At 65.6% G+C, this 113,215-nt stretch carries 103 protein-coding genes and 4 pseudogenes (2 of these 107 only partly in view); 47 read left to right on the top strand and 60 right to left on the bottom strand.

Going from position 1 to position 113,215, the window contains the following annotated elements; genetic code table 11:
* Positions 1–109, bottom strand: partial view of a Crp/Fnr family transcriptional regulator gene (locus WKW82_RS13075; protein ID WP_340342709.1) — the start only. Its footprint begins 611 nt before the window's first position; only the first 109 of its 720 coding nucleotides appear in the window; it begins with the start codon at positions 107–109; its stop codon lies beyond the left edge, outside the window.
* Positions 110–164: 55 nt separating this feature from the next.
* On the opposite strand from WKW82_RS13075, the gene WKW82_RS13070 reads away from it, so the two are divergent.
* A complete protein-coding gene (locus tag WKW82_RS13070) occupies positions 165–731 on the top strand; it encodes a hypothetical protein (RefSeq protein WP_340342708.1) in 567 nt (188 codons plus the stop codon).
* An 18-nt stretch (positions 732–749) separates the two neighbouring features.
* Here the strand turns inward: WKW82_RS13070 and WKW82_RS13065 are convergent, their stop codons facing one another.
* Positions 750–4,139 (bottom strand): autotransporter family protein, encoded by a 3,390-nt coding sequence (locus WKW82_RS13065; protein ID WP_340342707.1) that lies wholly within the window; start codon positions 4,137–4,139, stop codon positions 750–752.
* 152 nt (positions 4,140–4,291) lie between these two features.
* Here WKW82_RS13065 and WKW82_RS13060 point away from each other — a divergent pair, with 152 nt between their 5' ends.
* Positions 4,292–4,540: a hypothetical protein gene (locus tag WKW82_RS13060; protein ID WP_340342706.1), complete on the top strand. Its 249-nt coding sequence runs from the start codon at positions 4,292–4,294 to the stop codon at positions 4,538–4,540.
* Positions 4,541–4,626: 86 nt separating this feature from the next.
* On the opposite strand, the gene WKW82_RS13055 is transcribed toward WKW82_RS13060, so the two are convergent.
* On the bottom strand, positions 4,627–5,034 hold the full coding sequence (locus WKW82_RS13055; RefSeq protein ID WP_340342705.1) for a hypothetical protein: 408 nt from the start codon (positions 5,032–5,034) through the stop codon (positions 4,627–4,629).
* Positions 5,031–5,474, bottom strand: coding sequence for an acyl-CoA thioesterase (locus WKW82_RS13050; protein ID WP_340342704.1), 444 nt, complete (start codon positions 5,472–5,474; stop codon positions 5,031–5,033). Before WKW82_RS13050 ends, WKW82_RS13055 begins: the two co-directional genes overlap by 4 nt.
* A 189-nt stretch (positions 5,475–5,663) precedes the next feature.
* Here WKW82_RS13050 and WKW82_RS13045 point away from each other — a divergent pair, with 189 nt between their 5' ends.
* The 3 genes from WKW82_RS13045 to WKW82_RS13035 are packed head-to-tail and all read left to right on the top strand — an operon-like array spanning position 5,664 to position 9,882.
* A complete protein-coding gene (locus tag WKW82_RS13045; RefSeq protein ID WP_340342703.1) occupies positions 5,664–7,124 on the top strand; it encodes an efflux transporter outer membrane subunit in 1,461 nt (486 codons plus the stop codon).
* Between the two features lie 30 nt (positions 7,125–7,154).
* Positions 7,155–8,324: an HlyD family secretion protein gene (locus WKW82_RS13040; protein WP_422823468.1), complete on the top strand. Its 1,170-nt coding sequence runs from the start codon at positions 7,155–7,157 to the stop codon at positions 8,322–8,324.
* Positions 8,325–8,334: 10 nt separating this feature from the next.
* Positions 8,335–9,882 (top strand): DHA2 family efflux MFS transporter permease subunit, encoded by a 1,548-nt coding sequence (locus WKW82_RS13035; protein ID WP_340342702.1) that lies wholly within the window; start codon positions 8,335–8,337, stop codon positions 9,880–9,882.
* Positions 9,883–9,890: 8 nt separating this feature from the next.
* On the opposite strand, the gene WKW82_RS13030 is transcribed toward WKW82_RS13035, so the two are convergent.
* Positions 9,891–10,628 (bottom strand): response regulator, encoded by a 738-nt coding sequence (locus WKW82_RS13030; protein ID WP_340342701.1) that lies wholly within the window; start codon positions 10,626–10,628, stop codon positions 9,891–9,893.
* Positions 10,629–10,895: 267 nt separating this feature from the next.
* Between WKW82_RS13030 and WKW82_RS13025 the strand changes: the two genes are divergently transcribed.
* The 3 genes from WKW82_RS13025 to WKW82_RS13015 all read left to right on the top strand — a co-directional run bounded on the left by WKW82_RS13025 (position 10,896) and on the right by WKW82_RS13015 (position 18,270).
* Entirely contained in the window at positions 10,896–11,267 is a 372-nt protein-coding gene (locus WKW82_RS13025; RefSeq protein ID WP_340342700.1) for a response regulator, read from the top strand.
* Positions 11,264–14,581 (top strand): PAS domain-containing protein, encoded by a 3,318-nt coding sequence (locus tag WKW82_RS13020; RefSeq protein WP_340342699.1) that lies wholly within the window; start codon positions 11,264–11,266, stop codon positions 14,579–14,581. The genes WKW82_RS13025 and WKW82_RS13020 overlap by 4 nt, the downstream gene beginning before the upstream one ends.
* Positions 14,582–14,739: 158 nt before the next feature.
* On the top strand, positions 14,740–18,270 hold the full coding sequence (locus WKW82_RS13015) for a patatin-like protein (protein ID WP_340342698.1): 3,531 nt from the start codon (positions 14,740–14,742) through the stop codon (positions 18,268–18,270).
* A gap of 42 nt (positions 18,271–18,312) precedes the next feature.
* On the opposite strand, the gene WKW82_RS13010 is transcribed toward WKW82_RS13015, so the two are convergent.
* From WKW82_RS13010 to WKW82_RS12995, 4 genes are read right to left on the bottom strand one after another with little or no spacing between them, the layout of a single operon-like run.
* Complete coding sequence (locus tag WKW82_RS13010; protein WP_340342697.1) at positions 18,313–19,884, bottom strand: AMP-binding protein; 1,572 nt, start codon at positions 19,882–19,884, stop codon at positions 18,313–18,315.
* Between the two features lie 23 nt (positions 19,885–19,907).
* Positions 19,908–20,882: a Bug family tripartite tricarboxylate transporter substrate binding protein gene (locus WKW82_RS13005; RefSeq protein WP_340342696.1), complete on the bottom strand. Its 975-nt coding sequence runs from the start codon at positions 20,880–20,882 to the stop codon at positions 19,908–19,910.
* A 57-nt stretch (positions 20,883–20,939) separates the two neighbouring features.
* Positions 20,940–22,106, bottom strand: a complete 1,167-nt coding sequence (locus tag WKW82_RS13000; protein WP_340342695.1) for an NTP/NDP exchange transporter — start codon at positions 22,104–22,106, stop codon at positions 20,940–20,942.
* Entirely contained in the window at positions 22,103–22,252 is a 150-nt protein-coding gene (locus WKW82_RS12995; protein ID WP_340342694.1) for a hypothetical protein, read from the bottom strand. Before WKW82_RS12995 ends, WKW82_RS13000 begins: the two co-directional genes overlap by 4 nt.
* Between WKW82_RS12995 and WKW82_RS12990 the strand changes: the two genes are divergently transcribed.
* From WKW82_RS12990 to WKW82_RS12980, 3 genes are read left to right on the top strand one after another with little or no spacing between them, the layout of a single operon-like run.
* Positions 22,241–23,161 carry a hypothetical protein gene (locus WKW82_RS12990; RefSeq protein WP_340342693.1) on the top strand — a complete coding sequence of 307 codons (921 nt, stop codon included), beginning with the start codon at positions 22,241–22,243 and terminating at the stop codon, positions 23,159–23,161. The two genes, WKW82_RS12995 and WKW82_RS12990, sit on opposite strands and share 12 nt — an antisense overlap.
* Positions 23,154–23,681 carry a hypothetical protein gene (locus tag WKW82_RS12985; protein ID WP_340342692.1) on the top strand — a complete coding sequence of 176 codons (528 nt, stop codon included), beginning with the start codon at positions 23,154–23,156 and terminating at the stop codon, positions 23,679–23,681. The genes WKW82_RS12990 and WKW82_RS12985 overlap by 8 nt, the downstream gene beginning before the upstream one ends.
* On the top strand, positions 23,669–25,606 hold the full coding sequence (locus WKW82_RS12980) for an AAA family ATPase (RefSeq protein ID WP_340342691.1): 1,938 nt from the start codon (positions 23,669–23,671) through the stop codon (positions 25,604–25,606). The genes WKW82_RS12985 and WKW82_RS12980 overlap by 13 nt, the downstream gene beginning before the upstream one ends.
* A 199-nt stretch (positions 25,607–25,805) precedes the next feature.
* Here WKW82_RS12980 and WKW82_RS12975 read toward each other — a convergent pair whose 3' ends face one another.
* The 4 genes from WKW82_RS12975 to WKW82_RS12960 form a co-directional block, all read right to left on the bottom strand.
* Positions 25,806–28,619 (bottom strand): winged helix-turn-helix domain-containing protein, encoded by a 2,814-nt coding sequence (locus WKW82_RS12975; RefSeq protein WP_340342690.1) that lies wholly within the window; start codon positions 28,617–28,619, stop codon positions 25,806–25,808.
* Positions 28,620–28,708: 89 nt separating this feature from the next.
* A complete protein-coding gene (locus WKW82_RS12970) occupies positions 28,709–28,909 on the bottom strand; it encodes an antitoxin PaaA2 family protein (RefSeq protein ID WP_340342689.1) in 201 nt (66 codons plus the stop codon).
* The gene (locus WKW82_RS12965; RefSeq protein WP_340342688.1) at positions 28,906–29,325 is read right to left on the bottom strand and encodes a type II toxin-antitoxin system VapC family toxin; all 420 of its coding nucleotides are present in this window, start codon (positions 29,323–29,325) and stop codon (positions 28,906–28,908) included. Before WKW82_RS12965 ends, WKW82_RS12970 begins: the two co-directional genes overlap by 4 nt.
* Complete coding sequence (locus tag WKW82_RS12960; RefSeq protein WP_340342842.1) at positions 29,322–29,576, bottom strand: FitA-like ribbon-helix-helix domain-containing protein; 255 nt, start codon at positions 29,574–29,576, stop codon at positions 29,322–29,324. The genes WKW82_RS12965 and WKW82_RS12960 overlap by 4 nt, the downstream gene beginning before the upstream one ends.
* Before the next feature lie 130 nt (positions 29,577–29,706).
* Between WKW82_RS12960 and WKW82_RS12955 the strand changes: the two genes are divergently transcribed.
* The 11 genes and pseudogenes from WKW82_RS12955 (at position 29,707) to WKW82_RS12905 (ending at position 40,097) form a co-directional block, all read left to right on the top strand.
* Positions 29,707–29,976 carry a ribbon-helix-helix domain-containing protein gene (locus WKW82_RS12955; protein WP_340342841.1) on the top strand — a complete coding sequence of 90 codons (270 nt, stop codon included), beginning with the start codon at positions 29,707–29,709 and terminating at the stop codon, positions 29,974–29,976.
* 38 nt (positions 29,977–30,014) lie between these two features.
* Positions 30,015–30,258, top strand: a pseudogene (locus WKW82_RS12950) (type II toxin-antitoxin system RelE/ParE family toxin).
* Positions 30,259–30,353: 95 nt separating this feature from the next.
* Complete coding sequence (locus tag WKW82_RS12945; RefSeq protein WP_340342687.1) at positions 30,354–31,493, top strand: acyl-CoA dehydrogenase family protein; 1,140 nt, start codon at positions 30,354–30,356, stop codon at positions 31,491–31,493.
* An 18-nt stretch (positions 31,494–31,511) separates the two neighbouring features.
* Entirely contained in the window at positions 31,512–32,699 is a 1,188-nt protein-coding gene (locus WKW82_RS12940; protein ID WP_340342686.1) for a lipid-transfer protein, read from the top strand.
* Between the two features lie 16 nt (positions 32,700–32,715).
* On the top strand, positions 32,716–33,888 hold the full coding sequence (locus WKW82_RS12935; RefSeq protein WP_340342685.1) for an acyl-CoA dehydrogenase family protein: 1,173 nt from the start codon (positions 32,716–32,718) through the stop codon (positions 33,886–33,888).
* A 6-nt stretch (positions 33,889–33,894) separates the two neighbouring features.
* On the top strand, positions 33,895–35,019 hold the full coding sequence (locus WKW82_RS12930) for an acyl-CoA dehydrogenase family protein (protein ID WP_340342684.1): 1,125 nt from the start codon (positions 33,895–33,897) through the stop codon (positions 35,017–35,019).
* Positions 35,020–35,044: 25 nt separating this feature from the next.
* Positions 35,045–36,037, top strand: a complete 993-nt coding sequence (locus WKW82_RS12925) for a Bug family tripartite tricarboxylate transporter substrate binding protein (protein WP_340342683.1) — start codon at positions 35,045–35,047, stop codon at positions 36,035–36,037.
* Positions 36,038–36,051: 14 nt separating this feature from the next.
* The gene (locus tag WKW82_RS12920) at positions 36,052–37,002 is read left to right on the top strand and encodes an SDR family oxidoreductase (RefSeq protein WP_340342682.1); all 951 of its coding nucleotides are present in this window, start codon (positions 36,052–36,054) and stop codon (positions 37,000–37,002) included.
* Between the two features lie 136 nt (positions 37,003–37,138).
* Complete coding sequence (locus tag WKW82_RS12915; RefSeq protein ID WP_340342681.1) at positions 37,139–38,299, top strand: acyl-CoA dehydrogenase family protein; 1,161 nt, start codon at positions 37,139–37,141, stop codon at positions 38,297–38,299.
* A gap of 19 nt (positions 38,300–38,318) precedes the next feature.
* Positions 38,319–39,302 (top strand): acyl-CoA dehydrogenase family protein, encoded by a 984-nt coding sequence (locus WKW82_RS12910; protein WP_340342680.1) that lies wholly within the window; start codon positions 38,319–38,321, stop codon positions 39,300–39,302.
* Entirely contained in the window at positions 39,303–40,097 is a 795-nt protein-coding gene (locus WKW82_RS12905; protein WP_340342679.1) for a crotonase/enoyl-CoA hydratase family protein, read from the top strand.
* 88 nt (positions 40,098–40,185) lie between these two features.
* On the opposite strand, the gene WKW82_RS12900 is transcribed toward WKW82_RS12905, so the two are convergent.
* The 5 genes from WKW82_RS12900 to WKW82_RS12880 form a co-directional block, all read right to left on the bottom strand.
* Entirely contained in the window at positions 40,186–42,207 is a 2,022-nt protein-coding gene (locus WKW82_RS12900; RefSeq protein ID WP_340342678.1) for a TRAP transporter large permease subunit, read from the bottom strand.
* A complete protein-coding gene (locus tag WKW82_RS12895; RefSeq protein ID WP_340342677.1) occupies positions 42,204–42,824 on the bottom strand; it encodes a TRAP transporter small permease subunit in 621 nt (206 codons plus the stop codon). The genes WKW82_RS12900 and WKW82_RS12895 overlap by 4 nt, the downstream gene beginning before the upstream one ends.
* Positions 42,825–42,901: 77 nt before the next feature.
* The gene (locus WKW82_RS12890) at positions 42,902–44,017 is read right to left on the bottom strand and encodes a TRAP transporter substrate-binding protein (RefSeq protein ID WP_340342676.1); all 1,116 of its coding nucleotides are present in this window, start codon (positions 44,015–44,017) and stop codon (positions 42,902–42,904) included.
* 255 nt (positions 44,018–44,272) lie between these two features.
* The gene (locus WKW82_RS12885; RefSeq protein WP_340342840.1) at positions 44,273–45,826 is read right to left on the bottom strand and encodes a long-chain-fatty-acid--CoA ligase; all 1,554 of its coding nucleotides are present in this window, start codon (positions 45,824–45,826) and stop codon (positions 44,273–44,275) included.
* A 26-nt stretch (positions 45,827–45,852) separates the two neighbouring features.
* A complete protein-coding gene (locus WKW82_RS12880) occupies positions 45,853–47,619 on the bottom strand; it encodes a long-chain-fatty-acid--CoA ligase (protein WP_340342675.1) in 1,767 nt (588 codons plus the stop codon).
* 166 nt (positions 47,620–47,785) lie between these two features.
* Here WKW82_RS12880 and WKW82_RS12875 point away from each other — a divergent pair, with 166 nt between their 5' ends.
* Positions 47,786–48,355 carry a DUF2889 domain-containing protein gene (locus tag WKW82_RS12875; protein WP_340342674.1) on the top strand — a complete coding sequence of 190 codons (570 nt, stop codon included), beginning with the start codon at positions 47,786–47,788 and terminating at the stop codon, positions 48,353–48,355.
* A 35-nt stretch (positions 48,356–48,390) separates the two neighbouring features.
* Here the strand turns inward: WKW82_RS12875 and WKW82_RS12870 are convergent, their stop codons facing one another.
* A complete protein-coding gene (locus WKW82_RS12870) occupies positions 48,391–49,047 on the bottom strand; it encodes a hypothetical protein (RefSeq protein ID WP_340342673.1) in 657 nt (218 codons plus the stop codon).
* 21 nt (positions 49,048–49,068) lie between these two features.
* Positions 49,069–50,322, bottom strand: a complete 1,254-nt coding sequence (locus WKW82_RS12865) for a papain-like cysteine protease family protein (RefSeq protein ID WP_340342672.1) — start codon at positions 50,320–50,322, stop codon at positions 49,069–49,071.
* A 235-nt stretch (positions 50,323–50,557) separates the two neighbouring features.
* Between WKW82_RS12865 and nadB the strand changes: the two genes are divergently transcribed.
* Positions 50,558–52,144, top strand: coding sequence for an L-aspartate oxidase (nadB, locus tag WKW82_RS12860; RefSeq protein WP_340342671.1), 1,587 nt, complete (start codon positions 50,558–50,560; stop codon positions 52,142–52,144).
* Between the two features lie 194 nt (positions 52,145–52,338).
* Here the strand turns inward: nadB and WKW82_RS12855 are convergent, their stop codons facing one another.
* The 9 genes from WKW82_RS12855 to WKW82_RS12815 form a co-directional block, all read right to left on the bottom strand.
* Positions 52,339–53,391 (bottom strand): alpha/beta fold hydrolase, encoded by a 1,053-nt coding sequence (locus WKW82_RS12855; protein ID WP_340342670.1) that lies wholly within the window; start codon positions 53,389–53,391, stop codon positions 52,339–52,341.
* A 44-nt stretch (positions 53,392–53,435) separates the two neighbouring features.
* The gene (locus WKW82_RS12850) at positions 53,436–55,091 is read right to left on the bottom strand and encodes a flavin-containing monooxygenase (RefSeq protein ID WP_340342669.1); all 1,656 of its coding nucleotides are present in this window, start codon (positions 55,089–55,091) and stop codon (positions 53,436–53,438) included.
* Positions 55,092–55,215: 124 nt separating this feature from the next.
* A complete protein-coding gene (locus tag WKW82_RS12845; RefSeq protein WP_340342668.1) occupies positions 55,216–56,109 on the bottom strand; it encodes a helix-turn-helix domain-containing protein in 894 nt (297 codons plus the stop codon).
* A 390-nt stretch (positions 56,110–56,499) separates the two neighbouring features.
* The gene (nadA, locus tag WKW82_RS12840; protein ID WP_340342667.1) at positions 56,500–57,627 is read right to left on the bottom strand and encodes a quinolinate synthase NadA; all 1,128 of its coding nucleotides are present in this window, start codon (positions 57,625–57,627) and stop codon (positions 56,500–56,502) included.
* Between the two features lie 3 nt (positions 57,628–57,630).
* Positions 57,631–58,506, bottom strand: a complete 876-nt coding sequence (gene nadC / locus WKW82_RS12835) for a carboxylating nicotinate-nucleotide diphosphorylase (protein WP_340342666.1) — start codon at positions 58,504–58,506, stop codon at positions 57,631–57,633.
* A 359-nt stretch (positions 58,507–58,865) separates the two neighbouring features.
* A complete protein-coding gene (locus tag WKW82_RS12830) occupies positions 58,866–60,452 on the bottom strand; it encodes an MFS transporter (protein ID WP_340342665.1) in 1,587 nt (528 codons plus the stop codon).
* Positions 60,449–60,823 (bottom strand): YciI family protein, encoded by a 375-nt coding sequence (locus WKW82_RS12825; RefSeq protein ID WP_340342664.1) that lies wholly within the window; start codon positions 60,821–60,823, stop codon positions 60,449–60,451. Before WKW82_RS12825 ends, WKW82_RS12830 begins: the two co-directional genes overlap by 4 nt.
* Positions 60,820–61,191, bottom strand: coding sequence for a YciI family protein (locus WKW82_RS12820; protein ID WP_340342663.1), 372 nt, complete (start codon positions 61,189–61,191; stop codon positions 60,820–60,822). The genes WKW82_RS12825 and WKW82_RS12820 overlap by 4 nt, the downstream gene beginning before the upstream one ends.
* Positions 61,192–61,317: 126 nt before the next feature.
* Positions 61,318–62,607 (bottom strand): RNA polymerase sigma factor, encoded by a 1,290-nt coding sequence (locus tag WKW82_RS12815; RefSeq protein ID WP_340342662.1) that lies wholly within the window; start codon positions 62,605–62,607, stop codon positions 61,318–61,320.
* A 477-nt stretch (positions 62,608–63,084) separates the two neighbouring features.
* Between WKW82_RS12815 and WKW82_RS12810 the strand changes: the two genes are divergently transcribed.
* On the top strand, positions 63,085–64,419 hold the full coding sequence (locus WKW82_RS12810) for a purine-cytosine permease family protein (RefSeq protein WP_340342661.1): 1,335 nt from the start codon (positions 63,085–63,087) through the stop codon (positions 64,417–64,419).
* On the opposite strand, the gene thiD is transcribed toward WKW82_RS12810, so the two are convergent.
* Entirely contained in the window at positions 64,364–65,209 is an 846-nt protein-coding gene (gene thiD, locus WKW82_RS12805; protein ID WP_340342660.1) for a bifunctional hydroxymethylpyrimidine kinase/phosphomethylpyrimidine kinase, read from the bottom strand. The two genes, WKW82_RS12810 and thiD, sit on opposite strands and share 56 nt — an antisense overlap.
* 23 nt (positions 65,210–65,232) lie before the next feature.
* Here thiD and WKW82_RS12800 point away from each other — a divergent pair, with 23 nt between their 5' ends.
* The 8 genes from WKW82_RS12800 (at position 65,233) to WKW82_RS12765 (ending at position 70,851) form a co-directional block, all read left to right on the top strand.
* Positions 65,233–66,321, top strand: coding sequence for an FAD-dependent oxidoreductase (locus WKW82_RS12800; protein ID WP_340342659.1), 1,089 nt, complete (start codon positions 65,233–65,235; stop codon positions 66,319–66,321).
* Positions 66,318–66,515, top strand: coding sequence for a sulfur carrier protein ThiS (gene thiS, locus WKW82_RS12795; RefSeq protein WP_340342658.1), 198 nt, complete (start codon positions 66,318–66,320; stop codon positions 66,513–66,515). The genes WKW82_RS12800 and thiS overlap by 4 nt, the downstream gene beginning before the upstream one ends.
* Positions 66,516–66,553: 38 nt before the next feature.
* Positions 66,554–67,351: a thiazole synthase gene (locus tag WKW82_RS12790; RefSeq protein ID WP_340342839.1), complete on the top strand. Its 798-nt coding sequence runs from the start codon at positions 66,554–66,556 to the stop codon at positions 67,349–67,351.
* Entirely contained in the window at positions 67,348–68,232 is an 885-nt protein-coding gene (locus tag WKW82_RS12785) for a thiamine phosphate synthase (RefSeq protein ID WP_340342657.1), read from the top strand. Before WKW82_RS12790 ends, WKW82_RS12785 begins: the two co-directional genes overlap by 4 nt.
* Before the next feature lie 98 nt (positions 68,233–68,330).
* Complete coding sequence (locus tag WKW82_RS12780; protein ID WP_340342656.1) at positions 68,331–68,858, top strand: hypothetical protein; 528 nt, start codon at positions 68,331–68,333, stop codon at positions 68,856–68,858.
* 56 nt (positions 68,859–68,914) lie between these two features.
* Positions 68,915–69,367 carry a phasin family protein gene (locus WKW82_RS12775; protein WP_340342655.1) on the top strand — a complete coding sequence of 151 codons (453 nt, stop codon included), beginning with the start codon at positions 68,915–68,917 and terminating at the stop codon, positions 69,365–69,367.
* A gap of 33 nt (positions 69,368–69,400) precedes the next feature.
* Complete coding sequence (locus WKW82_RS12770) at positions 69,401–70,036, top strand: TetR/AcrR family transcriptional regulator (RefSeq protein ID WP_340342654.1); 636 nt, start codon at positions 69,401–69,403, stop codon at positions 70,034–70,036.
* A gap of 38 nt (positions 70,037–70,074) precedes the next feature.
* Positions 70,075–70,851 carry an esterase/lipase family protein gene (locus WKW82_RS12765; protein WP_340342653.1) on the top strand — a complete coding sequence of 259 codons (777 nt, stop codon included), beginning with the start codon at positions 70,075–70,077 and terminating at the stop codon, positions 70,849–70,851.
* A 128-nt stretch (positions 70,852–70,979) separates the two neighbouring features.
* Here WKW82_RS12765 and WKW82_RS12760 read toward each other — a convergent pair whose 3' ends face one another.
* Entirely contained in the window at positions 70,980–71,159 is a 180-nt protein-coding gene (locus WKW82_RS12760; RefSeq protein ID WP_340342652.1) for a DUF3606 domain-containing protein, read from the bottom strand.
* On the opposite strand from WKW82_RS12760, the gene WKW82_RS12755 reads away from it, so the two are divergent.
* Positions 71,158–71,298 carry a hypothetical protein gene (locus WKW82_RS12755; protein ID WP_340342651.1) on the top strand — a complete coding sequence of 47 codons (141 nt, stop codon included), beginning with the start codon at positions 71,158–71,160 and terminating at the stop codon, positions 71,296–71,298. The genes WKW82_RS12760 and WKW82_RS12755 overlap by 2 nt on opposite strands.
* 59 nt (positions 71,299–71,357) lie before the next feature.
* On the opposite strand, the gene WKW82_RS12750 is transcribed toward WKW82_RS12755, so the two are convergent.
* From WKW82_RS12750 to gtdA, 6 genes are all read right to left on the bottom strand, one after another.
* A complete protein-coding gene (locus WKW82_RS12750) occupies positions 71,358–72,977 on the bottom strand; it encodes a wax ester/triacylglycerol synthase family O-acyltransferase (RefSeq protein WP_340342650.1) in 1,620 nt (539 codons plus the stop codon).
* The gene (locus WKW82_RS12745; protein ID WP_340342649.1) at positions 72,974–73,933 is read right to left on the bottom strand and encodes an alpha/beta hydrolase; all 960 of its coding nucleotides are present in this window, start codon (positions 73,931–73,933) and stop codon (positions 72,974–72,976) included. The genes WKW82_RS12750 and WKW82_RS12745 overlap by 4 nt, the downstream gene beginning before the upstream one ends.
* A gap of 1,078 nt (positions 73,934–75,011) precedes the next feature.
* A complete protein-coding gene (locus WKW82_RS12740; protein WP_340342648.1) occupies positions 75,012–75,989 on the bottom strand; it encodes a Bug family tripartite tricarboxylate transporter substrate binding protein in 978 nt (325 codons plus the stop codon).
* A complete protein-coding gene (locus WKW82_RS12735) occupies positions 75,986–77,257 on the bottom strand; it encodes a 3-hydroxybenzoate 6-monooxygenase (protein ID WP_340342647.1) in 1,272 nt (423 codons plus the stop codon). Before WKW82_RS12735 ends, WKW82_RS12740 begins: the two co-directional genes overlap by 4 nt.
* Before the next feature lie 13 nt (positions 77,258–77,270).
* Positions 77,271–77,975, bottom strand: coding sequence for a fumarylacetoacetate hydrolase family protein (locus WKW82_RS12730; protein ID WP_340342646.1), 705 nt, complete (start codon positions 77,973–77,975; stop codon positions 77,271–77,273).
* Between the two features lie 119 nt (positions 77,976–78,094).
* Entirely contained in the window at positions 78,095–79,174 is a 1,080-nt protein-coding gene (gtdA, locus tag WKW82_RS12725) for a gentisate 1,2-dioxygenase (protein WP_340342645.1), read from the bottom strand.
* A 131-nt stretch (positions 79,175–79,305) separates the two neighbouring features.
* On the opposite strand from gtdA, the gene WKW82_RS12720 reads away from it, so the two are divergent.
* Positions 79,306–80,214, top strand: coding sequence for a LysR family transcriptional regulator (locus tag WKW82_RS12720; RefSeq protein WP_340342644.1), 909 nt, complete (start codon positions 79,306–79,308; stop codon positions 80,212–80,214).
* Positions 80,215–80,301: 87 nt separating this feature from the next.
* On the opposite strand, the gene WKW82_RS12715 is transcribed toward WKW82_RS12720, so the two are convergent.
* Together WKW82_RS12715 and WKW82_RS12710 are read right to left on the bottom strand one after the other, a co-directional pair.
* On the bottom strand, positions 80,302–80,793 hold the full coding sequence (locus WKW82_RS12715) for a GNAT family N-acetyltransferase (RefSeq protein ID WP_340342643.1): 492 nt from the start codon (positions 80,791–80,793) through the stop codon (positions 80,302–80,304).
* A complete protein-coding gene (locus WKW82_RS12710; RefSeq protein WP_340342642.1) occupies positions 80,793–81,257 on the bottom strand; it encodes an EVE domain-containing protein in 465 nt (154 codons plus the stop codon). Before WKW82_RS12710 ends, WKW82_RS12715 begins: the two co-directional genes overlap by 1 nt.
* Positions 81,258–81,351: 94 nt before the next feature.
* Here WKW82_RS12710 and WKW82_RS12705 point away from each other — a divergent pair, with 94 nt between their 5' ends.
* Positions 81,352–82,551, top strand: coding sequence for a cation:proton antiporter (locus WKW82_RS12705; RefSeq protein WP_340342641.1), 1,200 nt, complete (start codon positions 81,352–81,354; stop codon positions 82,549–82,551).
* A gap of 79 nt (positions 82,552–82,630) precedes the next feature.
* Here WKW82_RS12705 and WKW82_RS12700 read toward each other — a convergent pair whose 3' ends face one another.
* The 6 genes from WKW82_RS12700 to WKW82_RS12675 all read right to left on the bottom strand — a co-directional run bounded on the left by WKW82_RS12700 (position 82,631) and on the right by WKW82_RS12675 (position 88,877).
* Positions 82,631–83,350, bottom strand: coding sequence for an oxygen-binding di-iron domain-containing protein (locus WKW82_RS12700; RefSeq protein WP_340342640.1), 720 nt, complete (start codon positions 83,348–83,350; stop codon positions 82,631–82,633).
* 74 nt (positions 83,351–83,424) lie between these two features.
* Positions 83,425–84,321, bottom strand: coding sequence for a 3-hydroxyisobutyrate dehydrogenase (mmsB, locus tag WKW82_RS12695; protein ID WP_340342639.1), 897 nt, complete (start codon positions 84,319–84,321; stop codon positions 83,425–83,427).
* 169 nt (positions 84,322–84,490) lie between these two features.
* A complete protein-coding gene (locus WKW82_RS12690) occupies positions 84,491–85,606 on the bottom strand; it encodes an enoyl-CoA hydratase/isomerase family protein (protein ID WP_340342638.1) in 1,116 nt (371 codons plus the stop codon).
* A gap of 159 nt (positions 85,607–85,765) precedes the next feature.
* Entirely contained in the window at positions 85,766–86,920 is a 1,155-nt protein-coding gene (locus WKW82_RS12685) for an acyl-CoA dehydrogenase family protein (protein ID WP_340342637.1), read from the bottom strand.
* 26 nt (positions 86,921–86,946) lie between these two features.
* The gene (locus tag WKW82_RS12680; protein WP_340342636.1) at positions 86,947–87,339 is read right to left on the bottom strand and encodes a lysozyme inhibitor LprI family protein; all 393 of its coding nucleotides are present in this window, start codon (positions 87,337–87,339) and stop codon (positions 86,947–86,949) included.
* Positions 87,340–87,353: 14 nt separating this feature from the next.
* Positions 87,354–88,877, bottom strand: coding sequence for a CoA-acylating methylmalonate-semialdehyde dehydrogenase (locus WKW82_RS12675; protein ID WP_340342635.1), 1,524 nt, complete (start codon positions 88,875–88,877; stop codon positions 87,354–87,356).
* Between the two features lie 112 nt (positions 88,878–88,989).
* Here WKW82_RS12675 and WKW82_RS12670 point away from each other — a divergent pair, with 112 nt between their 5' ends.
* From WKW82_RS12670 to WKW82_RS12655, 4 genes are all read left to right on the top strand, one after another.
* Complete coding sequence (locus tag WKW82_RS12670; RefSeq protein ID WP_340342634.1) at positions 88,990–89,883, top strand: LysR family transcriptional regulator; 894 nt, start codon at positions 88,990–88,992, stop codon at positions 89,881–89,883.
* A gap of 295 nt (positions 89,884–90,178) precedes the next feature.
* Complete coding sequence (locus tag WKW82_RS12665; protein WP_340342633.1) at positions 90,179–90,460, top strand: hypothetical protein; 282 nt, start codon at positions 90,179–90,181, stop codon at positions 90,458–90,460.
* Positions 90,461–90,587: 127 nt separating this feature from the next.
* Positions 90,588–91,169, top strand: a complete 582-nt coding sequence (locus tag WKW82_RS12660) for a putative pterin-binding protein (RefSeq protein ID WP_340342632.1) — start codon at positions 90,588–90,590, stop codon at positions 91,167–91,169.
* Positions 91,170–91,216: 47 nt separating this feature from the next.
* The gene (locus WKW82_RS12655) at positions 91,217–91,363 is read left to right on the top strand and encodes a hypothetical protein (RefSeq protein WP_340342631.1); all 147 of its coding nucleotides are present in this window, start codon (positions 91,217–91,219) and stop codon (positions 91,361–91,363) included.
* A 127-nt stretch (positions 91,364–91,490) separates the two neighbouring features.
* Here the strand turns inward: WKW82_RS12655 and WKW82_RS12650 are convergent, their stop codons facing one another.
* Together WKW82_RS12650 and WKW82_RS12645 are read right to left on the bottom strand one after the other, a co-directional pair.
* On the bottom strand, positions 91,491–91,871 hold the full coding sequence (locus WKW82_RS12650) for a hypothetical protein (protein WP_340342630.1): 381 nt from the start codon (positions 91,869–91,871) through the stop codon (positions 91,491–91,493).
* 8 nt (positions 91,872–91,879) lie between these two features.
* On the bottom strand, positions 91,880–93,514 hold the full coding sequence (locus WKW82_RS12645; RefSeq protein ID WP_340342629.1) for a tetratricopeptide repeat protein: 1,635 nt from the start codon (positions 93,512–93,514) through the stop codon (positions 91,880–91,882).
* A gap of 346 nt (positions 93,515–93,860) precedes the next feature.
* On the opposite strand from WKW82_RS12645, the gene fusA reads away from it, so the two are divergent.
* From fusA to WKW82_RS12630, 3 genes and pseudogenes are all read left to right on the top strand, one after another.
* Positions 93,861–95,921: an elongation factor G gene (fusA, locus tag WKW82_RS12640; RefSeq protein ID WP_340342628.1), complete on the top strand. Its 2,061-nt coding sequence runs from the start codon at positions 93,861–93,863 to the stop codon at positions 95,919–95,921.
* A 469-nt stretch (positions 95,922–96,390) separates the two neighbouring features.
* A complete protein-coding gene (locus WKW82_RS12635) occupies positions 96,391–96,603 on the top strand; it encodes a hypothetical protein (protein ID WP_340342627.1) in 213 nt (70 codons plus the stop codon).
* Between the two features lie 220 nt (positions 96,604–96,823).
* Positions 96,824–97,483: pseudogene (locus tag WKW82_RS12630) on the top strand (LuxR C-terminal-related transcriptional regulator); the annotation flags it as partial.
* Positions 97,484–97,585: 102 nt separating this feature from the next.
* Here the strand turns inward: WKW82_RS12630 and WKW82_RS12625 are convergent.
* Positions 97,586–98,428 (bottom strand): dienelactone hydrolase family protein, encoded by an 843-nt coding sequence (locus WKW82_RS12625; RefSeq protein ID WP_340342626.1) that lies wholly within the window; start codon positions 98,426–98,428, stop codon positions 97,586–97,588.
* Positions 98,429–98,686: 258 nt separating this feature from the next.
* On the opposite strand from WKW82_RS12625, the gene WKW82_RS12620 reads away from it, so the two are divergent.
* On the top strand, positions 98,687–98,920 hold the full coding sequence (locus WKW82_RS12620; RefSeq protein ID WP_340342625.1) for a hypothetical protein: 234 nt from the start codon (positions 98,687–98,689) through the stop codon (positions 98,918–98,920).
* A complete protein-coding gene (locus WKW82_RS12615; RefSeq protein WP_340342624.1) occupies positions 98,917–99,138 on the top strand; it encodes a zinc-binding dehydrogenase in 222 nt (73 codons plus the stop codon). The genes WKW82_RS12620 and WKW82_RS12615 overlap by 4 nt, the downstream gene beginning before the upstream one ends.
* A gap of 173 nt (positions 99,139–99,311) precedes the next feature.
* Here WKW82_RS12615 and WKW82_RS12610 read toward each other — a convergent pair whose 3' ends face one another.
* Together WKW82_RS12610 and WKW82_RS12605 are read right to left on the bottom strand one after the other, a co-directional pair.
* On the bottom strand, positions 99,312–100,211 hold the full coding sequence (locus WKW82_RS12610; RefSeq protein WP_340342623.1) for an alpha/beta fold hydrolase: 900 nt from the start codon (positions 100,209–100,211) through the stop codon (positions 99,312–99,314).
* Between the two features lie 81 nt (positions 100,212–100,292).
* Positions 100,293–101,510: an alpha/beta hydrolase gene (locus WKW82_RS12605; protein WP_340342622.1), complete on the bottom strand. Its 1,218-nt coding sequence runs from the start codon at positions 101,508–101,510 to the stop codon at positions 100,293–100,295.
* A 238-nt stretch (positions 101,511–101,748) separates the two neighbouring features.
* Here WKW82_RS12605 and WKW82_RS12600 point away from each other — a divergent pair.
* Both WKW82_RS12600 and WKW82_RS12595 read left to right on the top strand, forming a co-directional pair.
* Positions 101,749–102,009, top strand: a pseudogene (locus tag WKW82_RS12600) (hotdog family protein); the annotation flags it as partial.
* A 53-nt stretch (positions 102,010–102,062) separates the two neighbouring features.
* A pseudogene (locus tag WKW82_RS12595) lies at positions 102,063–102,934 on the top strand (SDR family NAD(P)-dependent oxidoreductase).
* A gap of 25 nt (positions 102,935–102,959) precedes the next feature.
* Here WKW82_RS12595 and WKW82_RS12590 read toward each other — a convergent pair.
* The 10 genes from WKW82_RS12590 to chvE form a co-directional block, all read right to left on the bottom strand.
* Entirely contained in the window at positions 102,960–103,124 is a 165-nt protein-coding gene (locus WKW82_RS12590; RefSeq protein WP_340342621.1) for a hypothetical protein, read from the bottom strand.
* Between the two features lie 214 nt (positions 103,125–103,338).
* Positions 103,339–103,557: a hypothetical protein gene (locus WKW82_RS12585; protein WP_340340443.1), complete on the bottom strand. Its 219-nt coding sequence runs from the start codon at positions 103,555–103,557 to the stop codon at positions 103,339–103,341.
* Between the two features lie 81 nt (positions 103,558–103,638).
* Positions 103,639–105,048 (bottom strand): CoA transferase, encoded by a 1,410-nt coding sequence (locus tag WKW82_RS12580; protein WP_340342620.1) that lies wholly within the window; start codon positions 105,046–105,048, stop codon positions 103,639–103,641.
* A complete protein-coding gene (locus tag WKW82_RS12575) occupies positions 105,045–105,977 on the bottom strand; it encodes a dihydrodipicolinate synthase family protein (RefSeq protein ID WP_340342619.1) in 933 nt (310 codons plus the stop codon). Before WKW82_RS12575 ends, WKW82_RS12580 begins: the two co-directional genes overlap by 4 nt.
* 19 nt (positions 105,978–105,996) lie before the next feature.
* The gene (gene yjfF, locus WKW82_RS12570) at positions 105,997–107,025 is read right to left on the bottom strand and encodes a galactofuranose ABC transporter, permease protein YjfF (RefSeq protein ID WP_340342618.1); all 1,029 of its coding nucleotides are present in this window, start codon (positions 107,023–107,025) and stop codon (positions 105,997–105,999) included.
* Complete coding sequence (locus WKW82_RS12565) at positions 107,022–108,071, bottom strand: ABC transporter permease (protein ID WP_340342617.1); 1,050 nt, start codon at positions 108,069–108,071, stop codon at positions 107,022–107,024. The genes yjfF and WKW82_RS12565 overlap by 4 nt, the downstream gene beginning before the upstream one ends.
* Complete coding sequence (locus WKW82_RS12560; RefSeq protein ID WP_340342616.1) at positions 108,064–109,590, bottom strand: sugar ABC transporter ATP-binding protein; 1,527 nt, start codon at positions 109,588–109,590, stop codon at positions 108,064–108,066. The genes WKW82_RS12565 and WKW82_RS12560 overlap by 8 nt, the downstream gene beginning before the upstream one ends.
* Positions 109,591–110,796 carry a multiple monosaccharide ABC transporter permease gene (mmsB, locus tag WKW82_RS12555; RefSeq protein WP_340342615.1) on the bottom strand — a complete coding sequence of 402 codons (1,206 nt, stop codon included), beginning with the start codon at positions 110,794–110,796 and terminating at the stop codon, positions 109,591–109,593.
* Positions 110,786–112,309 (bottom strand): multiple monosaccharide ABC transporter ATP-binding protein, encoded by a 1,524-nt coding sequence (gene mmsA / locus WKW82_RS12550; RefSeq protein ID WP_340342838.1) that lies wholly within the window; start codon positions 112,307–112,309, stop codon positions 110,786–110,788. The genes mmsB (WKW82_RS12555) and mmsA overlap by 11 nt, the downstream gene beginning before the upstream one ends.
* Positions 112,310–112,377: 68 nt before the next feature.
* On the bottom strand, positions 112,378–113,215 hold the 3' portion of the coding sequence (chvE, locus tag WKW82_RS12545; RefSeq protein ID WP_340342614.1) for a multiple monosaccharide ABC transporter substrate-binding protein. It continues 236 nt past the right edge of the window; only the last 838 of its 1,074 coding nucleotides appear in the window; its start codon lies beyond the right edge, outside the window; its stop codon occupies positions 112,378–112,380.

Raw genomic sequence — 113,215 nt, 5'->3', positions numbered from 1 at the left:
CCGCGCAGCGCAGGATGTCGTGCCGCAGCGTGGGCGAGAGCATGCTGAACCAGCGGCCCTTGTTGATCGCCGTGCGTTCTTCGATGGTCAGGATCGGGTCGTCGTCCATGGTCTCTCCTGTCTCCGAAAAAGTGCGGAGGGGGATTGTCGTCCAAGCCTGACCGTTGGCCACCGTTGCCTCCGCCCTGCACTACCACTTCGGCCCGCGTGCGGCCATCGTGGCCCATGTGCTCAACACGCGGCTGGAGCCCATCAACACATTGCGAAACGAGATGCTCGACACGATCGAGCGCGAAGGCCGCGCCGGCTCCGTGCGCGACGTGTTCGAGGCCGTCGTGCTGCCCTGGCAGCAGACGATCGCGTCCACGCCGTGGGGCAGCGACTATGTCCAGGTGCTGGCGCAGTCGGTGCTGAATCCGCGCATCCTCCGCACCGACCTCATCGACCGCAGCAAGCTCACCGGTTTCCTGCGCCTCTTCAGGCTGCTGCACGCCGCCCTGCCGGATGTTCCGACCGGCGTGATGAACGATCGCTTTTCCCGGGCCAAGGACAACGTGACCCTCGGCCTCGCGCGCTGGAGCCGCGCAGACGAGGCCACCCGTGCACTGAGCAACGTGGCACAGGACCTGGTGGACTATGCGGGCGGCGGGTTCGGTGCACCGGTCACGCGCAAGGTACCGGCGCGCGGCCGGAGCAAGGCGCCCGCGGGCGTCGACTACTTCCTGCGTTGACCTGAGCGCAGTGGTCCGCTACCACGTGTACTTCGCCCCGAGCCTCACGGTCGTCGACTTGTAGCCCTGGCTGCCCCACTGGTAGCCCAGGTTGCCCCATGCGGTCCAGCCACGCGCCAGGTCGGCATTGAGGCCGAGCTTGGCCTCGTAGCGGTCGCCGGGGTACAAGGACCGAAACGCGAGCTGGTTGAAGACCTGCGTGTTGTCGACGCCGTCGTGCCACCAGTTGAGCGTGAAGTACGGCTGCAGCTTGCGGCCGTCCTCGCGCACCCAGGTCCGGTACGTTCGCACACCGAGTCGCGACAGCCAGCCGCTGCCGTCCCTGCCGCTGACCTGCGTGCCGTTGGGCTCGGTGATGTTGTCCTCGTCGTACTTCAGGTAGATGAGCTGGGCTTGTGGCTCGAGCACCCAGCCCGTGCTCGCAAGCATGAACGCGTAGCCGGTCTCGCCGGAGAGCGTGAGGGCCTTGGCGTTGTACTTGACGTCGGGCAGCGTGTCGCCTTCCACCGTGTTGTGGAACCAGCCATAGCTGCCCCAAGCGTCGACGTACCAGCCGAGCTTGCTCGCATCGTTCTGGTACCAGGTGGCATAGGCGCCCAGGTTCCAGCCTTCGACCTTGCCACGGGCCTGCGCGGGGTTGCCGTCCGCGCGGGCCTCGCTGCTCGATCTGCCGTAGCCGAGCATGGCACCGAGGTGCAGCCGGCCGGTCTCGCCGCCCACGGCCCAGCGCGCGATATCGCCGCCGCCCTGCATCAAGGTGCTGTCGCCGTCGATCGAGAAGTTGCCGTCGGCGGATGTGGCCTTGGTCTGCTTGTTGACGACGCGCAGCCAGCCGGAGCGGGGTTGGCTGGATTGCGGGTTGAAGCCCTGCGATTCGACCCACTGCGGCTCGCCGAGGCGGTCATGCAGGCTGTGGAGGAACATGCTGCCGGCCTGGCGCTGGTTGGTCAGGTAGGCGCCGACCTCGGGGCGGTACAGGGGGCGGTCGGGCAAGGGTGGCGGCGAAGGTACTGGTGTGGGGGCCGGGGCTGGTGTGGGAGCCGGAGCCGGTGTGGGCGAAGGCGCCGGTTCGGGTGCCGGAGGTGGTGTGGGTGACGGACCAGGCCCTGGGGCTGGCGTCGGTGTTGGGGCTGGGGCGGGCGTAGGCGCCGGTGCTGGCGCTGGCGCTGGTGCGGGCGTGGGCGCTGGTGCGGGTGTAGGCGCTGGTGCGGGCGTGGGCGCTGGTGCGGGCGTAGGCGCCGGTGCGGGGGCTGGCGTGGGCGCTGGTGCGGGCGTGGGCGCTGGTGCAGGAGCCGGCGTGGGTGCAGGAGCCGGCGTGGGCGCAGGGGCCGGCGTGGGTGCAGGCGCCGGCGTGGGCGCAGGGGCCGGCGTGGGCGCAGGGGCCGGTGCGGGCGTGGGCGCCGGCGCGGGAGGCGACGGCGGTGCAGGGGGTGAAGGTGAAGGTGAAGGCGAAGGTGACGGCGGCGGCGTCGGCCCGATCTGCGCCGAGCGCAGATACCAACTCGGATCCGCCGCCGCTTGCTTCCCGCCCTGGAACAACCGGTACTCGAAAGGCCCCTGAACCACACGGTTCGACAGTGCAAACGACGAGGCCTCGCTCGTGGCCCCATTCACGGTCTGGACCACCCGGATGCCGTCGCTCGTGGTGAAAGCGCCCTGACCGCCCGCATTGACGATGCGCAGCAAGCTCAGCCCCGACGTCGTGCCCCCATCGATGACCACAGTGTCCGACGGCGCCCCATCGCCTGCCAGCACCGTGTGCAGCGCAATCACGCCGCCCTGCCCCACCAGGTTGCCCACGATGCGCAGCGAGTCGCCGGCCCCGGAACTGCCGTTGGTCATGTCGATCAATCCGGCGTTGATCACCGTCACCCGTTGCCCCGCCAGGAAGGGCGCGATCACATGCGTTCCATTGCCTGCGAAGACGGTGCTGGTCGGGTCGATGGACAGCGTCCCGGTGCCCGAGCCGCTGTCGCCCAATGTCAGCGTGCTGTTGAAGGTCAGCTGCGAACGGTTCGTCAGGTCGATGCGTTCCCAGCGGACGAAGCGCTGCACGTTGTCGGCCGCCGTGTTGTCGAGGATGAGCTGGTCGTTGCCCTGCCCGCCATCGACCTGGATCTGCCGCAAGTTGCTCGACGTGAGGTTGCGGAAGGTCGCGACATCGTCGCCATCCTCCATGGCCAGGCTGCCGATCTGCCCGCCGCTCCAGAGCAACCGGTCGTTCCCGCTTCCGGTGTTGACGGCCTGCGTGATCGTCCCGTCGGAGATGGTCGCCGTGTCGTCGCCTGCCCCCTGCAGCACCTGGTTGTTGACCGTGCCGCCCACCATCGTGAAGGTGTCGTTGCCATCCCCTTCATCGATCACACCGTTGATCGTGTTGCCAAGGGCATCGGCCTCCAGGCTGATCACCCGGCCACCCACGCGGTTGATCACCGTGTCGTCGCCCGAGCCCAGCCGGATCGAGTTGTTGACGAGACCGGCGTTGTCGATGAAGTTCCGCGCCGCGCCATTGCTGACGATGTCGCCGTTGATCGTCGCATTCGCAGCGTTGCTGAGCCGGTTCTGCCCGTCGCCGGTGAACGTGACGCCGTTCTGGATGGTGTTCGCGTTGTCCACTTGGTTCACGCCGCTGCCATTGATCCGCAGGCCGTTGTTGATCGTGGCGCCCGCCTGGTTGACGACCGTGTTGCTGGAGATTCCGATGAGCGACAGGCCCTGGTTGAACGCCCCGCCGTTGACCACGTTGTTGGCAGCCCCGCCCAGCGACACCGCGCCGTTGACCTGGCGCCCGCCCAGCGTCGTCAGCGAGTTGTTCCCGGTGCCGGTGATCGTGATCCCGCCGTTGAGGTTGGCGCCTTGCGTGATCGCGATCGCGCCATCGCCCGTGCCCGTGATGTTGCCGTTGATGGAGCCGTTGCCGCTGTTGTTCACCGTCAGTATGAAGTTCGCGACGCTGTCGAGCTGCACGGCGGTGCCGCTGCCGTTGATCCGCCCGCTGTTGTCGAGCACCGAGTTTCCCGGCCCCGACATCGTCACGCCCGGCCCGTTGAATCCGTCTACCGATCCAGGGTTGCCGATGGTCGTCGGGCCCGCGCTCACCAAGCCGCGCCCACCCTGCACCAGGCCGCTGTTGTTGATGGCCCCGCCCCCGCCCAGCGTCACCGCATCGCCGCCGCTGACGTTGAACTGCGCGCCCGACTGCACATTGACCGTGACACCGCTCGCGCCCGGCTGCGAGACCAGCGGCGACGTGACCGGATTCGGATTGCTGCTGTCGCAGGTCACCGTCTGCCCTGGGCCCGGCGTGAGCGTGGGCGTGCAAGCAGCGCGTGCGGCATTGCCGCAGATGAGCAGGCCGACGGCCGACCACACGGCGCTGTATCTCAGGTTGACCGCGGGGGCCTTCATGTTCTTGTCTCCGGAGGGGCTGGCATCGGCGCTTCGGGAAACGGTAGACCGACGCCCGCGGGCAGCCAATTGCACCTTGGTGCTGATTTACGCCCCGAGCTAGTCCACGTTCTTGCCGGCCTAGCCCCATACACCGCAAAGCGCGGTCGTGTGTGTCCGGAGAGCCACATGACGAATCGAGCGATGCGACTGACCCTGAACCCGGCGACGCCAACCTCACGGCCGGCACGCGCCAGGGCAGCGCGCAGCACGTTGCGTCCAATGTGTTCGACCTCTACGTCTCGCCAATCATCTCGGGCTATCACTTCTCGCAGACCGAGCAGCCACAAGAAGCTGATGGCGACCGCGACGCTGGTCTTCTGACGCCGCTTCACTCCCTCTGCCTCTGGGAAATGGGGTGAGGGCTCGCGGTCCTGAACGACAGGCTGGCCTGTTCCACCGCCGCATGCCCTCACCCTGCCCTCCCCCGGCGAGAGAGGGAAAGCACTCACAGTGGCGCGCGCAGATACAGGATGACCTGCGTGAGCCGAATCGACAGCGCCACATAGACCAGGACCGCGGCCAGCTTCAGGAACTTCGGCTGGTGCATGCGGGTCAGGCGGCGCAGCCCGTCGAACAGGTTCAGCGCCAGCAGCACCGCGCCCAATGTGGCGATCGCGTAGCCCGCGAAGTGGATCGACCACATGCCGAAAATTGGCGTCGTGCCGCCATGGTTGATCGCGTACACCCCGGCACCAACGACTCCGGCGCCCGTCAACACGTTACGGGCATGTTGGAAGAAGGTGGAGAGGCCATCCTTCTCGAACAGCATGATGGCCATCATCTTCCAGCGCCGTCCCAGCCTCGCGAGCGCGCCTGATGCGCGCTGCCTGTCCGGTTCCGGTTCGGTCTTCATGAGGCCTCCGTGTGATCCGCAAGCGGCAGACCTGCCGCCTCGCGCCAGCCATCGGCCATCGCTGGCGGAAACGCGATGGCCTTGCGCGCCGCCGCGTCCATGAACACGGCCGTCAGCATGCTCACCGCGACCACGTTGTCCGCCCGATCGCCGCGGCGCATCTCGTGGCGGATGCGCAGCACCTTGTCCTTGACTTCGATCAGTTTCGAATGGATCGACACCAGGTCGCCTGCATGCAACTCGCGCCGGTACTGCGTCAGCTGCTCGACCGCCGCCATGCCGCGCCCCGCATCCTTCAGCCAGGCCGGCGTGAGCCCGAGCGAGCCGAAGAACTGCCAGCCCGCCTCGTCGAACTTGCCCGTGTACCACATGACGTTCATGTGACCCATGTGGTCGCACTGCCAGGGATAGACCGTGCCGCGGTAGGTGAGGTATTGCATCGCTGTGCTCCATTCGGTTGTCTGGTGTGAGCGATCAATTTAGGGGGCGACAACGCATCGCACATGTCGGTCCGGCACCCGCTTGATTTCAACTGACATACAGCGTGCGCCGCCGCGAAATGTGGCCACAACGCGCCGTCCGCACAGTTCGCCTCCATCAGCAACCCATCGCATGGAGCGCGACATCCCATGAACGACAAGTCATCGAATCCAAGGCAGTCCGGTACAAGCCGCCCCCTCACGGTCGCACTCGCAACCATTGCCACCGCCGTGATCTCCGCCTGCGCCCAGTTGCCGGCGCGCGAGGCGGGGCCGCAGGTCAAGCCGGTCACGCAGTACGCCACCGCACAGAGCTTCACGGCAGCTTCGGTGGCATGGCCCGCCGATACCTGGTGGCATGCCTACGAAGACCCGCAACTCGACCAGCTCATCACCGAAGCGCTGGCCGACGCGCCCAGCGTCGCAGCCGCCGACGCCCGCCTGCGCAAGGCACAGGCTTTCGTGCAGACGGCCGACGCCGCGCTGATGCCGCAGATCAGCGCCAACGCCGCGATCACCGGCCAGAAGCAGAGCTACAACTACCTGAGCCCGCGCAACGCCACGCCCGAAGGCTGGAAGGACTACGGCCGCGCCACGCTGGACTTCTCCTGGGAGATCGACTTCTGGGGCAAGAACCGCGCAGCGCTGGCCGCCGCGACCTCGGATGCCGACGCGGCGCGCGCCGATGCGGCGCAGGCACGGATCATCCTCTCGACCTCCATCGCCTCGGCCTATGCGGAGTTGGCACGCGAGCATGCCGCGCTCGACACGGCGAATGCGGCGCTCACCGTTCGCAGCAAGACCGCCGACCTGCTGGCACGCCGCTTCGACAACGGCCTGGAAACCTTGCCGAGCGTCAAGCAGGTGGATGCGCGTCGTGCTTCTTCACAGGCAGAGGTCTTGTCCATCGAAGAGCAATTGGCGCTGCAACGCAACCGCATCGCGGCGCTGCTCGGTGCCGGGCCCGATCGCGCGCTGGCCATCACGCGGCCGACCGTGCGCCTGCAACGCGCCTTCGGCCTGCCGCAACAGTTGCCAGCCGAGCTGATCGGCCGCCGCGCCGACGTGGTGGCCGCCCGCCTGCGTGCCGAAGCCGCCGCCAGGCGCATCGACCAGGCACGCGCCGCGTTCTACCCGAACGTCAACCTCGTCGCCTTCATCGGCGTGCAATCGCTGGGGCTGGACATGCTGGGCAAGAGCGGCTCTTCCATCGGCAGCGTCGGCCCGGCCATCTCCCTGCCGATCTTCGATGGCGGCCGGCTGCGTGCGCAGTTGGGCGGCACCAACGCCGACTATGCGCAGGCGGTGGCCAGCTACGACGGCGCCGTCGTCCAGGCCTTGCAGGACGTGGCCGATGCGACCGTGAGCCAGAAGGCGCTGGGGCCACAACTGGCGCGCACCGACGAAGCCGTCGGCGCCGCGCGCGAAGCCTGGCGGCTGCAGAACAACCGCTACGAAGGCGGCCTCTCGAACTACCTCGAAGTGCTGTCCGCCGAGGACACGCTGCTGGCCAACATGCGCACGCAGAGTGACCTGCAATCGCGCGCCTTCTCGCTCGATGTCGCCCTCGTCCGCGCCCTTGGTGGCGGCTATGCCACGGCCCGGAACTGAACCCCTCTCGCAACCCCACAGGAGCCCACCATGTCCAAGATGCAATCCGAACTGCTGCAAGCCGCTGGCGAAGCCATCGCCACGCATGAAGATGAAGCCAAGCCCGCCGGCCCGACGCGCAAGCGCCTCTTCGCGATGCTGGGCTTGACGATGCTGGCGGCCGGCATAGGCTACGGCGCCTACGAATACATCCACGCCTCGCGCTTCATCTCGACCGACAACGCCTATGCCGCGACCGAGACAGCGCAGGTCACGCCCGCCATCAGCGGCATCGTGCGCGAGGTGCGCGTGGCCGATACGCAGGCCGTGCAGCGCGGCGATGTGGTCGTCGTGCTCGACGACACCGACGCCCGGCTGGCGCTCGACCAGGCCGAGGCGGAACTGGGCCGTGCAGTGCGCCGCGTGCGTGGCTATGTCGCCAGCGACACCAGCCTCGCTGCGCAGATCGCCGCACGCGTTTCCGACCAGCAGCGCGCTGCCGCGCAGGTCGCGTCCGCGCAAGCCGACTTCGAACGTGCACGCGTCGACCTCTCGCGGCGCCAGGCCCTGGCCGACTCGGGCTCGGTGTCGGGCGATGAACTGACCAAGGCACGCAATGCCTTCGACACCGCGCAGGCGAACCTGGTCGCAGCACAGGCCAACGCCCTGCAGTCGCGTGCCAATCACAAGGCCGCGATCGGCTCGCGCGAAGCCAATGCAGTGCTCATCGCCGACGCCACCGAGGACACCAACCCCGAAGTCACACTGGCTCGCGCCCGTCGCGACCAGGCGCGCGTGAACCTCGAACGCACGGTGGTGCGCGCGCCGGTCGACGGCGTGATCGCCAAGCGCACGGTGCAGCTGGGCCAGCAGGTGCAGCCCGGCGCGGCGTTGCTCTCGGTCGTGCCGGTGGGCGACATGCATGTGGACGCGAACTTCAAGGAAGTGCAGCTCGACCGCGTGCGCATCGGCCAGCCGGTCAAGCTGGAATCCGACCGCTATGGCAAGAAGGTGGCCTACCACGGCGTGGTCGAAGGGCTGGCCGGCGGCACCGGTGCGGCCTTTGCGACCATCCCTGCGCAGAACGCGACGGGCAACTGGATCAAGGTCGTGCAACGGCTGCCGGTGCGCATCCGCCTTGATCCGGAGGAGCTGGCAAAGCGCCCGCTGCAGGTGGGCCTGTCCATGCACGCCACCATCGACACGCGCAGCGTGCATTGAAGGGACCGCCATGTCGCGCAATTTGCATCCCGTGCCAGACGCCGAGCAACCATTGCAAGGCGGCATGCTGTGGCTGGCGGCCATCGTGCTGGCGGCCGCGAACTTCATCGCGGTGCTGGACATGACGATCGCCAACGTCTCGGTGCCCAACATCGCCGGCAGCCTGGGCATCAGCAGCAGCCAGGGCACCTGGGTGATCACCTCCTATGCGGTGGCCGAGGCGATCATCGTGCCGCTGACCGGCTGGATAGCCGGGCGCTTTGGCGCGGTGCGGGTGTTCGCCACCGCCATGCTGCTGTTCGGCGCCTGCTCGGCCCTGTGCGGGGTTTCCAACTCGCTGGGCATGCTGGTATTGGGGCGGGTGTTGCAGGGGCTGTCGGGCGGTTCGCTGATGCCGCTGTCGCAAACGCTGCTGCTGCGCATCTTCCCGAAGGACAAGGCGCCGGCCGCGATGGCCTTGTGGGCCATGACGACGTTGGTAGCGCCCATCCTCGGGCCGATCCTGGGCGGGTGGCTGTGCGACAGCTTCTCGTGGCCGCTGATCTTCTTCATCAACGTGCCGATCGCCATGCTCGTCGCCCCCATCGCATGGCGCATGCTCAAGCGCTACGAGTCACCGCTGCTGCGCGCACCCATCGACACCGTCGGGCTGGTGCTGCTCATCATCTTTGTCGGCGCCTTGCAATTGATGCTTGATCTTGGCAAGGAGCATGACTGGTTCGCCTCGACCGAGATCTGCCTGCTGGCCATCGTCGCGGCGGTGGGCTTCGTGGCCTTCCTGATCTGGGAGTTCACCGAGAAGCACCCCATCGTCGACCTGCGCGTGTTCCGCCACCGGGGCTTCACGGCGGGCGTGATCACCATCTCGCTGGGCTTCGGCGCGATGTTCGCCGCCAACGTACTGACACCGCTGTGGCTGCAGTCGTACATGGGCTACACCTCCACCTGGGCAGGGCTGACGACGGCATGGTCGGGCGTGCTCGCCGTGTTCTGCGCGCCGATCGCCGGCAAGCTGATCGCGAAGGTGGACCCGCGCAAGCTCATCTTTGCAGGGCTGCTGCTGCTGGCGGGCGTGATGGTGATGCGCACCGTCGCGACCACCGACATGACCTACTGGCAGATCGCGATTCCGCTGATCCTCATGGGCCTGGGCCTGCCCTTCTTCTTCGTGCCGCTCACCGCGCTCACGCTGGGCAGCGTCGAGGAGCATGAGACGGCCGCGGGCGCGGGCTTGCAGAACTTCATGCGCACGCTGTCCGGCGCGTTCGCGACCTCCATGGTCACGACGATGTGGGAGGACCGCACCAGCGCACTGCACGCCGAGATGGTGGGCATGATGGACCCGATGGGCGAGACGGCGAACAAGCTCGCCGCCTCCGGCTTCACGGGCGATCAGGTGCGCAGCGTGATGGACAACATGCTGCAAGGTCAGAGCGTGATGTTGGCGACCAACCAGATCATGTGGCTGGTCGCAGCGGCCTTTGTGCTATCTGCAGTGGTGATCTGGATCGCGCCCAAGCCCAGCCGCAGCGTCGACATGACGCAAGCCGGGCACTAGGAGACCGGCTACCTCAGCGCATCAACAGGCGCGTCGAAAAGGTAGCCGGCGCCGCGCTCCGTGCGGATGTATTGCGGATGCGCCGGATCGGCTTCGATCTTCCGGCGCAGTCGCAATATTTGCACGTCGATGGAGCGGTCATACACCTCGGCGTTGTGCATGCGGGAGAGTTCCAGCAACTGGTCGCGCGTCAACACCCGGCGCGGCGCGGAAAGAAAGGCGGTGAGCAGGCTGAACTCGCCATTGGTCAGTTCCACCGGCTCACCCTGCGCCGACTTCAGCCGCCGCAGACCGACGTTGAGTTCCCACTCGCCAAAGCGGTAGGCCCGCACCTTGGCAATCTCCTGGGCCACGTTGGCGCGGGCCCTGGCGCGCCGCAGCAATGCACGCACGCGCGCCAGCAGTTCGCGCGGGCTGAAGGGCTTGGTCAGGTAGTCGTCGGCGCCCAGTTCCAACCCCATCACGCGGTCGGCTTCGTCCACCCGGCCCGTCAGCATCAGGATCGGGATCTGCGATTCCTCGCGCAGGCGCCGGGCGATCTGCATGCCGTCTTCGCCGGGCAGGCGAACGTCCAGGATCACGACGTCGACCGTCTCGCGCGCCATGACTTCATTGAGCTCGCGGCCCGACGCCACCGCCGTCACGCGCAGTTCGTTGTCGGCCAGGTATTCGGCAATCAGCTCGCGGACGGCGGGATCGTCGTCCAGCGCCAGCACATGCGGCAACACGCTTGCAACTATTTCCATGATGACCCCCTCTGGTGGTCTGCAATCACAGGCAGCAGGCGCCTTGCCGGGCCTGCGCGGCCAATATCGTAGACGCGTCGAAACGGTTTGGGCGATGCCTGTGCCGGCTCTCGCCAAGCGCCCGATTGCAGATGTAATCTTCGCGCTGTCGTCCTGCAACGCAGGCGCAACGGATCGAGGACTCAATGAAGCATCCAACGACGCTGCGGAGATCACGATGTGCCCCCGAACGCCAGCCACGCGCCCCCGCGGCGCGCCAGGGCGACCATGAACACGACGGCACCCACGGTGTTGGTCATCGACGCCGAACGCCAGACCTTCGAGCTGCTGCGCGAGTGGCTGAGCGAGGCGGGATGGCGGGTGGCCGACGAAAGCACGCGCAGCGCCTGCGCGCCCTTCCACCTGGTGCTGGTGGACGTGGCCTTTCCGCGTCGCGACGGCGCCGCGACCTTGCGCCGCATCGCGGCCGAACACGCCGGCACGCCGGTGCTGATGCTCTCGGCCATGTTCCACGCCAGTGTCGAGGCCTGCGGTGAACTGGCACGCTCGCTGGGCGTGGCCGGCGTGCTGCCCAAGCCGGTGCGGCGTGAGGCGCTGACGGCCGTCGTTCGCCGCGTCTCGAAACCGCCGCTGCCATGAAATTCCCCAAGTCCCTCGACGGCTGGCTGGAACAACGCTCGCTGCGGCGCAGCGTGCCGTGGATCGGGGCGCTGTTCATCCTGGCGATCATGGGCTTTGCCGCGCTCGACATCGTGCGCGGCTATCGCGCCACCATCACACAGACCGGCAGCGAACTGGACACGCAGGCCCGCACCATCGCCGAGCAGACAGCCCGCACCTTGCAAGCCGTCGACGTCGTGCTGCGCCACATCCAGGACCAGTACCGCCAGGGCGTGGTCGATGCCATGTCGCCGGCCGCGCTCCATGCCTACCTGCGCGACCAGGCCGTGGGCCTGGTGCAGATCGACGGACTGGTGATGGTGCGCGCCGACGGCATCGCCCGCGCCAATTCGCTGCGGCACCCGCTGCCCGAGGGCGTGCCCAACGCCGCGAACGTCGATGTTTTCCTGGCCGCGCGCGAAGACATGACCGGCAAGCTGCTGATCGGCAACGTCACGGTCAGTCCGATCGATCACGCGGTGGTGTTTCCGATGGCGCGCAGGCTCGAAACGGCCGACGGCAAGTTCGCCGGCGCCGTGGGTGCGCGCGGGCGCGTCGACTATTTCCAGCAGTTCTACCGCGACGTGCAGGGCGAACCCAGCACCAAGATCACGCTGCTGCGGCGCGACGGCATGCTGCTCGCGCGCCAGCCGAGTGCCGATGCATCGCTGGGCAAGCGCTTGCCGCTGTCCGACGAGTTGCTGGCCGCACAGGCCGGTGGCGCTGGCCCAGTCCGCACGGTGAGCCCCATCGACGGCGTGGAACGCTTCGGCTCGCTGCAAGCCGTGCCGGACTATCCGCTGGTCATCGCCATTACGCGCGATGTCTCCGCCGTGCTGGCACCGTGGCGCGAAGAGGCGATCAGTTCGGCCATCCGCACGCTGGCGCTGGCGGGCCTCGCCGCGGCGCTGCTCGCGCTGGCCGCCCGCCATCTCAAGCGGATCGACACCACCCGCCGTTCGCTCGAAGCGGCGCGCGAGCGCTTCGCGCTGGCGGTGAGCGGCTCCGACGTCGGGATCTGGGACTGGGATCACGCGAACAACCGCATGTTCGGCTCACCGCGTGCGCGCGAACTGCTGGGCATGGGGCCGGGGCCGGAATCGGAGCCCGCGAAAGACTGGTTCAGCAAGATCCATTGCCACCCGGACGACGAAGCCATCCGCTGGTCCGCGCTCGACGACCACCTCTCCGGCAAGACGCCCGCCTACGAAGAGGAATACCGCGTGCTGCATCCGGACGGCGTCTACCGCTGGGTGCGGGTGCGCGGCGTCTGCGTGCGCGACGGCTCCGGCGGCGCGGTGCGCATGGCGGGGTCGATCAGCGACGTCGATACGCGCCGACGCGCAGAGGAGGCGCTGCGGCAAAGCGAGGAACGCTTCGCGCTCGCAGCGGAAGGCTCGAAGGACGGCGTGAGCGACTGGGACATCGTCAATGACCGCATGTTCACCTCGCCGCGGGCGATGCAGATCTGCGGTGTGCAGTCGGATCAGACCGTGCGAACCCGCGCCGAATGGTTGGCACTGCTCCACCTGCATCCGGACGACGAACAGCGCTATGCCGACGATGTCGAGCGTCATATGCGCGGCGAAGTCGAAGTGCGCGACGGCGAGTACCGCGTGCGCCATCCGGACGGCGAATACCGCTGGGTGCGCATCCGCGGCAAGTCGGTGCGCGACGCGGAAGGACGGGCCATTCGCTGGGCCGGTTCGTCCAGCGACATCGACGCGCAAAAGCGTGTCGAGCAGGCCTTGCGCCAATCGGAGGAGCGCTACCAGCTCGCGGTGGCAGGATCGAATGAAGGGCTGTGGGACTGGGACCTGCGGCGCGACATGCTGTTTCTCTCCGCGCGTGCGCAAACGCTGCTGGGCCGCGAGCCCGGCGAGCCGCTGCGCCCCCGGCGCGAATGGATCGCCAGCGGCCAATACCATCCCGACGACGAAGCCGCGATGCGGCAGGCGCTCTCGCAACATCTGCGTGGCATGACACCGCACTTCAGCTGCGAGTACCGCATCCGCCACACATCGGGCGAATGGCACTGGTACCGCCAGCGCGGCGTGGCCGTGCGCGACGCCCGCGGGCGCGCCTACCGCGTGGCCGGTTCGATGGAAGACGTGACCGACCGCCGCAAGGCCGAGGAAGACCGCGATCGCTTTGAAACCCAACTGCGCCAGGCGCAGAAGCTCGAAGCCATTGGCACACTGGCGGGCGGCATCGCGCACGACTTCAACAACATCCTCGCGGCCATCCTCGGCTATGGCGAGATGGCGCAGAAGGAAGCCACGCCCGGCACCGCGCAGCAACGCCACATCGACGCAGCCATGAGCGCCGCGATGCGCGCCAAGTCGCTGGTGGAACGCATCCTCGCTTTCAGCCGCAGCGGCGTCGGCGAGCGCGTGCCGGTGCACGTGCAGACCATCGTGGCCGAAGCGCTGGAGGTGGTCGCGGCCTCGCTGCCCTCGGGCATGGTGCTCGAACAGCACATCGAGGTGGGCGACGCCGCGATCATGGGCGACCCGACGCAACTGCATCAGGTGGTGGTGAACCTGTGCGCGAACGCGGCGCAGGCGATGCGTTCATCCGGCACATTGCGTGTCGGCGTCACGACCGTCGAGCCGACGCAACCGCTGGTCGTCACGACCAGCACGCTGCCGCCCGGCAAGTACGTTCGGCTCGTGGTGGAGGACAGCGGCGCCGGCATCGCGCCAAGCGTGGTCGAGCGCATCTTCGATCCCTTCTTCACAACGCGCGAAGTGGGTGTGGGCACCGGGCTGGGGCTGTCGCTGGTGCATGGCATCGTGACGGACCTGGGCGGCGGGATCGAGGTGCAGAGCCAGGTGGGGCACGGCACGACGATGACGGTGTTCGTGCCGTGGGATCGCACCGTGAAAGCCCCCGCCAGTGCACCGCAGGAGGTACCGTCCGGCGCCGGTGAAACCGTGCTGCTGGTCGACGATGAGGAACCGCTGGTGCGGCTTGGGGAGGAGATGATGGCCGGCCTCGGCTACGAGCCGGTGGGCTTCGCCTCCAGCACCGCAGCACTCGCAAGCTTCAGGGCCACGCCCGACCGCTATCAGGCCGTGCTATCGGACGAGGCGATGCCCGAGATGACCGGCTCCGAACTGGCCCGAGAACTGCGACGTATCCGGCCGGACATCCCGATCCTGCTGATGAGCGGCTACGTCACGCCGGCACTGACCACGCGTGCGCGGGAGATCGGCGTGCAGGATGTGCTGGCGAAGCCGCTGGTTGCGGGGGATATTGCTTGCAGCCTGGCGAAGGCGTTGCATGGGTGAGGCGGTTGCAGACGCCGCCGGCCACTCGCGGTTGCGCAAGGCCGTCCGCTCTCCTTGGCAACACGAGCTTTCTCCCTCACCTGAAGGATGACGACCTGAGGCGCAGGCCACGAAGATCGACGCGGCCGACGGAAATCCCCGACAACCGGAGGAAACCCATGAGTCATATGCCCAACGACAGTGCGACCGAAGAACTGAGAATCGCACTCGTCATGAACGGAGGCGTCAGCCTGGCGGTCTGGATCGGCGGCGTAACGCAGGAGATCTTCAGGCTGATCACGCAAAGCCACCCCGTCTATCGCAGCCTGTTGCAGATGACGAACACGACAGCGCGCGTCGACGTCATCAGCGGCACCAGTGCCGGTGGCATCAATGGCGCGGCACTTGCGTTGGCCACGCAATACGGCGGCAACTTTGCCGAACTGCGGGACGTGTGGCTGAATGTGGGGGCCTTCGATCGAATGCTTCGCCCGCCGCTGGCCAAAAACGATGACGGGTCGCTCCTCGATGGCGAAGGCTTTTTCCTGCCCGAGATCCTCAAGGCCTTCGAGTCGCTTGCCAGCAAGAACCCGCCCCAGACGATCGACCAGATGCCGATCGACCTCAAGCTCACCGCAACCCTGTTGAGCGGTTACCAAGGCCAGAACACTGACGACCTCGGCACCGCCCTGCACGACGTGGATTACCGCTCCTATTTTCACTTCAGGCATGTGCTCGGCGCGCCGGACGACTTCGCGGACAAGGACTCTGTCGTGCGCGCGCTGGCCAGGGCGGCGCGGTCCACCGCCTCTTTTCCTTTTGCCTTCGAGCCTTCGCTGGTGCCCGAGAAGTCCCACCTTCGGAACTACTACCGCGAAAGCCTCCCCACCCCGCGCTATGTGGTGGACGGCGGCGTGCTGGACAACAAACCCTTTCGCGGGGCCCGCGAGGGCATCTTCAGCATGCCGCGCTCGGTGGGCGTGCGGCGCGTGCTCATGTACGTCAATCCAGACCCGGGCGACGGCCCCGCCTTCAAGATCAAAACGGCCACGAAGGACGACCCGCCCATGCCCGCCATGTCCCGCGTCGTCTCGGCAGCACTGGTCGGCATCCCCGGTTCGCAGTCCGTGGCCGACCAGTTGCACGAAATCAAGGAGCACAACGAGCATGTGCGCACCCGCCACGAAAGCGTGCTGGCGATCGCCAAGGCCTTTACCCGCCCCGGCGTCGTCGCCTGCTTCGTCCCGCCGCTGCAGCAGCTCGCGAGCAACCTTTTCGACGTGTACCGCGAGCGAAGACTCAATACCACCTTCGATCAGTTCGTCTATTACCCGATCACGGCGGGCGTGTCTCGCAACAACGACATGTCGCCAGCGCTTCGCCTGATCGGCAAGAACGGGCGGGATACGTTGCGCGCCGACTTCGTCCTTGCAGGAGGCGACGGATGGCTGCCAGAAACATGCCCCTGGCCACCCAGGAGCAGCCCCGCCTTGCGTGACGAGGCCATGGAAGAGACCGCGCGATGGCAGTGGGGCATGTTCCCGGTGGAGTTCTCAGCCAAGGTGTTGATGAACATGCTGCGGATGATCCAGTCGCTGGCCGATCTGCCCAAGGCGGGAGACAGCGCAACCTTCCGGAGCAGGCTTCCCGCCAGACAACACACGTTCGTCAACGACTGGGGCGACCCGGACGTCCATGACGTCCCGACCCGGGCAGCCAATGCGAATGCCGACCCGATCACGGCCTGGTGGAGCGAGGCCTTCAACGTCATCAAGGAAATCGAAGTCCTGCGCGAGCGCGAGCGCGACGACTGGCGGCGCATCGTGGACTGTCATTTGCCCGCACTGGCCAAGCTGGCCCTCGCCAACAAGTTTTCGTGCTCAGAGCTGCGAACCTGGCACTTCGACCTGGTCGACTGCCTGTTCGCGGACATCGTCGCCGACACCCGAAAGAAGAAGTGCGCTGAACTCGCTTACAGAATCGCGAAAACGATCCAGCAAGCCTCGGCTCGCGGCCTGGCGTTGGCGGCCGAACTCGCCGCGCGCGACGCGACGAGCAGCCCGCTTCGACCCACCGATGGCGCCACCGTCGAGTCGCTGGAGGCGCTTTGCAAGCTGCTGACGCCACCGCAACGGGGCACGGCCGATGACTCGCAAAACGTCGACGCCATCACCGACCCGGCGCGCTACGCGCTGGACATCCTGCTGCAACTGGAGGTCGTCGAATTTGCCTTCAACGACCATGACGACCTGAATGCGGACACCCTCATCGAACTGGTGCAGGTCAGCGGCAACAACGCCAGCGAACTGGGCGGGCCGAGCGTGGCAAAGGAAAAGCTCCTGGGCATCCAGCTCGCGCACTTCGGCGCCTTCTACAAGGAGTCGTGGCGGGCGAACGACTGGACCTTCGGGCGCCTTGACGGCAGCTCGCGGCTGGTCGATGTTCTACTGGATGCGCGTCGCCTGCACCGCACCTATTTCATGAATTCGGCCGCCGCGGTTGCCGACATCAAGAGGATTGCGGTCGGTGATGTTCCTTCACAGCCGCTGAGGGAAGTGCTCCAGGCCAATTGGGACCAACAGGGCCTGCAAGGCCTGATTGCACAAGAGCTCGCCTTCCTCGACCGCCCCTTCGACAACCTTCCGGATTCGCTGCCGAGATGCGCGCAGGCCATCAAGCTGAGGCTGCACTACGGCATCGCCCACGAGGAGCTTCCGGTGGTGGCCAATTCGGTGCGCCAGGCCAACGGGGATGGCGCGGAAAACACGGGCACTGCGCAAGCCCTGCTGGGTGCACTCGATCCCAGCGGTGGGTTTTCGCTCGAAGTGGCACGTCAGGTTGTCGCGAACGGCATCCTCGCGGGTTCGCATGCCGAAAGCTTCCAGACGGAGGTCGGCTCGGACCTGTTCACACGGACCTTTGCCCACACGGTGGCGACGGCGCAGAACACCTTGTCTTCCAAATCGGCCAAGCTCGGACCGATCGCCAAGTTCTTTGCAGCCTTGCGGCTTCCGATTCTCGGCTTCCATTTCACCGCGCAAGGGCTTACCCGCCAATCGAGCACCGCTGCCGCGGTAACAGGCGCCTTGCTCGCCGTGGGGCTCAGCCTGGTGGTCCTCAGCCTGATCGTCAGCGAGATGCCCGCCGGAGTCGTCAGCTTTGGCTGGCTGCTGCTGGCATGTGGGCTTTTTACGGTCGTTGCCAAGGCACCCCGGGTTGTCGTGGTCTTTCTGCTGGTCGTGGCGGTGGCGCTCGCATGGCTCAAGTTCGGTCTGGGGCTGCCGCTGCCGGCGCTGCTGATCGGCCTGCTGGTCGTGACCGTCTGCTGGGAAAAGTCGCAGACGCCCATCGCCTTCCTTCTGGTCTTGCTGGGCGGCTTTTACTCGTGGTGGAAATTGCCGGACCGCCAGAACCACTCCGAGGTCCCGGTACTTGCGATATGCATCGTGGTCACGCTCGCGATGGCCTACCTACAGTCCGCTGGAAGTCTGGCAAAGATAGAGAAGAGGGTGCGGTCGATCCGCATCGCATGGAAGGCCCGCAAGGCCGCTGCAGCCCCGCCCGCCACCCCCACGCCTCTTGCATCCCCGCTTGCCATGCCCGGCGATGCGCTTGCATGCACCCTCTCACCGCCCTGCCCGCGCTGCCCGGCGCATGCGGCGTCGACGCCTGCGCAAGCGCTGTCAACAACCGCGCCAGGCTCATCTTGATTGCGCTGATCGGGTCCCCCGCGCGAGGCAAGCTACCAGGCGCTACGCCACCGCTCGATCCCGCCCCTCCCAGTACCTCGCCCGCAGCGTCTTCTTGTCCACCTTGTCCAGCGCGGTGAGCGGCAGCGCTGCCACGAACTCCACCATCTTCGGCGCCTGCACCACGCCCTTGCGTTCGGTGACGAATGCAACCAGTTCTTCGGCCGGCACCCGCGCGCCCTCCTTCAGCACCACGACCGCCATCACCGCCTCCCCCCACTTCTCATGCGGCACGCCAATCACGGCGGACAGCGCCACCGCCGGATGCAACGCAAGGCAGTTCTCCACCTCGCTCGAATAAACGTTGAAGCCGCCCGAGATGATCATGTCCTTCGCACGATCGACCAGGTACAGGTAGCCGTCCGCATCGCGGCGCGCCATGTCGCCGGTGTGCAGCCAGTTGCCCGCAAAAGCCTTCGCGGTCTCTTCGGGCCGGTGGAGATAGCCCGACATCAAGAGCGGTCCGCGCACGCACAACTCGCCGATCTCGCCGACGGGCACCTCGTCATGGTCGGCATCGAGCAATCGAACCAGGTTGCCGGGCAGGCTGCGACCGCAACTGCCCAGCAACTGCGGACGATCCAGGTCGTGCTCGTCGCGGCGCAGGTAGCTGATGGTCATGGGCGCTTCGGCCTGTCCGTAGACCTGCGCGAACACGGGCCCCATCCGCTCCAGCGCCTGCCGCAGCCGCGCCGGCGCCATCGGCGCAGCGCCGTAGAGCACCAGGCTCAAGCTCGTGATGTCATGCGCGCCCAGTTCGGGCGAATCCAGCAGTCCATAGATCTGCGTGGGCACCAGGAAAGTCGTGGTGATGCGCTCCGCCGCCACCATCTTCAGGAAGCCGCCCGGCGTGAAGCGGTCCAGCAGATGCACCGTGCCGCCTTGCAGGAAGGTCGTGAGGATCATCGCCCCCGCCGCATGCGACACCGGCGTGGCCGCCAGGAAGCGCACCTCCTGCGGCCACTCCCAGCCCGCAAGCTGCTGCAACGCCGAGGTCACCACCGTGCGCTGGTGATGCACGATGCCCTTGGACTTGCCGGTCGTGCCGCCGCTGTAAGCGATCTTGAGGATGTCGTCGGGCCGAACCTGCAATTCGATGTCGCTGCCGTCGAGCCCGGCCGATGCAGCCAGCAGGTCGGTGCCATAGTTCGCCGGCCCCAGCGTCAGCACATGGCGGACGATGCCACGCTGCGCCAGCGCCAGCCCGCGATCGGCATGGCGCGGCACATCGACCACCAGCGCCTTCACGTTCGCATCGACAAGGATGAAAGCCTGGTCCTCTTCCGAACCCATCGGATGCAGCGGCGTGTACGTCAAGCCCATCAGGTGCGCCGCGATGATGGCCGCCACCGACTCGGGCCGGTTGGTCGCCAGCACCGCGATGCCGTCCTGCCGCTCCAGGCCCAGTGACTCGAAGCAACGCACCATGCGATGGCAGGCCTGCTCGAGTTCGCGGTACGTCATGCGCACACCGCCGCCGACCAGCGCCTCGCGCGTTGCGAAGCCCTTGAAGGCGGAGCGATACAGCTCGGCGATGGTCGAGCCCTGGTGAAGATCGGAGGAAGGATGTTGCATGGCGGATGCCCTTGTCGCGACGGTTACTGCTGCTTCTCGATGCCGGCCTGGATGCCGACTTCCACGAAGCGGTCGGAATCCAGCTTCATTTCCTTGAAGAGCGCTTCCGGCGTACCGGGCGCCGCGGTGAGGCCCAACTGTTGCAAGCGGTCCTTGACCTCGGGCCGGCCCAGTGCCTCGTTCAAGGCCTGGTTCAGCCGCTGCACCGCGATGTGCGGCGTGCCCTTCGGCACCAGCATGCCCACATAGGGCTGGTCGTTGAAACCCTTGAGGCCCAGTTCGGCGAGCGTCGGTACGTTGGGCAGGTCCGGCAGGCGCCGATCGCCGAACACCGCCAGCGGCCGGGTCGTACCGTTCTCGATGAACGGCTTCTGCGCAGCCAGCGTGTCGATCAGGAGGTCGACACGATTGCCGCCCAGGTCCTGCATCGCCGCGGGCACGCCCGAGTAAGGCACCTTGAGGATGTCGACATTGGCGAGCTTGTTGATGCGCGCGTAGTAGAACTCGTAGGTCGACGCCGTCACCGCCATCGACACGCTGCCGGGCTTCCTGCGCTCGATGGCCAGCATTTCCGCAAAGGTCTGCGCCGGAAACTCCTTGCGCGCTACCAGCACCATGCTCAGGTTGACCGCCTTGCCCACTGGCGCAAGGCTCTTCTCGAATTCGACCGGCGGCGTCTTGTACATCGCGCGAGCCACCACGAGCGGCATGCCGCCCATGAGCACCGTGTGGCCGTCGGCCGGGGCGGACGCGACGAACTGCGCGCCCATCGCGCCATTGGCGCCCGGCTTGTTCACCACGATGACCGGCTGCCCGAGGGTGACGGCCATGCGGTCGCCCAGCACGCGCGCCACGATGTCATTGGCGCCACCGGCCTGGTAGACCACCACCAGCTTGACGGCCTGGGTGGGAAAGTCGGCTGCGCAGGCAGTCGAGGCATTGAACGCCGCGCAAAGGGCGAGCCAAAGTGCGGGAAGGAAGGTGCGATGGGTCGACATGGAGGCCAGTAGACAGACAAGCCCGCCATGGGTGACCACCCCGAATGGGTGGCGAGCTCAGCGCAGGTGAGCCGCTTTCACATCGCCGGCGCCCTGCGCCATCGCACGCCGCTCCTGATGGCGCCCCAACGCAGTCGATAACAGCGTCCACAGCAGCGCCACCGGCAGCGCGATTGCGAAGTTCATCCACCGCTGCACCACATGGAACACCAGCACCACCATCAACCCCGGGCTCCACCACAGCACCACGAAGCCGACCACATACACCGCAGGCAGCGCAGCCGCCGCGATGCCGGTGCCGAAGCGCTTGAGAAAGTGCCCCGTCGCGAACACCTGCGTCGCCAGCGTCAGCAACCCCACGATCAGGTCGACGCTCGCGAAGATGCGCGTCTGCGCACCTGCGCCCTGGACGTTGGCGGACACTAGGTTCGCCTGCATCAGGTAGAGCATGGTCGCGCCGAAGGACAGCAGGCTCACCCACGCGGCCACGCCCAGCAGGTACGGCGAGCGCACCAGCCCCGACAGCCCCGCGAACACACTGCCGCCCACGCGCTGCGCCGCGTCGCGCCCCTGCCCCGTCCCCTGCGATACACCCGCGCTGCGCTCCAACCGCGACGCGCAGAACACGGCAATCTCAAGGAACACGATGGCCGCGATCAACAGGTTGTGCGGCCCCAGCGGCACCGCCAGCGCGATGGTGATCACCGGCCCCAGCAACGCACCCGCCGTGCCGCCCGCACCGATGAAACCGAACAGCCGCTTGCCCTGCTCGCTCGTGAACAGGTCCGCCATGAAGGACCAGAAAACCGCCACCGCGAACAGGTTGAACACGCTCACCCACACGAAGAACACGCGCGCCACGATCACCGGCGCGACGTCCAGCGCCAGCAGCAGCCAGAAGATCGCCAGGTTGAGCACGAAGAAGTGATAGACGATGGGGATGAAGCGCGCCCGCGGCAGCCGCGCCACCAGCGCGCCGTAGACCGGCTGCGCCGCCAGCAGCGTCACGAAGGTCGCAGTGAACAGCCACGGCAGCGCACGCGTGCCGCCGGCGATGCCCATCTGGTCGCGCAGCGGTCGCAGCACGTAGTAGCCGGCCAACAGCGCGAAGAAATAGCCGAAGGACCAGAGGGCAGCTGCCAGCTCCTGCGGCGTCGCAGGAACCGCCTTCCGCAACCAGCGTTGCAACAAGCCCGGCAGCCCGCGCTGGACCGCCGCCGTCATGGCGCCAGCGACAGCTTCTGCTTGAGTTCCGCCGCACTCACCGACTGGCCATAGCCCGGCCCGCCACGCTGGAAGCGCTTGGCATCGGCCAGTTTGCCGACCACCACCGGGTCGAATCCCGCATCGCGCACCAGTTGCGCCGCCACTTTCACGGCATCCGGATCGTCGCCCGCAATCGGATTCGAGCCACACCAGGATTTGAGGCGGAACAGTCATTTTATTCGATACTTAGAAAGCTAGTATCAGGCGAGGAATTCACCGAAGAAGATATCAATGTCGCCCACGCAATTGTGTGCGAAGAGTATGCCAAGCAATATCTAAATAAAAAAACAGGATACTTCGCGTTGCTCAAAGAATGGCCTCTCAAAGATTTCGAAAAATTTCTTAGATGCATCGAATGGTCAATTTCTGTAGAGACCAATGACGATTTGGAGGCACAGGCGCTAGCCCTTGTGCAGGCATGCAAATTTTTCAGCTACAGGCATGAACATCTCGAAAAATACATCCTCTCAACTCTTCTGGACGAACTCGAAAAGCGCTCCGGGAAAAAGGGCGTATCCGATCGGCTGTTAGGTACCGACGGTCTAAAAATAATTTTCGCTGAAATATTAGTAGGCACCATCGCTGATGAAAGACCCATTGACCCAGCCGCAGAACAATGGGAAAGCATCACCACAGGCGACTTCAGAAATGTCGCGGACAAGATCCTGGCAGTGTCTCCGCATTTCAGCCCTAGTATGCTCCAAAAATTGGCACGCAAATGCACATTAGCGAGAACGGTGGAGCCCGCAGCCGAACGTGAATTGCGTGCGCTTCGGAGACGGGTACTGGACATATGCGAAGATGAACTCGAAAAGCAAGATCTAAAATCTCAAATGTCGCAAGCCGAAGTGATTGAAATCATTGATAATTTAACTGCGGCTTCACAAAAACATTTAGCGACATTGGCAAAGTCATACCAATACCGCCAAAGAGATTACAACTCCCTCAAAGGCACAGTTCTAGCACTGTTTGACGACTGCTTTCTTGCCTTTGATGAGGTGCAAGATGAATAAAAATAAAGACAAGCGTCCTCTATATTTTATATCGGGACAGGATTTCTATTTTCTTGCATACTCCATCTTGCTAGTTTTAGAATTTCTAGGCGGCTCAGCGAAGCGAGTCAAAGATCATCGAAAATTTGCCTATTTAATTCAGTTCATAGGCGACGACCGACTACTGGGCATCTTAAAGCGACATGACGGCAAATCAATAGTCAATCCAACGGATCGAGAATTGCTTCATACAAGCTTCACAAACGCAGAGCTTCAAAAGCGAGAAGTATTCAAGATCCTTCTTTCCCTCGAGAGAAAAGAGTACATCAAGCTAGAAAGGACCGCCGTCGCAGAAATTTTGGACGTCGCCTTGCTTTCCGAAAATTTGCCAAATTCTTTTTTTTCAAGCAAACACTTTCAAAAAGAACGAAAAAACGCGGAAGATTTAAAAAAAATAATTCAAAGATTGTCGATTTTATCTTTTGACTCAATGCTTGACCGCCTTTACAAGGAACGAGGAGTACACGTATGGGCTTCCTAAATATATTAAAAGTAGAGTATTTAGGCGACAAATACTTTTTTGAGTCGCCCCCGCTGAATTCTCGACTATCTATTATCGAAGGGTCCAATGGAACGGGGAAATCGACATTCTTTAATCTGATTTACTACGGACTAGGAGGCAAAGTCACAGAATTTGACCCGGAATCAGCCGAAGTTCATAAGGAGGTGATGCGGGATACGAATAACTTAGTAAGACTGGTAGTGAAGATTGGCGGCGAACTCTTCACCCTCACCAGAAAGCTAAGAGACAACTTCATTACTGTGTTTCAATCAAAGTTCGAAGCCGACGGCGTTTCGACACCCGGAAACGTGGAGACTTTCCCCCTCTTTAGGCGCGAAGAAGGCAAAACTTTTTCCGATTGGCTTCTGGAGCGCCTTGATATTGCAGTTGTCGAGATTTTCCAAGGAAGCAAGAGTTTCAAATTGAATTTTGCCGATCTTGGCCGGCTTATTTATCACAATCAGAGTCCAGATCCGCTGGGCATCTACAAGCCCGCCGACAACGCAAACTTCATTTCCGATTCACTTGAAATCCGGCGCGCAATATTTCAAATATTGGTTGGAAAGACACTCCTTGAACTATACGAAGCCATGGGAAGGCAAAAATCTGCCGAACGAGAAACTCAATCGGCAAAAGCTGTACACCAAGAATACTTGGATATTGTGGGTCAACTCTTGAAGGCTAGCGGCGTTACTGACGTCCAAAACACAAAATCCTTAAGCGTAGTGCTTGATTCACTTGAGGCGCAGATATTGAGTCTCCTTGAAACCAGGCGGGCGTTCTCCCGCGGAGAGCTGGGAGACGCCGCTGCGAATAAGACATTGCAAGCAGACGCAAGCCAAGCTCAGGCAATGGAGGCGAAGTGTCGTAGTATTGATGAGCAGCGCGACCAGATCGCGCAAGAGGCTGCGCGATTAGTAGACGTCGAACGATCAATTGAAGCGGACATTGACCGCATCAACAAAGTGATTTATGCGCACGGGCAGTTGAAGCTCTTCTCACAAGATACCTGCCCGTACTGCCTCAACGAGGTACAACGAACACCCGGCCACTGCGTTTGTGGGCACGGTGTAGATGAGCGTAGTTATCAAAGATTTTTCTACAGCTCTGCCGAGTATCTCGATATCCTAAGAAGTAAATCAAAAACTCTAGAAACGCTGCGAATTGCTTCAAAAGGGATGCGGGAAGAGTCAAACAATTTGAAAGCAGAGCGCGAACGAATTGCTGAAGCTTTGGCTAAGAAGCGCGAACGTATCGAGGTGAGCGCTGGCGCCGACAGGACTGAGCAGGTACTAGAGGAGTTGGATGACAAACTACTTGAGACAAGAGATAAACTCGCGAAGTCGCAGGAAGCCTTCCGTCTCGAGTCTAAACTGGCCATGCTTTTAAAGCGCGTCGGCGACAAAAAGGCCGCGTTTGACGCCGCAAAAAGAGACGTGATTCGCCTAGATCTCGCATCGCGAGCGGAACTGCAGCTGCAAATTGAGTCTTTTAATCGAATTTATAACGACTTTATGACATCAGTGGTTTCCGATTGCCGAAATGCCGCGATTGACACTGAGACGTACCTTCCCGTCATAAATAACGGTGAGTACAGGGAGGCAAGCGCGAAAGTTCCTAAACGCTTTCTGTACTACCTGACCCTTCTGCAGCTTTCCTTGCTTGCAGACATACCGTTTCCTCGGTTGCTGTTGGTCGATACACCTGAGACAGCAGGCATAGATCTTGACGTTCTTATTAAAATGCTCAGGCAGGTAGACGCGCTGCAGAATCCGAAGGATTTCGATTATCAAATCATTCTTTCCACAGGCGTCGGAAAATACCCGCCGGAATTCGACGGAAATGTCGCCTTACGACTAACAAAGGAGGATAGGCTACTCCAAACCCGCGAGCACGTGGCTTGAAACAGAGTCCGCGGTGCATGTTGATTGCTACCGGCATTGAAGACTGAACTAGCCGGCCGGCCAATTAAAAATACGGAGACGCAACGATAAGCCGGCTTTGTTCCGCCTAAAGCAGCAAGCGGAATGGGTTCAGCAGAGCACGTCCGTGCATTTGCAATTTAGCTAGACTCGTATGACAAAGAGTAGGGCAGGAGCAGTCTTAGCTGCTGGCGCGCATCCAAGTCACGGCCTCATCGCGTCCTGCAACCCCGAGCTTTCCGTAAATATTCTTCAGATGCCATTTAACGGTATCAATGGAGAGACCCAGCGCCAAAGCGATCTTCTTGTTCGGCATTGCCTGGCCAAGTAATCTTAGGACATCGCGCTCGCGCTCGCTCAGTGGCTCTACCGGGCGAATTGCACTGGTTGCCTCGCACTGTTCCGCCACCTCCACATTCGCTCTCGCGTTTTCGGCCGTTCCCAACCTCTCCGCATAAAACCCAAGCACCGGATCCAGCGGCCCATCCTTGGCCACCTCAGCCACCAGATCCAACACCCCCGAATCCGCATCCAGCAAACTCCTCACCAACCCCAGCCGATGCCCGCGCCGCAGCGCAGCCACCGTGCATTCCCTCGCCGCATCCATCCGCCCGCGCCGCCGCTCGATCGTCGCCTGCATCAGCTTCAACTGCGCGATCAATCGCTGCCGTCCGCGCATCTCGATGTTCGCGATCAGCGGCTCGATGCGCCGTGCTGCGTCATCCAAGTCCCCGCGCGCCATCGCCCACTTGATGCGCGCCCGCTCGGTCACGACGGCGATCTCGCCGAGCGCGCTTTGCGCCGCGTCCGCATGCCGCGCATCGATCTCGCTGGCACGCACCAGCGCGACCTCGGCCGCGGCCACGTCGCCCATCTGCAGCCGATATTGCATCTGCAAGACCAGGCTGTAGACCAGCAGGCGATCGAGGCCCAGCGTGGTGCTGTAGTCCTCCAGCCGCTCCAGCCAGGCCATGCATTCCATCCTTCGCCCCGCCACCCAGTGCGACGCGGCCAGCGTGCGGTGTACGCGCAGCACGGAGTCGGGGATCGACACGCGCTCCAGCGCATCGGCGCGGTCCTCCAACAGTTGCAAGGCCTCGTCGACTTCGTCGTGCTCGTAGAGCACTTCGCCCAGCAACGCGGTGGTGAGGTAGGTCGGGTCGACGCAAGTGCTGCCGCCTTCGTTGGCCTCACGCAGCACGTCGCGATAGATGCGCTCGGCCTGCGTCATGCGGCCTTCCATGGCGTAGCTCAGGCCGACCAGGGCGCGGCCCTGCAAGGTGCCCGACGGCGTGCCGCGCAAGGGCACGCCATGGACCAGGCGGATGGGGTTGTCGTGCTGGATGCGCCGGGCGCGCTCGTATTCGCCGCGGTGCATGCTGAGCCATGACAGCAGGTTGTCGCGCCCGCCGATGGCCATGGCGTCCGCACCTTCGGGCGCCGCGAGCAGGCGCGGCAGCAGGGCCGCGGCGGCATCGGTGTCGTCCCGTTGCAAGGCGAGGCTAGCCTCCATCAAGGTGAGCGAGAAATGGCTGATGGCGTCGTCCGACGGGATGTCCTTGCGCAACGTCGCGATGTGCGCGGAAACCGCCGCGAAGTCACGTGCGAACAAGTCGATCCGCGCCAGCCACAGCCGCAGACCCACGCGCGCCTGCACTTGCGCAGGCGGCAACTGGCGCACCAGGCCGAGGAGCTTGCGCAGCTCGCCGCGCACGGCCAGGCCGTTGGCGGACTTCTCGACCAGTGCCGCGGCGGCTGCGCCCTCACCCGCCGCCACGGCCCGTCGCACGGCTTCGTCGATATGGCCGTGGTCACGGAACCATTGCCAGGCGATGCGGTGCACGCGTTGCTGCTCTTTGGGGCTGCGCGCTGCGAGGCGATCGCGCAGGGTCTCGCGCAGCAGCGGATGCAGGCGGTACCAGGTCTCGCGCTCGGTGCTGTCGATGGGCACGATGAACAGGTTCTCGGCCTCCAGCCGCGCAAGCAGCGGCGCCATGGCGGGATCGGCTTCGGGACGGCCGAGCAGCACGGCGCACAGCGGCGCGCAGAAGCGGCTGCAGGCCGACGCGCTGATGAGCAGGTCCAGCTCCAGCGGCGTGAGGCGCGAGAGCACCTCCTTGTCGAAGTAGGCGGCGAAGGCTTGCGGATCCTGCACGTGCGAGCGCACGAAGTCGCCGGGCGCCCTGGCGTCTGCCGGTGAAGTGCCTGCGGCGGCCAGTTCCTGCCGGCGCTTCTTCCAGTTGATGGCCAACAGTTGCAAGCCGGCCGCCCAGCCGTCGGAGAGTTCGTGCAGCAGCATCGCGTCGCGGTGGTCGATGCTGCCGAGTTGCGATTGAAGGAAGCGCTCCGATTCCGCCGGCGAAAAGCGCAGGTCGCGCACGTCGAGTTCCAGCACCTGGCCCTCGGCGCGCAGGCGCTCCAGCGACACGGGCGCAGCACTGCGCGAAGCCAGCATCAGGTGCAGGTTTGCGGGCGCGTAGTCGAGCAACCATTGCAAGGCCTCGTGGATGCGTGGGTCGGTGAGGTTTTGCACGTCGTCGAGCACCAGCACCAGGTCGCGGGGATGGGCGGCGATGGAGCGCACCAGCGCGATCAGGGTGCGCTCGACGGCCTCGCTGTCGACGCCGCGGCCGGCGAAGTCTGCGGCCTCCTGCGTGACGTCGGGAGCGGTCTGCGCGAGGCTGGCCAGCAGGTAGTCGAGCAGGCGGGTGAGTTCGTTGTCTTCGCGCGTCAGGGTGAGCCAGGCGACGTCGAAGCCCAGCGGCAGCAACGCCTGGCGCCAGGCAACCAAGGTGGTGGTCTTGCCGGCACCGGCGGGGCCTTGCAGCACGAGGCAGCGGCGGCGGCGGGCTTCCATCAGGCGGGTCAACAGCGCCTCGCGCGCGACGATGCGGCCGGCGCTGCGCGGGGGGACCATCTTGGTGGTGACCAGCGGCTTCAGCGTGGAGGCTTCGGGTGGGCGCTCGGGTTTGCGGGGCTGGGGCTTGGTGGGCATGGGCGGGAGGCATTGTGGCCCGCCGGGACACGTTGACGCCACTCGGGAGAACCATTTCCGCAGCCCCAGCGACAGCTCGCGGATAGACGTCAATTCCCTATTTCGTCTGGCCCGAAGTGCTCGCGATCCGATTTGCCCTCCATCTCAACCCGTTTGCTCAACGCCACCGCGCGACGCCTGGCAAATTGCTCAGCCGCTTCGTCGTTCGGGATGGCAGGGCGTGGGTCATCGAGCGCCGCCTGCAGCTTCTCGCGAAACAAGGCGTCGTGCCATTCCGAATTGGCGCTCATGCTTGCCAAGGGTTGATCACGGCTGCGCCCGCGGCCTCGAAGGGTGTTGTGTCACGCGTGGCTACCGTGAATCCGTTGGCCACGGCGATCGCAGCGATGCAACCATCGGCAGTGGCAATCGCACGCCCTGTTGTCCGAGCCTTGGCCATCAGTGCTGCATACGCTGGGGTGCTGGCGAGGTCAAAGGGCACGACCCGTCCTGCAAACAGCGGCAGCATCCGCTTTTCCAGGTGTTGCTGCAATCCTGAACGCCGCTTGCCCGCAGGCATCATCGCGACGCCAGCACGCAGTTTGGCGACAGTGATGGCTGACAGGAAGAGCGTCTCCAACGGCTGGGCGTCGATCCATTCGATCACCCGACTGTCGGGCGTATGGCGAAGCGGCTCCGACACCACATTGGTGTCCAACAAAATCATTCGAAGCTCACTGGATGAGCGGGAGCCTTGTCGCGCACCTGCTCGAAAACGGCGAACTCCTCATCGCTCAATCTCGCTTGACGGCCCATCGCGGCAAGCAACGAGCCAAGCTTCACCCGCCCCTCCGGACTGACGACGGATTCAAGGATTTCTCGCACCTCCGCCTCCATGCTGTGACCATGCTGGGCGGCCCGCACGCGCAGGGCCCGGTGCACCTCGTCGGGAATATTGCGTACGGTCAGCATGGCCATCTTCACCACCTTGTTCGGCATTCAATGCATGCATTTTACAAAATCGACTGCAAATCGGTGCGACTGCAACGAAATTCCCCGAACGCCTTGAAATAGGATTGACTCCTACAAATCTACCCCGGAGGTCATCATTCGAACGACGCAGCAACTGAGCATCACGCTGCCGAATGACATGGCTGAGGCGGTCAAGACCAAGGTGCGGACAGGCGAGTACGCCACCGAAAGCGAAGTCGTCCGCGACGGCTTGCGCGCCCTCCTGGCGCGCGATCGAGCGGTTGAAAGCTGGCTGCACGAGCAGGTAGGCCCGGCCTACGATGCCCTGAAATCCGATCGGTCACGCGCTGTCACTGCCGATCAGGTGCGCGCTCGCCTTGCCGCCGCACACAACAAGGCGCGGTGAGTTAACCGGTCGTTTTCTCGCCCGAGGCCCAGGAGCAATTGGTGGCCTTGTACGACTACATCGCCGAGGCAGCCTCGCCCAACGTTGCATCGAAGTACACCGACGCGATCGTCAGCTACTGCGAAAGCCTTGGCACCTTTGCCCTTCGCGGCACGAATCACCAACTACCGCAAGCGTGCCGTGATCGCCTTCGCCGTGGACGGTGAGCAGGTATCGATCATTGGTGTGTTCTACGGCGGCCAGGACTACGAGACGATGCTGAAAGACGACCTCGAGGACTGAACGGTTGAGAGTGGCGGAACCCACCCCGCCACCCGATCGGGGTAGTGGTCCCACGGCGGGCCCCTTCCAGAATCCTTGCAAGACAAGGAGACCCTGTGAACATCAACCGTACCGTCTACCGCGAAGACCACGAAATGCTGCGCGACACCGCGCGCCGGTTCTTCGAGCGTGAATGCCTGCCGCGCCAAGCCGAGTGGGACAAGGCCGGCCGCACCGATCGCGAAACGTGGCTCAAGGCCGGCCGCGAAGGCCTGTTGTGCGTGACCGTGCCGGCCGAATACGGGGGCGGCGGTGGCGACTTCGGCCACTCCTGCGTGCTGGCCGAAGAGCTGCACCGCTCGGGCGTCTCGGGCTTCAGCCTGTCGGTGCACTCGGACATCACCGCGCCCTACATCGTGCGCTTCGGCACCGAGGAGCAGAAGCAGCGCTGGCTACCCAAGATCTGCCGCGGCGAGACGATCATGGCCATCGCCATGACCGAACCCGGCACCGGCTCCGACCTCAAGTCGATCCGCACCACCGCCGTGCGCGACGGCGACGAATACATCATCAACGGCAGCAAGACCTTCATCAGCAACGGCCTGAACTGCGACATGGTGCTGGTGGCCTGCAAGACCGACCCCAAGGCCGGCTCCAAGGGCGTGAGCCTGATCATGGTCGAGACGAATCGCGCCGGCTTCCGCCGCGGCCGCAAGCTGGAGAAAGTGGGCCAGCCGGCCGCCGACACCACCGAAATCTTCTTCGACAACGTGCGCGTGCCGGTCGACAACCTGCTGGGTGAAGAGAACAAGGGCTTCGTCTGCCTGATGCAGGAACTGGCGCAGGAGCGGCTGATCATTGCCGCCTACTCCGTGGCCAAGCTGGAGCGCCTGCTGGAGCAGACCATCGAGTACGTGAAGGAACGCAAGGCCTTCGACGGCACCGTGTGGGACTTCCAGAACACCAAGTTCAAGCTGGCCGACATCAAGGCGCAGACCGTGGCCGCGCGCACCCTCGTCGACTACTACATCGGCGAGCACATGACGCGCCGCATCAGCGTGCAGGAAGCAGCGATCGCCAAGCTCTTCGCGACCGAGACGCTGTGGAAGTGCATCGACGACATGGTGCAACTGCACGGCGGCTACGGCTACATGCTGGAGTACCCGATCGCACGCGCCTTCACCGACTACCGCATCACGCGCGTGTTCGGCGGCACGAGTGAAGTCCAGCGCGACCTGATCTCCAGAAAACTTTGACCCTCCCAGGACAAGCACATGACTGAAAAAGTAATCGTCGCCGGCGTCGGCATGATCCCCTTCGCCAAGCCTGGCAAGAGCCTGAGCTACACCGAAATGGGCGCCGAGGCCACGCGTCGTGCGCTCGCCGATGCGGGCGTCGGCTACGACGCGGTGCAGGAAGCCTATGTGGGCTACGTGTACGGCGATTCGACCTGCGGCCAGACGGCGCTGTACGAAGTGGGCATGACCGGCATCCCGGTCGTCAACGTGAACAACAATTGCTCGACGGGCTCCACCGCGTTGTACCTGGCGCGCAAGGCGATTGCCTCGGGCGACGCGGACTGCGTGCTGGCGCTGGGCTTCGAGCAGATGCAGGCCGGTGCGCTCAAGTCGCACTGGGATGACCGCCCGCCGACGCGCGAGCGCTTCCTGCCCGTGCTGCGCGGCCTGACCGCCGACATGGACGGCATGCCGCAAGCCATCCGCACTTTCGGCGGCGCGGGCCGCGAATACATGGCGCGCTACGGCTGCAGCATGGAGACCTTCGCGGCCGTGCGCGCCAAGGCCAGCCGCCACGCGGCCAACAACCCGCTCGCCCTCTTCCGCAAGATCGTGACGACCGAAGAAGTCATGAACGACGCGGTGATCCTGCCGGGCGTGATGACCCGCCTGATGGCCTGCCCGCCCACCTGCGGCGGCGCTGCGGCGCTACTGGTGTCGGAGCGCTTTGCGAAGAAGCACGGCCTGCGCAGCGACGTGCAGATCCTTTCGCAAGCGATGGTCACCGACCCGGTGCAGTCCTTCGAGCCGCCTTCGATGCTGAGCTGGATCGGCACGCACATGACGAGCGAAGCGGTCAAGCGTGTGTACGAAGCGGCTGGCGTCGGCCCCGATGACATCGACGTCTGCGAACTGCACGACTGCTTCGCGCAGAACGAAGTCATCAGCTACGAGACATTGGGCTTCTGTCCCGAAGGCGGCGCCGAGAAGTTCGTGAACGACGGCGACAACACCTATGGCGGGAAGGTCGTCATCAATCCGTCGGGCGGGCTGCTGTCGAAGGGGCATCCGCTGGGCGCGACGGGTCTGGCCCAGTGCTACGAGCTCACGCATCAGTTGCGTGGCACAGCAGACCAACGCCAGGTCGAAGGCGCGCGCCTCGGCTTGCAACACAACGTTGGCCTCGGCGGCGCCTGCGTCGTCACGCTGTACGGCAAGAACTGAACACGCAGCCAGCACCATGGACCTCACACTGAGCCCGAGCGAAGCGACCTTTCGCGAAGAGGTGCGCGGCTTCATCCGCGACCGCCTGCCCACCGAGATCCGCGAGCGCCTGAGCAAGGGCCACGCGGGCCGCAAGCAGGACATCGTGGCATGGCAGCGCATCCTGCATGAGCGTGGATGGGCCGCACCGCACTGGCCGAAGGAATACGGCGGCGCAGGGCTCGGCACGGCTGAGCGGCTGATCCTCGTCGAGGAACTGCAACGCGCGGCCGCCCCGCAGCCACTGCCCTTCAACGTCGCGATGCTGGGTCCGGTGCTGCTGCGCTTCGGCACCGAGGAACAGAAGAAGTTCTTCTTGCCCAAACTGGCGCGCCTGGACCTGTGGTTCTGCCAAGGCTTCTCCGAGCCGGACTCGGGCTCGGACCTCGCCTCGCTGCGGACCAAGGCGGTGCGCGATGGCGACGAATACGTGGTCGACGGCCAGAAGATCTGGACCACCTCGGCCCATCACGCCGACTGGATCTTTGCGCTGGTACGCACCGAGCAGGCGGCGCGCAAGCAGGATGGCATCTCCTTCCTCCTGATCGACATGAAGACGCCTGGCGTCTCGGTGCGGCCCATCGTGTCCATCGACGGGCAGCATCACCTGAACGAAGTGTTCTTCGACAAGGTGCGCGTGCCGGTGGCCAATCTCGTCGGCGAGGAAGGCCGCGGCTGGGATTGCGCCAAGTACCTGCTGGCCAGCGAGCGCACCAACATCGCGAGCATCGGCCTGTGCTGGGAGCGCCTCGGCTACGCACACGAACTCGCAGAGAAGGTCCAGCAAGGCGGCAAGCGCCTGATCGACGACGCGAAGGTGCGCACCGAACTCGCCATGCTCGGTGCCGAAGTGCGCGCGCTGGAACTGACCAACTGGCGCTTCCTGCTCGACCCCGAAATCAACCGCAAGAAGCCGGGCTTCGCCTCGGTGCTGAAGGTCAAGGGCTCGGAGACGATGCAGGAACTCACCACGTTGATCGCACGCCTCGCCGGCCCCGCCGGCCTGGAGCGCCGCGATGGCGAAGGCCCCGATGCCTTGCACCCGCTCGCAGCCGCCCTGCCCCGCTACTTCTTCTTCCGCGCAGCCACCATCTACGGCGGCTCCAGCGAAGTGCAGAAGGACATTCTGGCCAAGACACTCCTGGGATGAAGTGCCATGCAATTTGAATTGAACGAAGACCAGCAGGCCTTGGCTGAAAGCCTTTCGCGCTTGCTGGATGACCACTATGGCTTCGAGCAGCGCCGCGCGATCGCGGGCTCGGAAGCCGGATGGAACGAAGCGACGTGGAGCCTGCTGGCGGAACTCGGCGTCACGGCCTTGGGCATTCCCGAAGCCTTCGGCGGCCTCGATGGCGGCGCGACCGATCGGCTGCCGGTGATGCAGGCCTTTGGCCGTGCGCTCTTGCTGGAACCCTATCTGGCGTCGAGCGTGCTGGCTTCGACTGCGGTGCTGTCGGCAGGCAGCGAATCGCAGAAGGAAGGCTTGCTGCCCGCCCTCGCCAGTGGAGAACTGCGCATGGCATGGGCGCATGACGAGACGGCCGGACGCCATGCGGACCTGTGGGTCGAAACGCGTGCAAGCCGCGATGGCGACCAGTGGCGCCTCGACGGCACCAAGTCGCTCGTGCTGCACGCCGGCGCGGCGGGCCGCTATGTGGTCAGCGCCCGCGTGGCCGGCGAGCCCGGCAATGAAGACGGCCTCGCCCTCTTCCTTGTCGAAGCGGCCGACGCCCGGCTGCGCGCGTACCGACTCGTCGATGACACGCCAGCGGGAGAACTCACATTCAACGGCAGCGCGGCAGAACCGCTCGGCAACCCCGCCGACCACACACGTGCCGTGGCAGCCATCCGCGCAACGATTGCCGCCGGCACCGCCGCCGTCTGCGCCGACATGGTCGGCACGATGGAAACCGCGTTCTCGCTCACGACCGCCTACGTCAACACCCGCAAGCAGTTCGGCCGCCTCATCGGCGAATACCAGGCGCTGCGCCATCGAGTCTCCGAGATGGCCGTCGCGCTGGAACTGGCGCGCAGCATGGCCATCGCGGCAGCCGTCGCGGTGGACGAACCCACTGCGCACAACTCGGCCACAGACCTGCCCCGCGCCAAGCTCGCCATCGGCCGCTATGCGCGCGCCCTGTGCCAGCAGGCGATCCAGTCGCATGGCGGCATCGGCATGACGGAGGAATACGCGGTGGGCCATTGCCTGCGCCGCATCCACGTGCTCGACCAGCTGTTCGGCGACGTGGACGCGCAGGCCGCGCGACTCGCCAGCGCGTGACCCACATCAACATCGGAGACAAAGCATGAAGTACCTCAAGACCGCCGGCCTGCTGGGCGCCGCGCTGACCGCGCTGGCAACCTTCACCCTGCCCCTGCAACAAGCACAGGCCGCCGACACCTTCCCCGCGCACCCCGTGCGTTTCATCGTGCCGCTCGGCCCGGGCAGCGGCTCGGACACCGTCACGCGCCTGGTCGCCAAGCTGGTCACGCCGGAGCTCAAGGGCCAGTCCACCTTCATCGACAACAAGCCCGGTGGCGACGCGGTCCTGGCCGTGCAGGCCACGCTGGCATCGCCCGCCGATGGCTACAGCGTGCTGATGCTCTCGCCCTCGTCGATGGTGATCAACCCGCTCATCAACGACAGCCTGCCCTACGACGCGCAGAAGGACCTGCGCCCGGTCGCGACCATGCTGCGCAGTGCCGCGGTTCTGGTGACGGGCGCGTCGTCGCCGTACAAGACCTACGCAGAAGCGATGGCTGCCGCGAAGAAGGCGCCCAAGACCGTGAGCATGGCCAGCTACAGCAACCACTACCGCATCGGCGCGCTGATGCTGCAGCAAGGTGCGGGCGTGGAGTTCAACTACATCCCCTACAAGACGCCCGGCCAGGTGCAGACCGACCTGATGGGCGGACAGGTGGATCTCGCACTGCTGGACATCGGCGGCGCGCTACCGTTGATCGCCTCGGGCAAGGTGCGCGCACTCGCCGTCACCGGCAAGGAACGCCACCCCAAGCTCGCCAACGTGCCGACGGTGCGTGAAAGCGGACAGCCCAACTACGACCTCTACGTGTGGATCGGCCTCGGCGTTGCAGCGAAGACACCGGAACCCGTCGTGAAGACGCTGGAATCAGCGCTGCTCAAGGCAATGGCGCAACCCGAGTTCAAGACCTACGTCACCGAGACCGCAGGCGCCGAGGTCTACACCGTCGGCAGCAAGGAAATGGGCGAGATGATCGCTTCGGAGACCGCGCGCTACCGTGCCCTCTCGAAGCAGGTCGACCTCTCGCAGAAATGATTCAGGAGCAACACATGAGCAAGCAGCTTTGCAAGGACCGCGTGGTCGTTGTCACCGGCGCAGGCCGGGGTTTGGGGCGCGAGTACGCGCTGGAATTCGCACGCCACGGCGCGAAGGTCGTGGTGAACGACTTGGGCGGCCGTGGTGACGGCGGCCCCGGCTCGGCCACCGGCCCGGCACTGGAAGTCGTGGCCGAGATCGAGGCCATGGGCGGCCAGGCCATTGCCAATGCCGACGACGTCGCGGACTGGAACGGCGCCAAGCGCATGATCGACGCCGCCATCGACACCTTCGGCGGCCTCGACGTGCTGGTGAACAACGCCGGCATCCTGCGCGACCGCACGCTGGTCAACATGGAAGAGGAAGACTGGGACGCCGTGATCCGCGTGCACATGCGCGGCACCTTCGCGCCGTCTCGCCACGCCGCCGCTTACTGGCGCGAGGAATCGAAGGCCGGCCGCCAACGCGTCGCCCGCATCATCAACACGAGCTCGTCCTCGGGCCTGTACTGCAACGCCGGCCAGTCGAACTACGGTGCGGCCAAGGCCGGCATCGCCGCGCTGTCAGTGATCGCCTCGCGCGAACTGGACCGCTACGGTGTGACGGTGAACGCCATCTACCCGACCGCCATGAGCCGCCTGACCGAAGACATCTTCGCCAGCCCCAAGTGGCAAGCGATCCGCAACGAAGCACCCGGCTTCGACCCGCTCGACCCGTCGAACGCCGCGCCGCTGGTGGCGTGGCTGGGCAGCGAGGCATCGAGCGGCATCACCGGCCGCGTGTTCGGCGCGCGCGGTGGACGCATCACCGTGGCCGAAGGCTGGCATGCCGGTCCGCGCATCGAGAAGACGGGGCGCTGGACGGTAGAAGAACTGGGCGATCTGATTCCGGACCTGGTGAAGCGGGCGGCGCCAAATGCGTTGACCACCGGCGAGATTCCGGAAGTCGATGGAGTCACAGCGTGAGCGCCGTGCCAGGGCGCGCCAGGCAAGCGCTGACCCCCTCGGGGAGCGGCGAGGCCACCCGGTGCGGAGCGTGGGCGCACCACTTCGCCGTGCGAGACTGCCCGAAGCACACAGCGAGTTGCGCGGAGACTCTGGAATGACGACCCAATTGCTTGAATCGTTTCGCCTTGCGCAATTGCCTGAAGAAGCGCAGGCCTTTCGGAAGGAAGTGCGGGAGTTTCTGGCGACCCAGTTGGAGCCCGCAGCGCCTGAAGTGCGGGCGCGCACGTGGATGGGTTTCGACGCGGCGTTCAGCCGGCGCTTGGCCCAACGCGGCTGGGTCGGCATCACCCTGCCCGCGCAATACGGTGGCGCCGGACTCGATGCCTTCCGCCGCTTCGTCCTCGTCGAGGAGATGCTCGCAGCCGGCGCACCTGTCGCGGCCCACTGGATCGCCGACCGCCAGAGCGGCCCGCTGATCAACAAGTTCGGCACCGAAGCGCAGAAGGACTTCTACCTGCCGCGCATCTGCCGCGGCGAGGCCTTCTTCTGCATCGGCATGAGCGAGCCCAACTCCGGCTCCGACCTGGCCAGCGTGCGCACGCGCGCGACCAAGGTCGATGGCGGCTGGCGACTGACCGGCCGAAAGATCTGGACGACCAACGCGCATCGCTCGCACTTCATGATCGCGCTTGTGCGCACTTCGGGCGCGCCGGAGGATCGTCAAGGCGGCCTGTCTCAACTCATCGTCGACCTCTCGCTGCCGGGCATCAACATTCGTCCCATCGTCGACCTGACGGGCGATGCACACTTCTCCGAAGTGACCTTCGACGATGTGTTCCTCAAGGACGATGCGCTCATCGGTGACGAAGGCAGCGGCTGGATGCAGGTCAACGCCGAGCTGGCGTTCGAGCGCAGCGGGCCGGAGCGGTTGTATTCCAGCATCGTGCTGCTCGACACGTGGCTCAACAGCCTGCGCAAGACCGGCTTCTCGGCCTCGGACGCGGCCTTGATCGGCGGTTTCACGACACAACTCGCCACGCTGCGCAGCCTGTCGGTGGCCGTGACCACCAAGCTCGCACGCGGTGAAAGCCCGGTCGTCGAAGCAGCACTGGTCAAGGACATCGGCACCGAGTTCGAACAGACGATTCCCGCCGCCATCGAGGCCGCCGTCGCGGCCGACCCGACGCGTGCCGTCGACCCCGACCTCTACCGCACCCTCACCTACCTGAGCCAGATCTCGCCGACCTTCTCGCTGCGTGGCGGCACGCGCGAGATCCTGCGCGGCATGATCGCGCGCGGTCTCGGTCTGCGCTGAAGCACAAGGAGACAAGAACATGTTTACAGAAGCCATCGAGGCCATCCTCGTGGACCAGTGCACGCCCGCTGCAATCCGTGCGATCGAGAACGGCAGATCGCCTGCGGCCCTCTGGAACTCGCTCGCCGAGAACGGGTTCCTCGAACTCATGGCCAGTGAAGACGCAGGCGGCGCGGGGCTCGACCTGGAAGCGATCTTTCCGATCTTCGTGGCGTTCGGGCGGCATGCGGTGCCGGTGCCCGCAGCGCAGAGCATTGCCGCGCGTGCATTGCTGCGCGACGTGGCGGCGCCTGAAGGCATGGTCACCCTCGTGGGCCATGCGTGGCGCGAGGCCGATGGATCGGTCAGCGCAGCCAACGTCGCGTTCGGTTCGATCGCAGACATCGCGCTTGCCAACATCGACGGCCAACTCGTGCTGCTCGACTGCAAGAAGGCGGAACGCACCACGACGGGCGTGCGCGGCAGCCTCGTCGCATCCCTGCGCTGGGCGAAGCACGCCATCGGCACGCCCATCGGCGACAACGGCAATGAAGTTCCCGTGTTCAGCGCCGCCCTGCACGCCGCCGCCATGGCCGGCGCCATGGAGCGCATGTTCTCGATGACGCTGGGCTACTGCAACGACCGGGTGCAATTCGGCAAGGCCATCGGCAAGTTCCAGGCGATCCAGCACCAGCTCAGCGTGATGGCCGAGCACGTGGCATGCGCCGGCGTGGCGGCGGAACTCGCCTTCAGGCCCGACGCCACGATCCCCGCGCTGCTGGCCGCAGCCACCGCCAAGGCGCGCACCAGCACCTCGGTGCCTCTGGTCGCATCGACCGCCCATGCCCTGCACGGCGCCATCGGCATCACCGAGGAATTCGACCTCCAGCTCTACAGCCGCCGCCTGCACGAATGGCGCATGGCCGATGGCAGCGAGGCTTACTGGAACCGCATCGTCGGCGAGGCGATGATCGGGCACGCCGCGCCGTCGGTGCTGCAATTCGTGATGGAGGAGATCCTTTAAATGAGCGACAAGAAATTCCTGAACTACGAGCAAGAGGGCCACATCGTCACCCTGACGATGAACGACCCCGAGGCCCGCAATGCCCTCACCGGCAACAGCGCCGTGCCCGAGTTCCTTGCGGCCATCGACCGCATCCATGCCGACCATTCGGTGCGCGCCGTGATCCTCACCGGCGCCGGCACGGCCTTCTCGTCCGGCGGCAATGTGAAGGACATGGGCCGCTACAGCGAGATGGCACCGATGGAACTGCGCCGCGAATACCGCCTGGGCATCCAGAAGCTGCCGCTGGCATTGTTCAATCTCGAAGTGCCCGTGATCGCAGCGGTCAATGGCCACGCCATCGGCGCCGGCCTGGACCTGGCCTGCATGTGCGACATCCGCGTCGCCGCTGAAGAAGCCAAGTTCGCCGAGAGCTTCGTCAAGCTCGGCATCATTCCGGGCGATGGCGGCGCATGGCTGCTGCCACGCATCATCGGCCTCTCGCGCGCCACCGAACTCACGCTGACCGGCCAGATGATCGATGCGAAGCAAGCGGCGGAATGGAACCTGGTCTCGCGCGTCGTGCCGCGCGAGCAACTGTTGCCAACCGCCCGTGCGCTGGCCGAGCAGATCGCCGCCAACCCGCCGCATGCCGTGCGCCTGGCCAAGCGGCTCTTGCGCGAGGCATTGCACAGCCGGCTCGACACGCTCCTTGAAATGTCGGCCGCCTTCCAGGTCATGTCGCACCAGACGGCAGACCATCACGAGGCCGTCTCTGCATTCATCGAAAAGCGCAAGCCCGAATTTCGCGGGTAGCCGATCTGCTCCACAGGCAGCAAACGCCGGCATCCGCCGGCGTTTTTGCATGGCGCCCTTCACTCGCAAGAGCCGCCCATCGCGCGCGTCACTTGTACAGCAACTGCGGCAACCACAACCCGATCTGCGGCCACATGTACAGCAGGAAAATCGCCAGCACCTGGATGCCCATGAAGGGCAGCATCCCCAGGAAGATCTGGTTCAGCGTCACATGCGGCGGGCTCACGCCCTTGAGGTAGAAGGCCGCCATCGCCACCGGCGGCGAGAGAAACGCAGTCTGCAGGTTCAGCGCCACCAGCAGCCCGAAGAACAGCGGATCCACGCCGAAGTTGTCCAGCAGCGGGATGAAGATCGGCATGAAGATCACGATGATCTCGGTCCACTCCAGCGGCCAGCCAAGGATGAAGATGATGACCTGGCTCAGCAGCAGGAACTGCACCTTCGTGAGGTTCATGCTGAGCACCCATTCCTCCACCAGCGCCTGCCCGCCCAGCAGCGCAAAGGCCGCCGAGAAGATGGCCGAGCCAACGAAGAGCCAGCACACCATGGCCGAGGTCTTGGCGGTGAGGAACACCGATTCCTTGAGCACGTCCATCGTCAGCCGTCGATAGGCCGCCGCGAGCAGGAATCCGCCGAGCGCCCCCATCGCGGCAGCCTCGGTCGGCGTCGCCAGGCCCAGCACGATCGAGCCCAGCACCGCGAGGATCAACAGCATCAGCGGGAAGAAGGATGCCAGCAGCATCTTGAAGATCTCGAGCCGCGCGAAGCTCAGGAACAGGTAGAACAGCGTTGTGATCAAGCCGAACACGGCGAAGCACACCCACCACCAGGTCGGCGCGTCGCGCGTGGTGGCGGCTTGCCTGCCTTCAGCACCGGGTTCGGCAGATGAACGGGCCGCAGCGGCGCCGGGTGGTTCCTGCACTGCGCCCGCAGCCTGCGGCGCCTGAGCGCCCCCGGACCCCGGAGGCTCCTGCACCCCGCCCGAGGATGGAGGCTCCTGCAAGCCGCCCGAAGACGGCGGCTCGGCCAGTCCGGTGCCGCTGCTCGGCGGCTCCTGCAAGCCACCGCTGTCGGATGGCGGTTCCGCCAGTCCGCCCGAAGACGCGGCTTCGCCGATCGACGAGCGCGCAGCGCCGATCTCCTCGATCGCGTATTCCTCTGGCGCGCTCACAGTGGTCACCGCCTCGTAGCTCGTGAACGCCAGCAGCGCAAAGAGCACGGCCGGCACCAGCACGATGCCCAGTTGACGCAGCAGGTGGCTCATGGGCACATCGACGTTGCGTTTGCCCTTGAGCGCGCCCATCAGCCGGGCCAGCGCGTGCTCGCTGGAATCAGTCGTCAGGCGTTGCGTCAACGGCGGCAGCGTCACGAGCCGGTCGGCCGCCGACAGCGGTGGCGCCCACGCCGGCTTGAGCTTGGCCACGATGATCACGTAGACCACGTACAGCGATGCCAGCATCAGCCCAGGGAAGAAGGCGCCCGCATACAACTGCACCACCGACACGCCGGCCGTCGCGCCATACACGATCAACAACACCGAAGGCGGAATGAGGATGCCAAGGCAACCGCCCGCCGTGATCGAGCCCGCCGCCAGCGGAATGCTGTAGCCCGCGCGCAGCATCGCCGGCAGTGCCAGCAGGCCCATCAGCGTGACGACCGCGCCCACGATCCCGGTGGCCGTCGCGAAGATCGTGCAGGTCACCAGCGTGGCCACGGCCAGCGCGCCGGGCAGCCGCGCCATCGCAAGGTGCAGGCTCTTGAACAGCGTCTCGATGAGGTTGGCCCGCTCGACAAGGTAGCCCATGAAAACGAACAGCGGGATGGCGATGAGCACGTCGTTGGCCATCGTCTTGTAGGCCGCCTGCACCATCAGGTCCAGCGTGTGCGTGGTGTTCCGCTCGTAGGCGAACCAGGTGAAGATCATCCCCATGCCCATCAGCGTGAAGGCGGTGGGAAAGCCCAGCATGATCGCCACGACCACCAGCGACAGCATCAACAGACCCAGGTGCCCGTTGGTGATGGTCTCCACGCTCAGCAGCATCGTTGCCGCTGCCACGACAAGAAGGGCCATGAAGCTCAGGCCGAACCAGAGTTCCTTGCGGATGTTCATTTCGTCGCCTCCTTGGCGACGACCACGGCGTCCAGGGCCTGGATGTCCTCATCGTGCACGTTGACCATTTCCTTGAGTTTTTCGACGTCGACTTCCTCCACGTCCTGCTCGCGCGAGGGCCAGGCCCCCGTCCGGATGCACTGCACGCAGCGCACGATCTCCACCAGCCCCTGCAGCAGCAGCGTGAAGCCGGCCAGCGGAATGACGTACTTGAACGGATAGAGCGGCAGCGGATCGGCCGAGAAGGTCTGCTCGCGGATGGCGAGCGATTCACCCGCGTAAATCCATCCGGCCCAGGTCAGGGCCACGATGCCGGGCAGGAAGAACAGGATGTACAGCGCCAGGTCGAAGATGGCTTGCGTGCGCGGCCTGAAGAAGCCATAGAGCACGTCGCCGCGCACGTGGCCGTTCTTGCTCAGCGTGTACGCACCGGCCGTCATGAACAGCGTGCCGTAGAGCATGATCTGCGCGTCCAGCACCCAGGCGTGCGGCCGGTTGAGCACGTAGCGGGAGAACACCTCCCAGCTGATCAGCACCGTGAGCAGCACGGCGCACCAGGCAAAGGTCTTGCCGACCCAGGTCGAGAAGCGGTCGACCGCCAAGAGAATGGATTGCATCGCAGAGGTCCTGGCCGCGCGGGCCTGCTCGAAAAAAGAAGGGGCACCGCCGGTGCCCCTTGCCATCAAGGCCGGCGTCAGGTCTTCTTCGCCTGGGCTCCGAAGTAGTGGTTGTAGGCCATCTTGAAATCGACCGAATAGTCGTTCTGCCACTGCAGCGCACGCTGCGCAAAGGTCTTCTGCGAGTCGAGCACCTTCTTGAACATCGGGTTTTCTTCTGACTTCTTGGCGATCGTCTTGTCCCATGACGCAAGCTGTGCGCGCAGGATGGCATCCGGCGTCTTGTAGAACTTGACGCCGGCCTTCTTCAGCTCGACATAGTCGGCCGAGTTGCGCTCCACCGCCTTCCAGCTCATGTCGGCGCTGGCGGCCTGCACGGCGTAGTCGATGATGGCCTTCAGCTCCGACGGCAGCGCGTTGAGCTTGCCCTTGTTGAACAGGATCTCGAACTGCTCGCCCGACTGGTGGAAGCTCTGCAGCATGCAATTCTTGGCCACGTCCGGAAAGCCCAGCACGCGGTCGCTCGATGCGTTGTTGAACTCGGCCGCGTCGATGAGTCCCCGGTCCAGCGCCGGCACGATCTCGCCGCCGGGCAGCGGGTTCACGGCCGCGCCCATGTCGGTGAACACATCCACCGCCAGGCCCACGGTGCGGAACTTCAGGCCCTTGATCTCCTCGGCCTTGGCCACCGGCTTCTTGAACCAGCCCAGCGGCTGCGTGGGCATCGGGCCGTACAGGTACGACACCACGTCCATGTTCAGTCCCTTGTAGATCTCTTCGAGCAGCGCCTTGCCGCCGCCGTAGTTGTGCCAGGCCAGCACGGTGTTGGCGTCCATGCCGAAGCCCGGGCCCGAACCCCACAACGCCAGTGCCGAGTTCTTGCCGTACCAGTAGGCGACCACGCCGTGGCCGCCATCCAGCGTGCCCTTGGCCACCGCGTCCAGCAGTTGGAAGGCTGGCACCACTGAGCCGGATGGCAGCACCTCGATCTTCAGCCGATTGCCCGCCATGTCATTCACCTTCTTGGCGAAGTCCTGGGCGTACTCATGGAAGATGTCTTTCGCAGGCCATGTGCTCTGGAAACGGAGCGAAGTCGTCTGCGCCATGCTGACCATCGGCGCGGACATCGCGCCGGCCGCCACGGCAGCACCCTTGAGAAGGTTGCGTCGGCGGGTCGGTTTGTTCTCTGTCATTGCGGTGTCTCCAACGTTGTAAGTCCGAAAAAAAGTTCGACGGCCTTATCTTTGTTGGGTAACGACTGGTGACAAAGAGGGTTTTCACGAACGAGCCACCAATCCGGGACGCGCCGAGAGCGAACATTCGCGTCCAGTCATCGATTGGCCCTGCGTACGCTCAGGGCTTGCTCGACGCGTTTTCGAAGCGCTACTTCGCCGGGCCCGGTCGCAGCGCCGTGACAACGATTGCGCCTCGGGTGAGGGTATTGCCCGTCAGCTCACCTGCCGCGACTGCCCCGCCCAATGCCGCTCGCGCAGTTCGCGCTTGAGCACCTTGCCTGCCGCCGTCAACGGCAAGGCCTCGCGGAACTCGATGCTCTTGGGGCACTTGTAGCCCGCGATGAAGCCCTTGCAGTGTTCGAACAGCACGGCGTCATCGAGTTGGGCACCGGGCTTGCGCACCACCACCGCATGCACCGCCTCGCCCCACTGCGCATGCGGCACCGCGATGACCGCGCAAGCCTGCACCGCGGGATGCCGCGCGATCACGTTCTCGACTTCCGCCGAGTAGACGTTCTCGCCGCCGCTCACGATCATGTCCTTCAAGCGGTCGACGATGAACACATGCCCGCCTTCGTCCATGCGCGCGCCGTCGCCGGTGTAGAGCCAGCCGTCGCGCAACGCGCGCGCCGTCTCCTCCGGCTTGTTCCAGTAGCCGAGCATCACGTTGGGCCCGCGCATGATCAGTTCGCCGACCTCGCCACGAGGCACTTCGTTGCCGCTGTCATCGACCAGCTTCACCGCGATGCCGTAGCCCGCGCGACCCGCCGAGCGCGAAAGGCCCGAGGCGCGGCCTTCCGGTCCGTGGTTTTCCGGCGGGTTGGAGGTCACGCCGCCGCACTCGGTCATGCCGTACGAATGCGTGAAGGCCACGCCGGGCAAGGCCGCCATCGCGCGTTCCAGCACCGATTCGGCGATCGGCGATGCGCCATAGACCATGCGCTTCAGGCTGCTCAAATCAAAGCAATCGAACTCGGGATGCGTGATCAGCGCCTGCAGCATCGTCGGCACCAGCAGCAGGTCGGTCACGCGTTCGCGCTCGACGATCGCCATCACCTCGCGCGCATCGAAGGCCGGGGCCAGCACATGCGTCTCACCCGCGATGAACTGCACCAGTGCGCGGCCGATGCCGCCCATGTGAAACAGCGGCGCCACGTGCAGCGCCACGCTTTCGCCCGGCATCGGCGTCTGCGCAAGGCGCTGGATGCCGATCGACCACAGCGTCCAGTGGCTGTGCATCACGCCCTTGGGGAAGCCGGTGGTGCCGCCGGTATAGAGGATGCAGGCGAGGTCCGCGCCCGCGCGGTTCGCGTCTTCGACGGGCTTGGCAGCGGCGATCAGTTCCTCGAACGACAGCATGCCTTCGGGCGTCGGCCAATCGCCGGCATACACGAAGATCGGCACGCGCCTGGCCGCAGCACGAATGCCTTCCACGCGGCTCAGGAAGTGATCGTCGATGACCAGGATGGTGGTGTCACTGTCGTCCAGCGAATAGACGATCTCCGGCACGCTCCAGCGCGTGTTGACCGGGTTGAGCACGCCGCCGCCCCACCACACGCCCATCAGGCATTCGAGCCAGCGGTCGGAGTTGACGCCGAGCATGCCGACGCGGTCACCGGCCCGCATGCCGATGGATTGCAGGGCGCCAGCCAGGCGTGCCACACGGTCGCCGTATTCGTTGAAGGTCTGGCGCCGGCCGTGGAACACGGTGGCAATGCGATCGGGCGTGGCCTGCATCGAGCGCTGCAGGGCGAGCGTCATGGACATGGTCATGGTCACGGTCGTGGTGAGTTTCAATGGGCTTCGGCCGCTTCGTCCTGCAGGGCCGCCAATGCGTCGCGCGCCTCCTGCTCCTGCAGTTCGCGCCAGGCGATCTTTCCGGTGGCATTCTTCGGCAGCGCATCGACGATCTGCACGATGCGCGGCGCCTTGTAGGTCGCCATGTGCTCGCGGCACCAGGCCAGCAGGCTGGCGCTGTCCTCCTCACTGCCGACGCGCAATGCGACGACAGCCTTCACCGTCTCCCCACGACGCTTGTCAGGCGAGCCGATCACGCAAGCCTCGAGGATCGACGGATGCGCATGCAGCGCCGCCTCGACCTCCGCCGGCCAGACCTTGAAGCCCGATGCATTGATCATCCGCTTGAGCCGGTCGCGCATGAAGACGTAGCCCTCCTCGTCCATGCTCGCCAGGTCGCCGGTGCGGAAGAAGCGCTTGCCGTCGATGACGACGAAGGTCTGCGCATTGGCTTCCGCATGGTTCCAGTAGCCGAGCATGATCTGCGCGGCATGCACGACGATCTCGCCCGCCTCGCCCTGCGGCCGTTCATGCAAGCTCTCAGGGTCGACGATGCGCAGGTCCACGCCGAAGGTGGCGATGCCGAGGCAGGCCTTCTTCGGTTTGTAGAGCGGGTTCGCGCACAGGAAGGCGGCGGTTTCAGTCAAGCCGTAGCCTTCGACATAGTCGAGTCCGTAGCCCTGCTTGAGCGTGTCGTTGACGTGCTGCGGCGTGGCCGCGCCACCGCCGGTCACCACCGACAGGCTGCTCAGGTTGCGTTGCTCGATGCCGGGTTGTGCAAAGAAGTCGACCAGCATCGCCGGCAGCGCGGCCCAGAAGCTCACGCGATGACGCTCGATCAGCACGGCCGCGGCCTCGCGGTCCCAGCGCGGCATCAGCACGATGGTGCCACCCTGGAAGATCGGCCCGTTGACGTTGTTCTGCAAGCCCAGCAGATGGAACAGCGGCGCCACGGCCAGGTACACCGACGAAGGGTTCGTACGACGCCATAGCGATGAGCCCACGCACGAGGTCATCACCGTGCGGTGCGTGTGAACACACGCCTTCGGCTTGCCGGTGGTGCCGGAGGTGTAGGGCAGCATGCACAGGTCGTCCGGACCGGCGCGGTGCGGTGCGGGAGTGCACGCTTGTGCGAGCGCGGCGCCCCATGACTCGGCCGCTTGCGGCAACTGGACGTCCGACATGCGGGTCAGCAGCCAATCGGGTGTGGGCAGCGTCGGGTCGTTGTCGCCCAACGCGTCGCCATAGGCATGCACCACGAGCTTGCGCAGCGCGCCCTTGCCGACCAGCGGCACCACGCGGTCGAGCAACTCGCTGGCCACGAAGGCGGCCACGGCGCCGCTGTCTTGCACGATGTGCTCGATCTCCTCGGCCAGCAGCATCGCGTTGACCGGCACGAACACCGCATCGGCCCGCAGGATCGCGAAGTAGGCCGCGATGAACTGCGGACAGTTCTGGCTGACCACGATCACCCGATCGCCCCGCGCCACCTGGCATTCGCCCTGCAGGTAGCCCGCCATGCGCTCCACGTCGGCAAGCAGTTGTGCGTAACTGACGGCAGTGCCGAAGAACTGGATCGCGGTCTTGTCCGGGTAGCGCTGCGCCGAGGTCTCGAGATTGCGAAACAGGCTGGTTTCCGGAATATGGGCGACGCCCGCCAGGCCTTCGCGAGCTCGCGCCGGGTCGATGGAGAGCGGGCCGGTGGGCCGCTCGATCACATCAGGCGGCGTGGGGCAAGGGTGGAAGGCGTTCGGGGCATGCATGGTGCGGTCCTGGATGGCGGGTTGTCTCTGGGTTGAGACCGAGTAGACCGCGCGGAACCGCATGCCCCGCCACCCCGAACGGGTGGCGCCGAAAGTCACGCCGATGCCGCAGCCCCCCCCACACAGGGTGGGGCGAATCGGCCCCGCCGCGGCGAGCATGAAGTTCATGACACCGAATCCGACGCCCACCCCTTCCCGCCGCCTGCTCCACACCCGCGAGATCATCTGCCAGGGCTACCTGCGCGACGATGGCCTGCTCGACGTGGAAAGCACGATGCGCGACATCTCACCCAACGGTTCGGATCTCTTCTTCAAGCCCCTGGGTCCGGGCGAAGACCTGCACCGCATGCGCATCGTCATGACGGTCGACAGCGGCATGGTGATCCGCGCCCTGCAAGTGCGCACCGAAGCCGCGCCCACGCCCTACTGCGCCGAAGGCAACGCGATCTACGGCGTGCTCGTCGGCCAGAAGATCGGCCCCGGCTTCACGAAGCGCGTGCGCAGCCTGGTCGGCGGCAACAAGGGCTGCACCCACCTCACCGAACTGATCGGCCCCGCCGCCACGACGGCCATCCAGAGCTTCTTCGCGCTCGGACGCGAGCGGGGCAGCCTGCGCGCGCTGCACGCCGGCGCCGGCCCGCTGCCCAAGCCCTCCCTCGCCGACACCTGCCAGGCCTATCGCAGCGATGGCGAGGCACTGAAAGCCATCTGGCCCCTGCATCGACGGGCTGCATAGCGCATCGGGTTCGCCTGCCTGCAGGAACGCCCTCTTCAACCGCCCATGTCGTCGGTGGTCTTGGCCAGCCGCTCGGCCGCCATGGCCGCGACGATGCCCTGGAACTCAGCCAGCGCATAGCGCTGCCCTGGAACGAGCGGTGCGATCGGACCGTCATTCGGGATCACCACGTCGTCGTCGGCCTCGCCCGCCGCACCCTTCAGCCAGATCGCGGTCAGGTGCAGCGCGGGGACTCGGATCAACGTCAGTTCCTGCCGCACGGGCGAGCGCGTCTGCTGGGCCGCAAGGCCGTTGATGCGCTTCGCCAGTGCCTTCACCTCCGGGCCTTCGGCAATGGAAGTGAGCTTGGCAGCGGCCTTGTCCACCTCGGCCATGGCCGATTCCCCGCTCTCCCCGGCGGGCAGCAGTTGCACCCACAGCTTGGCCTTCGCTTTTCGAAGCGAGCTGCTCGCGACCAGTTCGTCCAGGCCCAGCACGATCGTCGATGCGCCAACGCCGCCCGGCTTGTCGGCGGCCAGCGCGGCCTCGATGGATCGCGAGATCACGCGGCTGTTGCGCGCGATGCTGGGCTTCACGGACGAGGGCGCCGTGGCGTCGGGTGATGCGGGGCTTGCGGGCACCGCGAACTTGCGCAGGCCCGTTTGCAGTGCCTTGGCGATGGCGGGTGGCATGTCAGGGATTTCGATGGGCACGGCTGCTCTCCTGTTGCGGGGTCAGGAATGGGTGAAATAACTGTGGGTCCAGGTGCCGGAGCCCCGGTAGTTGGTGCGCAGCGTGTCATACGCCACCAGCGCGGTGGTGCCGCCGCCCACGTCCGACACCCAGACAAAGCTGTCGTCCTCCACACCCGAGGCCACGATGAAGTGTCCGCCGCCGCCCGACCATCCGATGCGGATGCAGAGGGGGCGGCCGACCACGAGTTCGTCCTCCAGCGTCTGCAGCGACTCCTGCACCGAGGTCTGGCGATCGAAGTGGCCCACGGTGGTCAGCGCGGTGCCGAGCACCGAGGGGTTGTTGCAGGGGCCGGAGGCGCCCGTGCCGCAGCAATCGGTGCGCCCCCACTGAACGTTCGCCACCCGGCACTGGGTCCAGGTGGTGGAAGGGACGTAGTAGCGCGAGACGCTGGCGGCCACGGCAGCCCAGCACCATTGGCTTTGCAACTGCGCCTGGACCGGGAAGCGCAGCACCACGTCGACCGGGTCTTCGCCCGCGTAGCCGGCCACGAACACCGGCCGCCATCCCTGGGCCACCAGGTCGTCGAACTTGATCTGGTAGGTCGGCGCGGTCATGCCATGGTGCATCACGCTCGCCACTGCCTTCTTCTCCCACAGCGCGGCGTAGTAGTCCTTGCCGCCCAGCGTGACGGCATTGCCGCAGATGAGGTCGTAGCCGTCGGCGACGTAGCCCTGCGCCGCGCTGCGGAACGCTGCTTCTTCCAGGCCGTGGCGCGCCACCCAGGCGGGACCGGACGACTTGTCCCAGATCGCGGCGTAGCGCGCCGCGCCGCCCTGGGCATAGGTCGAGACCCAGCGCAGCCGATAGCCCTGCGCCGTGAGTTCATCGAAAGTCTGCTGGTATTGCGCCCCGGTCAGGCCATGGCGTGCGGTCCATGCCGCGCCAGTCGACTTGTCCCACAGCGCGGCGAAGCGCGGGCTGGTGCCCACCGAGTAGCCGTTCACCATCTTCAGGCGGTAGCCTTGCTTGGCATGTTCATCGAAGGCTTGCTGGTACTGCGCGGCGGTGAGGCCGTGGCGGGCGGCCCAGGCGGGCCCCGAGACCTTGTCCCAGATGGCCGTGTAGCGCGTCGTCGTACCGACCCTGTAGCCGCTGACATTGCGCAGCCGGAAGCCCTGGCTCGCGTTCTGGTCGAAAGCGGCCTGGTACTGGGCGGCGGTCATTCCGTGCCGGGCAACGCAGGTGCCGCCAGCTTGTTCCCAGGATGCGACGAATAGAGCCCTTACTGTCATCTGAACCTCCTTGTCCGCGGCGATATGTTGCAGTGCGACGGATCATCTCGCGAGCACCTGGCGGTGTCGTCCTCTGGATGAGGGACGAAAGTGGTCGCTCGCATCGCGGTCCCGGACGCCACGACCGTCGCGCGCCTCCGCTGCAGAATCGCAAATGCACGAAGGCGTCACTCAGAAGTCCGGTATCGTTCGCCACTTTCCTCGGCATGGCGTCCATCTCCGGACGGGTTGAATCTTGGCAACTCACGAATTCGACGTTCTCATTGTTGGCAGCGGACTGGCAGGCCTCAGCGCCGCAGTCCATCTGGCCCGCACGCACCGCGTGGCTGTCATCACCAAACGCGCCCTGAGCGACGGCGCGAGCCAATGGGCCCAGGGCGGTATCGCCGCCGTACTGGCCGAAGGCGACAGCATCGAATCGCATGTGCAGGACACGCTTGTCGCAGGCGCAGGCCTGTGCGACCTGGCGGCAACGCGCTACGTCGTGGAACACGCACCTGAAGCCATCGCCTGGCTGCAGACGCTCGGTGTCCCGTTCACCGAGGAGAACGGGTTGCTGCACCTCACGCGCGAAGGTGGCCACAGCGAGCGTCGCATCGTCCACGTGACCGACGCCACCGGCGCCGCGGTGCAGCGCTGCCTCATCGATGTGGTGCGGCGCACACCCAACATCACGCTCTTCGAAGGCCACATGCTCGTCGACCTGATCACCGGCGCCAAGCTCGGGATGGCGGACACGGGTTGCGTCGGCCTTCACGCGCTGGACGTGGCTGCGGACACCGTGTTGACCTTTAGGGCGCCTCACACCATCCTCGCCACGGGAGGGGCCGGCAAGGTCTACCTCTACACGACGAATCCCGACACGGCCACCGGGGACGGCATTGCCGCCGCGTGGCGCGCAGGCTGCCGCGTGGCGAACATGGAGTTCATCCAGTTCCATCCAACCTGTCTTTACCACCCCTTCGCGAAGTCTTTCCTCATCAGCGAAGCGGTGCGTGGCGAGGGCGGACAACTCAAGCTGCCCGCGTCCGCCGGCGGCACGCGCTTCATGCCCGCGCACGACGCGCGCGCCGAACTCGCGCCCCGCGACGTGGTGGCACGCGCCATCGACTTCGAAATGAAGAAGCACGGTCTGGACTGCGTGCACCTCGACATCTCGCACCAGAGCCCGGAATTCCTGGAGACGCACTTCCCCAACATCCTGGCGCGCTGCGCGCTGCTCGGCATCGACATCACGCGGGAACCGATTCCCGTGGTGCCGGCGGCCCACTACACCTGCGGCGGCGTGGTGGTGGACCTGGACGGACACACGGACGTGCGCGGCCTCTATGCCATCGGCGAGACTGCTTGCACCGGCCTGCACGGCGCCAACCGACTGGCCAGCAACTCGCTGGTCGAGTGCATGGTGTTCGCGCGCGCGGCCGCGCAGGCCATCGCCACGGAACCACCACGCGCCCTGCCCGATCTGCCGCCCTGGGACCACAGCCGCGTCACCGATGCCGACGAGATCGTCGTCATCTCGCACAACTGGGACGAACTGCGCCGCTTCATGTGGGACTACGTGGGCATCGTGCGCACCAACAAGCGGCTGGAGCGCGCGGCGCACCGCATCGCCCTGCTGTCACAGGAGATTGCGGAGTTCTACGGCCACTTCCGTGTCACGCCGGACCTGCTCGAACTGCGCAACCTGGTCCAGGTGGCGGACCTCATCGTGCGCTCCGCGCAATCACGGCACGAGAGCCGTGGGCTGCACTTCAGCCGCGACTATCCGGGGCTGGCCGATTCGGCTGTACCGACCGTGCTGGTGCCGGGCGAGAACTGAACCCCACTTGCCTCCTCTTCCGTGCTGCGGCGCCTTGCCCGGCAAGTTGTCGTGGGTGCCATTCAGCACACCGAACATTTCACTCATCACTGCTGCAAGATGTCTTCGCAATGCAGCGGTCTGAACGCTGCGGTCGACTGATTCGACGACGTAGCCTGCGGAGATCAGTTGATACGCAGACAGCCGAATCTGGTTCAGACTGAGGTCGCCAGCAGCGCGCGCAAGTGCGTATCGACCTGGGCCAGGAACTCCGGGTCGGTTCCAAAGAGCGCCAGGTGCCCGTCGATGCTCGCGACAGGACGGAACTCGCTCCCGGGGATCAGTTCCTGTTCGGCCTGGCAGTCCGCGGGCGGGAAGAACATGTCGTGGCTGATCGGCATGACGAAGGTCTTCGCCTTGATCCGCCCAAGCGCCGCTGACAGGTCACCCCCCGTGTTTCGGCCGACATCGCCGCGCTGCCATTTCCATGCCATCGCCAGCAGGTCATTCGGGTCCATCGGCGCGAAGTAGCCGGTCATGAAGTTGTCGACAAAGGCCTGCATCGAGTCGAAGCCCAGTGCCCGGTGGCGCCCGGCGCGGAAGAACTCCGTGCTCCAACCCATGACCGTCCACATCTTGGCGTGCCGCTTCAATCCCGCCGCGACCTCGGCGGAACTGCCGTAGTTCCCGTCCTTGAAGCCAGGGTCGGTGGTGATGGCATCCACCAGCGTTTCCGTGAACAGGAAATCGTGCTCGGTGTTCTTCGCGGTGCCGGCGATCGGTGCTGCGCGCTTGACCATGTCCGGGTATCGCACGGCCCACTCGTAGGTCTGCTGGGCACCCATCGACCCGCCAACGACGAGCGCCAGCGAGCGGATGCCGAAGCGCTCGGTGAGCAACTTGTGCTGCGCCCGCACATCGTCACCGATTCGCACGCGCGGAAAGCCGGGACCTGACTGACCATCGCCGGCATTGTGCGGGGAGGTCGAAAGGCCATTGCCGATCTGGTTGACCACGACGATGAAGTACTTCGCCGGGTCCAGTGCGCGGCCCGTTCCGATATAGACCTGCTCCATGATCTTGCTGGTGCCCGAGTACCAGGTGGGCACGAGGATCGCGTTGTCCTTCGCGGCATTGAGCGTGCCGTGGGTGGCGACGGCCAGCTGGCAGTTCTGGATGGCGCCGCCCTCCTCGAGGTCGAGCGTGCCGATGTCGTACAGCTCGTACGGGCCATGCCCTTCCGGGCCGTAGTAGGTGTTGATGGTCATGACGGATCCTTTGAAGCGTTGGAATGAAGTGCTGCCGTGCGTGATCAGTGCATTGCGAAGCCGGGATAGCCATTCGCGGCCAGATCGTCGCAGCGGCTTCGGTAGTTGCCAACGCCGCCGATGTACGACAGCAGGCGCCGCGGCTTGCCTTCAACGTTGGAGCCCATGTACCAGGAGTCCGTCTTGACCACCAGCGTGGGAGCAGCAGTCTCGTCGTGGTGCGCCACCCATTGGTCCTGGAATTCCTTCGTGGCTTCCACCACGTGCTTGCCTTGCGAGCGGGCGTAGGCGATGCAGCCGGTGATCCAGTCCACCTGCTGTTGCAGGCAAGTCGTCATGTTGCACAGTGCGGCTGAAGGCGCCAGCGGCGCGCCGGTGGTGAACAGGTTCGGAAAGCCATGCACCTGCAAGCCCATCGCGGTGCGGATCTCCTGCGTCCACTGCGCCTTCAGCGATTGGCCGTCGCGGCCCCGGATATCGATGCGCATCAGCGCGCCCGAGCCGGCGTCGAAGCCGACGGCCAGGATGATCACGTCTGTTTCATGGACCTTTCCGTCTGCCGTGCGAATGCCCTCGGGCACCACGCATTCGATCGGCGCGGCGCGGCAGTCGACCGCCTCGACGTTGTCCTGCAGGTAGACCTCGAGGTACTTGTTCTCGAGCGGGACGCGATGCGTGCCAAAGCCGTAGTCGCTCGGGATCAGCTTCATGCACAGGTCCGGGTCGTTGTTCAGGCGCACACGCATCTTGGCGCGCACGAACTCCGACACCTCGTGGCTGACACCCTCGTCGAAGAACATCTCCGGAAAGGTCGCGAGCCACATCGAGAGCGATCCGTCGTCCCAGAACCTTTCCAGGACGGCCAAGCGTTCCTCGGGCGTCTTCTCGGCCCACGGCCCGCTCTCGAAGTCGTAGTGGAAGCCCGCGAAGGTGCCCTGCACGCGCTGCTTGAGGAACTCGTACTGGCCGCTCCAATGATCCCAGTCGGCCTGCGTGTACTTGGGATTCTTCATGGGCACCACGTACTGCGGCGTGCGCGTGAAGACTTTCATCGAGCCGACCTCGGAAGCGATCGTCTGGATCACCTGGATGCCGGTCGCGCCAGTCCCCACGACAGCGACGCGCTTGCCCTTCAAGTCGATGCCTTCCTTCGGCCAAAGACCGGTGTGGACGATCTGGCCCTTGAAGCTGGCTTGCCCGGGGAATCGCTCTGCCAACGGTGCCGACAACATGCCGCAACAGGCGACGAGGTACTGCGCGTCGATGCGCTCACCCTGCTCGGTGGTGATGGCCCAGCGCTCCGTGTCCTCGTTGAAGTGGGCGGAGGCAATCCGGGTGTTGAACTGGATGTCCCTCTTCAAGTCGAGCCGGTCGGCCACGAAGTTCAGCCACTGCTCGGTCTCGGGCTGGGCCGGGAAGCGTTCGCTGGGCTTCCACGCCTTGTACAACTCCTCGGAGATCCAGTATTGATAGACCTCGGCCTGCGAGTCGAAGCGGGCGCCGGGATAGCGGTTCCAGTACCAGGTGCCTCCGACGCCCGATGCGGCATCGTAGGCGCGAACGGCAAGCCTCATTTCGCGCAGGCGATGCAACTGGTACAGGCCGGCGACACCGGTGCCGATGACGACGGCATCGAGCCGCGTCACGCCATCGGCGTTGTCCGGGTTTGAAAGATGGGACGAGTGGACGGGGGCATTCATCAGCTTTGTCTCCTTGTTCCGGCCGGGGCAACGACCGTGGAGCAAAGGTACCGATTGCGTCCTTTCGGGTCTTGAACGACCCGGTGAAACTCTTGAAGAAAAACGTGGGCGCCGCCGCCTGCCTTCAACCGGGTCCGGTAGCGCCTCGCCGCAAGGCAGCTGGCGTCTGGCCGAGCCTGCTCTGCATGACGCGGGTGAGGTGCGCCTGGTCGGCGAACCCGCAGGCCGCCGCAACGGCCTTGACGGGCAGCGTTCCCTCGGCAAGCAGGTTCTGGGCGCGCGCCACGCGCTGGTCGATGATCCAGGCATGCGGCGCCTTGCCGAACGACTGTCGGAAGCGCTGTCCCAGCGTCCAGCTACCCATGCCTGCCACGCGGGCCAGGTCCGCGATGGTGACGCCCTCATGAAGACGCGTCTCGACGTACTCGACGAGCCTGCGGCATACGGCCTGCGGCAAGCCCCCACGCGTGGCCGCCTCGCGGTATGTCACCGACGCGTATTTCCGGATCAGGTGCACGACCAGTTGGGTGCTCAAGGCCTCGACGTACAGCGGCCCGCCCACGCCCCGATTCCCCGACTCATGAAACATGGTGTCGACGATGCACGACACCACCGGGTCCTGTGTCTGGAGCAAGTCGTGCAGCCTTATGTCCGCAACCGGGCGTTCGAGCACCTCGGTGGCGATCCTGGAGACCAGTGCCTCGGAAAGATAGGCATGTGCGACGTCGATTTCTTCGGTCCAGTGCCAGTGCGAGCCCTGGGAGCGTGTGAGCAACGAGATGTCGCCCGGCTTGCATTGGGTCCGAGTCCATTGCCCCTCGAAGCGGCGCTCCATCTGCGTACAGCCGCGCCTGTAGGAAACGATCATGAAGTCGGCCAACGCCGGCACGGGCACGTCCAGCGGCGTGTACCGATACGCGCGGAGCGCAACACCATTCCACCCCAGGTCGTCGCTGCACGCGAGCAGCTTCCCCGGCACCCACTTGGGGAGTTCGTCAGGAGTGAGCAACTGCGACACCGGCGAATTCTTGAGCGCGGGGTGGCATGTCTGTCTAGGGACAACCCTATGGGAGAACCCTCGACTTTCAACGCCATACAGACATGAAAAGCGGCATCTGAACGACCCCGGGGCTTTCCCTGATCTCCGCTGCGAGTCAAGTGACCCTTCCCCGCAGTCACTCGAAATTCGCGTCCCCGGTCCTATCGTTCGGCTACGGCTACGGCTACGGCTACGGCTACGGCGAGTTCAGATCGCCAGGAAGCGCAAGGCGCATGGGATTGACCATGCGGCTGGCGTCGTGCCAGCCGCGCCTCCTGTCGTGACGCTGGGTCACGACCAGCCGCCTTTCACTCCACACATGTTCGGGGCCTCGCGCTCCAAGGAGATGACTCGTGCTGCGAAGAGCGCTCATGCCGCGCCGATCCCGGCGATCAGACCCCCGGCCGGCAGCCCCTTCTTCAGGCCCGCGGTGAACGCCAGCATGCGGTCGATCGGTACACGCGCGCGCAATCCCAGCGCCGGGTCCACCTGCACTTCGCCCGCACCCGTCTCGAGCACGCGCGCCACGTCGGCCAGGCCGTTCATCGCCATCCAGGGACAGTGTGCGCAGCTCTTGCAGGTCGCGCCGTTGCCGGCGGTCGGCGCCTCGATGAAGGTCTTGCCCGGATTGAGCGTGCGCAGCTTGTGCAGCATGCCGGTGTCGGTCGCGACGATGAACTCCTTCGCCTCCATCTGCCGTGCAGCGTTCAGGATCGCGGATGTCGAGCCGACCGCATCCGCCAGCGCGACCACGTCGGCGGGTGATTCGGGATGCACGAGTACGCGGGCCGCAGGATGGTCCTTCATGAGCAGTTCGAGTTCGAGCGCCTTGAACTCGTCGTGCACGATGCACGCGCCTTGCCAACTCACCATGTCCGCACCCGTTTCGCGACGGATGTAGTCACCCAGGTGGCGGTCCGGACCCCACAGGATCTTGCGGCCCTGCGCATGCAGTGCGCGCACGACATCGAGCGCGCAGCTCGACGTGACCAGCCAGTCGGCCCGCGCCTTCACCGCCGCACTGGTGTTGGCATACACGACCACGGTACGGTCGGGGTGCGCGTCGCAGAAGGCGCTGAATGCATCCACCGGACAGCCGAGGTCGAGCGAGCAGTTCGCGTCGAGGTCGGGCATCAGCACGCGCTTGTCGGGCGACAGGATCTTCGCAGTCTCGCCCATGAAGCGCACGCCCGACACCACCAGCGTGCGGGCCGCATGGTCGCGGCCGAAGCGGGCCATCTCGAGCGAATCGCTGACCAGGCCGCCGGTCTCCTCAGCCAGGTCCTGCAGGTCCGGATGCACATAGTAGTGCGACACCATCACCGCATCGCGTTCTCGCAGCAACTGCCGGATGCGGTCCTTCAACTGCAGGCGTTCGGACGGCGTGGGTTCCGGTGGCACGCGCGCCCAGGCGTGCCGCGTGTCGCAAACAGGCCCGCCCTCGTTTTGCAGCGCTGCGGGCTGCTCGTAGTCGACATCGATGACTGCACCGTCCATCACTCAATCCTCCTGGAAGCGCATCGAGTAGTCGATCGCCTTCACGTCCTTGGTGAGCGCACCGACCGAGATGCGGTCGACCCCGGTCTCCGCCAGCGTGCGGATGCCGTCGAGCGTCACGCCGCCGGAAATCTCCAGCACGGCGCGCGCCTGGCCAAGGACCTCGTTGCGACGCACTGCTTCGCGCAGGGTGGGCAGGTCCATGTTGTCGAGCAGCACCATGCGTGCGCCATGCGCCAGCGCCTCGTCGAGCTGTTCGAGCGTCTCGACCTCGATCTCGACGAATGCCGCTTGTGCCGCGACGCATGCGGCAGCACGCAGCGCCGCGCCGACGCCACCCGCGGCCGCGATGTGGTTTTCCTTGATGAGGATGGCGTCGTACAGGCCGATCCGATGGTTGGTGCCACCGCCGGTGCGCACCGCGTACTTCTGCGCCAGTCGCAGGCCCGGCAGTGTCTTGCGCGTGTCCACGATCCGGGCACGCGTGCCGCGAACCGCCTCGACATACGTCGCCGTGCGCGTTGCCACGGCACTGAGCAATTGCAGGAAGTTCAGCGCGGTGCGTTCGGCGGTCAACAGGCTGCGTGCATGGCCGGTGATCTCCAGCACCGTTTCACCGGCAGCGACGTGCTGTCCTTCAGCGTGATGCCAGGTCACGCGCGCCTGCGTATCCAGTTCACGAAACACGGCCTCGACCCACGGCGCACCGCACAGGACGGTGGCCTCGCGCGTCAGGATGCGTGCCGTTGCCTGCTTGCCTTCGGGCACGAGAGCGGCAGTGAGATCACCACCGCCGGCATCTTCGCTCAGGGCGCGGCGAGCGTCCGCGATGGCGAGTTCGGTCACGCTGGCAATCGAAAAATCAAAGGGACTGGTCATGAACGGTGCGGCGCACAAGGCGGCAAGAAGACTTCGGAAGGCGCCATTCTGACGCGATACGAAAGTACCAGTGGCGTTGGTTTCGCCGCCGACCCCATGGGCCGGTCTGATTTCCCGGACAGCTGTTCACCGGGCTAGATCGGACGAAGACATCCTCGCGCGGCTTGAGGGATCGGGTCTGCAAACTTCCAACCCAGGATGCGGGTTTCACGCATTTCCTGTCAGCCGGAACAGCCAAGTCCTCACCCATCCGGACCGGCTGGCCTGCGCCATCGAAGGCGAGGAAGCCGGCAATGCCGCCGGACTGGATCGACTCGACCCTGCGCTGCAGGAACAGGATCAAGGAGAAGCCCTGACATCTAGCCCGGCGGCCCGCATGCCAGCGAAGTCGAGTCCGCCTGCGACGAGCCTGGCGCCGCCCGAGGCATTCCGACTTCGCGCAGCGTGATCGAAGCCAGCAACGCGGCGGCCAGCGCGACGACGGCGCTGATGAGTGCCGTCAGCTCGAAGGCTTGCGCAAAGGCCTCGCGCGAGGCATTCATCAGCCGATCGCCCGCCGGACCGGCCAGCCCCGCCGCGAGATCCGCTGCCGCACCCAGGCTGGCCCGCGCGGCCTCCGCAGCCGCAAGGGGAACGCCGTCCAGCGAGGCACCCGCCAGCGCGCGCCTGTAGGCAGCGACGACCACGCTGCCCAGGATCGCAATGCCGAGTGCGCCGCCAAGTTCCGAACTGGTCTCCGAGAGGGCCGAGGCGGTGCCGGCGCGCTCCGGCGGCGCGGTGCCCACCAGCATGTCGGCCGCGAGGGTGAACACGAACGACAGCCCGAGCGACAGGATCACGTAGCCGGCCACGAGCATCCGCAAGCCGTTGTCCCGATCCAGCCCCACCAGCAGCCCGAAGCCGGCGGCCGCCAGCACCAGGCCGCCCGCGACGATGAAGCCCGGACGAACCCGGCGCACCATGCGCGGCACGAGATTCGACCCAACGATGAACGCCAGGCTCGACGGCAACGACCACAGGCCCGCCTTGAGCGGCGACAGGCCCAACACGAGTTGCAGGTACTGTGCGATCAGCAGGAAGGCCGCGAAGCCGACGAAGAAGCCCAGCGTGTTGACGAGCAGCGCCGCGCTGAAGGCCGGTGCGCGAAACAGCCGCAGGTCGATCAGCGGATCGGCCAGTCGGCCCTGGCGCCTGATGAAGGCAAAGCCGGTCGCGGCACCCGCTGCCATCACTGCGATGGGCCATGCGTCGACGCCCGATTCCGCGATGCGCTTGAGCCCGTAGATCACCGCCAGCACCGCGACGAGCGAGAGCGCCACGCTGGCCAGGTCGAGCCGGCCGGCCTTGTCGTCGCGGTACTCCGGCAGCAGCCAGGGCCCGATCACCAGCAGCAGCACCATGACCGGCACGCCCACCAGGAACACCGAGCCCCACCCGTAGTGCTCCAGCAGCATGCCGCCGACCAGGGGCCCGATGGCGCCGCCCACCGCGAAGCTGGTCACCCAGATGCCGACGGCGACCGTGCGCTCGTGCGCATCGAGGAACATGTTGCGGATCAGCGAGAGCGTCGAAGGAGCGAGCGTGGCGCCCGCCACGCCCAGCAGCGCGCGCGTGGCGATCAGCATTTCGGCGCTGGTCGAGAAGGCGGCCAGCACCGATGCGATGCCGAAGCAGGCCGCGCCGATCAGCAGCAGCTTGCGCCGCCCGATGCGGTCACCGAGCGTCCCCATCGTGATCAGCGAACCCGCCAGCATGAAGCCGTAGATGTCGACGATCCACAGCATCTGCGCGCTCGTGGGGCGCAGCGCGGCGCTCAGGTGCGGCACCGCGAGGTTGAGGACGGTGAGGTCCATCGAGTACAGCAGGCAGGGCAGCGCGATGACGGCGAGCCCGGTCCATTCGCGCGCCGTCGCCTTCGGAGGGATGCCGGCGTTGGCGGCACTCATTGCGCACCTCCCGCAGCGTCGCCGCGCATCGCAAGCACCGGTCGCACTTCGATGCTGCCCACGCGCACCGAGGGAATGCCTGCGGCGATGTGCAGCGCCTCCTCTTCGCTGTCAGCGTCCACGAGGTAGAAGCCGCCGAGCTGCTCGTTCGTCTCGACGAACGGACCATCGGTCACGGACAGCTTGCCCTTGCGCATGCGCACGACCACGGCCTTGTCGGAGGATTCCAGCCCCTCGGAGGCGACCAGCTTGCAGGAGGCTTTCAGCTCGTCGTCGTAGTCGAGGTGGGCGTTGACGAAGGCGGGAAGTTCGGCAGGCGGGATCGCGTCCATTTGCGCTTGCGTCGCGTAGATCATGCAAAGGTATCTCATGACGCAGCAGCCTCCATGCGTTGCACCCAGGCGATGGGCCGCACCTCGATGCTGCCGATGCGCGCGAGCGGAATCCTCGATGCGATCTGGATCGCCGCGTTGAGGTCGTCGGCCTCGACGAGGAGGAAGCCGACGAGTGGCTCTTTCGTCTCGGCGAAAGGTCCGTCCGTTCGCGACATTCTTCCCTGCCGCAGCTGCAGAACCTTGGTGTGCTTCACGCGCTGCAAGGCATGCGCAACGATGAGTTGTCCGCGCGACGCAAGTTCGTCGTCATACGCGATCGATTCGGCGACCAGGGCAGCGCTCGCGCCGTCGGACAGCGCATCGAGCAGCGCCTCTTCGACGTGGACCAGGCACAGGTATTTCATGGGACTCTCCAGGGGGTTGGGTGAGGGGACACCCACTGGTCGATTGGCGGGCCTGCGGATCGACATCCGTGGTCCGACAGGCACAGGAGATTTGTATCCGCATGCATCGCCTGCCGCATGCCCAGCCTACGCCGGCAGCGCGGCCAGCCGTCGTTCCAGGAACTTCCGCTCGGGTGCCTGGCGGGCAAGCGCCAGTGCGCGTTCGTACGCAGCGCGCGCCTCTGCGTTGCGGCCGAGGCGCCGGCAGAGGTCGGCACGCGCCGCGTGGGCGAGGTGATAGTCCGCGAGTTCGCCGCGCGCCAGGATGCCGTCGATGAGTGCCAGGCCGGCGGCCGGGCCATCGCGCATGGCGACCGCGACGGCGCGGTTCAGCGCCACGACCGGCGAGGGCTCGACCCTCGACAGCACGTCGTAGAGACCGACGATCTGCGCCCAGTCGGTCGCGGCGGGGTCGGCGGCTTCCGCATGCACGGCCGCGATGGCGGCTTGCAGCGCATAGGGGCCGATGCGGCGAGACGCCAGCGCGCGGTCCACCAACGCGGAACCTTCGGTGATCAGGTCGCGGTTCCAGAGGCCGCGGTCCTGCGCGTCGAGCAGCACCAGGTCGCCCGAATCGGAGGTACGCGCGGCGCGGCGCGACTCCTGCAGCAGCATGAGCGCCAGGAGGCCCATCGCCTCCGGTTCCGGCAGCAGGTCGAGCAGCAATCGGCCCAGGCGGATCGCCTCCGCCGACAGGTCGGCCCGCGTCAGCGTCTCGCCCGAGGATGCGGCATAGCCCTCGTTGAACACCAGGTAGATCACTCGCAGCACGGCGTCCAGCCGCTTCGGCAGTTCCACCGCCGAGGGCACCTGGTACGGAATGCCGGCCTCGCGGATCCTGGCCTTGGCGCGGACGATGCGCTGGGCAATCGTGGCGGCGGGCACCAGGAAGGCGCTGGCGATGTCTTCGGTCGCGAGGCCGCACACCGCGCGCAGCGTGAGCGCGACCTGCGCGTCCGGTGCCAGCGCGGGATTGCAGCAGGTGAAGACCAGGCGCAGGCGATCGTCCTCGAGCACTTCGGCTTCCGCGTCCCATGCGGGTGAAGTGTCCACCGCGGCATCGACGGTCTCCGTCGCGTCATCCCACGCCTGGAAGCGTGCACGGCGGCGGATGGCGTCGATGGCCTTGAAGCGTCCCGCCGACACCAGCCACGCGCGCGGCTGGTCGGGGACGCCCGTCATGGGCCACTGTTCGAGCGCAGCGCGAAAGCCATCGTGCAAGGCTTCCTCGGCCAGATCGAAATCGCCGAGAAGCCGGACCAGCGTGGCGAAGATGCGGCGTGATTCGTCGCGGTACAGCGCGTCCAGCAGTTGGCGCACCCGCTCTGGCGCAACCAGGGGCGCTGACCGTTGAAGGGAACTGGATTTCCTTGGCATGCGATGCCGCAGTGGGTTGGATAGCACGACAGCGAGCGACGAATGCCCGCTCTCACGCGGATTCTGGGGGCAATGCTGGTCGCTCGCTCACGACCCCGGGACGCAACCGCTCTCGCGGCAGGATGCCCTGCTCGCGCACGCTCGCCTTGCCAGGCGCCGGAAAGGCATCCGGCAACCTCACAAAATCTGCCGAATGCCATTGCAGGAGTTGACACCGCTCGATTTCGCATCCTGGCCTAGAATGCCCGACTCGCTAGGGGTGCTGGGTCGGCTTGCCGGCCTGGCTGAGAAAAGACCCTTTGAACCTGTTCGGTGAACCTTCTTGACGGAGGGAACACTGAAGTCTTTCATGGATTGACCAGAAAGACTGAGGCAATCCTCGCGCAGGGAAGCTGGTCCGACGGCCACACGTTGTCTCGCGTGCATTCACAGCCATCGAACCGCAACCTGCCAATCACTTTGCAAGGGAGCAAATGGATGGCACAGCTGACTGAAACGACTTCTTCGTCCCGCAACGAGGCCCTCACGCCATTGCCGGATTCCGCCCGCGCCTTCCGCTGGCACGACCACGCGTCGCTGTGGTTCAGCCTCGGCGTCGGCCTGCTGGTGATGCAGGTCGGGGCCTACCTCGTCCCCGCGGTGGGCACGCGCGACGCGGTCTTGGCGATCGTGCTCGGCTCCTGCGTCGGCGCGGGGCTGCTGGCCTGGACCGCTCGGCTCGGCTGCGAGAGCGGACTGGCCAGCGCCGGCCTCATGCATGCGACCTACGGCAGCGCCTTCGCGCGCCTGCCGGTGCTGCTCAATATCGTGCAACTGGTCGGCTGGACCACCTTCGAGATCGTCGTGATGCGCGAAGGCACGCAGGCGATCGGCAAGCAGGCTTTCGGGCTGGCACTCGACAGCACGACCGGCATGCTGCTCACCACCCTGCTCTGGGGCGCGGTGCTGCTAGCGCTCCTGGCCGGCTCGATGGTGAAGCTGGTGCGACGCTTCGTCAGCCGCTTCGGGCTGCCGCTGGTCATCATCTCGCTGGTCTGGCTCACCTGGCAGTTCGCCGGGCAGTTGCATGCCAAGGGCTTCGACGCCTTCTGGTCGCGCGCCGGCGACGGCAGCATGGGCATGTTCAGCGCCCTCGACCTGGTGATCGCCATGCCCGTGTCCTGGCTGCCGCTGGTCGCGGATTACGCGCGCCATGGCAAGCGCAGCGGCAGTGGCCTGGGCAGCGCCTTCAGCGGCACTTGGGTCGGCTACGTGGTCGCCAACATCTGGTGCTATGCCCTGGGCGTGATGGTCGTGAGCTCGGCGGACACCGGCACCAGCCTGGTCACCGCGCTGCTGCTGGCGCAAGGCGGCCTGCTCGCGCTGGGCCTCATCCTCGTCGACGAACTCGACAACGCCTATGGCGACGTGTATTCCGGCGCGGTCTCCACGCACAGCCTGCTACCCCAGTGGAGCGTGAAGCAATGGGGCCTGCTGATCGGCGCACTCTGCGTGGTGCTGGCGCTGTTCCTGCCGATGCATGCGCTGGAGCCCTTCCTGCTGCTGCTGAGTTCCGTGTTCGTGCCGCTGTACGGCGTGATCCTCGGTCGTCTGGGCACCGGCGTGGCGCCGACCCGCGTCGGCACGCGCCGGGTCGACTGGAGCGCCGCCGCCATCTGGATCGTCGGCATCGTGCTGTACCACAGCCTGGCCAAGTGGGCGCCGCAGTTCGGCTCAGCCCTGCCGACGCTGCTGCTGACCTTCGTGGCCGCGTGGCTCAGCCGGGCGTCGGCGACAGGCGGTGCATCGGCACTGGCGCAAAGCCGTGGTTGAGCGGGCCGTGGCCCGCGCCGACTTTCACGTCGACGCCGGCCGTCATCGCGCCGATCACATAGGCACGCGCCTGCTGCACGGCCTCGGGCAGCGCGTGGCCGAGTGCAAGGTACGCCGCGATGGCCGAGGACAGCGTGCAGCCGGTGCCATGCAGGTTCTGGCTCGCGATGCGCGCCGAGCCGAAGCGCCGCGCCGGGCTGCCTGCCTCTGCCAGTACGTCGACGATCTCCTCGCCTTTCAGATGGCCGCCCTTGAGCAGAACGGCATGCGCTCCGAGCGCCAGCAGGTCGCTGGCCGCGCGGTCCAGGCCATCCACGCCGTCGATCTCGCGCCCAATAAGCAAGGCCGCCTCATCCAGGTTCGGCGTGATGACCATGGCGCGCGGGAACAGCTCGTTCACCAGTCGCTGCACCGTCTCGTTCTCGATCAGGCGGTCACCGCTGGTCGCGACCATCACCGGATCGAGCACCACGTTGGGCAGCTTGTAGTGGTCGATGGCCCAGGCCACCACCTCGACCACCTCGGGCGCGTGCAGCATGCCGAGCTTGACCGCGTCGACGCCGATGTCCTCCACCACCGCCTGGATCTGCGCCTTCAGGAAGGCCGGCGGCACCGCGAAGATGCCGCTGACGCCGCAGGTGTTCTGCGCGGTCAGCGCGGTGATCGCGGTCATGCCGAAGCATCCGAGCGCGCTGAAGGTCTTGAGGTCGGCCTGGATGCCGGCGCCGCCGCCACTGTCGGAGCCGGCAATCGAAAGCACGCGCGCGTAGCGCAAGGAAGCGTTGGTCATTCGCAAAATTATCAACCACCCGCATGAACTCTCCTGAAGCACTCCCGTTCGACGCGGCCACGGTGCTCGGCGCCGGCCTCATGGGCCGGCTGCTGGCGCTGGCGCTGGCGCGGCGCGGATGCCAGGTCTCGTTGCACGATGCCGGCGGACCGGAAGCCGACGGCGCCGCCGCGCGCGTCGCCGCCGCCATGCTGGCCCCGCTGGCCGAATCGGTCGTGGCGCCCGCCTCCGTGGTGCGCATGGGCCAATACGGGCTCGAGCGCTGGCCCGAGTTGCTGGCATCGCTCGCGCAACCCGTCTTCTTCCAGCGCGAAGGCACGCTGGTGCTGTGGCATCGCCAGGATGCGCCCGAAGCCGCGCGCTTTGCCGGCGTGCTCGCGCGCACGGTGAGCGAGGTCCCCGGCTTGCCGGCGATGCAGCGCCTCGATGCGGCCGGCGTCGACGCGATCGAGCCGGCCATCGGCAAGCGCTTCGCACAAGCCCTGTTGCTGCCGGGCGAAGGCCAGCTCGACAACCGGCAGTTGCTGGCCGCACTGCTGGCCTCACTGCAGGCCTTGCCCAACGTGAAGATGCATTGGCACAGCGCACGCGCCCCCGGCGACTTCGAGCCGGGTGCATCCGAGCGCATCATCGATTGCCGCGGCCTCGGCGCCAGGCCGCAGTGGCCCGCCCTGCGCGGCGTGCGTGGCGAGGTGATCCGCGTGCACGCGCCCGAGGTCAGCCTGCGGCGGCCGACACGCCTCGTGCACCCGCGCTATCCGCTCTACATTGCACCCAAGCCGGACGGCGTGTTCGTCATCGGCGCGACCGAGATCGAATCCGACGACATGTCCCCTGCCAGCGTGCGCTCCACGCTCGAACTGCTGAGCGCCGCCTATTCGGTGCACAGCGGATTCGCCGAAGCGCGCATCCTCGAGATCGCGACACAATGCCGCCCGACGCTGCCCGACAACCTGCCCGCCATCCGATGGCTGCAGCCGCGCGTGATGCAGGTCAACGGCCTGTACCGCCATGGCTTCCTGATCGCGCCGGCGATGCTCGACACGGCCATGGAGTTGCTGGCCACCAGCGCCTCAGCATTGGCGCCGCGCTTTGAACTCGAAACCGAATGAACATCCTGATCAACGACACCCCCCGCGAGTTGCCTGCCGGCGCCACGCTGGCCGACGCCATCGCAATGCTGGCCCCGGTGCCGCCCTATGCCGCCGCGGTCAACAAGCAATTCGTGCCGCGCTCCGGCTATGCCGCCTGCGCGTTGCACGACGACGACCAGGTCGAAGTGATCCGTCCCGTGACCGGCGGCTGACACCGCATCACAAGAACAGCGCCATGAAAAGAGACACCATGAATGCCAATGACCCGCTGGTCCTCTACGGCCAGACCTTCCACAGCCGCCTGCTGCTGGGCACCGCGCGCTACCCCTCTCCCGACGTCTTGGAGGCGGCAGTCAAGCGCGCAAAGCCCGCGATGCTGACGGCGTCCCTGCGACGCCAGACCGCCTCGCCGTCGGACCGCCACGACAACGGCTTCTGGGAACTCTTGCGCCGGCTCGACGTACCGGTGCTGCCCAACACCGCCGGCTGCCACAGCGTGCAGGAAGTGATCGCGACCGCGCAGATGGCGCGCGAGCTGTTCGATACGCCCTGGATCAAGCTCGAGTTGATCGGCGACGACTACACGCTGCAACCCGACACGCTCAACCTCGTCGATGCCGCATCGCAACTCATCCGCGACGGCTTCCAGGTGCTGCCCTACTGCACCGAGGACCTGGTGCTGTGCCAGCGCCTCGTCGACGTCGGCTGCCAGGCCGTCATGCCCTGGGCCGCGCCCATCGGCACCGGCCGCGGCCCGGTCAACCCCTATGCGCTGCAACTCCTGCGCGAGCGACTCGACGTGCCGATGCTGGTCGACGCCGGCCTGGGCCTGCCTTCGCACGCCTGCCAGGTCATGGAATGGGGCTACGACGGCGTGCTGCTGAACACGGCCGTGGCACTGGCACAGGACCCGGTCGAGATGGCCGGCGCCTTTGCCGACGCCGTGCAGGCCGGCCGCGCCGCACACCGTGCCGGCGCCATGTCCGCACAAGAGTCCGCCCAGCCCAGCACCCCGGTGCTGGGCACTCCTTTCTGGCACCAGTCATGACAGCACCTTCTGCACAGGCCATCTTCGACGCCCATACCGCGCGCTTCGGCGCCGCGACCGATGAAGTCGCGCCAGCATTCACCCGCGACGACCCTGTCTACCGCGCAGCCAAGGAAGCCTGCCTTCGCCTCGGCTTCATCGAATGCGACGCCGAATGCCTGGCCCTTGCCTGGCAAGCCCGCAGCGCGCGACTCGGCTTCGACGCCACCGCCTGGCCCGAAGACCCCGTCGATTTCGGCATCCAGCCCTGGCCGCGCGACCACGCCTTCGCGCCCTGCCCCAAGGCCTTGGGCCTCTACGCCGTGCTGCCCGACGCCACCTGGGTCGGCCGCATGGCGCGCGCGGGCGTGCCCACGGTGCAGCTGCGTTTCAAGTCCGACGACCCGCGTGCGGTCGAGCGTGAAGTGCGTGCGGCGATCGACGCCGTTGCAGGCACGTCCTCGCTGCTGTTCATCAACGACCACTGGCACGTCGCCATTGATGCAGGGGCCTACGGCGTCCACCTCGGGCAGGAAGACATCGACGAAGCAGATCTCGACGCCATCCGCGCTGCCGGCCTGCGCCTCGGCCTCAGCACGCACGGCTATGCGGAGATGCTTCGCGTCGACGCGCTGAGCCCCAGCTACATCGCGATGGGCGCCGTGTTCCCGACCACGTTGAAGGACATGCCCACCGCGCCCCAAGGCCCGACCCGCCTGGCCGCCTATGCCCGGCTCTTGCGCGACTACCCACTGGTCGCCATCGGCGGCATCGACCTCGGCAAGCTGCCCGAGGTGCTGCAAAGCGGCGTCGGCTCGGTGGCCGTGGTGCGCGCGCTTGTCGCCGCCACATCGCCGGAAACCGAGATCGAGCGCTTCAAGCGAGCTCTGGAAAACTGCTAGAGCAGTTGCCCTAACTATCGACAAGTTCTAGCTTTTTCCGACTAGGCCTTTGGGGGGAACATACGTTCATTCCAAACAACCTTCCACAGGAAAAAATCATGTCGAACCAATCCCTCGCTACCGTTGCCACCCACATCGTTGACCAGTACAGCGCTGCTGGCAAGACCCTGAACCAGGCCTACCGCGCCACCGTCGAGCGCGTGCTCGACAGCGCCAAGAGCCGTTTCGTCACGGCGCTGGAAGCCCGTTCGCTGCCCCTGGTCAACGACCAGATCAAGTCGGAGCTCGTGAACGCACAAGACGTCCTGGCTGGCTTCATGCTCAAGGGCGTGCAAACCGCCTACGACCGCGCTGACCAAGCCATCGACACGATCGCCACGCGCGCCAACAGCGGCATCCAGTCGATCGACAGCACCGTCGCTCGCGTCGAATCCGCTTTCCAGATCGCCAACCTCGACGCAGTGCGTGCCCTGTACGCACCGGTCGCCACGCTGGCTTCGCAAGTCGCCGACAAGGTTGCCGAAGGCGCCAAGTCCCTCGAAGCCCGCATCGGCACCGTCGTTGAAGAAAGCACCGAAGTTGCTGTCGTTGCCAAGCCGGCACGTCGCGCTGCTCGCAAGGCCTAAGTCCTGATAGGCTGCATGCCTGCGCCTTGAAATTGGGCGCATCCACGAAAGTTCGCATGCCCTCGCCCACCGCCAAGAAAACTGTTGCCTCGAAGAGCCCCAAACCCAAGACCACTTCCGCTTCGATTGATGCGCGAAAGGTCAAGGCCAAGGAGCCGGCAACAGACACGACAGGCGCTGCGGGCGAGAACCTGCTGACCGTGGGCCTCAAGGTTCTCGGCGACGCACGCAACCACCAGAACCGGGTCGTCGAGTCGCTGCTCGGCATCCCCAAGGGCACGCCCGTCCCGGCGCGCCCCGCCGGCAACCGGACGCCTCTCGACACGCTGGGCGACACCCTCGGCTTTCGCAAGCTCGAGGACGTGTTCGACCAGCGCATCGCCGCCGCCTTGGTGCGGCTCGGCATTCCCACCGCTGAAGAATTGGCCAGCTTGCGCAGGCAGGTGAACCAATTGATCGAAGAGCGCGACAAGGCGCTCGCGCAGGCGCAACCCCGCCGCAAACGCTGACCTCCTGCGACGCGCATCGCGCCGGTATCGCCCGTGGCCAGTTCCAACACCCGTGAGCGGATTCTTCAAACGAGTCTGGCGCTATTCAACACGCACGGATTGCCGTCCGTTTCCACGCACCGCATTGCCGCTGAAATGGGTATCAGCACAGGCAACCTCCACTATCACTTCAAGACCAAGCGACTGATTGTCGAATGGCTGTTCCGGCGTTTCGACGACCGGCTCATCACCATCGACGAGGCCGGCGTCGGCATTCGCGCCATCGACGATCTCTGGCTGGCGCTGCACTTGCGCTTCGAGGCCATCAACGAATACCGATTCGTGTACCGCGACATGGCCCACCTCGAGAGCGAATATCCCGAGACGGCCGCCAAGTCCCGCGCGCAGATGGCGCGCAACCTGCTGACCGCCCGCGCGCTGTGCGAGAACCTTGCCGCCCTGCGCGTCATCGATGCCTCCGCCGACGAGGCCGAGATGCTGGCGCTGCAACTCGTCTTCACCACCACCTGCTGGCTGTCGTTCGAGCGGCTGGTCACTCAAAATGCGAACTCGGCACGGCCGTCCGACACCGGACTCGCCGCCTACTACACGCTGACCTTGCTCACGCCCTATGTCGACCCGCAGTCGCGCGCATACCTCGACTACCTGCGTTCCAAATACGTGCAATAGCAACGCACCGCAACGCTGCCCCCGACCTCCAGAGTTCCATGGCTCGTCCCGCTTCCCCACCCCCCATCGCACCCCCTTCGCGTCTGCTGCAGATTGCCGAACTTCGCGCAGGCTGGGAGTTGGGTGCCACCTTGTCGCTCTGGCCACTGCTCAAGCTCGCCCCCAAGGGCGACGGGCATCCCGTGGTGGTCCTGCCTGGACTGGGCGCCGGCGACCGGTCGACGCAGTTGCTGCGCCGCTACCTGCGCGGGCGCGGCTACGACGTGCATGGCTGGGGCCTGGGGCGCAACCTCGGTCCGCGGGACGGTGTCGAAGCCGGCATGTTCAACCTCCTCGAGACGCTGCACAAGCAAACCGGCCGCAAGGTCAGCCTGGTCGGCTGGAGCCTGGGCGGCGCCTATGCGCGACTGCTGGCAACCAGGCGTCCGGGCCTGGTTCGCTGCGTCATCACGCTCGGCAGCCCGTTTGCCGCCGGCCCGCGTTCGACGAACGCCTGGCACATCTACGAAGACGTGAGCGGCCAGAGTTCGGACGACCAGACCCGCATGAGGCATGTGCGGCCGACGCCGCCGGTGCCGACCACCTCCATCTTCAGCCGCAGCGACGGCGTCGTCGCCTGGCGCGGCAGCCTTGAAAAGCCCGGCCCGACCGCGGAGAACGTCGAGGTCTTTGCGAGCCACGTCGGACTGGGCGCCAATCCCACGGTCCTGTTTGCCATTGCCGACCGCCTCGCGCAGCCGGAAGGCGCCTGGAAGCCCTTCACCCGAAGGGCGCTCGGCACGCTGATCTATCCCAATCCGCACCGCCGCCTGTGAGACGACTTCGCAATCAACCGCATGACTGCGTCGGATCGCCTTGCCGTGCTTCAGCACATCGCACTGTCTGCGGCGCTCCACCTTGTTCTGCGATGGATTGCAAAGTCGTATAGGAGCAGCGCACCACGCTACTTGAGCCCCAGGTAGTCGCGAATGTCTTGCAGCGATTCGCCTGCCGCGGCCACTGCATAACGCAATTGCATCTCCGACACGCCGAATTCCCGGGTCCAGAACAGGATCTGCCGGGGCTCGGTGACGTCGATGAACGGCAGGGAGTGATGGGTCGCGGATTCCGTAGCAGGCGTCATGGTGATCTCCGTGGCAGGTGAACGGAGAGTGCCGGCGCGCGTGATCCGACGTGCCGGAAAAAGTCGCATGCTGATGAAGGACGCCGGCGAATCACGACAAAAAAGCCTGCTGTCGAATCGAACAGCAGGCTTTTCTTGAAACCGCGTGACCCTGGCATCACACCGCCGGCGACATGGCGCCGGCCGGCGCTCAACCCCTCAAGTAGCGGGCGTTTCGGCCGGAACCACCGTCGGGGTGGTGTCGGCTGGAACGTCGGCCGGCGCGCCTGCGGCCACAGGAGCGACCGGCTTGGCACGCTTGCGCGCGGGTGCCTTCTTGGCCGGCGCGCTGGCTGCCTTGGCTGCCGCACGGCGTGGCTTTGCAACCACCGCGACTTCCTTCTTGGCAGGCGCCTTGCGGACACGCTTGACTGGCACGTCTTCGACCGGCTGTGCCGCGGGTGCCGGTGCCGGCGACTTGCCCGACGTGAGTTCTTCCAGTGCCTGGACCATCAAGCTGGCGAGGTGCTGCGGATCGGGAATCGTCTTGTTCTGCGAAGTGACGCCCACATTCACCTGACCGGCATTCGACACCAGCGTGACGCTCAGGCCCATGCCAACGCTCAACACGTTCACCGGATACACCGCGAGCATCGGCGAGCCGCCCAGGTACATCTGCTTGTTCGCGCCCGGCACGTTCGAGATCACCATGTTCGCCAGCGGACGCTTGACGCCCAGCTTGCCAAGACCCTGGGCCAAGGCATACAGGGCCACGCTGTAGCCGCCGGCGGCGGCCTTCGACATGCCCTTGACCTCGGTCTTGGCGTCCTTCATGCCTTCCACGATCTGCTTCAGGCGCGGCGCCATGGCCGACTCGGAATCACCCATCGGAACCACCACCGCGGAGATCCGGGTCGTGGCTTCGAGGTCGCCGGGCTCGCGCAGCGAAACGGGAACCAGCGCCAGCAAGCGCTTGTCCAGTGGCTGCTTGCGCTCCCTCAGATAGGTGTGCACCGCCGAATCGACCAACGCCATTGCCACGTCGTTCAACGTACCGCCGGCCGCCTTGCCCGCCTGGCGCATCGGCTCCAGCGGCATCGTCACGCGTGCAAACGAGCGGCCATGCAGGATCGGCACATTGAACAGCGTCATCGGTGCCTCGAAAGGCAGGCTGCCGGAAGCCGGGGCACCGCCCGCGCGCGCCAGCGCCTTCTTCCAGAAGCTGGTCGATAGGTCCATCGCCACCTTGTAGCGATTGAGCAAATCGTTGGTGGTGCCTCCCAGCAGGGACACCAGGCCCTTCGGCGCAGGCTCGCGGGGCTTGGTGCCGACCTTGACGGCATAGAAGGGCAAGCCGATCGGATCGGTCGGGTCAGCGCTGACGCCCGCCAGGATGCGCGCAATGGCCGAGGCGCCATCGATGATCGAGTGATGGATCTTGACGTAGATGGCGAAGCGATTGTTCGAGACCCCTTCGACGATGCACAGCTGGAACAGCGGCTGGCCGCGATCGAACACCACGCTGTGCCAGCGCTCCACCAGCTCGTCGAGCTGCTTGTCCGAGCCCGGCGCCGGCAGCGCGTGATGCTGCACGTGATACGTCATGTCCATGTCCGCCGCATCAACCCAGCGCGGACGCGCCGACAGCGAGAGCTTCGGGATGACGTTGAACGGGTAGATGGGCTTCGCGTCGCGATAGCGCTGCACCAGATCCTGGATCGTCCAGCCCGACTTGGCGGTCGGATTGTCGAACAGCAATACTCCGGCCACATGCTGCGGCGTATCTCGCGATTCCGCGAGCATGAACAGCATGTCAATGGTAGGTATGGGTCGGCTCATGTTGTCGTCTCCTTCGAGTTGCTTGTTGTGATATGCCTGACAAAGGCCTCCACCTGATTCAGGCCGGCCTGGGATTCATTGAGGAACCTGGCGACCTGGAACACGTGCGGCAGGTCGGGCCAGATGGAAAGCTCGGCGCGACCACCCGCAGCGCGGACCTTGTCCACGAAGCGGCGCGAATCGTCGAGCAGCAATTCGGTATCGCTCACTTGCATCAGCAAGGGCGGCAGGCCTTTCAGGTCGCCGTAGAGGGGCGAAGCCCACGGATTGTTCACCTCTGCAGGATCGTTCAGGTATTGCGACTGCACAAAGGCGGCAGCCTGCGGCATGAACATCACGTCCTTCAACGCATTCATGCGAACCGAATCACCTGTGAACGCCAGATCGGTCGCGGCCGAAAACGTGAAGGCGCAGGCTGGCAACGGCAGGCCTTCGTCGCGCGCGCGCAGCAGGGTCACCAAGGTCAGGTTCCCGCCCGCGGAATCACCACCGATCAAGAACTGCGAAGGGGAAACCCCCTGCGCCAACACGTGCTTGTACGCGGCCAGGCAGTCGTCAGAGCCCACCGGAAAACGGAACTCGGGCGCAAGCCGATAGTCCGGCAGGAAGACGCGCGCCTCGAGTTGCTGGGCCAGGCGACGCGCAAACCCGCGGTAGACGCGTGGTGCACGCGTGATCCAGGCGCCGCCGTGCAAGTACAGCAAGACCCGCTTGGGCGCAATGCCGACAGGCTCGAACCATTCGCCTTCGCAATGCTGCGGGATGTATTCGGGCCGGCCAGGCATGGCATCGCGCGCGGGCAGCCGGGCACCCAGCTGATCCACGAAGTGCTGCATGTCCGCCGCCGTGAGATTGGGGCGCAACCACATGGGCCGGGCCTGCTTGCGCAGCATCCAGTTGAACGACTTGCGCTTCATCCATCCCCACACACTGTTGCCGGTATCAGGCTGCTGCATTTGCGCACGACCCCCACTGTTGATTCATGCGTTGGATGCAAGGCGCATCGTGACGCGGGGCTGCCAGGGGCAGCGCACAGCACGTCCCTCCGCCCGGGAAACAAACAGAAAGTTCGTCGGGCGCGAGAGAGGCGCTGCACCAGGATATGGCAGCGGAATTGAGCACGGGTTTCCTCCTTGGACTATGAAATGGGGCTGCATTGCACAGGCGACGTCCGGGCGATGGACTTCGCCTGCCCGGCCGGCGTGACAGTGACGAAAGTGTAGGGTCGTTTCGCGCCAAAAACAGTACTCGCAATCGCGAGCTTGAGTGTTATTCGAGCAATGCTGGCGTCGGGGTCGGCTGCCGGGAGCAATCAGCGCCTGCATCGACGCCAACCGGAACACGCAACGTGGTGTCCGGCAAGCAACGGCATCGAATGAGCGAAGGTGCGATGAGCTTGAATCAGATTGAAAAGCGATGGGAAGGAGACCAGGATCGCCAGGCAAGCCAGCGGCGGATTGACCACCCATCGGGCAGACTCCGGTACAGAGACAGGAGCAGATCGCGAATCCGCGCAGCATATTCCATTCATTTGTTGCTCGATCTCCCCACTTTCCCTAGCCTTTCCAAGAGGCCGCCAACAAGTCCGCGTGATGATTGTGATCTGGCCCACTGAATGGCAAGACACCATCGCCAGTCTTCGAGAATGGGGAGCAGGACTGCGAGTACGAATAGGAATTCGGATGCCGTCGAAGTCAGCATGAGGGGCCAGCACCACGCCGCACCGGGGCAATGTTGACCGCTGGGATGCGTTCCGCAAGGACGTGTCTCGGGCATAGCGCCACAACGGCGAGGCCAGTGTGGACGAATGCCCCGGGCCGGTTAGGGCGTCTGGTCGAGCGCGACCTCCCGCAGGCTCGAGGGCTCCACCCGGATCCGCACCAACGCTTCGCCTCAAGGCAGGATCCGTATGCGGCCGTGCCGCACGTACGGATCTGTGCGGGGGCAATGAGCAATCTCCGTCCCTACCGCCACCCACCTGCTGGGCTTGCGTCGCTGTGCGGTTGGGGGAACTGCGCGGATTTCACAGGCACCTCAATCCAGGCTGATATTTCCCCGGACCACCAGCTCCCCATACACCTTCGACTTGGCCTCCACGTTGCGCGCGATCTCCTCCGGCGACCAGGCCAGCGGCTCGAAGGCGAAGGTGTCGAAGCGGGCGCGGATCTCGGGGTCGGCGATCACCTTGGCCATGTCGGCGTTGATCTTTGCCTTGATGGCTGCGGGCACGCCCTTGGGTGCGACCAGCGACACGAAGGAGTTGACCTCCAGACCGGCCGGGCCGCCAGATTCGCCGATGGTCGGCACGTCGGGCATCTGCGGCACGCGCTTGGGCGCGGCGACCGCGATGTAGCGCAGCTTGCCGGCCTTGTAGATGCCCGCGCTCGACGGGATGCTGGCGAAGGCCCAGGCGATGTCGCCGGCACCGACGCTGGCGTACAACTGCGACACCTCCTTGTACGGCACGTGTTGCATGCGCAGGCCACCCGCCATCGCTTCGAGTTGCTGCGCGCCCAGGTGGCCCGGGCTGCCGATGCCCCAGGAGCCGTAGCTCAGCGTGTCGGGCTTGGCCTTGGCGTCGGCAATCAGGTCGGCCACGGACTTCCACTTCGACTGGGTCGGCACCGCAACGAAGAAGGGCGTGCGGAACAGCGAAGCCACCGGGTCGAAGGTCTGCAGCGGCTTGAAGTTGCGCGACTTGTAGAGATGCGGCAACGCGGCCAGGTGTTCGCTGTCGAGTTGCAGCAGCGTGTAGCCATCGGGTGCGGCGCGCGTGGCCTGCTCGATGGCGATGAAGCCGGCGCCGCCGGGCTTGTTGTCGACGACCACGCGCTGGTTCCAGAGCTTGGCGAGCTTATCGGAGATCAGGCGCAGCACTGCGTCAGGACCGCTGCCGGCGGCGAAGGGGGTGACGATGGTGACGGGCTTGGAGGGGTAGTCGGTGGCCTGGGCCAGCACCGGGCCGCTGATGACGGCAGCGGCGATTGCGGCCAATGCGAAGCGTGTCTTCATGATGTTTCGGCGGTCTCTTGTTGGAAACGGGATTCTTGCGGGGCGGGTTGCACGGTCGCGGCATCGAGGCAGTGCTCGGGCCGCCAGCCATAGAGCCATTCGACCGCGTCGTGGAAACGCTGTTCCGAGCGGCCCGGCCACAGGCTGTTGCGCACGATGCGCTCCACACCCTTCGCGTGATAGAGCCGGCCCATCTCGCGGACCGACAACACGACGCGGGCGGTGCGAGCCACGCGCGCCGATTCGTAGAGGCGGAAGGCGCGCGGCAGGTCATCGACGCCATCCAGCGAACGGCATGCGCGGATGGCCTCGCCCAGCGTGACCGCATCTTCCAGCGCCATGCAGGCGCCCTGCGCGAGGTACTGCATCATCGGATGCGCCGCATCGCCAATCAGCGTGGCGGCGCCTTTGCCCCAGTCCAGCACGGGCTCGCGATCGGCCGTGCTCCAGCGCTTCCAGGAGGTCGGGCGGTCGAGCAGCTGGCGCGGCGTCGCGTGGATGTCCTGGAAGTACGACAGCACTTCTTCCTTGCTGCCTTCGGTGACGCCCCACTCTTCCTTGTCGCGACTGTGGAAGGTCACGACCAGGTTGTACTGCTCGCCGGCGCGCAGCGGGTAGTGCACCAGGTGGCAGTCGGGGCCGGCCCACACCACCGGCGCGTTCAGACGCAACTCCGGCGGCATGTCGGCGGCGGGCACGACGGCGCGGTAGACCACGTGGCCCGACACGCGCGCCTCGTCGCCGACCAGTTTGGCGCGCACGACCGACTTCACGCCATCGCAACCCACTACGGCATCGGCGCTGAAGCGGCGACCGTCCTTCGTGGTCACTGTCACGCCGTCGTCGCGGATGTCGACATCGGCCACCGCGGCGCCGGTGTGGAAGCGGATGCGCGGATCGCTGCGCACCGCATCGAAGATCGCGCCGTGCAGGTCGGCGCGATGACTCACCGCGTAGGGGTTGCCAAAGCGCTTGCGAAAGCTTTCTCCGACGGGAACCGAAGCCACTTCCGTGGCATCGACCGCATCCATCATCACCAGGCGATCAGTGAACACAGCCTTGCGCCGCACCTCGTCGCCCACGCCCAAGGCATCGAGCGCGGCGAAGGCATTCGGGCCGAGTTGCAGGCCCGCGCCGATCTCGCCAATGGAAGAACTCTGCTCCAGCAGTTCGACCCGGAGGCCGAGGCGCGCCAGCGACAGCGCAGTGGCCAGGCCGCCGATGCCGCCACCGACCAGCAGGACGGAGGCACGTTCAGAATGTGTCATGGTGCGTTGCTCCTCAAGCGATGCGCACGGACAACGGCGCGAAGCCGTCGATGCGCACGGTGATGGTCTCGCCCGGCTTCACCGCGCCCACACCTTCCGGCGTGCCGGTGAAGATCACGTCGCCGGGCTGCAGCGCAAACAGCGTCGAGAGGTTCGCGATGATTTCGCTCACTGACCAGATCAGGTTGCGGATGTCGCTCTTCTGGCGCGTGGCGCCGTCGACTTCCAGCGTGATGGCGCCGGCGTTGTACTCGCCCATCTTGGCGATCGGCCGCACCGGGCCGATGGGCGCGGAATGGTCGAAGGCTTTGCCGATCTCCCACGGGCGGCCCTGCTCGCGCATCTTCATCTGCAGGTCGCGCCGCGTCATGTCGAGGCCGACCGCATAGCCGTAGATGTGGCTGGCCGCCTGCGCGACCGGGATGTCGCTGCCGCCCTTGCCGATCAGCACGACGAGTTCGGCCTCGTAGTGGTAGTTGGCCGTCTGGCCCGGGTACGGCAGCGTGGCCGTGGTGCCTGCGGGCACCGGCACCACCGAGGCATCGTCATTGGGCTTGCAGAAGAAGAATGGCGGTTCGCGGTCCGGGTCGAAGCCCATCTCGCGGGCATGCGCCGCATAGTTGCGGCCGACGCAGTAGACGCGGCGTACCGGGAATAGGTCGGTCGAACCTTCGACCGGAAGGCCGACGACGGCCGGCGGGGTGATCACATAGGACATGGTGTCTCCTGCCGCATCAATGGCGGCGAATGTTGAAAGAAAAATGGGGTCCACAAGACCTTGCAATCCAGCGCAGAACAAGGCGATCCAGTGCTTATGCGCTTGAAGGCAAGGTCGTGTCAGGCGTCTTGGAGAAACGCTTCGCGCAGGATGCCGATGGCCTGTTGCACCGGCCGGTCCGAGAAGCTGAACAGCACGACCTCGTCGTCTGCCGACAGCTTGAGAGGCGCCCACGAAGGCACGACGAAGGTGTCACGCGGGCCGAAGGCCAATCGCTGCCCGCCGATCTCCGCCGTGCCGCGACCTTCGACCACGCTGTAGACCGCGCCATCGGTCTGACGATGGGTCTTGCCGGCAAAGCCCTTGGGCATCAGTTGCAGGAAGGTCGCGATCGTCGGCATTGGCGAGCCGCCGGTCAGCGGGTTGATGTAGCGCAGCTTGTGGCCCTGCCAGGCGTCGGGCGCTTCCTGGCGTTGCAGCGTGGCCAGCGCCTCGCGGCTGCGCGAATAGGGGTAGTTGAAGATCGGCGAGGTCGGCGACTGGTGGTCGTGCTTGACCGGCACCATGTTGTGGCCGAAGCGCGCGAGGCTGTGGCCCTCGGGCACGGCCACCTTCTGTGCCTTCGCATCGTCGTTCTCGGCGAAGCCGGCGTCGAAGAAGCGCACCATCGGGATATCGAGGCCGTCCAGCCACACCACCGGCTCGCTGCTGCCGCCGATGCCTTCGTTGCCGTGGTCATGCCAGGCCCACGAAGGCGTGATGATGAAGTCGCCGGGGTACATCGTGGTGCGCTCGCCGCCCACCGTGGTGTAGGCGCCCTTGCCATCGACGATGAAGCGCAGCGCGGACTGCACATGGCGGTGTGAGGGCGCGATCTCGCCCGGCATGATGAGTTGCAGGCCCGCGTAGAGCGACTGCGTGATCGACGAGCGGCCCGGGATGGCCGGGTTCTCCAGCACCAGCACGCGGCGCACGGCTTCCTCCGCGGTGATGAGCGCGGCCGATTCCATGAGGAACGGCCGGATCTCGTCGTATCGCCAGATCGCCGGCACGCAGGGCGTCTGCGGTTCGCGGGGCACCAGCGCGTGCAGTTCTTCCCACAGGGGCGTGAGACTGAGCGGCTTGATGCGGTCGTAGAAGTCCTGGCGGCCTGGGGCGCGGGCAGGTGGGGCTTGGCGGGTGGCGACGGCGGTGTTCATGGAGCGGATTGTTCGCCGTGGGCACTATTCCATCAAGCACACTGGCGGATACTTCGAATTGCGTTTTTCAATAATGGCGCGCTGAATCGCAAGCTCGCTCAACTTCCGATTTCAAGATCCGGAGATCTGCGATGGCAAAACTAGACCTGGAATGGCTGGCCGTGTTCGACGAGGTCTACAAGACCGCGAGCGTGTCGAAGGCGGCCGATCGGCTCGGCATCGCGCAGGCGGCGGCCAGCACCGCGCTCAACAAGCTGCGCGTGCACTTCGACGACCGGCTCTTCGCGCGCACCGCGCAGGGCATGCAGCCGACGCCGCACGCACAGGAGATCTACCCCGCCCTGCGTGAGGCGCTGGCGCAACTCGCCTTGGCGCGCGGCAGCCAGGCCGTGTTCGAGCCCCGGCAGGCACAGCGGCACTTCCGCATCTGCCTCACGGACATCAGCGAGGTGGTGCTGTTACCGCGCCTGTTGAATCATGTGCGGCGCGAGGCGCCGGGCGTGCAGATAGAGACCGAGATCGTCTCGACCGCCAGCGGACGCCGACTGGAGGACGGCGAGGTCGATCTGGCCGTCGGTTTCATGCCGCAGTTGGAGGCTGGCTTCTACCAGCAGGTGCTGTTCCGCCAGAACTTCGTCTGCCTGGTGGCGAAGGACCATCCGCGCATCGGCAGCAGGCTCACGAAGAAGGCCTTCGCGGCCGAGGCGCATGCCGTCATTTCATCCTCAGGGACCGGCCATGCGATCGTCGACAAGACCATCGCGCGCCACGGCATCGAGCGGCGCATCGCGGTGCGGCTGTCGAGCTTTCTGGGCGTGGCGCGCATCGTGGCGCAGACCGAGTTGATCGTCGTGGTGCCGCGCATTCTCGGGCAGATCCTGGCAACGCAGGAACCGGTGAAGATGGTCGAGCCGCCGATCGCGCTGCCGGCTTACGCGGTCAAGCAGCATTGGCACGAACGCTTTCATGCGGATCCGGGCAATGCGTGGCTGCGCCGCACCATCGTTCAACTGTTCGGCGAGGGTGTACCGAGGCCGTGACCGGCCCAAGCCATGGCCCTTTTTGCATCCCCGCCGCGCGTGAGAGCGGAGAACACATGGTCCAAAGAGGATTTGACCAGCGTCTCGCTATACGCCGGTGCGAAGCTCGTAGCGCGCAAAGGCCAACGAGCCCTTGTGGATGACGCTGTGCAACGTGAAGCCAAAGCCTTCATACAACGCGCGCAGCGGCGTGCGATCCGCCCGGCAATCCAGGCGCAGCCAGGGTAGCCCCATGCCTCTCGCACGCGCCTTGGCGAAGGCGAGCAGCCCTGTGGAGACACCCTGGCTCGCCCACAGCCTGCGCACCGCGAGCTTGTGAACGAAGGCCGACGTGCCGCGCTCGATCTCAGGCCAGAAGTACGCGTCTTCCAGTTCGAACTTGTTGACGCCAACGATCTCGCGGTCGCGGTAGTCGGCGAAGAACAGCCCCGCCTCGACATCGCGCAGCACACGCTCGTCGCTGACATGCGCCGCCGTCCAAAGCGCCCTGCCGCCATCCACGAGCCATTGCGCAGCCTCCTGCAACACGGCGGCCACCGCCGGCGCATCCTCGACGCCGGCCTGCCGGATGCCCCCCATCACTTCAACATCTTGTCGACGATCAGGTGCCAGTGCGCCGCCTCGACCGGCGTGATCGACAGCCGGTTGCCCTTGCGCAGCACCAGCATGTCGGCCAGCGCAGGCGTGTCGCGCATTTCCGGCAAGGCCAGCACACGCGTCTTGCGCAAAGCCTGCACGTCGAGCAGCAGCCAGCGCGGGTCCTCGGGCTTCGACTTGGCGTCGTAGTACGGCGACTTGGCATCGAACTGTGTCGGATCGGGCCGCGTGCCGGAGGCCACGCGGGCCACGCCGTAGATGCCAGGCTCGGGGCAGCTCGAGTGATGGAACAGCACGCCGTCGCCGACCTTCATGTCGTCGCGCATGAAGTTGCGGGCCTGGTAGCTGCGCACGCCGGTCCACGGCACGGTGGCGTCGGGGGCGGCCAGCGCGTCGTCGATCGAGCATTCGTCGGGCTCGGATTTCATCAGCCAATAGTTGCTCATGGCACCTCGCGGAGTTCCGTTGTCAACAGGGAGCAATTTTGCCGTGGCAAACTGCGCCCCGCTTCGCGACCTCGCCTCCGCCTTGATCCCGCCAATGAGTACCTCCGAAATCTTCCTGATCGCGATGCTGATCATCTTCACCGGCCCCTACCTGATCTGGCGGCTGGGACGCACCGAGTACTTCGCGCCGCTGGTGATCGTGCAGATCATCACCGGCGTGCTGCTCGGGCCCGGCGTGCTCGGCGCCAGCTTTCCGGACTACTACCACTTCGTCTTCAACGGGCCGGTGATCCAGTCGCTCAGCGCCATCGCGCAATGGGGCGTAATGCTGTTCGTGTGGATCGCAGGCATCGAGCTGGACCTGCGCGAGGCCTGGACGCACCGGCGCGAAAGCAGCATCACGGCAGGACTGGCGCTGGGCGTGCCGCTGGTGCTCGGCGGCGTGGCCGGGATCGGCATGGCGATGTATCCGGGCTGGGTCGGCGCGCAAGCCGTGACCTGGCAATTCGTGCTGGGCATCGGCATGTCGTGTGCTGTCACCTCGCTGCCGATCCTGATCCTGCTGATGGAGAAGCTGCACATCTTCCGCCGGCCGATCGGCCAGCGCATCCTGCGCTATGCGAGCCTGGACGACATCGCGATCTGGGGCGTGCTCGCCTTCATCCTGCTGGACTGGGAACGCGTGGGCCGTCAGGTCGCTTTCCTTGCAGCCTTCGGCGTAGCGAGCGCGGCTTTCCGCTGGCTGATGGTGCGCATTCCGGAGCCGGACCGCTGGTACGTCGGCATCATCTGGCTGGCCGCCTGCGGGCTCGGCGCCGACTGGTGCGGCCTGCACTACATGGTCGGCGCCTTCATCGCCGGCGCCGTGATGGATTCGCACTGGTTCGACCAGGCCGACATGGACTCGCTGCGCCACAAGCTGCTCATGGTGGTGATGCCCGTGTACTTCCTGAGCACCGGGCTGCGCACCAACTTCGAGGCCGGCGGCGTGGCGGTGTTCATCGCGGCGGCCGTGCTGCTGGCGGCGTCGGTCAGCGGCAAGCTGATCGGCACGCACATCGCCGGCCGCCTGCTTCAGTGGAAGCCCGGCGAAGGCTCCCTGATCGGCTGGATGCTGCAGACCAAGGCGCTGATCATGATCGTCTTCGCCAACGTGCTGCTCGACAAGGCCCTGATCACCAATGCCGCCTTCACCGCCCTGCTGCTGATGGCCGTGGGCAGCACGATGCTGACGGTGCCGATCGTCACGCCCAAGCTGGCGCGGATGAAGGAGATCGTCTTTCGCAACAGGTAGACCAGCGCCGAACGGGGCATGCCGAGAGCAGTGGCTCGGCCCTCTGCCTTACTTCGCTGCGGGGTACACGGCTTCCTGGTCAATGCGGCCGGATCATCGCCTCGTAGGCATCGGCCAGTTCACCGAGCGCTTCACCGCAGCGGCCGCGCCTGGATGACCCGTGCATCAACGCCAGCGTCTGCGGTTCCAGCTTTGCGAGCGCCCGGATCGTGGGCGCCGTCGCCGGGGAAAGCGAGGTGGCATGGAACAACTCTTCCGCCGCCAGCGCGGGGCCGACGATGTCGCCTTCGACGAGGGCCGGGCCGTCGCCGCAATGCGTGAAGAGGTCGCCGCAGAACAGCGTACCCGTGCTCTCCTCGAACAGCACGCGTGCCTCCCAGTTGTGCGGGACGTGCGGCGTGTCGATGTGCCTGACACGCTTGCCGCCCAGGTCCATCACTTCACCATCGGCCAGCCTGCGCGGCGGCCGGTCGCACAGGTCGTCCAGCGAGACCATGCAGCCGGTCGCGCCGTGCGCCACCTGGGCCCGCGGCGCGGCGGCGAGTAACTCGTTCATCGCACCGCATTCGTCCGCCTCGACATGACCGAAGGTGATCCAGCGCAGGCGCGGCAACGCAACAATGCGCGACACCGCATCGGATACGAGCGGGAACATCTGCCGCAGCCCGGTGTGAAAGAGCAGCGGCTCGTCGGCGTCGATGAGGAACTGGTTGAAGGTGAAGCCGCCAGGCGCCGCGTCAGGGACGCAAGTCGAGATGCGGTAGATGCGGTCGGCGATCTCACACGTGCTGGTTTGCATGTCGGCCCTTCAGATTTGCGAAGGCGAAAGCATGCACTTTTTCCCTGCCGGACGGCAAGTCGCCGCCGTTCCGCTCACCCGGCTTTCTGCACCAATTTGATGACGCTGGAGAAATCCAGTGCGCCATGCCCGGCGAGGCTGTGCGCCGCGTACAGGTTCCGCGCCATGCCGCCCAATGGCGTGGCCGCGCGCACCGCGGTTGCGTTTTCCTGCGACAGGCCCAGATCCTTGAGCATCAGGTCGGTGCCGAAGCCGCCGGCGTAGTTCTTCGACGCGGGCGAAGTCTCCATCACGCCGGGCATCGGGTTGTACTTTTCCAGGGCCCAGTTGCCGCCGGAACTGCGACGCATGATCTCGGACAGCACCTTCGGGTCCAGCCCGTTGGCCACGCCGAGGGCGAGCGCCTCCGAGGTGCCGATCATCAGGATGCCGAGCAGCATGTTGTTGCAGATCTTGGCCGTCTGGCCGGCACCGGCATCGCCTGCATGGAAGATGTTGGCGCCCATCTTCTCGAGCACCGGCCGGGCGCGTTCCAGGTCTTGTGCGCTGCCGCCGACCATGAAGGTCAGCGTGCCCGCGATGGCGCCGCCGGTGCCGCCCGATACCGGCGCATCGATGACCGCGATTCCTCGCTTGCCAGCCGCTTCGGCGACCTTGCGCGAGGTGGCTGCAGCGATGGTGCTGCTGTCGATGACCAGCGTGCCGGGCGCGATGTGTTCGAGCAGGCCGGGTTTGCCGTCGCCGCCGAGGTAGAGCCCTTCGACATGCGCGCTGGCCGGCAACATGCTGATGACCACTTCGGCGCCCGCGACCGTGTCGGCGGCCGATGCGGCGATGGGCAGGCCCTCGGCCGCGAACTTCTTGCAGGCTTCAGTGGAAAGGTCGAAGGCACTGAGCGAGTGGCCCGCCTTCCGCAGGTTCAGGGCCATCGGGCCGCCCATGTTGCCAAGTCCGATGAATGCGATCTTCATGTGGTGTGTCTCCAGGGGTGTAGTGAATTCGAGATCGGACAACCGGCCGCGAAGGACGCGAAGGTTCCGCGAAGGACGCGAAAGAATTCAGTAAAGAAAATCTGGTATCCCCTTTGCGTCTTTCGCGAAACCTTTGCGTCCTCTGGTCCAGATATCCGTATTTCTTTCCTCACACAATCCCCGCCAACTCCGGCGCCATCGCGCCGCGCGCTCGCAGGTGGTCGTCGATGAAAGCGGGCGTGATCTCTTCGAGGGTGGCGGGGGTCCACTTCGGGTTGCGGTCCTTGTCGACCAGCAGGGCGCGGATGCCCTCGGCGAAGTCCTTGTTGGCGCAGCAGCCGAGCGAGGCCTGGTATTCGAGCCGGAACACCTCGGCAAGCGACATGCGGTGCACGCGTTGCCACAACTCGAAGCTCAGGGCCGCGCTGCTGGGCGCGCCTTTGGTAAACGTGTCGGCCGCGGTCTGCATCCACTTGTCTTCACTGCGCAAGCCGCGCAGGCGCTTCGCAATGTCGAGCAGGTCGTCGCCGGCCATCAAGGCATTGATCTCGTCGAAATGTTCACGCACCTTCGACGGCGGCGCCTCCGCGCCCTCCCCGGCCTGCAACAGGATGCGCGAGAGCGCGGCGCGGTCGGCCTTGGCATTGCCGGTCCACGTACCCTCCGCGATCGCATCGAGCACCTGCTGCTTGCGCTCGTGCGGCACGAACAAGTCGGCCAGGCCGCAGAAGATCGCATCGCTCGCATTGAAGTTGACGCCCGTGAGCGCCAGGAACAGGCCCACCCGGCCCGGCATGCGGCGCAGGAACCAGCTGCCGCCGACATCGGGGTACAGGCCGATGTTGATCTCCGGCATCGCGAGCCGGCTTTGCGCCGTGACCACGCGATGCGATGCGCCCGCCATGAGCCCGATGCCGCCGCCCATCACGATGCCGTGGGCCCAGCACAGGAAGGGCTTGGGGAAGGTGTGGATCAGGTGGTCGAGTTCGTACTCCTGAGCGAAGTAGCGCTCGGCGTATTCGTTGCGTGCCGGTCCGACTTCGAGCAGCGTCTGGTAGAGCTTGCGCAGGTCCCCGCCCGCGCAAAAGGACTTCTCGCCAGCGGCTTGCAGCAGCACGCCGACGATGCCGTTGTCGTCCCCCCATTCGCGCAGCTTGGGCGTGAGCAGCGCGACCATCTCCACGGCGAGCGCATTGAGCGAAGCCGGTGAGTTGAGCGTGGCCACGCCGAAGCGCTGGCCGCTGGCGGTGTTGATTTCGTGGAAGAGGACGACGGGGTCTGACATGGTTTTTTTCAAGTTGCTCTGAATGCGGGTACCGTATGCAGGGGACGCGAAGGTTCCGCAGAGGACGCGAAAGAAGTCAAAGAAAAAAGATCTGACTATTCCTTTTGCGTCCGTCGCGAAACCTTCGCGTCCACTGCATCCGGAAGTCCGGATCGGTTCTCAGCGAATATCCGCATCCCCCTCGAGCAGCTTGCGCGCGACGATCACACGCATGATCTCGTTGGTGCCTTCGAGGATCTGGTGCACGCGGGCATCGCGCACCAGGCGCTCCAGCGGGAACTCGCTGAGGTAGCCGTAGCCGCCGTGGAGCTGCAGCGCGTCGTTGCAGACATTGAAGCCGGCGTCGGTGGCGAAGCGCTTGGCCATCGCGCAATAGGTGCTCGCATCGGCATGGCCGGCGTCGAGCTTCGATGCGGCCAGTCGCACCATCTGGCGCGCAGCGACGAGTTCGGTGGCCATGTCGGCCAGCTTGAACTGCAGCGCCTGGAAACTGGCGATGGGCTTGCCGAACTGCTGGCGTTCGTTGAGGTAGCGGCGGGCTGCATCGAGTGCGCCTTGCGCTGCGCCCACCGAACAGGTCGCGATGTTGATGCGCCCGCCGTCCAGGCCCTTCATCGCGATGCGGAAACCCTCGCCTTCGCTGCCCAGAAGATGATCGGCAGGCACATGCACGTTGTCGAAGTTGATGGTGCGCGTGGGCTGGCTGTTCCAACCCATCTTGTGCTCCTTCTTGCCGTAGCTCACGCCCGGCGCATCGGCCGGCACGGCGAAGGCCGAGATGCCACCCGCACCGCCCCCTCCGGTGCGCGCCATCAGCACCAGCACATCGGTCGAGCCGGCGCCGGAGATGAAGGCTTTGCCGCCGTTGATGAGGTAGCCACCGTCCTTCGCCTCGGCCCGGGTCTTGAGCGATCCCGCATCGGACCCCGCGCCCGGCTCGGTGAGGCAGTACGAGGCCAGCTTGCGGCCGCTGGTCAGCTCGGCGCCCCAGCGCTTGCGCACGTCCTCGGTGCCCCAGGTGCCGAGCATCCAGGTCGCCATGTTGTGGATCGTTATGAAGGCGGTGGTCGACGGATCGATCGCGGCCATCTCCTCGAACACCAGCGTGGCGTCGAGGCGCGGCAGCGCGAGGCCGTCGATGCTTTCCGGTGCGTAGAGGCCGCAGAAGCCGAGTTCGCCGGCCTTGGCGATGGCCTCCTTGGGGAAGATGGCCTCGGCATCCCAGCGTGCTGCATGGGGCGCGAATTCGCTCGCTGCGAAATCACGAGCGGTCTGCGCAAATGCGCGCTGTTCTTCACTCAGTTCGAAGTCCAAATCCCTGCCTCACACTCGTTGTTCGATCATTGGCGCATCGCGTTCCGCGCGCGAAGCTCCTGCGTGCGCTTCTTGGTAGCCTGCGTCTTGCATTCAGTGAATTCCTGGGGCCAGATGGTGCCACTGGTGGCCGGGTCGCCTACGTCGGCGATGCAATCTGGCTCCAGCTTTTTCAGCCACCCACGCTGCTCGATGCGTAACGCCGTTTGCGCATCCGGCGACAACGCGCGCATCACAGCCTTGTAGGTCGTGTTCAGTTCGCGGTCGGCAACAGAAAAATCCTGGCTTGCGCATGCCCTCATTTCCATCGTGTTCCCATCGGGCTTGCAACACACCCGACTTTCACTCGATCCAAAGCAAGCCGGTCGCGACCAAATCGGTAGCGGGGTCAACGAGGCCACCGCCAGGACGCCCCACATCAACCCCCGACGCCTCACTTCAGGCTGATCGTGGTGTTGACCCCATGGCTCACCGTGCTGTCATCGAACCAGCGCGACGTGACCGTCTTGGTCTGCGTGTAGAACAGGATCACCTGCTTGCCGTAAGGCCCGAGGTCGCCCAGCTTCGAGGCGCGCGAGCCGGTGAAGGAGAACATCGGCACCGGCACCGGGATCGGCACGTTGATACCGACCTGGCCGACGTCGATGTCTTCCTGGAAGCGGCGCGCCGCGGCGCCGGACTGGGTGAAGATCGCGGTGCCGTTGCCGTTCGGGTTGGCATTGATCATGTCGATGGCTTCGTCGATGTTCTCGGCATTGGCCAGGCACAGCACGGGGCCGAAGATTTCCTGGTCATAGATGCTCATGCCGGGCTTGACGTCAGCGAACACCGTCGGGCCGACGAAGTTGCCCTTCTCGTAGCCGGGCACATCGGGCTTGCGGCCATCGAGGGCCAGCGTGGCGCCGTCGGCCACGCCGCGTTCGATCAGGCCGTTGACGCGGTCGTACGCGGCGCAAGACACCAGCGGGCCGATGTCGACGCCCTTCTCCGTGCCCGCGCCGATCTTCAAGGTCTGCGCCTTGGCCACCATGTCCGGCACCCACTTCTGCGCCTCGCCCACCAGCACCGCCACCGACACCGCCATGCAGCGCTGACCCGCCGCGCCGAAGCTCGCGCCAGCCAGGGCGTTGAGTGTCTGCTCCTTGTTGGCGTCAGGCATCACGATGGCGTGGTTCTTCGCGCCCATCATGCATTGCACGCGCTTGCCGGTCGGCGTGGCGCGGTTGTAAACGTGCGTGCCGACCTTGGTCGAGCCGACGAAGGAGATCGCCTTGATGCCCTTGTGATCGCAGATCGCGTTGACCACCGCTTCGCCGCCGTGCACGACGTTGAGCACGCCGGGCGGGATGCCGGCTTCGAGCGCGAGTTCGCACAGGCGCATCGTCACCATCGGGTCCTGCTCGGAGGGCTTCAGCACGAAGGTATTGCCGGTGACGATGGCCATCGGGAACATCCACAGCGGGATCATCGCGGGGAAGTTGAAGGGCGTGATGCCGGCGCAGACGCCCAGCGGTTGCAGCAGCGTGTAGGTGTCGACGCCCGAGGCCACGTTGTTGGCCATCTCGCCGAGTTGCAGGTTGCCGATGCTCGCCGCGTGCTCCACCACTTCGAGGCCGCGGAACACGTCGCCTTCGGCGTCCGGCAGGGTCTTGCCTTGCTCGGCCGTGAGGATCGCGGCCAGCTCGCCCATGTTCTCGCGGATCAGTTGCTGGTACTTCAGGAAGATGCGGGCGCGGGCGCCGATGGCGGTCTTCTTCCAGGTCTTGAAGGCTTCCTGCGCCGAGGCCACCGCGGCATCGACCTCGGCCTGCGTGGCGAAGGGCACACGGGCCAGCACCTCCTGCGTGGCCGGGTTGACGATGTCGCGCCACTCGGTGGTCTTCGACTCGACGAACTTGCCGCCGATGAGCAGCTTGACGGTGGCGACCTGGGTCGCGGTGGTGGTTGTGGCGTCCATTGAATGTGTCTCCTTGGGGTGCGGATTTCGCGAAGCAGGCGGGCATCCTAGCTTTGCAGTTTTGCGATGGCAATAGACAAAAACGCATCTTCGATCTGCATAATCGCAACGCATGGACTGGGACAACCTTCGCTATTTCCTGGAGCTGGCGCGCTCCGGCACCTTGATGAGCGCGGCACGGCGGCTGGAGGTCGACCACACGACGGTGGCGCGGCGCATCCAGTCGCTGGAGAAGGAGATCGGCACGCCGCTGTTCTCGCGGGAGGCAGGGGGGCATCGACTGACCGAAGCGGGCCGGCGCTTGCAACCGCAGGTGGAGTCGATGGAGAGCGCCTTCCAGGCGGTGGCGAGCACGGCGCCTGCGGCGCAGCAGGGCTTGTCCGGCGTGGTGCGCATAGGCGCCACCGAGGGCTTCGGCACGGTCATCCTCGCCCCCCAACTGTCGCTGTTCGCCCGACAGCATCCTGGCCTGACCATCGACCTGCTCGCGATGCCGCGCCTGGTGCACCTGTCGCGGCGCGAGGCCGACATCGTGATCTCGCTGGAGCGCCCTGCCCGCGGCGCCGTCGTCGTGACCAAGCTCACCGACTACACGCTGCGGCTGTACGCCGCGAAAGCCTACCTGTCAAAGTACCCGCCGATCCAGGCGCGCGAAGACCTGCGCGGCCACAGCTTCATCAGCTACGTGGACGACCTGCTGTTCAGCAAGGAACTGCAGTACCTCGACGACCTGCACAAGCCCGACGCCTTCGCGCTGCGCAGCACCAGCATCCTCGCGCAGCATCGCGCGACGGCGGCGGGCGCCGGCATCGCGGTGCTGCCGGCCTTCATCGCGGACGAGGACAAGTCGCTGCGCCGCGTGCTGCCTGAATTGCCCCAGGCCAATCTCACGCGGACCTTCTGGATGTCGATGCCGGTGGAGAACAAGCAGCTGGGGCGGATGCAGGCGGTGTGGGGGTTCTTGCGAGAGACGGTGGAGGCGCAGCGGGGGGTGTTGATGGGATAGCGTTCCGAACAGCACTCGCAAGATGCAATGCTAGATTCGGACCCGCCAGCCTCGCTGGCAACTCTCAGAGACAAGAACATTCAGGGAAACTCATGAAATCCTCGCCGCAGTGTCGGCGCTCGTCCTTTCTGCCTGCAGCAGCACTGCGACATCGCCTACTTCCCCGACGCCCGAAACCAAGGCGCAGGTGCCGGCAAGGCCCGCGTCAAACGCTGCCCCGTGCGTAGCCAATTTCACGTCTTCAGGAAGTTTCATTTCTGGAAAGAAGTTTTCGACACACGTTCCGTTGCCCGGCGTGAGCAAGGACACAGCCTTTACCAAGTCGTACGGCTCTCTCGCCAAGAGCGGCTATCAGATCGTTCAGTCGGACAAGGGTGCGGGCGTGATCTCGGCGGCGCAGGGAGTCAGCTTTTCCAAAGGGGGCAAGAGCGTGCCGCTGAATATCGTGGTCCAAAGCGAGAGCAAGGGCTCGTCGGTCTCATTCAGCTTCTCGATCACGGGCGGCCTGAGCGCATCGGAAGACACGGTGCGCGACGAGTTCTGTCGGATTGCCGGCGAAATGGGTGCGAAGTCCTGAGTCGCATTTCGACTTGAGCGCCCCGGCGGATGGTGGAAAAGAACGCTGCCTGTACGCGGCCATCCGCTGACCTGCGGTTACAGCCCCGCAGTGGACGGATACAACCCCGCCGTCCCACAATGATTCGATGAACAAACGCCACTTCCTCGGCGGCGCGGCACTGGCGGGGCTGTTGCCCGTTGCAGGCAGCGCCGCGGCTGCAGATGCACCCCGCAAGGGCCCGGGCCTGCTGACCGTCAGCGGCCTCATCGGCAAGTCCAATCGGGGCCCTGTCGATCCGGCGCTCGACCAGTTGATGGTCAAGCACAAGGTCAGCTTCGACAAGGCCTTCGTGATCGACGCCGATGCGCTGGGCCGGCTGCCCGCCGTGAAGATCAAGCCGACGCTCGAATACGACGCCAAGGTGCACACGCTCTCCGGCCCCTTGCTCACCAGCGTGCTGGAGTCGGTGGGCGTCGCGCCCGATGCGATGCTCGGGATGCGCGCAGTGGATGGCTATGTGGTGCCGCTGAAGATGGCCGATGCGCGCACCTATCGCATGATCGTCGCGACGGAGATGGACGGTGCGCCGCTCGTACTCGGCGGGCTGGGTCCGCAATGGGGCATCTACGAAGCCGACACGCTCGCGGCGTTCAAGGACAAGCCGCTGAAGGAGCGCTTCGCGCTCTGCCCTTGGGGGCTCTACAGCATCGAGGTATCGCGCGGCTGACATACCCCGGTCAGGGCGGCAGTTGACCTCCCACCGGAGGGGACGAGATGAGCGAGAAGGACCCCTACCTCCTCGGCTACCGCCAGGCGGAACAAGAGCGACTGGAGCGCCAGGCGCTCGAACTCGCGAGCGAGTCGGAATGGCTGTTCGACCAGATCGGTGTGAGCGAAGGCTGGCGTGTCGCGACGCATTGACCACGGCCTTGCGCCAGCACCTGGAAGATCCAGCGACGCTGGTGGTTTCTTCGCTCTTCATCCAGGCCTGGGGACGCGTGCCCGACGCGGCATCCGCATCCGCTTGACGGACTCGCGGCAGTGGCCCCTATTTCACCCAGATGCTCAGCGGAACCGCTGGCCGGTCCGGGCAGGTCATCGAGCCCGTGTAGCGGTCCGTCAGGCGCCCGCTGAACCTGCACTCCACGCCATCCACGACCACCGTCGCCTTCATCTCCGACGGAAATCGGGAAAGCTGGAAACGGATCTCCGCCGCCTTGGTCTCCGGGCCATCCTGCGTGCAGATGCCGGTGTGCGTCAGCGTCACCGGACCGCTGTATTCCTTCGCGCGGCCCGCGGCGCGCTCGACGACCTTGCCGGTCCACTCCCATTCACCGAAGCCGCCGGAATAGCCGACAAGCTCCAGCGCGGCCGACGCCGCTTGCGTTGCGACCGCAGCCATCGCAAGCAACAACAAGCGGGCGGTCATGGCGCAAGTCACGGATTCTTCGCCAGGAAGGTGCGGGCGTCCGCCACCTCGGTGCGGCCAGTGTCGGCGCCATCGGCGATCGTGACGACCTTGGCGTAGTGCGCGCGTGCCGCCTGCGCATTGCCACTCTTCTCGGCGGCCTTGGCCGCGCCCACGGTGGCGCCGAGGCGGTTGGGCTCCTTCTTGAGCGTGGACTCGTACGCCACCAGTGCATCGCCGGGCCGGCCTTGCGCCATCAGCATGTCGCCGTAGAGTTCGCGCGCCGGCTTCAACACACCGGGCGTCACGGGGTGCTTTTCGGTCGCATCCTCGGCATCGGCCGCGGCGCTCATCGCCTGCAGGGCCTCGTCGGGCTTGCCGTCCGCATACAGCACCCAAGCCGCTGCCACCTGGCGCTGGATCTCGACCTGCTGCGACCAGTAGGCATCCTTGCCTTCGCGCAGCTTGTCGCGCATTTCAGTGACCTTGGCGATGTCCGCATTGGCCGCCGCGGAGTCGCCTGATCTCGCGGCGCCGAGGGCCCGCGCAAAGTACGTGATCGCCTGCGCGTGAGGCAGGTTGCTGGGCCGCACCGGCAGCTCGGCTGCGGCCTTCCAGTCGCCCCGTTCGACCACATAGCGCGCCGGCGACGCAGCCAGCGCATAGGGCCCTACCACCACGGTCTCGGAGAAGCCCGTGACGGTGCCCATCTCATCCACGACCAGCTTGGCACTGCCGTCCTTGCCGAGTTGCAGGTTGGCATAGACGAGGTAGTCCATGGCATGCAACTGGTCGTTGCTCTCCTTGCCCTGCGCCGCGACGCGCGCCGATTCTGCGTTGGAGGCGATCGATTCCTTCCAGTAGCCGACGCGCGTGAACACATGCGAGGGCATGTGCTGCGCGTGCGCCGCCGCCGGGGCCAGCGTGGAATAGCGGCGGGCGGCGTCGAGGCCCTTCTCTGCGAGCGCGGGCGTGTCGTAGAGATGGATGAGGTAGTGGATGACGCCGGGATGCTGCGGCTGGCGCTTGGCGATCTTCTCCAGGATGTCCGCGCCTTTGAGCTGGTTGGCATAGGTCTTGTCGGAAGCCGGCGCGGAGACGTTGAGCGCCAGCGCATAGAAGATCTGGGCTTCGTCGTCTTTCGGGTAGCGCTGCGCCAGTTGCTCCATCGCCTGGGTGTAGGCCAGCACCCGCGTGCGGTGGTCGATCTTGTCGTGGTCGGCGTACATCACGCCGAGCGCATCGATGTAGTCGCGTTCGCGCTGAGTGTTGGGCGCACTGGCGGCGATTTCCTTGGCCTTGGCAAGCGCCACGGCGCCTTCCGCGAGGTTTTTCGCGGGCGGGGGCGTGTGGGGGTTCCAGAGCAGGCTCAACGCCATGCCCCAATAGGCCATGGCGCAGTTCGGGTCCGCCGCGGCCACGTCATCGAAGACGTTCTTGGAAGCGCGGTACCAGAACGAATGCTGGTAGAGCATGGCGCGGTCGAAAAGCGCCTGCGCCTTGCGCGTGCAGGAGACATCGAAATGCACCTTGCCGAGCTTCTCATCGGGCGATTGGGCGAAGGCGGGCTGGACGAGGGAGGTGCCGAGCAACGCGGCGGCGAAGAGTGCTTCGCCCAGGCGCGATCTCCGGCCGCGAATGCGAGATGGAACGGGTTGGGTCATGGTCGGCTCCGCAGGTCTGGTTGACAGAACATCCGAGCCAGAGCAAGTGAAATGCAGGCCGCCCGACGGGCCCGGGCAAGGGCCGACGCGCCAGATCATGCGCGCCAGTGCGGCCAATGACCAGTGAAAAAGTCACTTCGTCCCGACGGCCGCTCCCCTCACCCCGACCCTCTCCCCGGAGGGGCGAGGGAACAAGACGGTCCCTCGCCTTGTCCTGCGGCCCCTCCGGTCGCACAATGCCCCGAGCCGCAGCGCTTGCGCCCCCACGTTTGCCCGCATTCCGATCGACGCGCTCCGGCGTAAAACGCAGGTACCGTCCCTTTTCGAGGACGGAAGGAGAAGATCCATGCCAAGCCGATCGAACGGCCTTGCGGCCGAACTGGAGAAAGTGCGCACGCTGGCCCTCGTCGGCCCGTCCGCCAGCGGCAAGACCACACTTGCCGAACTCCTCCTCAAGAGCGCAGGCGCCATCGGCGCCACCGGCAGCGTCGAGCGCGGCAGCACCGTGAGCGACCATGACCCGATCGAGCGGCGCATGCAGCACTCGCTCAACTCCTCGGTGATGCACCTGACGCACGGCGCCACCCGAATCCACCTTCTCGACACCCCCGGCGGCCCCGACTTCCTCGGCCAGAGCCTGCCGGCGCTGGAAGCCGTCGAGACCGCCGCAGTGGTCATCAACGCCGCCACCGGCATCGAGCCGATGGCCGTGCGCATGATGGAGTACGCGGCCTCGCGGCACCTCACGCGCATCATCATCGTCAACAAGATCGACTCGCAGGGCGTGTCTCTGCAGGGCCTGCTGGCGGACATCCAGGCCACCTTCGGCCGCGAATGCCTGCCGCTGAACCTGCCGAATGCGATGGACAAGAAGGTGATCGACTGCTTCTTCAATCGGCACGGGCAGTCCGACTTCGGGCCGGTCGAGGCGGCGCACCGGGCGCTGGTCGAGCAGGTGGTGGAGGTCGATGCCGCCTTCGTCGACCGCTACCTGGAAGAAGGCGACGTCGACCCGTCCGAGCTGCATGCCCCGCTGGAACAGGCGCTGCGCGAAGGGCACCTGATCCCGGTGTGCTTCGTCTCGGCGCGCAGCGGCGCCGGCGTGTCCGAGTTGCTGGACGTGATCGTGCGGTTGCTGCCCGACCCGACCGAAGCCAACCCGCCCGACTTCCTGCTCGGCGAAGGCGACGACGCCAAGCCGATGTCCGTCTCGCCCGATCCGTCGCTGCATGTGCTGGCGCATGTGTTCAAGGTCACAGTCGATCCGTATGTCGGCAAGATGGGCATCTTCCGCGTGCACCAGGGCACCCTCACCCGCGACAGCCAGCTCTTCATCGGCGATGGCCGCAAGCCCTTCAAGGTGGGGCACCTGTTCATGCTGCAGGGCAAGAACTATGTGGAAGTACCGCGCGTGCTTCCAGGCGATATCGCGGCCGTGGCCAAGGTCGACGACATCCACTTCGATGCGGTCCTGCACGACGCGGCCGAGGACGACCACGTGCACTTGGCGCCGCTGGACTTCCCGATCCCGGTGCATGGCCTGGCGATCGAACCCAAGCGGCATGGCGACGAGCAGCGCATGTGGGAGATCCTCGGCAAGCTGGTCGATGAAGACCCGTGCCTGCGGCTGGAGCATGCGGTGGTCACCAACGAGACCATCGTCTACGGTCTTGGCGAACTGCACCTTCGCGTGCTGCTGGAGCGGCTGCGCGAGGTCTACAAGTTCGAGGTGAACACGCGCCCTCCCCGCATCGCCTACCGCGAGACGGTGACGATGCCGGCCGAAGGCCACCACCGGCACAAGAAGCAGAGCGGCGGCGCGGGCCAGTTCGGCGAGGTGTTCCTGCGCATCGAGCCACTGGCGCGCGGCGCTGGCTTCCAGTTCGCTGACGAGGTGCGCGGCGGCACGATTCCGGGCCAGTTCATTCCGGCGGTGGAGAAAGGCGTGCGCGAAGTGCTGGAGCACGGCGCGATCGCAGGCTATCCGGTGGTCGATGTGAAAGTGATCGTGTACGACGGCAAACACCACAGCGTGGACAGCAAGGACATCGCCTTTGCCACGGCAGGTCGAAAGGCCTTCATCGCGGCCATCCAGGCGGCGCGCGCGATCGTGCTGGAGCCGATCGTGAACGTCGACATCGCCTCGCCGGATCGTGTGGTCGGCGATGTGACCGGAGACCTGTCAGGCCGTCGCGGGCTGGTGACGGGTACGTCCAATGGTGCGGCAGGGATGGTGCTGATCCGCGGGCAGGTGCCGCTGGCGGAGTTGTCGGGCTACCAGTCGCGGCTCAATGCGCTGACGAGTGGGCAGGGGCGGTACACGATGGAGTTGTCGCACTACGAGGCGGTGCCGCCGTCGGTGCAGCAGACCTTGATGGGGCAGCATCATCAGAAGGATGAGGAATGACACGGTGTGTCTTCTACCGAAGCCACCGGTCTCGAGCCTGCGGCGTTGAAGGTTGACCCATGAAAATGCCAGAGGCGCCTGCGACGTGGTTCCGAGTTCATCGTCGAACCGCCGAACGGGCGCAAAGTCCACGCGATTGGTGGCCCAGTCTGGGCAGGAAAGCCTATGGAGCCACGGCTGTTGCTGCTCGGTCCAGCGAGCATGAGCTTGAGTTTCGAGAAGACTGATCCTGTCGGCGACTACAGGATCACCGCGACCATCAAAGACAAGGTTCTGGACGGGTACTTTCCGTCGCGACTCCACTGAAAGTCACCAGGTGACCCAAGCGCCGCGACGGTGCGATCCGCTCTCCTTCATTGGCGCCCACCAAAGGCGGCAACCTCATCCGCCGCCTGCCGCCCTACCCGGCCGGAACATCGACCATGCGCACAGTCTGGCATGCCCGCAACGAGCATGACGCGGGCCACGCGTGGTTACGCGACATGCTCGCGTGGGGCGCTGCCTCATCGGGCTGAGCTTCGCGCTGCAGGGCCGCATGACGGAGACCGAGCGCACCTACCGCGAGGTGCTGCGCGAGGCCGAACCGGGCGGTGCCGTCTGCGCCGAGCCGGCCTACCTTGCGACCTCGCTCCTCGGCGAGGTCCTGTATGAAGTCGACGAGATCGATGCGGTGCGCGAGTAGCTCGAAGACCGCGTCGACGTGCTCGAACGGCTGTCGATTCCGGACTCGGTGCTGCGGCTGCTGGCGATCCTGTCCAACGCGCATTGGGCCGCGGGCAGGCAATTGGAGAGCCTCGCGTACCTGGAGCGTCTGGAAGACTATGCGACGAAGCTCGGCCTCGACCGACTGCTGACGCACAGCCTGGCCTACCAGGTGCCATCGGCGCCTGTTGCAGGGCGACATGACGGCCGCCGAGGCGCTTGTCGCGCGCCTGGACGCCATCGAGACGCGGCACGCGGATGTCGAAGGCACCAGCATCGCCGGCGAGGTTTTCGCGATCGCGGAGCGCGCGCGCATTCGCTGGCTGTTGGCCCAGGGCGACCTGGAACGCGCGGCGGCGCTTATCCAGGCCCTGCTCGGCTGGATGGCGCCGCGCCATCGCCAACGGTTGTTCGCCCAGCTCCTGCTGTTGCGCGCCGTCATCGAGCTGCGTCGCGGCCGGCATGCCGTGGCGCTCGAATGTGCGGTGGACGCGCTGCGCCGCGGACATCGCATGGGATTGATGCGCACGCTGCTCGAAGCCGACCCGCTGGCGCCGCAGCTCATCCGCGAACTCGCCGAAGATCGATCGCTGGACCCCGTGCTGGCGTGCCATGCCGAGAAGCTCGGCGCGGCATCCCGCCACATGCTGCCGGCCGCGCGTGAGGCGTCGGCGGCTGCCGTTCGACCCCGCGCAGCCGATCGCCTGGCCGAGACATTGAGCGAGCGCGAACGCGATGTCGTGCGCCTGCTCGCGCAAACGATGCCCAACAAGAAGATCGCTCGCACGCTGGGTGTGTCGCCCGAGACGGTCAAGTGGCACCTGAAGAACATCTATCTCAAGCTCGGTATCGCCGGGCGCGACGAGGCGGTGGCGCGCTTGCGCGATCTTGAATGGTGGGAGGCGGGTAAGACACCCAGGACACCGCGGCACCCGGGTGAGTTCGCCAGCCGACACCTGCGATCAGGCCAGTGCCGTGCTGAATGTCGCCAGCAGGCGCGTCCAGGCGCGTTCGGCCTGCGCGGCATCGTAGACCTGTGTATCGGGCGGGCACCAGCCGTGGGCCGCTGGGTACACCTCCACCTCGGCTGACAGCTTGGCGGCGTCGAAGGCGGAGCGCAGGGTGACCTTGGCTTCGGGATCCTTCTGATCGTCGTTTTCGGCCACTGCGATCAGGTAGCGCGCCTGCGTCTGGGCCACCAACCGATGCGGGCTGTCGGGCGCCGGTGTCACCATGGCGGCGCCGTGGAAGGTTCCGACGGCGCCCACGCGGTTGGGCGCCACGGTGGCCGTGCGCACCGCCATCGGCCCGCCCATGCAGTAGCCGGTGGTACCCAGTTTGCGCGCCTTGTCCACCTGGGGTTGGGCATCGAGCCAGGCGACGAAGGCTTTGCCGTCGCTGAGATGCATGGCTGGCGTCAGGGCCTGCATCAGCGGCAGCACTTCGGGGATGGGCGTCTTGCCGCCTTGCGCCGCGGTAGGTGCCTTCTTCTGCCGGTAGAAGGGGTTCACCACCAGCACGCTGTAGCCGGACTCGGCCAGCCGCCGGCCCATCTGCCTGAAGGCCGGGCGAAGACCAAAGATGTCGGGCCACACGAGCACGCCGGGTGCGGTGCCCGCCGTGGGCGCGACAAAGTACGCGTCGCAACTGCCATCGGGGGTGGTGATGGTCACCTCGCGCTCGGCCACGGCCACGGCATTGGCCACGCCGGGCAACGTGGTCAGCACGCCGGCGGATGCGGCCCATGCAGCGAAGTCGCGGCGCGTGTACTTCTTGAGTTCGTCCTGGTCGTTCAGATCACACATGGTTGATTCACCTTCTTGGGACACATCGGAAGTCAGCTTGTGCCACGAGTCCGGGCGGGGAGCAAGCATGTTTTTCCCCGCTGCAGAAGACAGGGTCCGCGGTGGACGCAGCGCCTGGAGACTGGATCAGCCCTCAGGTAAAACCCTCCCCCGTGCACGGGGAGGAGGTGGGGCGGGCTCGAAACTTATCGTTGAGGCACCGACGCGCGAGCACGCAAAGCGCCTGACTTCACAACCGCCCAACCGATCAAGACCTCCATGAAATCGCTCGCGCAGCACCCGGCCATCCAAGCCATCGCACTCGCCGCCAGAGTGCTGCCTGGCGCCGCCATGCCCGCACGCACGAACGCCCAGACCCCGCCGCCCGAAGAGGGGCAGGTGATCGCCAGGGAAGCTGCCATCTACGACTTTCCGCTGGTCGACAACTACCGCGTCCTGCACGCCTGTTTCGTCGACCGCAGCAGCGCAAGCAGCGCCGAGGTATTGCCATGAAAGCGTTCCAGCTTCTCAGGGCCGGCCAGATGGGCGAACTGCGCGACGTCGACGTGCCAACGCCGAAGGCGGGCGAGGTCGTCGCGCTGGCACAGGCGGGGCGCATCCGCACGAACGTCCAGTACTTCGACATCGAGGACACCGCCGAGGCGTATCGCCTGCTGGAAGACGGGAAAGTCGAAGGCCGCATCGTGATCACGCCGAACGGGCTTGGCTGAACCCATCCAGCGATGCGGCTGACGGGGCCTCATCGCTATTTCTGGAACGACAAATTGTTGTGACTGCGGAGCACGCGCCTTTGTGGCAATTCGGCCATGAATTGTTCCCCGGGCAAGGGCCGCCAACCAGAGTCTTCTGCTCCGAAGAAGTGATGCTTGCAAAGCGCGCTGGCTCACTTTCGCGCGAGGAACTCATCTACGGTGGCCGCGAAACCTGCAGCATCTTCGCTTGGCCACATGTGCTTCTGCCCCGGCACAACGATTGGCCCACCGCGCTGCAGACAACGTGCCGCCTCGTCGGCGATGATGCGGAAGTACGGCCGCACCTGCCCGCCCCGCGCGATCGCAACAGGCCTCTTGATTTTCGCCAGCTGCTCGCAGCTGATCTGCCGTACGTTCTTTTCATCGAAGATGACCGCCATGGAGTGAGCGCTGTCGAGTTGCACGGCTTGCGTAGCGGCCGATTGGGCGTCGAAGTAGCTCGGCCTTTCACCGACGCCGTCGATCAGCCGCTTTACCGCCAGCGCGTTGTCGCCGCTCCGCACCGCCTGCACCACAGGGCCGGCATACGCCGCGCCATCGTCGCTGAGCGCCTTGAGTTGAGCCGGATCGGTGACGAACGTCGGATGCGACGGCTCGAAGACAAATGCGCTCTTCACCAACTCGGGATGATCAAGCGCAACTGCGAGCGCGGTTTGCCCACCGTAAGACCAGGCGACGAGATGAACCGGGCCAACGCTGAGGCCACGCAAGAAGGAGACAAGGTCATCGGCATGGGTCTGAATCCCGAACGCTGGCCAGCTCTGCACCCATGGCTCAGGACCGAAGTAGCGTTGCGTGTAGGAAATCGCCTGATAGCCGCGGGCGGCAAGCGCAGCGCGCTGTCGATCCCAGGTCCTGTAGTCCGACACCCCTCCGTGTATGAAGACCACCGGAATGCCTTGGCCTTCAACGACATACGGCAGTTCAAAGCCGTTGACGTGCATGGTCCTTGGGGTGGGCACTGTCTGGCAGCCGAAGAGCACTGCGATGCAGGCTGCTGCGGTGGCAAGGGTCTTGGCAATGTTTGGCATGCGAGCCTCCGTCTTGGAAGAAGCGGTAACCTCGCAAGCATCGGCTGTGGGGGGCGCGGCGTCCTGAACAACCGCCGATATTCAGACGAATTTTTCAGATATCAGAGCTCCTGGCGCCGTCGGGGACGGGACAGCCAGGAACTTGTCAATCTGGGCCATGACGCACTCGAAGGCGGGCTCTCCGGGCAGCGGCACGTGGTTGCGACCCGCGAAGGTCTCCAAGTGCGCCCCCTTGATGCCCGCGGCAATCAGGCGTCCTTCCTCGAATGGAACAAGGGCGTCGTCCGGGTTGTGCAGCACGAGGGTCGGACACCGCACACGTTGCACTTCGGCCGTCGCGTCGTAGAGGGCTCCCGTGCGCCAGATGGTCGCTGCGTCCTGAGGCGAACAGGCAACGCGCTGCAACTGGTTCCAAGAATCCTGTTGCTCGACGCTGGCACCTGGGAATGCGTACGACGTCCAGATTTGCCGCAGCGCAGAGTTCTCCTTTCCCCACCCCTCTTGGAGGACGCCGCAAAACGCTTCAATGCTCTCCGTCGAAGCCGATTGCTCACCGCGACGGCTTTGTCCGCGCAGGAACCCGCCGACTGTGACGAGGTGACTCACGCGATCAGGGTGACGCGCAGCGTAGCTGATGGCGATCGCGCCACCCTGCGAGCGGCCGAGTAGCGCAAAACGCGAGAAGCCCGCTGCGTCGACGACGGCTTCCAGGTCCCTCACTGCGTCATCCAGCGTTGCCATCTGCACGCCGCGATCGGACAGACCACACCCACGGCCGTCGTAGCGCAGCAGTTTGTAGCGCTGCGACAAATGCCTGAGGAACTCGCCGGCCACTGAGCTGCGAAAGTCCCATTCGACATGCGTCATCCAATGCGCCGCGCGTACAAGGGGCGGTCCAACGCCGCTGATGGCATACGCGATACGGATGCCGTTTGCACTGCTTGCAAAGCGGATGTCCTGCTTGAAGTCGGCGGCCGGCGCCGCATCGATCACCATTCGATACCCACGCTTGGGCTCAGTCTGGATGATGCGGTGAGCGACGTCGCCGAGCACACGGCGCAGGTCCTTGATGCATTGCACGAGGCTGTCGTCGGTCACCACGATTTTTGACCAGACGAAGTGCATCAACTCCTCCTTGGGCACCACCCGACCAGCGTGAAGGGCAAGGCAGTGCAATACCGCAGCCGTTTGCGGACGCAGCGCGACCCGCTGGCCCGACGCTACTTCACGAAGCTCCCTATGCTGCAGGTCGAATACGAACCCTGGAAGTGCAATCGCAGGAAGCGGCTCAGTCGGCATCACAGGTCCTCCGGCAGCGTGGGCGCAATGCGCTCGGCTGCATGATATTGCTCACATTTGCCGCAGGTGCAAGCAGGCCTGTTCCCAGTCGTAACTTCAAGATCAGCTTACGCGCAAATCCGCCAAATCGAATCGCCAACGCGATGGCCGCTTTGGTCGTCCAAGCCGAAGACCGAATGGTGCGATAGCGGGGTCGCCGCAGGGATGCAGACGGGCTATGTCCGCAGTCCCTTCCAGGATGCCGGACGTGTTTGCGCACGGCATGTTGTCGATGGCCTACCTCGGCCGGTTGCTCACGCAATGGGTCGACCAGGCGCAACTGCGCAGCTTCGGCGTCCGCTTCACCGGCATCACGCACCTGGGCCACGTCGTCACCTGCAGCGGCAAGGTCACGGAGAAGTTCGAGCACAACGGCGAACGCCGTGCGCGGCTCGAGATCCAGACCACCAACCAGTACGGCGACACCCGAATCTTTGGTGACGCGGTCGTCGCGTTCTAAGCCCCCAGGGCCAGGCCATGCCCGGCCCGCCCCCCGAGGGTGAGCAAGTCGAGATGGCAAAGCCACATCGACTCGAAATCCAATTCATCAACCACACGGAGAAACACAAAAAAAAGCTCGACGGCAAGGTGGCACTGGTCACCGGTTCCGGCCGCGGCGTCGGCCAAGCCATTGCCATGAAACCGGCCAGCGAAGGCGCGCGACTGGTCGTGAACGACCTTGACGCCGATCCGGCGTATGAGACGGTCGAGATGCTGAAGAAGCAAGGCGTCGACGCGGTGGCCTGCGTCGGCAGCGTGACCGCGCCCGACTTCGCCGAGCGTTTCATCGAGACCGCGGTCGACAACTACGGCGGCATCGACATCCTCGTGAACAACGCGGGCTACACATGAGACGACGTGCTCCAGAAGATGACGGACGAGCAGTGGCACGCGATCATCGATTGCCATCTCGGCGCACCGTTCCGCATCCTTCGCACGGCCTACCCGGTTATCAAGGCCAAGGCGCAGGCCGAAGCCGCTGAAGAGGTGTTCCGCAAGGTGGTCAAGATCTTGTCGGTGTCGGCGCTCAACGGCAACGCGGGGCAGATGAACTATTCGACCGCCAAAGCCGGCGTGATCGGCATGACGCGCACCCTGAGCCGCGAGTGGGGCCGCCTCAAGGTCAACGTCAACGCCGTGGCTTTCGGCCTGATCCACACGCGCATACCAATGCGGACGCCAAGGCCGGCGCGACGATCAAGATCGAAGGGCGGGACATCCGCGTCGGCGTGAATCCGGAACTGATCAAGGCCCACGCCCAGGTCACGCCGCTGGGTCGTGGCGGCACGCCGGAAGAGGCGGCCGGCTCGGTCTACCTGTTCTGCTCGCCCGAGTCGAACTACATCACGGGCCAGACAATCGCCGTCGCGGGCGGGCCGCAGTAATCGGGCTGACGCGCCAAGGGAGGCGTTAGCTGGACTTGGACGCCCGCGCCACCGCGGCTTCCAGCACTTCGACGCTCGCCGGGCTCGCCCTCTGCCGGCGTGCCTCGGCCTGCAGCAGCGCGGGGCCGGTGTCGCCGGCCAGTTCTTCCAGTTGCGCCATCAGTTCGCGGCGGCGGCGCACCAAGGCCACAGTCGGGGTTTCGCGGGCCCGACGGGCCCTGACAAGAACGAGCGCCGCAACGATCGCCATCGCGAGCACGCCGCACCACACAACCCAATTCGATCTCAACGCTTCCACAACTGCCACTCCCGACTTCAATCTCTGACCAGAGCGTGGTTATAGGACCAAAGTTCTCGCAAACGAGGCCGCTGAAACCGACCGTTACCCATTGCCTCCTCTCAACCTAGAAAAAGCAGTTGGATGCGCCCGAGTGCGCCGTGATCGGCGTGCCAGGCAAGGCGGGAGAACGCGGCGGGCTCATGCCCGCAAGGCCGAGCAACGCCGCATGGCGCGTCGAGCGCGGTGCAATCGGGTGCATAGCGCTCTCACCTCGGCGGCGAACGTGATCGAAGGCGGAGGTTTCAGGCTCCATGCTGCTTTTCCAAAGGTTGAGCGCGGTCAACTGCTTTTTCTAGGCTCAATTGAGGATCCTGTGTTCCAACGCACGGATCGGCAGGCAGGCATGCCGACGGGTGCGCGCCTTTCAGCGCGCAGTCGGCGGCCAGACGGGCGGATGCGTGCCTGGCGGCATCGACGGGCGAGTCCATCCGGCGGGTGTGCGGGACAGCCGGGCACTGTGGCGCAAGGCCGCGAGTCGGCCGAAGCCGGAGTCCGTGGTCTCGACTTGCGGCTGCACATCGGGCCTTGCGGCCGACAGTCCACCCGATACACGACCGAGCGAGCGCAGCCACTGCCCGGTCTGTGCCAGTGACACCTGCACATGCCAGCTTCCGCCTTCCCCTTGCTGGCGCGCCAGCGCGACGGCGGCGCCGAAGGCCATGAGGTAGCCGCTCGCTTCATCGAGGATCTGCATCGGCATGGGGCGCGGCTTGCCGTCGCCGGCGGCTTCGCCCTCCGCATGGTTGAAGCCCATGGCGGTCTGCACCAGCGAATCGAAGCCGCGTCGACTGGCCCACGGGCCTTGTGTGCCGTAGGCCGTGAGCGAGACGCAGACGATGCCTGGTCGCAGGCGCGCGACCTGTTCCGGGCCGAATCCCAAGGCCTCCAGCCCGCCGGGGCGATAGCCCTGGCTGAACACATGCGCATCGGCGAGGAGGCGCCGCATCGCATCGCGGCCGGTGTCGCTGTGCAGGTCGACGTGCGTGCTGAGCTTGCCGCGGCTGGTGTCGGCGATGGCCACGATGTTGGGCAGGTTCGGCGAGTTGACGAGCATCACGTCCGCGCCGTGGGCGGCGAGCGCCTTGCCGCCCACGGGGCCGGCAAGGATGCGCGTGAGGTCGAGCACGCGCAGGCCGGTCAGCGGGCGTTGGTCGTCGCGCAGAGCTGGCAAGGCCAGCGGTGGCGCATCGCCGATGCGGTCGATGGTGAACAGCGGCTGCGTGGAAATGGCTTGGCCTTGCGGCGTTGCGTCCCAATCGTCGAAGCGCCTCAGCGCGGTGGCCACGAGCTTGCGCCGGGCGGCGGCGTCCTCGAAGTCGAGCGCACGCCAACCGAGCATCGCCCGCTCCGCATCGGCGCGCTGCGCTGTCGCCGGGTCCAGGCCGAGCAGGCGCAAGGCCCCCTCACGATGGTGCGCAAAGTTGGCATGCACGCGCACATGGCCGTCGGCGCAACGGTAGAGGCCGGAGAACGCGTCCCAGATGTCCGGCGCCTGGCCGTCGAGGCTGAACCACCCGGTGCATTCGATGGCGGCCTCGCGCATGTCGACCGTCATCTGCTGGCGAGCGGCGCCGCGCACATGGCCAAGTTCGCAGGCTGCGAGCGCGGCAGCGGCGATGGTGGCTTGCGCTGCGGTGCCGACCGCAAAGGAAGAAGGGAAGACCGGGTCGCTGCCCGTCAGGTGGGCGAATCGCAGCGCCTCAGCGGGCAAGCCTGCCATCCACCACAGGTGACGGAGAACGTCTGAACTGTTCAGCAGCGGCGCGTCATTCATCGACCCCAGCGTAGCACCAGCGGGTCGAGGCGCTTGGCCACTTCCAGCAATCCCGAGCGCGTGTCGGGGTGCATCGACGGCCACGGATGTCGCGGCGCCTCGCAAGCGATCACGCCGCCCTCCTTCATCAAGGTCTTGGCGGCCAGGAAGCCAGCCTGGCGGTTCTCGTAGTTGATGAGCGGGAGCCACTTTTCGTAGATCGCGAAGGCCTTCTCGCGGTCGCCTGCACGATGCGCCTCGATGATCGGACGGATGCCATCCATGTAGCCGCCGCCGGTCATCGAACCCGTGGCGCCGGCGTCCAGGTCCGACATCAGCGTGATGGCTTCCTCGCCATCCCAAGGGCCTTCGATGGCCTCGCCGCCAAGGCGGATCAGCTCGCGCAACTTGGAGGCGGCGCCGGCGGTCTCGATCTTGAAGTAGGCGAGGTGCTCGATCTGCTGGGCCATGCGTGCAAGCAGCGCGGCCGACAGCGGCGTGCCGGCCGCCGGCGCGTCCTGGACCATGATGGGGATGTTGATCGCATCCGACAGCCGCGCGTAGAACTCCTCGATCTTCGGCTCCGGCACGCGGAAGGTCGCGCCGTGGTACGGCGGCATCACCATCACCATGGCCGCACCCATGTCCTGCGCGCGGCGGCTGCGTTCGGCGCAGACCTTGGTGCTGAAGTGGGTGGTCGTGACGATCACCGGCACGCGGCCCGCGACGTGTTCGAGGGCCGTGCGCGTGAGCACCTCGCGCTCCTCGTCCGACAGCAGGAACTGCTCGGAGAAATTGGCCAAGATGCAGAGGCCGTCGGAGCCGGTGTCGATCATGAAATCGAGGCAGCGCTTCTGGCTTTCGAGGTCCAGTTCGCCGGCCTCGTTGAAGGTGGTCGGCACGACCGGGAAGATGCCGCGATAGCGCGGGTTGGAGCGGGTGTTGGTCATGGATGTCCGATGTGGAGGGTCAGCGCCTTGGGGAGCGCGAGGTGAAGAAGCGTTGCAGAAGGCAGAACACGAAGAGCAATGCACCGACGACGATGCGCGTCCACCAGGAGTTCAGCGTGCCGTCGAAGGAGATCAGCGTCTGGATGATGCCGAGCATCAGCACGCCGAACAGCGTGCCGGCCACATAGCCGACGCCACCCGTGAGCAAGGTGCCGCCGATCACCACGGCCGCGATGGCGTCCAGTTCCAGCCCGACCGCATGCAGCCCATAGCCCGAGAGCATGTAGAAGGTGAAGATCACGCCGGCCAGTGCCGAGCAGAAGCCCGACAACGTGTAGACGCCGATCAAGGTCGAGCGCACCGGCAGGCCCATCAGCAGCGCCGAGTTCTCGCTGCCGCCAATGGCGTACACCGTGCGACCGAAGGGCGTGCAGTGCGCGACGAAGATCGCCACCAGCATCACCACGATCGCGATCACCGCGCTGATCGACACCGATGCATCGCCCCACACCGGGATGCGGATCTGCGAGACCTGCGTGTACCACTCGTTCTGGATGCTGACGGAGTCGATGCTGATCACATAGCAAAGCCCGCGTGCCAGGAACATGCCGGCCAGCGTCACGATGAAAGGCTGCAACCGGAAGCGCTCGATCAGCAGCCCCATGAACGCGCCGAACAGCGTGCCCATCAGCAGCACCAGCGGGATCACTGCGAGCGGGCTCCAGCCGTGCTTCTCGACGAGCGAGGCCGACACCATCGTGGTCAGCGCGATGACCGAACCCACGGAAAGATCGATGCCGCCCGACAGAATCACGAAGGTCATGCCCACCGCGACCACGATGAGGAAGGCGTTGTCAATCAGCAAGTTGAGGAACACCTGCGCGGAGAAGAAGCCGGTGTACATCACCGACCCCAGCGAAGCCATCACGACAAACAGCGAGATCGTCGCCGCCAATGGCAAGTACTTGGGATTGAGTGTCTTCCTCCCTCTCCCGCCAGCGGGAGAGGGCCGGGGTGAGGGTGCATCCTTCGCCAACACCGCGCTCATTTCTGAAGCCCCAACGCCGGCCGCTGCACAAAGCTACGCACCGTCCCCCGAAACTCCGCCGACTGCATCAACATCACCAGGAACACCACCACCGCCTTCACCACCAGGTTGATCTCCGGCGGCACACCCAGCGAATAGATCGCATACGTCAGCGTCTGGATGATCAACGCCCCGATCACGCTGCCCACCAGACTGAAACGCCCACCCGTCAATGCTGTACCACCCAGCGTCACCGCCAGGATCGCATCCAGCTCCAGCAGTTGCCCCGCGTTGTTCCCATCCGCGCTCTTCACGTTCGAGCTGATGAGCAACCCGGCGATCCCCGCACACATGCCACAGAACGCGTAGGCCCCGACGATCAGCCGCCGCGCCTGAATACCCGACACCCGCGCCGCCGTCGGATTGATGCCCACCGCCTGGATGAACAAACCCAGGGCCGTGCGCGTGATGGCCAGGTACAGCAGCAGGAACACCGCCGCCGCGATGTACACCGAGAACGGCAATCCGAACAGGTACCCGCTGCCCAGGAAGAAATACGGCGCGTAGTAGATCGTGATGATCTGCCCCTCGGTGATGAGCTGCGCGATGCCGCGCCCCGCCACCATCAGGATCAGCGTCGCGATGATCGGCTGCATGCCCACCTTGGCCACCAGCAGCCCGTTCCACAGCCCGCAAGCCAGCGCCAACGCCACCGCTGAAATCAGCGCCAGCCACATCGGAAAGCGACTCACATCCGGCTTGACCGAGCCGCCGATCATCCAGGCCGCCAGCGCCGCCGCGATCGCCACCACCGCGCCCACCGAGATGTCGATGCCCCGCGTCGCGATCACCAGCGTCATGCCCAGCGACACCAGCACCAGCGGCGCCGCTCGGTTCACGATGTCGATGAGGCTGCCGTACAAGTGCCCGCTGCGCACCTCGATGTGCAGGAAAGTCGGGTTGAAGGCCGTGTTGAGCGCGAGCAGCAGGAACAGCGTGACCAGCGGCCAGGCAAGCCGATGCTTCATCAAGGCGTTCAAGGGATTGGGAGTTGTTGCTTCAGGCATGTTCGGCCGCGATCATTTCGTACACGTCGTCCTCGCTCGCGCCGCCGGGCAGTTCGCCCACCTTGCGCCGGTCGCGCAGCACCACGATGCGATGCGCCACGCGCACCACCTCGCTCATCTCCGACGAGATGAACAGCACCGCCATGCCGGCCTGCGCCAGCTTGAGGATCTGTTCCATGATTTCCTGCTTGGCCGCCACGTCGATGCCGCGCGTGGGCTCGTCGAGGATCAGCAGGCGCGGCTCGGTCGCGAGCCAGCGCGCGATCATGGCCTTCTGCTGGTTGCCGCCGGAGAGCAGGCCGATGGGCGTCTCCACGCTGGTGGTCTTGATGCCGAGCGCGGCCACGAACTTCTCCGCCAGCGCGGTCTGCTCCGCCTTCGACAGGAAGCGCCGCGTGCCCAGCCGGGCCTGCAAGGCGAGTGCGATGTTCTCGCGCAGCGACAACTCGGCGACGATGCCATCAGTCTTGCGCTCCTCCGGGCACAAGGCCAGACCTTGCTGGATCGCATCCACCGGGTTCGCGAACTTCTCAGTCTTGCCGTCGATCTTCAACACGCCTCGGTCGGGCGCTTCCAGCCCGAACAACAGTCGCGCCAGCTCGGTGCGACCCGCGCCCAGCAGCCCGGCCAGTCCCACGATCTCACCGGCCTGCACGCGCAAATCCATCGCCTGCAGTTGCCCGGCCTGGCCCACGCCTTCCGCCTGCAGCAGCGCCGTGGCATATTCATCGAACACGGGCAGTTCCGCAGGCCGCGCCGACTGCGCCGCCAGTTCACGCCCCAACATTGCCGCGATCAGCGCCTGCGACCCCAGTTCGCTGGCCCGCCACTCACCCACCCAAGCCCCGTTGCGCAACACCGTGATGCGGTCCGACACCGCATACACCTGGTTCAGGAAGTGCGTGACAAAGACGATGGCCAAGCCTTCGCCACGCAGGCGCCGCAGCACCTCGAACAGCTTGTGCACCTCGTCGTCATCCAGGCTCGACGTCGGCTCATCGAGGATCAGCACCTTCGACTGCACGCCCAGCGCGCGCGCAATGGCGACCATCTGCTGCACCGCCACCGAATAGCTCGACAGCAGCCGCGTCACGTCGATGTCCAGCCCGATGCGCGCCAGCAGTTCCTCGGCCTGCCGGTTCACCGTGCCCCAATCGATGCGATAGCCCTGCGCCATGCCCCGGCGCGGATAGCGCCCCGCGAACACGTTCTCCGCCACCGAAAGATTCGGGCACAGGTTCACCTCCTGGTAGACCGTGCTGATGCCCAGCTTCTGCGCCTCCAGCGGCGACGATGGCCTGATCGCCCCGCCGCCCAATCGCATCTCGCCGCCGCTCGAAGGAAACACCCCCGTGAGCACCTTGATGAGCGTCGACTTGCCCGCCCCGTTCTGCCCCATCAACGCATGGATCTCGCCGGGGTACAGCCGCAACTGCACATCGCGCAGCACCTGCACACCGGAAAAGTCCTTGGAGATCCCGGTGAGTTCAAGAACGGGCGCGACGTCGGAAGAAGCCATTTACTTGTTCTTGTTGTAGACGTCGATGAACACCGCGGCCAGCAGCACCAGGCCCTTGATCACCTGCTGGTAGTCGATGCCGATGCCGAGGATCGACATGCCGTTGTTCATCACGCCCATCACGAAGGCGCCGATCACTGCGCCCATCACCTTGCCCACGCCGCCCGATGCCGATGCACCGCCGATGAAGCAGGCCGCAATCACATCCAGCTCGAAGCCCAGCCCGGCCTTCGGCGTCGCCGTGTTGAGACGCGCGGCAAACACCAGCCCGGCCAACGCCGCCAGCACGCCCATGTTCACGAAGGTGAAGAACGCGAGCCGCTGCGTCTTGATGCCCGACAACCGCGCCGCCTTCTCGTTGCCGCCCAGCGCATAGATGCGCCGGCCGACGGTGGTGCGGTTGGTGACGAAGTCGTAGGCCACGATCAGCACCGTCATCACGATCAGCACGTTCGGAAGCCCCTTGTACGAGGCCAGCAGATAGCTCAAGTACAGCACCACGCCCGCGAAGAACAGGTTCTTGACCAGGAAGAAGGCGTAAGGCTCCTGCGCCATGCCATGCGCAGCCAGCTTGACCCGGCCGCGCAGCGCAACGACGAGCATGGCCGCCGCGGCCACCGCACCCAGCACGACCGAAGTGGTGCGCATCGACTCACCACCCAGCACATCGGGAATGAAGCCCGAACTCAAGCGCTGGAACTCCGTCGGAAACGGCCCGACCGACTGCCCCGCCAGCAGCGCCAGCGACAGCCCCTTGAACACCAGCATGCCCGCCAGCGTCACGATGAAGGACGGAATCCGGAAGTACGCGACGAACCACCCCTGCGATGCACCGATGACGCCCCCCGCAACGAGGCAAACGATCGTCGTCGGCACGAAGTGCCAGTCGTACTCCACCATCAGCACCGCCGCCAGCGCACCGATGAAGCCGCACACCGAGCCCACCGACAAGTCGATGTGCCCCGCCACGATCACCAGCAGCATGCCCAGCGCCATGATGACGATGTAGCTGTTCTGCAGCAGCAAATTGGTGAGGTTCAGCGGCCGCATCAGCGTGCCGTCGGTCAGCACCTGGAACAGCACCATGATCGCGACCAGCGAGATCAGCATCCCGTATTCGCGCAGGTTGTTCTTGAGGAAGCCGGTGCCCCCCGTCGGCACGGCCGGCGCCGCGGCGGCCGGCGCAACTTTCACTTCACTCGTCATGGACTGAACTCCCCGAATTGACAATGGCCCGCATGATCTTTTCCTGTGTGGCCTCCCCGGCCACGTACTCGGCGACAAAGCGCCCTTCGTTCATCACGTAGATGCGATCGCACATGCCCAGCAGCTCCGGCATCTCCGACGAGATCATCAGGATGCCCTTGCCCTCGCTCGCGAGCTGGTCGACGATGGTGTAGATCTCGTACTTGGCGCCCACGTCGATGCCGCGCGTGGGCTCGTCGAGCATCAGCAGCTCCGGCTCGGCGAAGAGCCACTTGCTCAGCACCACCTTCTGCTGGTTGCCGCCCGACAGGTTGACCACTTGCTGGTACACGTCGGAGCAGCGGATGTTGAGCGCCTTGCGGTAGTTGGCTGCGACCTGGTATTCACGCCCCTCGTCGATCACCATCGCGCTCGACACCGCCTCCAGGTTGGCCAGGCTGATGTTGGTGCGGATGTCTTCCTCCAGCACCAGGCCGTAGCCCTTGCGGTCCTCGGTGACGTAGGCGATGCCGTGGTCGATCGCCTTGCGGATCGTGCTGAGGTCGACTTCCTTGCCATGCATCAGGGCCGTGCCGCTGATCTTCTGCCCGTAGGAACGCCCGAACACGCTCATCGCGAACTCGGTGCGCCCGGCACCCATGAGGCCGGCGATGCCGACGATCTCGCCCTTGCGCACATGCAGGTTCACGCCCTTGATCTGTTCGCGGTCGGCATGAAGCTCATGGTGCACGCGCCAGTCGCGCACCTCGAAGATGGTCTCGCCGATCTTCGGCGAGCGTTGCGGATAGCGGTGCGCCATGTCGCGCCCGACCATGCCGCGGATGATGCGGTCCTCGCTGATCGGCGTGGTGCGGCAGTCCATCGTCTCGACCGTGCCACCGTCGCGCAGCACGGTGATGGAGTCGGCCACCTTGGCAATCTCGTTGAGCTTGTGCGAGATGATGATCGACGCGATGCCCTGCGCCTTCAGCTCCAGCAGCAGCATCAGCAACGCATCGCTGTCGCTTTCGTTCAGGCTGGCGGTGGGCTCGTCGAGGATCAGCAGCTTCACCTCTTTCGACAAGGCCTTGGCAATCTCCACGAGCTGCTGCTTGCCCACGCCGAGGTTGGTGATGAGCGCGGTGGGCTGCTCGTGCAGTCCCACCTTGGCCAGCAGCTCGCGCGTCCGCGCATAGGCCTGGTACCAGTCGATGACGCCGCCGCGCGCTGTCTCGTTGCCGAGGAAGATGTTCTCGGCAATGGACAGCAGCGGTACCAGCGCCAGCTCCTGGTGGATGATGATGATGCCGAGCTTCTCGCTGTCGGCAATGCCCTTGAAGCGGCGAAGCTGGCCTTCGTAGTGGATCTCGCCGGTGTAGGTGTCGGCGGGGTAGACCCCGCTGAGCACCTTCATCAAGGTCGACTTGCCGGCGCCGTTTTCTCCGACGACGGCATGGATTTCACCCGCGCGCACCGCGAGGTTGACGTTGTCGAGCGCATTCACCCCCGGAAACGTCTTGGTGATGCCGCGCATCTCCAGAATGGTGTCGTTCACTTGTTCTCTCCCGTCAGTCCCCGCAGGCAATCAGGCAGGCAGGCGCCTTACTTGATCTGCGCCTCGGTGTAGTAGCCGCTGTCGATCAGCACCGGCTTCCAGTTGCTGAGGTCCACGCTCACCGGCTTCAGCAGGTACGAGGGCACCACCTTCACGCCGTTGTTGTAGGTCTTGGTGTCGTTGACTTCAGGCGTCTTGCCCGAGGCCATGGCTTCCACCATCGCCACCGTCACCTTGGCCAGCTCGCGCGTGTCCTTGAAGATGGTCGAGGTCTGCTCCTTGCGGATCATCGACTTGATCGACGGCACTTCGGCGTCCTGGCCCGTCACCACTGGCATGGGCTGCGAGGCTGAGCCGTAGCCCACGCCTTTGAGCGAGGACAGGATGCCGATCGACAGGCCGTCATACGGCGACAGCACCGCATCGACGCGGTCCTTGGTGTAGAAGGCCGACAGCAGGTTGTCCATGCGCGCCTGCGCCACCGCGCCGTCCCAGCGCAGCGTGCCGACCTTGTCCATGCCCATCTGCTTGCTGCGCACCACCAGCTTGCCGCTCTTGATGTAGGGGTCGAGCACCGACATCGCGCCGTTGTAGAAGAAGAAGGCGTTGTTGTCGTCCGGCGAGCCGCCGAAGAGCTCGATGTTGAACGGACCCTTGCCTTCTTTCAGCTTGAGCGATTTCTCGATCGATTGGGCTTGCAGGACACCGACCTGGAAGTTGTCGAAGGTGGCGTAGTAGTCGACGTTCTTCGAATTCTTGATGAGGCGGTCATAGGCGATGACCTTCACGCCCTTGTCTGCAGCCTTTTGCAGCACGTCCGACAGCGTGGTGCCGTCGATGGCGGCGATGACAAGGACCTTGGATCCCTTGGTCACCATGTTCTCG

This window comes from Variovorax rhizosphaerae (genome assembly GCF_037889975.1).
GTDB lineage: Bacteria > Pseudomonadota > Gammaproteobacteria > Burkholderiales > Burkholderiaceae_C > Variovorax > Variovorax rhizosphaerae.
This window is presented reverse-complemented; position numbering and strand designations above follow the sequence as displayed.

What these genes read in the sequence shown, in the direction of transcription:
- WKW82_RS13065 (WP_340342707.1), bottom strand. Translation starts at nt 4,139, where the DNA reads ATGAAGGCCCCCGCGGTCAACCTGAGATACAGCGCCGTGTGGTCGGCC.
- WKW82_RS13055 (WP_340342705.1), bottom strand. Translation starts at nt 5,034, where the DNA reads ATGAAGACCGAACCGGAACCGGACAGGCAGCGCGCATCAGGCGCGCTC.
- WKW82_RS13050 (WP_340342704.1), bottom strand. Translation starts at nt 5,474, where the DNA reads ATGCAATACCTCACCTACCGCGGCACGGTCTATCCCTGGCAGTGCGAC.
- WKW82_RS13045 (WP_340342703.1), top strand. Translation starts at nt 5,664, where the DNA reads ATGAACGACAAGTCATCGAATCCAAGGCAGTCCGGTACAAGCCGCCCC.
- WKW82_RS13040 (WP_422823468.1), top strand. Translation starts at nt 7,155, where the DNA reads ATGTCCAAGATGCAATCCGAACTGCTGCAAGCCGCTGGCGAAGCCATC.
- WKW82_RS13035 (WP_340342702.1), top strand. Translation starts at nt 8,335, where the DNA reads ATGTCGCGCAATTTGCATCCCGTGCCAGACGCCGAGCAACCATTGCAA.
- WKW82_RS13030 (WP_340342701.1), bottom strand. Translation starts at nt 10,628, where the DNA reads ATGGAAATAGTTGCAAGCGTGTTGCCGCATGTGCTGGCGCTGGACGAC.
- WKW82_RS13025 (WP_340342700.1), top strand. Translation starts at nt 10,896, where the DNA reads ATGAACACGACGGCACCCACGGTGTTGGTCATCGACGCCGAACGCCAG.
- WKW82_RS13020 (WP_340342699.1), top strand. Translation starts at nt 11,264, where the DNA reads ATGAAATTCCCCAAGTCCCTCGACGGCTGGCTGGAACAACGCTCGCTG.
- WKW82_RS13015 (WP_340342698.1), top strand. Translation starts at nt 14,740, where the DNA reads ATGAGTCATATGCCCAACGACAGTGCGACCGAAGAACTGAGAATCGCA.
- WKW82_RS13010 (WP_340342697.1), bottom strand. Translation starts at nt 19,884, where the DNA reads ATGCAACATCCTTCCTCCGATCTTCACCAGGGCTCGACCATCGCCGAG.
- WKW82_RS13005 (WP_340342696.1), bottom strand. Translation starts at nt 20,882, where the DNA reads ATGTCGACCCATCGCACCTTCCTTCCCGCACTTTGGCTCGCCCTTTGC.
- WKW82_RS13000 (WP_340342695.1), bottom strand. Translation starts at nt 22,106, where the DNA reads ATGACGGCGGCGGTCCAGCGCGGGCTGCCGGGCTTGTTGCAACGCTGG.
- WKW82_RS12985 (WP_340342692.1), top strand. Translation starts at nt 23,154, where the DNA reads ATGAATAAAAATAAAGACAAGCGTCCTCTATATTTTATATCGGGACAG.
- WKW82_RS12980 (WP_340342691.1), top strand. Translation starts at nt 23,669, where the DNA reads ATGGGCTTCCTAAATATATTAAAAGTAGAGTATTTAGGCGACAAATAC.
- WKW82_RS12975 (WP_340342690.1), bottom strand. Translation starts at nt 28,619, where the DNA reads ATGCCCACCAAGCCCCAGCCCCGCAAACCCGAGCGCCCACCCGAAGCC.
- WKW82_RS12970 (WP_340342689.1), bottom strand. Translation starts at nt 28,909, where the DNA reads ATGAGCGCCAATTCGGAATGGCACGACGCCTTGTTTCGCGAGAAGCTG.
- WKW82_RS12965 (WP_340342688.1), bottom strand. Translation starts at nt 29,325, where the DNA reads ATGATTTTGTTGGACACCAATGTGGTGTCGGAGCCGCTTCGCCATACG.
- WKW82_RS12960 (WP_340342842.1), bottom strand. Translation starts at nt 29,576, where the DNA reads ATGGCCATGCTGACCGTACGCAATATTCCCGACGAGGTGCACCGGGCC.
- WKW82_RS12940 (WP_340342686.1), top strand. Translation starts at nt 31,512, where the DNA reads ATGACTGAAAAAGTAATCGTCGCCGGCGTCGGCATGATCCCCTTCGCC.
- WKW82_RS12935 (WP_340342685.1), top strand. Translation starts at nt 32,716, where the DNA reads ATGGACCTCACACTGAGCCCGAGCGAAGCGACCTTTCGCGAAGAGGTG.
- WKW82_RS12930 (WP_340342684.1), top strand. Translation starts at nt 33,895, where the DNA reads ATGCAATTTGAATTGAACGAAGACCAGCAGGCCTTGGCTGAAAGCCTT.
- WKW82_RS12925 (WP_340342683.1), top strand. Translation starts at nt 35,045, where the DNA reads ATGAAGTACCTCAAGACCGCCGGCCTGCTGGGCGCCGCGCTGACCGCG.
- WKW82_RS12920 (WP_340342682.1), top strand. Translation starts at nt 36,052, where the DNA reads ATGAGCAAGCAGCTTTGCAAGGACCGCGTGGTCGTTGTCACCGGCGCA.
- WKW82_RS12915 (WP_340342681.1), top strand. Translation starts at nt 37,139, where the DNA reads ATGACGACCCAATTGCTTGAATCGTTTCGCCTTGCGCAATTGCCTGAA.
- WKW82_RS12910 (WP_340342680.1), top strand. Translation starts at nt 38,319, where the DNA reads ATGTTTACAGAAGCCATCGAGGCCATCCTCGTGGACCAGTGCACGCCC.
- WKW82_RS12905 (WP_340342679.1), top strand. Translation starts at nt 39,303, where the DNA reads ATGAGCGACAAGAAATTCCTGAACTACGAGCAAGAGGGCCACATCGTC.
- WKW82_RS12900 (WP_340342678.1), bottom strand. Translation starts at nt 42,207, where the DNA reads ATGAACATCCGCAAGGAACTCTGGTTCGGCCTGAGCTTCATGGCCCTT.
- WKW82_RS12895 (WP_340342677.1), bottom strand. Translation starts at nt 42,824, where the DNA reads ATGCAATCCATTCTCTTGGCGGTCGACCGCTTCTCGACCTGGGTCGGC.
- WKW82_RS12890 (WP_340342676.1), bottom strand. Translation starts at nt 44,017, where the DNA reads ATGACAGAGAACAAACCGACCCGCCGACGCAACCTTCTCAAGGGTGCT.
- WKW82_RS12885 (WP_340342840.1), bottom strand. Translation starts at nt 45,826, where the DNA reads ATGTCCATGACGCTCGCCCTGCAGCGCTCGATGCAGGCCACGCCCGAT.
- WKW82_RS12880 (WP_340342675.1), bottom strand. Translation starts at nt 47,619, where the DNA reads ATGCATGCCCCGAACGCCTTCCACCCTTGCCCCACGCCGCCTGATGTG.
- WKW82_RS12875 (WP_340342674.1), top strand. Translation starts at nt 47,786, where the DNA reads ATGACACCGAATCCGACGCCCACCCCTTCCCGCCGCCTGCTCCACACC.
- WKW82_RS12865 (WP_340342672.1), bottom strand. Translation starts at nt 50,322, where the DNA reads ATGACAGTAAGGGCTCTATTCGTCGCATCCTGGGAACAAGCTGGCGGC.
- WKW82_RS12855 (WP_340342670.1), bottom strand. Translation starts at nt 53,391, where the DNA reads ATGACCATCAACACCTACTACGGCCCGGAAGGGCATGGCCCGTACGAG.
- WKW82_RS12850 (WP_340342669.1), bottom strand. Translation starts at nt 55,091, where the DNA reads ATGAATGCCCCCGTCCACTCGTCCCATCTTTCAAACCCGGACAACGCC.
- nadA (WP_340342667.1), bottom strand. Translation starts at nt 57,627, where the DNA reads ATGGACGGTGCAGTCATCGATGTCGACTACGAGCAGCCCGCAGCGCTG.
- nadC (WP_340342666.1), bottom strand. Translation starts at nt 58,506, where the DNA reads ATGACCAGTCCCTTTGATTTTTCGATTGCCAGCGTGACCGAACTCGCC.
- WKW82_RS12830 (WP_340342665.1), bottom strand. Translation starts at nt 60,452, where the DNA reads ATGAGTGCCGCCAACGCCGGCATCCCTCCGAAGGCGACGGCGCGCGAA.
- WKW82_RS12825 (WP_340342664.1), bottom strand. Translation starts at nt 60,823, where the DNA reads ATGAGATACCTTTGCATGATCTACGCGACGCAAGCGCAAATGGACGCG.
- WKW82_RS12820 (WP_340342663.1), bottom strand. Translation starts at nt 61,191, where the DNA reads ATGAAATACCTGTGCCTGGTCCACGTCGAAGAGGCGCTGCTCGATGCG.
- WKW82_RS12815 (WP_340342662.1), bottom strand. Translation starts at nt 62,607, where the DNA reads ATGCCAAGGAAATCCAGTTCCCTTCAACGGTCAGCGCCCCTGGTTGCG.
- WKW82_RS12810 (WP_340342661.1), top strand. Translation starts at nt 63,085, where the DNA reads ATGGCACAGCTGACTGAAACGACTTCTTCGTCCCGCAACGAGGCCCTC.
- thiD (WP_340342660.1), bottom strand. Translation starts at nt 65,209, where the DNA reads ATGACCAACGCTTCCTTGCGCTACGCGCGCGTGCTTTCGATTGCCGGC.
- WKW82_RS12800 (WP_340342659.1), top strand. Translation starts at nt 65,233, where the DNA reads ATGAACTCTCCTGAAGCACTCCCGTTCGACGCGGCCACGGTGCTCGGC.
- thiS (WP_340342658.1), top strand. Translation starts at nt 66,318, where the DNA reads ATGAACATCCTGATCAACGACACCCCCCGCGAGTTGCCTGCCGGCGCC.
- WKW82_RS12790 (WP_340342839.1), top strand. Translation starts at nt 66,554, where the DNA reads ATGAATGCCAATGACCCGCTGGTCCTCTACGGCCAGACCTTCCACAGC.
- WKW82_RS12785 (WP_340342657.1), top strand. Translation starts at nt 67,348, where the DNA reads ATGACAGCACCTTCTGCACAGGCCATCTTCGACGCCCATACCGCGCGC.
- WKW82_RS12780 (WP_340342656.1), top strand. Translation starts at nt 68,331, where the DNA reads ATGTCGAACCAATCCCTCGCTACCGTTGCCACCCACATCGTTGACCAG.
- WKW82_RS12775 (WP_340342655.1), top strand. Translation starts at nt 68,915, where the DNA reads ATGCCCTCGCCCACCGCCAAGAAAACTGTTGCCTCGAAGAGCCCCAAA.
- WKW82_RS12765 (WP_340342653.1), top strand. Translation starts at nt 70,075, where the DNA reads ATGGCTCGTCCCGCTTCCCCACCCCCCATCGCACCCCCTTCGCGTCTG.
- WKW82_RS12755 (WP_340342651.1), top strand. Translation starts at nt 71,158, where the DNA reads ATGGTGATCTCCGTGGCAGGTGAACGGAGAGTGCCGGCGCGCGTGATC.
- WKW82_RS12760 (WP_340342652.1), bottom strand. Translation starts at nt 71,159, where the DNA reads ATGACGCCTGCTACGGAATCCGCGACCCATCACTCCCTGCCGTTCATC.
- WKW82_RS12750 (WP_340342650.1), bottom strand. Translation starts at nt 72,977, where the DNA reads ATGAGCCGACCCATACCTACCATTGACATGCTGTTCATGCTCGCGGAA.
- WKW82_RS12745 (WP_340342649.1), bottom strand. Translation starts at nt 73,933, where the DNA reads ATGCAGCAGCCTGATACCGGCAACAGTGTGTGGGGATGGATGAAGCGC.
- WKW82_RS12740 (WP_340342648.1), bottom strand. Translation starts at nt 75,989, where the DNA reads ATGAAGACACGCTTCGCATTGGCCGCAATCGCCGCTGCCGTCATCAGC.
- WKW82_RS12735 (WP_340342647.1), bottom strand. Translation starts at nt 77,257, where the DNA reads ATGACACATTCTGAACGTGCCTCCGTCCTGCTGGTCGGTGGCGGCATC.
- WKW82_RS12730 (WP_340342646.1), bottom strand. Translation starts at nt 77,975, where the DNA reads ATGTCCTATGTGATCACCCCGCCGGCCGTCGTCGGCCTTCCGGTCGAA.
- gtdA (WP_340342645.1), bottom strand. Translation starts at nt 79,174, where the DNA reads ATGAACACCGCCGTCGCCACCCGCCAAGCCCCACCTGCCCGCGCCCCA.
- WKW82_RS12720 (WP_340342644.1), top strand. Translation starts at nt 79,306, where the DNA reads ATGGCAAAACTAGACCTGGAATGGCTGGCCGTGTTCGACGAGGTCTAC.
- WKW82_RS12715 (WP_340342643.1), bottom strand. Translation starts at nt 80,793, where the DNA reads ATGGGGGGCATCCGGCAGGCCGGCGTCGAGGATGCGCCGGCGGTGGCC.
- WKW82_RS12710 (WP_340342642.1), bottom strand. Translation starts at nt 81,257, where the DNA reads ATGAGCAACTATTGGCTGATGAAATCCGAGCCCGACGAATGCTCGATC.
- WKW82_RS12705 (WP_340342641.1), top strand. Translation starts at nt 81,352, where the DNA reads ATGAGTACCTCCGAAATCTTCCTGATCGCGATGCTGATCATCTTCACC.
- WKW82_RS12700 (WP_340342640.1), bottom strand. Translation starts at nt 83,350, where the DNA reads ATGCAAACCAGCACGTGTGAGATCGCCGACCGCATCTACCGCATCTCG.
- mmsB (WP_340342639.1), bottom strand. Translation starts at nt 84,321, where the DNA reads ATGAAGATCGCATTCATCGGACTTGGCAACATGGGCGGCCCGATGGCC.
- WKW82_RS12690 (WP_340342638.1), bottom strand. Translation starts at nt 85,606, where the DNA reads ATGTCAGACCCCGTCGTCCTCTTCCACGAAATCAACACCGCCAGCGGC.
- WKW82_RS12680 (WP_340342636.1), bottom strand. Translation starts at nt 87,339, where the DNA reads ATGTGGGGCGTCCTGGCGGTGGCCTCGTTGACCCCGCTACCGATTTGG.
- WKW82_RS12675 (WP_340342635.1), bottom strand. Translation starts at nt 88,877, where the DNA reads ATGGACGCCACAACCACCACCGCGACCCAGGTCGCCACCGTCAAGCTG.
- WKW82_RS12670 (WP_340342634.1), top strand. Translation starts at nt 88,990, where the DNA reads ATGGACTGGGACAACCTTCGCTATTTCCTGGAGCTGGCGCGCTCCGGC.
- WKW82_RS12660 (WP_340342632.1), top strand. Translation starts at nt 90,588, where the DNA reads ATGAACAAACGCCACTTCCTCGGCGGCGCGGCACTGGCGGGGCTGTTG.
- WKW82_RS12655 (WP_340342631.1), top strand. Translation starts at nt 91,217, where the DNA reads ATGAGCGAGAAGGACCCCTACCTCCTCGGCTACCGCCAGGCGGAACAA.
- WKW82_RS12650 (WP_340342630.1), bottom strand. Translation starts at nt 91,871, where the DNA reads ATGACCGCCCGCTTGTTGTTGCTTGCGATGGCTGCGGTCGCAACGCAA.
- WKW82_RS12645 (WP_340342629.1), bottom strand. Translation starts at nt 93,514, where the DNA reads ATGACCCAACCCGTTCCATCTCGCATTCGCGGCCGGAGATCGCGCCTG.
- fusA (WP_340342628.1), top strand. Translation starts at nt 93,861, where the DNA reads ATGCCAAGCCGATCGAACGGCCTTGCGGCCGAACTGGAGAAAGTGCGC.
- WKW82_RS12625 (WP_340342626.1), bottom strand. Translation starts at nt 98,428, where the DNA reads ATGTGTGATCTGAACGACCAGGACGAACTCAAGAAGTACACGCGCCGC.
- WKW82_RS12620 (WP_340342625.1), top strand. Translation starts at nt 98,687, where the DNA reads ATGAAATCGCTCGCGCAGCACCCGGCCATCCAAGCCATCGCACTCGCC.
- WKW82_RS12615 (WP_340342624.1), top strand. Translation starts at nt 98,917, where the DNA reads ATGAAAGCGTTCCAGCTTCTCAGGGCCGGCCAGATGGGCGAACTGCGC.
- WKW82_RS12610 (WP_340342623.1), bottom strand. Translation starts at nt 100,211, where the DNA reads ATGCCAAACATTGCCAAGACCCTTGCCACCGCAGCAGCCTGCATCGCA.
- WKW82_RS12605 (WP_340342622.1), bottom strand. Translation starts at nt 101,510, where the DNA reads ATGCCGACTGAGCCGCTTCCTGCGATTGCACTTCCAGGGTTCGTATTC.
- WKW82_RS12580 (WP_340342620.1), bottom strand. Translation starts at nt 105,048, where the DNA reads ATGAATGACGCGCCGCTGCTGAACAGTTCAGACGTTCTCCGTCACCTG.
- WKW82_RS12575 (WP_340342619.1), bottom strand. Translation starts at nt 105,977, where the DNA reads ATGACCAACACCCGCTCCAACCCGCGCTATCGCGGCATCTTCCCGGTC.
- yjfF (WP_340342618.1), bottom strand. Translation starts at nt 107,025, where the DNA reads ATGAGCGCGGTGTTGGCGAAGGATGCACCCTCACCCCGGCCCTCTCCC.
- WKW82_RS12565 (WP_340342617.1), bottom strand. Translation starts at nt 108,071, where the DNA reads ATGCCTGAAGCAACAACTCCCAATCCCTTGAACGCCTTGATGAAGCAT.
- WKW82_RS12560 (WP_340342616.1), bottom strand. Translation starts at nt 109,590, where the DNA reads ATGGCTTCTTCCGACGTCGCGCCCGTTCTTGAACTCACCGGGATCTCC.
- mmsB (WP_340342615.1), bottom strand. Translation starts at nt 110,796, where the DNA reads ATGACGAGTGAAGTGAAAGTTGCGCCGGCCGCCGCGGCGCCGGCCGTG.
- mmsA (WP_340342838.1), bottom strand. Translation starts at nt 112,309, where the DNA reads ATGCGCGGCATCACCAAGACGTTTCCGGGGGTGAATGCGCTCGACAAC.